Annotated in this window: 99 protein-coding genes (1 of these 99 running past the window's edge); 40 read left to right on the plus strand and 59 right to left on the minus strand. The window is 40.7% G+C overall.

Annotated features, from left to right (window positions below; genetic code table 11):
• Window positions 1–117: 117 nt before the first annotated feature.
• A complete protein-coding gene (locus tag P2G54_RS08160; protein WP_275869998.1) occupies window positions 118–12,957 on the plus strand; it encodes an HYR domain-containing protein in 12,840 nt (4,279 codons plus the stop codon).
• Between the two features lie 352 nt (window positions 12,958–13,309).
• On the opposite strand, the gene P2G54_RS08165 is transcribed toward P2G54_RS08160, so the two are convergent.
• Entirely contained in the window at window positions 13,310–16,438 is a 3,129-nt protein-coding gene (locus tag P2G54_RS08165; RefSeq protein WP_275869999.1) for a hypothetical protein, read from the minus strand.
• Window positions 16,439–16,613: 175 nt separating this feature from the next.
• Here P2G54_RS08165 and P2G54_RS08170 point away from each other — a divergent pair, with 175 nt between their 5' ends.
• Entirely contained in the window at window positions 16,614–18,461 is a 1,848-nt protein-coding gene (locus tag P2G54_RS08170) for a M1 family metallopeptidase (RefSeq protein ID WP_275870001.1), read from the plus strand.
• Between the two features lie 69 nt (window positions 18,462–18,530).
• On the opposite strand, the gene P2G54_RS08175 is transcribed toward P2G54_RS08170, so the two are convergent.
• A complete protein-coding gene (locus tag P2G54_RS08175) occupies window positions 18,531–18,707 on the minus strand; it encodes a histone H1 (RefSeq protein WP_275870002.1) in 177 nt (58 codons plus the stop codon).
• A gap of 102 nt (window positions 18,708–18,809) precedes the next feature.
• The gene (locus tag P2G54_RS08180) at window positions 18,810–20,060 is read right to left on the minus strand and encodes a pyridoxal phosphate-dependent aminotransferase family protein (RefSeq protein WP_275870004.1); all 1,251 of its coding nucleotides are present in this window, start codon (window positions 20,058–20,060) and stop codon (window positions 18,810–18,812) included.
• A 185-nt stretch (window positions 20,061–20,245) separates the two neighbouring features.
• Between P2G54_RS08180 and accC the strand changes: the two genes are divergently transcribed.
• Genes accC through P2G54_RS08195 form a run of 3 tightly spaced genes read left to right on the plus strand, consistent with a single transcriptional unit; the run spans window position 20,246 to window position 23,613 of the window.
• Window positions 20,246–21,745 (plus strand): acetyl-CoA carboxylase biotin carboxylase subunit, encoded by a 1,500-nt coding sequence (gene accC, locus P2G54_RS08185; protein ID WP_275870006.1) that lies wholly within the window; start codon window positions 20,246–20,248, stop codon window positions 21,743–21,745.
• Between the two features lies 1 nt (window position 21,746).
• Window positions 21,747–23,045, plus strand: a complete 1,299-nt coding sequence (locus P2G54_RS08190; protein WP_275870007.1) for a DUF1015 domain-containing protein — start codon at window positions 21,747–21,749, stop codon at window positions 23,043–23,045.
• Window positions 23,026–23,613: a Maf family nucleotide pyrophosphatase gene (locus P2G54_RS08195; protein ID WP_275870009.1), complete on the plus strand. Its 588-nt coding sequence runs from the start codon at window positions 23,026–23,028 to the stop codon at window positions 23,611–23,613. Before P2G54_RS08190 ends, P2G54_RS08195 begins: the two co-directional genes overlap by 20 nt.
• 59 nt (window positions 23,614–23,672) lie before the next feature.
• On the opposite strand, the gene P2G54_RS08200 is transcribed toward P2G54_RS08195, so the two are convergent.
• From P2G54_RS08200 to P2G54_RS08220, 5 genes are all read right to left on the minus strand, one after another.
• Window positions 23,673–24,692, minus strand: coding sequence for a hypothetical protein (locus P2G54_RS08200; RefSeq protein ID WP_275870011.1), 1,020 nt, complete (start codon window positions 24,690–24,692; stop codon window positions 23,673–23,675).
• 3 nt (window positions 24,693–24,695) lie between these two features.
• Window positions 24,696–25,013 carry a DUF3817 domain-containing protein gene (locus P2G54_RS08205; RefSeq protein ID WP_275870012.1) on the minus strand — a complete coding sequence of 106 codons (318 nt, stop codon included), beginning with the start codon at window positions 25,011–25,013 and terminating at the stop codon, window positions 24,696–24,698.
• Complete coding sequence (locus P2G54_RS08210) at window positions 25,010–25,588, minus strand: hypothetical protein (RefSeq protein WP_275870014.1); 579 nt, start codon at window positions 25,586–25,588, stop codon at window positions 25,010–25,012. Before P2G54_RS08210 ends, P2G54_RS08205 begins: the two co-directional genes overlap by 4 nt.
• A 79-nt stretch (window positions 25,589–25,667) precedes the next feature.
• On the minus strand, window positions 25,668–26,195 hold the full coding sequence (locus P2G54_RS08215; protein ID WP_275870016.1) for an acyl-CoA thioesterase: 528 nt from the start codon (window positions 26,193–26,195) through the stop codon (window positions 25,668–25,670).
• Between the two features lie 133 nt (window positions 26,196–26,328).
• Window positions 26,329–26,991: a protein-L-isoaspartate(D-aspartate) O-methyltransferase gene (locus P2G54_RS08220; protein WP_275870017.1), complete on the minus strand. Its 663-nt coding sequence runs from the start codon at window positions 26,989–26,991 to the stop codon at window positions 26,329–26,331.
• Between the two features lie 104 nt (window positions 26,992–27,095).
• Between P2G54_RS08220 and P2G54_RS08225 the strand changes: the two genes are divergently transcribed.
• Entirely contained in the window at window positions 27,096–27,692 is a 597-nt protein-coding gene (locus tag P2G54_RS08225) for a riboflavin synthase (RefSeq protein WP_275870019.1), read from the plus strand.
• Between the two features lie 12 nt (window positions 27,693–27,704).
• On the opposite strand, the gene P2G54_RS08230 is transcribed toward P2G54_RS08225, so the two are convergent.
• The 3 genes from P2G54_RS08230 to P2G54_RS08240 all read right to left on the minus strand — a co-directional run bounded on the left by P2G54_RS08230 (window position 27,705) and on the right by P2G54_RS08240 (window position 30,920).
• Window positions 27,705–28,793: a formylglycine-generating enzyme family protein gene (locus P2G54_RS08230; RefSeq protein WP_275870020.1), complete on the minus strand. Its 1,089-nt coding sequence runs from the start codon at window positions 28,791–28,793 to the stop codon at window positions 27,705–27,707.
• Between the two features lie 136 nt (window positions 28,794–28,929).
• Entirely contained in the window at window positions 28,930–29,481 is a 552-nt protein-coding gene (locus tag P2G54_RS08235) for a ferritin (protein WP_275870022.1), read from the minus strand.
• Between the two features lie 92 nt (window positions 29,482–29,573).
• Window positions 29,574–30,920, minus strand: a complete 1,347-nt coding sequence (locus tag P2G54_RS08240; RefSeq protein ID WP_275870024.1) for a M28 family metallopeptidase — start codon at window positions 30,918–30,920, stop codon at window positions 29,574–29,576.
• Between the two features lie 66 nt (window positions 30,921–30,986).
• On the opposite strand from P2G54_RS08240, the gene P2G54_RS08245 reads away from it, so the two are divergent.
• The 4 genes from P2G54_RS08245 to P2G54_RS08260 all read left to right on the plus strand — a co-directional run bounded on the left by P2G54_RS08245 (window position 30,987) and on the right by P2G54_RS08260 (window position 34,560).
• Window positions 30,987–31,502, plus strand: a complete 516-nt coding sequence (locus tag P2G54_RS08245) for a DinB family protein (protein WP_275870026.1) — start codon at window positions 30,987–30,989, stop codon at window positions 31,500–31,502.
• Between the two features lie 5 nt (window positions 31,503–31,507).
• On the plus strand, window positions 31,508–32,302 hold the full coding sequence (locus tag P2G54_RS08250; protein ID WP_275870028.1) for a PhzF family phenazine biosynthesis isomerase: 795 nt from the start codon (window positions 31,508–31,510) through the stop codon (window positions 32,300–32,302).
• Between the two features lie 6 nt (window positions 32,303–32,308).
• Window positions 32,309–33,010 (plus strand): potassium channel family protein, encoded by a 702-nt coding sequence (locus tag P2G54_RS08255; RefSeq protein ID WP_275870030.1) that lies wholly within the window; start codon window positions 32,309–32,311, stop codon window positions 33,008–33,010.
• A gap of 71 nt (window positions 33,011–33,081) precedes the next feature.
• Complete coding sequence (locus tag P2G54_RS08260; protein WP_275870032.1) at window positions 33,082–34,560, plus strand: carboxypeptidase; 1,479 nt, start codon at window positions 33,082–33,084, stop codon at window positions 34,558–34,560.
• An 82-nt stretch (window positions 34,561–34,642) separates the two neighbouring features.
• Here P2G54_RS08260 and P2G54_RS08265 read toward each other — a convergent pair whose 3' ends face one another.
• A complete protein-coding gene (locus tag P2G54_RS08265) occupies window positions 34,643–35,521 on the minus strand; it encodes a glutamate--tRNA ligase family protein (RefSeq protein ID WP_275870034.1) in 879 nt (292 codons plus the stop codon).
• Between the two features lie 37 nt (window positions 35,522–35,558).
• Between P2G54_RS08265 and P2G54_RS08270 the strand changes: the two genes are divergently transcribed.
• Both P2G54_RS08270 and P2G54_RS08275 read left to right on the plus strand, forming a co-directional pair.
• Window positions 35,559–36,230, plus strand: a complete 672-nt coding sequence (locus P2G54_RS08270; RefSeq protein WP_275870036.1) for a DUF6503 family protein — start codon at window positions 35,559–35,561, stop codon at window positions 36,228–36,230.
• Between the two features lie 82 nt (window positions 36,231–36,312).
• Window positions 36,313–37,047 (plus strand): carboxypeptidase-like regulatory domain-containing protein, encoded by a 735-nt coding sequence (locus P2G54_RS08275; RefSeq protein ID WP_275870038.1) that lies wholly within the window; start codon window positions 36,313–36,315, stop codon window positions 37,045–37,047.
• Here P2G54_RS08275 and P2G54_RS08280 read toward each other — a convergent pair.
• Complete coding sequence (locus P2G54_RS08280; RefSeq protein WP_275870040.1) at window positions 37,044–37,550, minus strand: DUF4442 domain-containing protein; 507 nt, start codon at window positions 37,548–37,550, stop codon at window positions 37,044–37,046. The two genes, P2G54_RS08275 and P2G54_RS08280, sit on opposite strands and share 4 nt — an antisense overlap.
• A gap of 93 nt (window positions 37,551–37,643) precedes the next feature.
• Here P2G54_RS08280 and P2G54_RS08285 point away from each other — a divergent pair, with 93 nt between their 5' ends.
• The gene (locus P2G54_RS08285) at window positions 37,644–38,438 is read left to right on the plus strand and encodes a M48 family metallopeptidase (RefSeq protein ID WP_275870042.1); all 795 of its coding nucleotides are present in this window, start codon (window positions 37,644–37,646) and stop codon (window positions 38,436–38,438) included.
• A 34-nt stretch (window positions 38,439–38,472) separates the two neighbouring features.
• Here P2G54_RS08285 and P2G54_RS08290 read toward each other — a convergent pair whose 3' ends face one another.
• Both P2G54_RS08290 and P2G54_RS08295 read right to left on the minus strand, forming a co-directional pair.
• A complete protein-coding gene (locus tag P2G54_RS08290; RefSeq protein ID WP_275870044.1) occupies window positions 38,473–39,276 on the minus strand; it encodes a 3'-5' exonuclease in 804 nt (267 codons plus the stop codon).
• The gene (locus P2G54_RS08295; RefSeq protein WP_275870046.1) at window positions 39,273–40,634 is read right to left on the minus strand and encodes a Mur ligase family protein; all 1,362 of its coding nucleotides are present in this window, start codon (window positions 40,632–40,634) and stop codon (window positions 39,273–39,275) included. The genes P2G54_RS08290 and P2G54_RS08295 overlap by 4 nt, the downstream gene beginning before the upstream one ends.
• Before the next feature lie 128 nt (window positions 40,635–40,762).
• Here P2G54_RS08295 and P2G54_RS08300 point away from each other — a divergent pair, with 128 nt between their 5' ends.
• The 3 genes from P2G54_RS08300 to P2G54_RS08310 all read left to right on the plus strand — a co-directional run bounded on the left by P2G54_RS08300 (window position 40,763) and on the right by P2G54_RS08310 (window position 44,109).
• A complete protein-coding gene (locus P2G54_RS08300) occupies window positions 40,763–41,452 on the plus strand; it encodes a lycopene cyclase domain-containing protein (RefSeq protein WP_275870048.1) in 690 nt (229 codons plus the stop codon).
• Between the two features lie 81 nt (window positions 41,453–41,533).
• Window positions 41,534–43,108 (plus strand): replicative DNA helicase, encoded by a 1,575-nt coding sequence (gene dnaB / locus P2G54_RS08305; protein WP_275870050.1) that lies wholly within the window; start codon window positions 41,534–41,536, stop codon window positions 43,106–43,108.
• Window positions 43,109–43,110: 2 nt separating this feature from the next.
• The gene (locus P2G54_RS08310) at window positions 43,111–44,109 is read left to right on the plus strand and encodes a zinc-binding dehydrogenase (RefSeq protein ID WP_275870052.1); all 999 of its coding nucleotides are present in this window, start codon (window positions 43,111–43,113) and stop codon (window positions 44,107–44,109) included.
• Here the strand turns inward: P2G54_RS08310 and P2G54_RS08315 are convergent.
• Both P2G54_RS08315 and P2G54_RS08320 read right to left on the minus strand, forming a co-directional pair.
• Window positions 44,106–44,519, minus strand: coding sequence for a hypothetical protein (locus P2G54_RS08315; RefSeq protein ID WP_275870054.1), 414 nt, complete (start codon window positions 44,517–44,519; stop codon window positions 44,106–44,108). The two genes, P2G54_RS08310 and P2G54_RS08315, sit on opposite strands and share 4 nt — an antisense overlap.
• A 181-nt stretch (window positions 44,520–44,700) precedes the next feature.
• Window positions 44,701–45,036, minus strand: coding sequence for a tetratricopeptide repeat protein (locus P2G54_RS08320; RefSeq protein WP_275870056.1), 336 nt, complete (start codon window positions 45,034–45,036; stop codon window positions 44,701–44,703).
• 74 nt (window positions 45,037–45,110) lie between these two features.
• Between P2G54_RS08320 and P2G54_RS08325 the strand changes: the two genes are divergently transcribed.
• The 4 genes from P2G54_RS08325 to P2G54_RS08340 all read left to right on the plus strand — a co-directional run bounded on the left by P2G54_RS08325 (window position 45,111) and on the right by P2G54_RS08340 (window position 48,826).
• The gene (locus P2G54_RS08325) at window positions 45,111–45,848 is read left to right on the plus strand and encodes an electron transfer flavoprotein subunit beta/FixA family protein (protein ID WP_275870058.1); all 738 of its coding nucleotides are present in this window, start codon (window positions 45,111–45,113) and stop codon (window positions 45,846–45,848) included.
• A gap of 35 nt (window positions 45,849–45,883) precedes the next feature.
• Window positions 45,884–46,852 (plus strand): electron transfer flavoprotein subunit alpha/FixB family protein, encoded by a 969-nt coding sequence (locus P2G54_RS08330; protein WP_275870060.1) that lies wholly within the window; start codon window positions 45,884–45,886, stop codon window positions 46,850–46,852.
• Window positions 46,853–46,858: 6 nt separating this feature from the next.
• Window positions 46,859–47,458 carry a bifunctional nuclease family protein gene (locus tag P2G54_RS08335; protein WP_275870061.1) on the plus strand — a complete coding sequence of 200 codons (600 nt, stop codon included), beginning with the start codon at window positions 46,859–46,861 and terminating at the stop codon, window positions 47,456–47,458.
• Window positions 47,459–47,542: 84 nt separating this feature from the next.
• Complete coding sequence (locus tag P2G54_RS08340; protein WP_275870063.1) at window positions 47,543–48,826, plus strand: nucleoside transporter C-terminal domain-containing protein; 1,284 nt, start codon at window positions 47,543–47,545, stop codon at window positions 48,824–48,826.
• A 54-nt stretch (window positions 48,827–48,880) separates the two neighbouring features.
• Here P2G54_RS08340 and P2G54_RS08345 read toward each other — a convergent pair whose 3' ends face one another.
• From P2G54_RS08345 to mnmA, 3 genes are read right to left on the minus strand one after another with little or no spacing between them, the layout of a single operon-like run.
• Complete coding sequence (locus P2G54_RS08345) at window positions 48,881–50,356, minus strand: M28 family peptidase (RefSeq protein ID WP_275870064.1); 1,476 nt, start codon at window positions 50,354–50,356, stop codon at window positions 48,881–48,883.
• 56 nt (window positions 50,357–50,412) lie between these two features.
• Window positions 50,413–51,117 carry a pseudouridine synthase gene (locus P2G54_RS08350; RefSeq protein ID WP_275870066.1) on the minus strand — a complete coding sequence of 235 codons (705 nt, stop codon included), beginning with the start codon at window positions 51,115–51,117 and terminating at the stop codon, window positions 50,413–50,415.
• A gap of 37 nt (window positions 51,118–51,154) precedes the next feature.
• Complete coding sequence (gene mnmA, locus P2G54_RS08355; RefSeq protein WP_275870067.1) at window positions 51,155–52,366, minus strand: tRNA 2-thiouridine(34) synthase MnmA; 1,212 nt, start codon at window positions 52,364–52,366, stop codon at window positions 51,155–51,157.
• Between the two features lie 244 nt (window positions 52,367–52,610).
• Here mnmA and P2G54_RS08360 point away from each other — a divergent pair, with 244 nt between their 5' ends.
• The 5 genes from P2G54_RS08360 to P2G54_RS08380 all read left to right on the plus strand — a co-directional run bounded on the left by P2G54_RS08360 (window position 52,611) and on the right by P2G54_RS08380 (window position 55,524).
• Window positions 52,611–52,781 (plus strand): hypothetical protein, encoded by a 171-nt coding sequence (locus P2G54_RS08360; protein WP_275870069.1) that lies wholly within the window; start codon window positions 52,611–52,613, stop codon window positions 52,779–52,781.
• A complete protein-coding gene (locus tag P2G54_RS08365; RefSeq protein WP_275870071.1) occupies window positions 52,774–53,295 on the plus strand; it encodes a 6-phosphogluconolactonase in 522 nt (173 codons plus the stop codon). The genes P2G54_RS08360 and P2G54_RS08365 overlap by 8 nt, the downstream gene beginning before the upstream one ends.
• 29 nt (window positions 53,296–53,324) lie before the next feature.
• Complete coding sequence (locus P2G54_RS08370; RefSeq protein WP_275870073.1) at window positions 53,325–53,909, plus strand: Crp/Fnr family transcriptional regulator; 585 nt, start codon at window positions 53,325–53,327, stop codon at window positions 53,907–53,909.
• A gap of 68 nt (window positions 53,910–53,977) precedes the next feature.
• Complete coding sequence (locus tag P2G54_RS08375; protein ID WP_275870075.1) at window positions 53,978–55,180, plus strand: MFS transporter; 1,203 nt, start codon at window positions 53,978–53,980, stop codon at window positions 55,178–55,180.
• 110 nt (window positions 55,181–55,290) lie between these two features.
• On the plus strand, window positions 55,291–55,524 hold the full coding sequence (locus P2G54_RS08380; RefSeq protein ID WP_275870077.1) for a hypothetical protein: 234 nt from the start codon (window positions 55,291–55,293) through the stop codon (window positions 55,522–55,524).
• 52 nt (window positions 55,525–55,576) lie between these two features.
• Here the strand turns inward: P2G54_RS08380 and P2G54_RS08385 are convergent, their stop codons facing one another.
• A complete protein-coding gene (locus P2G54_RS08385) occupies window positions 55,577–56,944 on the minus strand; it encodes a transglutaminase domain-containing protein (RefSeq protein ID WP_275870079.1) in 1,368 nt (455 codons plus the stop codon).
• Window positions 56,945–57,097: 153 nt separating this feature from the next.
• Here P2G54_RS08385 and P2G54_RS08390 point away from each other — a divergent pair, with 153 nt between their 5' ends.
• Window positions 57,098–57,490 carry a DUF302 domain-containing protein gene (locus P2G54_RS08390; RefSeq protein ID WP_275870081.1) on the plus strand — a complete coding sequence of 131 codons (393 nt, stop codon included), beginning with the start codon at window positions 57,098–57,100 and terminating at the stop codon, window positions 57,488–57,490.
• A gap of 89 nt (window positions 57,491–57,579) precedes the next feature.
• On the opposite strand, the gene P2G54_RS08395 is transcribed toward P2G54_RS08390, so the two are convergent.
• Entirely contained in the window at window positions 57,580–57,828 is a 249-nt protein-coding gene (locus tag P2G54_RS08395) for an acyl carrier protein (RefSeq protein ID WP_275870083.1), read from the minus strand.
• A 198-nt stretch (window positions 57,829–58,026) separates the two neighbouring features.
• Window positions 58,027–59,514 carry a glycoside hydrolase family 32 protein gene (locus P2G54_RS08400; protein WP_275870085.1) on the minus strand — a complete coding sequence of 496 codons (1,488 nt, stop codon included), beginning with the start codon at window positions 59,512–59,514 and terminating at the stop codon, window positions 58,027–58,029.
• Between the two features lie 131 nt (window positions 59,515–59,645).
• Here P2G54_RS08400 and rfbA point away from each other — a divergent pair, with 131 nt between their 5' ends.
• From rfbA to P2G54_RS08420, 4 genes are all read left to right on the plus strand, one after another.
• Window positions 59,646–60,506, plus strand: a complete 861-nt coding sequence (rfbA, locus tag P2G54_RS08405; RefSeq protein ID WP_275870087.1) for a glucose-1-phosphate thymidylyltransferase RfbA — start codon at window positions 59,646–59,648, stop codon at window positions 60,504–60,506.
• Between the two features lie 229 nt (window positions 60,507–60,735).
• The gene (locus P2G54_RS08410; protein ID WP_275870089.1) at window positions 60,736–61,509 is read left to right on the plus strand and encodes an ABC transporter permease; all 774 of its coding nucleotides are present in this window, start codon (window positions 60,736–60,738) and stop codon (window positions 61,507–61,509) included.
• Window positions 61,509–62,249, plus strand: coding sequence for an ATP-binding cassette domain-containing protein (locus tag P2G54_RS08415; RefSeq protein WP_275870091.1), 741 nt, complete (start codon window positions 61,509–61,511; stop codon window positions 62,247–62,249). Before P2G54_RS08410 ends, P2G54_RS08415 begins: the two co-directional genes overlap by 1 nt.
• A 2-nt stretch (window positions 62,250–62,251) precedes the next feature.
• Entirely contained in the window at window positions 62,252–63,223 is a 972-nt protein-coding gene (locus P2G54_RS08420; protein WP_275870093.1) for an MlaD family protein, read from the plus strand.
• Window positions 63,224–63,293: 70 nt separating this feature from the next.
• Here the strand turns inward: P2G54_RS08420 and P2G54_RS08425 are convergent, their stop codons facing one another.
• The 34 genes from P2G54_RS08425 to P2G54_RS08590 all read right to left on the minus strand — a co-directional run bounded on the left by P2G54_RS08425 (window position 63,294) and on the right by P2G54_RS08590 (window position 100,857).
• Complete coding sequence (locus P2G54_RS08425; protein ID WP_275870095.1) at window positions 63,294–63,953, minus strand: ROK family protein; 660 nt, start codon at window positions 63,951–63,953, stop codon at window positions 63,294–63,296.
• A 124-nt stretch (window positions 63,954–64,077) separates the two neighbouring features.
• Window positions 64,078–64,695 carry an NAD(P)-binding domain-containing protein gene (locus tag P2G54_RS08430; protein WP_275870097.1) on the minus strand — a complete coding sequence of 206 codons (618 nt, stop codon included), beginning with the start codon at window positions 64,693–64,695 and terminating at the stop codon, window positions 64,078–64,080.
• Between the two features lie 464 nt (window positions 64,696–65,159).
• A complete protein-coding gene (locus P2G54_RS08435) occupies window positions 65,160–65,801 on the minus strand; it encodes a DUF6266 family protein (RefSeq protein ID WP_275870099.1) in 642 nt (213 codons plus the stop codon).
• A 178-nt stretch (window positions 65,802–65,979) separates the two neighbouring features.
• Window positions 65,980–66,414 (minus strand): hypothetical protein, encoded by a 435-nt coding sequence (locus P2G54_RS08440; protein ID WP_275870101.1) that lies wholly within the window; start codon window positions 66,412–66,414, stop codon window positions 65,980–65,982.
• A 612-nt stretch (window positions 66,415–67,026) separates the two neighbouring features.
• Window positions 67,027–67,245 carry a GDCCVxC domain-containing (seleno)protein gene (locus P2G54_RS08445; protein ID WP_242617493.1) on the minus strand — a complete coding sequence of 73 codons (219 nt, stop codon included), beginning with the start codon at window positions 67,243–67,245 and terminating at the stop codon, window positions 67,027–67,029.
• Entirely contained in the window at window positions 67,242–67,850 is a 609-nt protein-coding gene (gene merTP, locus P2G54_RS08450) for a mercuric transport protein MerTP (protein ID WP_184497485.1), read from the minus strand. Before merTP ends, P2G54_RS08445 begins: the two co-directional genes overlap by 4 nt.
• On the minus strand, window positions 67,847–68,215 hold the full coding sequence (locus tag P2G54_RS08455; protein ID WP_130276390.1) for a metalloregulator ArsR/SmtB family transcription factor: 369 nt from the start codon (window positions 68,213–68,215) through the stop codon (window positions 67,847–67,849). The genes merTP and P2G54_RS08455 overlap by 4 nt, the downstream gene beginning before the upstream one ends.
• Before the next feature lie 1,102 nt (window positions 68,216–69,317).
• Entirely contained in the window at window positions 69,318–70,109 is a 792-nt protein-coding gene (locus P2G54_RS08460; protein ID WP_014022292.1) for a cation transporter, read from the minus strand.
• 10 nt (window positions 70,110–70,119) lie between these two features.
• Window positions 70,120–71,352: an efflux RND transporter periplasmic adaptor subunit gene (locus P2G54_RS08465; RefSeq protein WP_275870110.1), complete on the minus strand. Its 1,233-nt coding sequence runs from the start codon at window positions 71,350–71,352 to the stop codon at window positions 70,120–70,122.
• 48 nt (window positions 71,353–71,400) lie between these two features.
• Complete coding sequence (locus P2G54_RS08470) at window positions 71,401–75,813, minus strand: CusA/CzcA family heavy metal efflux RND transporter (protein WP_275870112.1); 4,413 nt, start codon at window positions 75,811–75,813, stop codon at window positions 71,401–71,403.
• Window positions 75,814–76,375: 562 nt separating this feature from the next.
• Window positions 76,376–76,786, minus strand: a complete 411-nt coding sequence (locus P2G54_RS08475) for a transcriptional repressor (RefSeq protein WP_014022288.1) — start codon at window positions 76,784–76,786, stop codon at window positions 76,376–76,378.
• The gene (locus P2G54_RS08480; protein WP_275870116.1) at window positions 76,786–78,885 is read right to left on the minus strand and encodes a Piwi domain-containing protein; all 2,100 of its coding nucleotides are present in this window, start codon (window positions 78,883–78,885) and stop codon (window positions 76,786–76,788) included. The genes P2G54_RS08475 and P2G54_RS08480 overlap by 1 nt, the downstream gene beginning before the upstream one ends.
• Window positions 78,886–78,891: 6 nt before the next feature.
• Entirely contained in the window at window positions 78,892–79,935 is a 1,044-nt protein-coding gene (locus P2G54_RS08485) for a virulence RhuM family protein (RefSeq protein WP_275870118.1), read from the minus strand.
• Between the two features lie 5 nt (window positions 79,936–79,940).
• Window positions 79,941–80,546, minus strand: a complete 606-nt coding sequence (locus P2G54_RS08490) for a retron system putative HNH endonuclease (RefSeq protein ID WP_275870119.1) — start codon at window positions 80,544–80,546, stop codon at window positions 79,941–79,943.
• A 3-nt stretch (window positions 80,547–80,549) separates the two neighbouring features.
• Window positions 80,550–82,040 (minus strand): AAA family ATPase, encoded by a 1,491-nt coding sequence (locus tag P2G54_RS08495; protein ID WP_275870121.1) that lies wholly within the window; start codon window positions 82,038–82,040, stop codon window positions 80,550–80,552.
• A complete protein-coding gene (locus P2G54_RS08500; protein ID WP_275870123.1) occupies window positions 82,037–82,471 on the minus strand; it encodes a hypothetical protein in 435 nt (144 codons plus the stop codon). The genes P2G54_RS08495 and P2G54_RS08500 overlap by 4 nt, the downstream gene beginning before the upstream one ends.
• A gap of 3 nt (window positions 82,472–82,474) precedes the next feature.
• Window positions 82,475–83,824, minus strand: a complete 1,350-nt coding sequence (locus P2G54_RS08505; RefSeq protein WP_275870125.1) for a restriction endonuclease subunit S — start codon at window positions 83,822–83,824, stop codon at window positions 82,475–82,477.
• A complete protein-coding gene (locus P2G54_RS08510; RefSeq protein ID WP_275870127.1) occupies window positions 83,805–86,138 on the minus strand; it encodes an N-6 DNA methylase in 2,334 nt (777 codons plus the stop codon). Before P2G54_RS08510 ends, P2G54_RS08505 begins: the two co-directional genes overlap by 20 nt.
• A 7-nt stretch (window positions 86,139–86,145) precedes the next feature.
• Window positions 86,146–86,436 carry a helix-turn-helix transcriptional regulator gene (locus tag P2G54_RS08515; RefSeq protein ID WP_275870129.1) on the minus strand — a complete coding sequence of 97 codons (291 nt, stop codon included), beginning with the start codon at window positions 86,434–86,436 and terminating at the stop codon, window positions 86,146–86,148.
• A gap of 196 nt (window positions 86,437–86,632) precedes the next feature.
• The gene (locus tag P2G54_RS08520) at window positions 86,633–88,528 is read right to left on the minus strand and encodes a DUF3987 domain-containing protein (RefSeq protein WP_275870131.1); all 1,896 of its coding nucleotides are present in this window, start codon (window positions 88,526–88,528) and stop codon (window positions 86,633–86,635) included.
• 3 nt (window positions 88,529–88,531) lie between these two features.
• Window positions 88,532–89,506, minus strand: a complete 975-nt coding sequence (locus P2G54_RS08525) for a BT4734/BF3469 family protein (RefSeq protein ID WP_275870133.1) — start codon at window positions 89,504–89,506, stop codon at window positions 88,532–88,534.
• Window positions 89,493–89,789: a helix-turn-helix domain-containing protein gene (locus P2G54_RS08530; protein ID WP_053224400.1), complete on the minus strand. Its 297-nt coding sequence runs from the start codon at window positions 89,787–89,789 to the stop codon at window positions 89,493–89,495. Before P2G54_RS08530 ends, P2G54_RS08525 begins: the two co-directional genes overlap by 14 nt.
• Window positions 89,786–90,085: a helix-turn-helix domain-containing protein gene (locus P2G54_RS08535; RefSeq protein WP_073093951.1), complete on the minus strand. Its 300-nt coding sequence runs from the start codon at window positions 90,083–90,085 to the stop codon at window positions 89,786–89,788. The genes P2G54_RS08530 and P2G54_RS08535 overlap by 4 nt, the downstream gene beginning before the upstream one ends.
• A gap of 231 nt (window positions 90,086–90,316) precedes the next feature.
• On the minus strand, window positions 90,317–91,333 hold the full coding sequence (locus tag P2G54_RS08540; RefSeq protein WP_275870140.1) for a DUF6617 family protein: 1,017 nt from the start codon (window positions 91,331–91,333) through the stop codon (window positions 90,317–90,319).
• Window positions 91,330–92,424 (minus strand): site-specific integrase, encoded by a 1,095-nt coding sequence (locus P2G54_RS08545; RefSeq protein ID WP_275870142.1) that lies wholly within the window; start codon window positions 92,422–92,424, stop codon window positions 91,330–91,332. Before P2G54_RS08545 ends, P2G54_RS08540 begins: the two co-directional genes overlap by 4 nt.
• A complete protein-coding gene (locus P2G54_RS08550; RefSeq protein ID WP_275870144.1) occupies window positions 92,421–92,630 on the minus strand; it encodes a helix-turn-helix domain-containing protein in 210 nt (69 codons plus the stop codon). Before P2G54_RS08550 ends, P2G54_RS08545 begins: the two co-directional genes overlap by 4 nt.
• A 386-nt stretch (window positions 92,631–93,016) precedes the next feature.
• Window positions 93,017–94,399 (minus strand): tRNA uridine-5-carboxymethylaminomethyl(34) synthesis GTPase MnmE, encoded by a 1,383-nt coding sequence (gene mnmE / locus P2G54_RS08555; protein ID WP_275870145.1) that lies wholly within the window; start codon window positions 94,397–94,399, stop codon window positions 93,017–93,019.
• Window positions 94,396–94,851 carry a DUF255 domain-containing protein gene (locus P2G54_RS08560; RefSeq protein ID WP_275870147.1) on the minus strand — a complete coding sequence of 152 codons (456 nt, stop codon included), beginning with the start codon at window positions 94,849–94,851 and terminating at the stop codon, window positions 94,396–94,398. The genes mnmE and P2G54_RS08560 overlap by 4 nt, the downstream gene beginning before the upstream one ends.
• A 12-nt stretch (window positions 94,852–94,863) precedes the next feature.
• Window positions 94,864–95,763 carry a metal ABC transporter permease gene (locus tag P2G54_RS08565; RefSeq protein ID WP_345795467.1) on the minus strand — a complete coding sequence of 300 codons (900 nt, stop codon included), beginning with the start codon at window positions 95,761–95,763 and terminating at the stop codon, window positions 94,864–94,866.
• The gene (locus P2G54_RS08570; protein WP_275870149.1) at window positions 95,750–97,042 is read right to left on the minus strand and encodes an iron chelate uptake ABC transporter family permease subunit; all 1,293 of its coding nucleotides are present in this window, start codon (window positions 97,040–97,042) and stop codon (window positions 95,750–95,752) included. The genes P2G54_RS08565 and P2G54_RS08570 overlap by 14 nt, the downstream gene beginning before the upstream one ends.
• Window position 97,043: 1 nt before the next feature.
• Window positions 97,044–97,832: a metal ABC transporter ATP-binding protein gene (locus P2G54_RS08575; RefSeq protein WP_275870152.1), complete on the minus strand. Its 789-nt coding sequence runs from the start codon at window positions 97,830–97,832 to the stop codon at window positions 97,044–97,046.
• Entirely contained in the window at window positions 97,829–98,746 is a 918-nt protein-coding gene (locus P2G54_RS08580; protein ID WP_275870155.1) for a zinc ABC transporter substrate-binding protein, read from the minus strand. The genes P2G54_RS08575 and P2G54_RS08580 overlap by 4 nt, the downstream gene beginning before the upstream one ends.
• On the minus strand, window positions 98,743–99,405 hold the full coding sequence (locus tag P2G54_RS08585) for a metal-dependent transcriptional regulator (protein WP_275870156.1): 663 nt from the start codon (window positions 99,403–99,405) through the stop codon (window positions 98,743–98,745). The genes P2G54_RS08580 and P2G54_RS08585 overlap by 4 nt, the downstream gene beginning before the upstream one ends.
• A gap of 318 nt (window positions 99,406–99,723) precedes the next feature.
• Window positions 99,724–100,857, minus strand: coding sequence for a glycosyltransferase (locus P2G54_RS08590; protein ID WP_275870158.1), 1,134 nt, complete (start codon window positions 100,855–100,857; stop codon window positions 99,724–99,726).
• Window positions 100,858–100,877: 20 nt separating this feature from the next.
• Here P2G54_RS08590 and P2G54_RS08595 point away from each other — a divergent pair, with 20 nt between their 5' ends.
• Entirely contained in the window at window positions 100,878–101,693 is an 816-nt protein-coding gene (locus tag P2G54_RS08595; protein ID WP_275870160.1) for a 2,3,4,5-tetrahydropyridine-2,6-dicarboxylate N-succinyltransferase, read from the plus strand.
• 10 nt (window positions 101,694–101,703) lie between these two features.
• The gene (locus P2G54_RS08600; RefSeq protein WP_275870162.1) at window positions 101,704–102,306 is read left to right on the plus strand and encodes a tetratricopeptide repeat protein; all 603 of its coding nucleotides are present in this window, start codon (window positions 101,704–101,706) and stop codon (window positions 102,304–102,306) included.
• Between the two features lie 39 nt (window positions 102,307–102,345).
• Here the strand turns inward: P2G54_RS08600 and P2G54_RS08605 are convergent, their stop codons facing one another.
• A complete protein-coding gene (locus P2G54_RS08605) occupies window positions 102,346–102,939 on the minus strand; it encodes a molecular chaperone DnaJ (protein ID WP_275870164.1) in 594 nt (197 codons plus the stop codon).
• 306 nt (window positions 102,940–103,245) lie between these two features.
• Between P2G54_RS08605 and P2G54_RS08610 the strand changes: the two genes are divergently transcribed.
• The 5 genes from P2G54_RS08610 (at window position 103,246) to P2G54_RS08630 (ending at window position 109,041) form a co-directional block, all read left to right on the plus strand.
• Window positions 103,246–104,778 carry a helicase HerA-like domain-containing protein gene (locus P2G54_RS08610; protein ID WP_275870166.1) on the plus strand — a complete coding sequence of 511 codons (1,533 nt, stop codon included), beginning with the start codon at window positions 103,246–103,248 and terminating at the stop codon, window positions 104,776–104,778.
• 37 nt (window positions 104,779–104,815) lie between these two features.
• Window positions 104,816–106,030 carry an NAD(P)/FAD-dependent oxidoreductase gene (locus P2G54_RS08615; protein ID WP_275870168.1) on the plus strand — a complete coding sequence of 405 codons (1,215 nt, stop codon included), beginning with the start codon at window positions 104,816–104,818 and terminating at the stop codon, window positions 106,028–106,030.
• Window positions 106,027–106,371, plus strand: a complete 345-nt coding sequence (locus P2G54_RS08620; RefSeq protein ID WP_275870170.1) for a hypothetical protein — start codon at window positions 106,027–106,029, stop codon at window positions 106,369–106,371. The genes P2G54_RS08615 and P2G54_RS08620 overlap by 4 nt, the downstream gene beginning before the upstream one ends.
• A 126-nt stretch (window positions 106,372–106,497) precedes the next feature.
• Window positions 106,498–107,460 carry an alpha/beta fold hydrolase gene (locus tag P2G54_RS08625; protein ID WP_275870172.1) on the plus strand — a complete coding sequence of 321 codons (963 nt, stop codon included), beginning with the start codon at window positions 106,498–106,500 and terminating at the stop codon, window positions 107,458–107,460.
• 60 nt (window positions 107,461–107,520) lie between these two features.
• A complete protein-coding gene (locus tag P2G54_RS08630; RefSeq protein WP_275870174.1) occupies window positions 107,521–109,041 on the plus strand; it encodes an FMN-binding glutamate synthase family protein in 1,521 nt (506 codons plus the stop codon).
• A 3-nt stretch (window positions 109,042–109,044) separates the two neighbouring features.
• Here P2G54_RS08630 and lhgO read toward each other — a convergent pair whose 3' ends face one another.
• Window positions 109,045–110,247 carry an L-2-hydroxyglutarate oxidase gene (gene lhgO / locus P2G54_RS08635; protein ID WP_275870176.1) on the minus strand — a complete coding sequence of 401 codons (1,203 nt, stop codon included), beginning with the start codon at window positions 110,245–110,247 and terminating at the stop codon, window positions 109,045–109,047.
• Between the two features lie 165 nt (window positions 110,248–110,412).
• On the opposite strand from lhgO, the gene P2G54_RS08640 reads away from it, so the two are divergent.
• From P2G54_RS08640 to infC, 3 genes are all read left to right on the plus strand, one after another.
• On the plus strand, window positions 110,413–112,890 hold the full coding sequence (locus tag P2G54_RS08640) for a DUF5686 and carboxypeptidase-like regulatory domain-containing protein (RefSeq protein ID WP_275870178.1): 2,478 nt from the start codon (window positions 110,413–110,415) through the stop codon (window positions 112,888–112,890).
• A 105-nt stretch (window positions 112,891–112,995) separates the two neighbouring features.
• The gene (thrS, locus tag P2G54_RS08645) at window positions 112,996–114,945 is read left to right on the plus strand and encodes a threonine--tRNA ligase (RefSeq protein ID WP_275870181.1); all 1,950 of its coding nucleotides are present in this window, start codon (window positions 112,996–112,998) and stop codon (window positions 114,943–114,945) included.
• A gap of 84 nt (window positions 114,946–115,029) precedes the next feature.
• Window positions 115,030–115,343 carry the 5' portion of a translation initiation factor IF-3 gene (gene infC / locus P2G54_RS08650; protein WP_275870183.1) on the plus strand. 238 nt of this gene lie beyond the right edge of the window, so the window shows 314 of its 552 coding nt (coding positions 1–314); the start codon lies at window positions 115,030–115,032; its stop codon lies beyond the right edge, outside the window.

A 115,343-nucleotide genomic window follows, 5' to 3' on the forward strand; every position in this document is an offset into this window, starting at 1 on the left:
TTTTATCACAACAGTATCCACAACACAGGCAGCGGGGATGGGCTGTATTACAGTGGTTGGGCCTCTGCGGGCAATGATTTTGTAAACAACATTTTTAAGGGGAATACGGGCTATTCGGTGGAGGTAGCGATTTCAACGGGCTTGGTGACAATGGATTATAATGACCTGTACACCTCGGGGACGTATTTGGCCCGGTGGGGAACCACCAATGCTACTGACCTAGCGACTTGGCAGTCGCTGTCCTCCAAGGATGCGAATTCCTTGAATGAAGATCCTTTATTTGTTTCGGATACGGACTTAACACCCCAAAATCCAGTACTTACAGAAGCTGGAACAGATTTAACTGCTTTTGTCTCCACAGATATTGATGGTAATCCACGAACGGTTCCTGTAAGTATCGGAGCAGTGGAATTTGCGCAAGCAGGAGAACCTTTAATTGGGGAATATACGATTGATCCAAACGGATCTGGGGAACGGAATTTTGTTTCCTTCGCGGCTTCTTCTGAAGCCTTGCGGGTTAATGGAATTTCTGGTAAAGTTGATTTTTTTGTTGCGGATGGTACCTATGAAGAGCAGTTGAATTTTGGAGCGGTTCCAGGTGCTTCCTCAGAGTTTACTGTCAATTTTAAATCGGCAAGTATTGATCCTTTAGCAGTCATTGTTGTCCATACAGATAATTATACCCTAAAGCTGGACAATGCAGAGCATTACAGCTTCTCAAATATAACTTTCAAGACACTGGGTGTAGCTCAAGTGATTCAAGTGAGAAATCGAGGAGTTAATTTACTTTTTGAAAATAACATCATTGAAAGTCCAACTACTACCAATACTTCGGGTGCAAGAGGTGGAATCGATGTTTCTGGAACTTTCACGGAAAATATCAGAATTCTGAAAAATAGGATATCGGGAGGTGCCTATGGAATATATGTTAAGGGTGCAAGTTCTTCATCTAGAGTTGGACAGGTATTGGTTTCTGAAAATGAGTTGAGTGGAATTCATTTCCGCTCTATCTATCTCAACTATACCCAAGCCCCTGAAGTGGTGGGAAACACAGTCACTACTACTTCCACAGCAGACCAGATCGCTATTCTTCTGGAGAACAACTCTGATGGATCCTTGGTGAAAAATAACCGGGTAACCAGTGTGGATGGCAATGCTTTGAGAATAGTCAATTCCGCAGGAAATACAGGTTCTCCAAACTTGGTATACAATAATTTCTTACAGGGAAAAGGAAGCAATAGAATAGTCTACCTTTCCAATACCACTCATCTTTTATTTTATCATAATGCTGTTTGGAACCAAGGCAATGGGGCTAGTTTGGAATATGCTTCCAGCGGATCCAATAATCAGTTGGTCAATAATATATTCCAGGGAACCAGTGGCTATGCCCTTCGAATTGGTGCACCCGCAGCATTCGTTAACATTGATTACAATAATCTATTTAGCTCAGGGTCTTTGCTCGGACGATGGGGTAATTCTGATGCCACTGATCTAGATGCTTGGAAAGCACTATCCGGTACGGACTCGAATTCCCTGACCGTGGATGCTCAATTTGTTTCTTCTTTGGATCTTACTCCACAAGAAGATGCTTTAGCTGTTAATGGTGCTGATTTAACAGCTATTGTTTCGGAGGATATTAATGGAGTTCCTCGATTGGTTCCTGTGAGTATAGGTGCCGTGCAGTTCTTCTCTGACAATGGACGGGATTTGGCTATCAGTGAAATCATTTCTCCTGACTCCAATTGTTTCTTGAGCGATCAAGAACAGATTCAAGTTCGTATTTCCAATGTTGGAACATCATTTATTGGGAATATTACGCTGACCTATCAAGTCCTTGGAGGAGCTTTGGTGGAAGAAGTATTGCCTTCTTCTATTGTTTTGGCTCCTGGTCAAAGCTATACCTATACCTTTGAACAAGCAGCGGACTTAAGTCAAAAAGGGGATTATACGATTGTGGTAGGGGTTTTGGAAGCTGATGAAAATCTTACGAATAATGAACTTTCAAAAACCATTACCCACTTCCCTGAACCTAACGTCAGTTTAACTGGGAATACCACAATTTGTAAAGGGGAATTCACAGCCTTGATTGCCGATGGAGGAGTTAGTTATTTATGGATGCACAATGGAAGCACAGTCCAAGGGCTAAGTGTTCAACCTACGGAAACTACTACTTATACGGTTCTGATTACCGATGAGAATGGGTGTTCGGTTGAAAAATCAATTACTGTTACGGTTAATCAGCTTCCACAAATTGAATATGTGGGAGATGCAGGATTTGAATCGTCTTATGTTTCTCCTACAGTTGGTGTTAATTCCACCGAATTCATATTCCGATTTAAATACACCGAATCTTCAGGGCTTTTACCTGCTGCAGGTTTCCCTAAATTGACTTTAAAAAGCTTTATTGAAACTCGGGAAATTGTAATGTTTGAAGAGGATCCAAGTGATTTGGATGTGACTGATGGGAAAATTTATCGGGCTCTGGTTACAAACTTAGCCGAGGATGCCAATTGGGAATCTCAAATCGCAGTTCGTACCTCAGAAGGCTGTGAAGTAAACTCAGGTTGGGTTGCTACACCTTTAGTAACAAGTGATTTATTGGATGTTGGGATTTTTGCTGGTGATATCCTATTTAGCAATGATGAACCTGGAGTTGGAGATGAATTTACGATTACGGGAATTGTTAGGAATACCTCTGATTTTCCAGCAGAAAACTTCGTAGTCTCTGTATATGATGATGAGCAATTTATTGCTTCTCAAACCGTAGATTTTGTTGCTCCACAGGACACGGTTTGGGTTCAATTCCAGTATGCTTTTTCAGTATCAGGATATCATGAAGTCAAAGTGATTTTGGATGAAACCAATGTACTGGATGAGAAAAACGAACTCAATAATTTTGCCATCCGGTTTTATGCATTGCCAGAAGGGATCAATGTTACTTCATCTGTTAATCCGTCTACCATATTTCCAAATCAAAGTTTCACGGTATCTGGTGTAGCAAGTTATTTTGGGCTAGACCTTGCAATTACTCCAAAGGTTTCTGGAGCTACTGTAAGACTTACGATGAGTAATGGCCAGGAAAAACAAACAATAACAAATTCTGCCGGAGGATTTTATTCCACTTTCACCGGTCCTTTTGAAATTGGTACTTACACTATCACAGGCGAGGTGGATGAAGGTAGGTTTGTTCAATCTTTTGGACCATTAACCATTCAAGTGGTAGAAGACAATTCTGGGGAAACTGTAAAACTTCCTGATCTTGAAACTCAATTCTCCTTATTTCCAAAAGAAGGAAGAGGTTATTATTTGCGTGGTGAAACCATAGAGGGTACTGCACGGGTAACCAATAGGGGTGATGCACCAGCTGAAAACTTTGTGTTCAGGTATTCCTCTTGTCAAGGAGTAATTGGAGAGGTATTTATTCCACTTTTGCAGCCGGGAGAATTTATTGAATATCCTTTTGTAACTACAATTTCTGATTCTGCTTTATTAAATAGTTGTTTTGGATATCTAGATTATTGCTATTTCTCAGCTACTGCAGATTATTTTGGTCAGGTATCTGAAAGCTCTGAATCCAATAATACGGTTCAAATTTCAAAAAGGATATTTGCTGAGAAGCCTGATATCAAACCTGAAAAATCTTCTCCTTCGACTTTCAATTTAAAGGATCCTTATACCTTAAGGGTTTCTGCAAGAAATCTTGGAGGGGTAGCTAATGCAGTGCCTTTTACAATGAAAGTTTATATCGATGGGGTTGAAGTCGATTCAAGGTTGATTTCTGAAAATATTGAAAACTGCGATCGTTCACAGCTCTATTCTTTGAGCTGGTTGTTTACAACGACGGATGATAAAGTAATTCGAATTGAGGCCGATACACCGATTGGATCTGGCGTTATTGATGAGTTTGATGAAACCAATAATGTCTTGGAGTTTACGATAAGATACTCCCCTAAGAAACCCGATCTAGATACTTATTATCAGCGATTTAAAATTGAGCCAAGCCATCCAAATCTTGGAGAGACATTTAAAATCAAACGTCTTTATCGAAATATTGGACGAACTGCAACTGCCGCTCCATTTACGAATTCATTTATAATTAATGAAAATGGTGTAGAACGGGTGATTAGTAATCGCATAGAAGATTCGATTGAACCAGGAGGTTCCAGAACTGATAGTATCTATACCAGTTTAACAACTTATGGTAATAATCGAATCGATTATCTACTGGATGCTAATTCTGAAATTTCTGAGTCAAATGAGTCGAATAATGCAGGTTTTGGTTTCTTATGTGTTGATTTTTCACTGGCATCAAGTTCATTTTATTTTTACAATGCTTGGCGGGGTAATTACCAAATTTATACGGAGCAGTTTTTGACTGCTAATATCCAAAACACTGGGCTTTTTGATTCAGAGGAGGTATCAGTAAAATTCTATTTGGATGATGTAGAGATTGCCAGTACAGTTGTTCCTAATATTCTTGGCGGTTCAGCATCATTTGTCCAGTTACCGTATGTATTTGTTGAAGCAGGTACTTTCACTTTGAAAGTAGTGGTAGATGAGGAAGGGAAATATACGGAGTGTCAAGAGGACAATAATGAATTTAGCAAGCAGATCACGATTCTTACTCCGGGTCCAGATCTTTCGGTTGAACCTCAATTTATATCTCCCACTAAACTAAATCCAGATCTTGGTGAACCTGTTAATTTCTTTGTTTCCTATGAGAATTTGGGAGTGGTTCCTTCTGGTCCTTTTAAAGTAAGGTTATTGGTTGATGGCCAGCAAATAGGAGAGGACGCACAAGTCAGTGGGGTAGCAGCAGGTGAAGATGGAACAGTAGCTATTTCGGATACTTATTCCTCAACAATTGGTGGTCTCAAAACACTGGAAGCCATTATTGATGTCTTGGAAGAGCAGCCCGATAGAAATAGGGATAATAATACAGCGCTCCGAAGCATATTTGTGGGTGATGCGCCAAACCTTCGATTTGCTGATTTAATTTTCAGTAATGATTGTCCTAAAAATGGAGACGAAGTATTACTTACAGCAAGCATTTTCAATGAAGGAGATGTAGGTACAGAAGCAACACTGAAGTTTTACTACAAATCCGGGGAAAGCCTTGATGAAATTTCTCGAGATTTAATAACTGTCGGACCCCAAGATACGGTAGAGGTGTCTGTTCCGATTACGCTTTTAAGTAACACCTTTACTATTTATGCAGAGTTATCAGGAGCAGACCCAATTGAATATGATATTCTCGACAATAGTATTGAAAAAGCATTCTGTACAAATGTTGTAGCCGAATACACTTTGACAACTAGTGTGGTTGGGGAAGGAATAATTGTTCGAGATCCTAATCAAAATCAATTCTTGGATGGAAATACCGTTTCCCTGAACCCGATTCCTGCAGAGGGATGGAGTTTTGTACAGTGGTCAGGTGATGCTACTGGTTCCGACAATCCACTTCAGCTCAGCATGGATGCAGATAAGCAGGTGGTTGCTGAATTTGTGGAGAACTTTAGAATAAGGTTAGGAGTAACCAATGAGTCCTGTTTTGAAGCAGGAGATGGAAAACTTCAGGTAAATGTATTTGCAGGATTGCCTCCGTACACCATTGAATGGTATAAGAATGGTCAGCTTTTGCCTGATACTGGTATTTTACTAGAAAATCTGTCAGCTGGATCCTATGAAGTTCGGGTTACTGATTCCAATTCGGAAACCTTAACCGAACAGGTTGAATTGATTGTAGGGGATTTCCAATATCCTGTGATTGATATCCCGACTGAAATCACCTTATTCTTGGATCAAAGTGGTTCCACGTTATTGACTGTCGAAATGCTAAATGATGCTTCATTCGACAATTGTGGTATCAGTTCCAAATATTTCAATGAAGGAGTAACATCGATTCCATTTGGATGTGGAGATGTTGGTCAATCTATTTCTGTTGACTTCAAAGTCGTTGATACAAATGGAAACATCTCTGTAAAATCCTTTAATGTACTTGTGTTGGATGAATTGAAGCCGGTCATCACGAATGTTCCAGCCAACATCTCGGTGAACAACGATGCAGGAGTCTGTGGAACGGTGGTAACCTGGACTGAACCGATTGCTTCGGACAACTGTGAAATCGCAACCTTCGCTTCTGATCATACTTCAGGTGATGCGTTCCCGGTAGGCGAAACATTGGTGACCTATACGGCAATCGATATCCACGGCAATACCGAGACGGCGAGCTTCACGGTGACTGTTACGGACAACGAGCTTCCTGTCATTACGAATGTTCCAGCCGACATCTCGGTGAACAACGATACAGGAGTCTGCGGAGCGGTAGTGACTTGGACCGAACCGATTGCGGCAGATAACTGTGGAATTGAAAGCTTCAATGCGGACCAGGTGAATGGCGCAGTCTTCCCAGTTGGCACTACAACGGTAACCTATACGGCAACCGATATCCACGGCAATTCCGAGACAGCGAGCTTCACGATAACCGTTACAGACAATGAGCTTCCTGTCATCACGAATGTCCCAGCCAATATCTCGGTGAACAACGATCCGGGAGTCTGCGGAGCGGTGGTAAGCTGGACCGAACCGATTGCTTCGGACAACTGTGAAATCGGAACCTTCACTTCTGATTACACTTCAGGTGATGAGTTCCCAGTAGGTGAAACCACTGTAACCTACACGGCGACCGATGTTCATGGCAATACCGAGACGGCGAGCTTCACGGTTACTGTTACGGACAATGAGCTTCCTGTCATTACAAATGTTCCAGCCAATATCTCGGTGAACAACGATGCAGGAGTCTGCGGAGCGGTGGTAAGCTGGACCGAACCGATTGCTTCGGACAACTGTGAAATCGGAACCTTCACTTCTGATTACACTTCAGGTGATGAGTTCCCAGTAGGTGAAACCACTGTAACCTACACGGCGACCGATGTTCATGGCAATACCGAGACGGCGAGCTTCACGGTTACTGTTACGGACAATGAGCTTCCTGTCATTACGGATGTTCCAACCGACATCTCGGTGAACAATGATGCGGGAGTCTGCGGAGCGGTGGTAACCTGGACTGAACCAAATGCTTCGGACAACTGTGGAATAGATAGCTTCACTTCTGATTACACTTCAGGCGATGAGTTCCCGGTAGGCGAAACATTGGTGACCTATACGGCAACCGATATCCATGGCAATATGGAGACAGCGAGCTTCACGATAACCGTTACGGACAACGAGCTTCCTGTGATCTCCACTATGCCAGCCAAAATCTCGGTGAACAACGATCCGGGAGTCTGCGGAGCGGTGGTAAGCTGGAATGAACCGAATGCTTCGGACAACTGTGGAATAGATAGCTTCACAGCTGATCAGGTAAACGGATCAGTCTTCCCAGTTGGAGAAACTACTGTTACCTATACCGCTAGGGATATCCATGGCAATGAAGAAACAGCCAGCTTCACGGTAACCGTTACGGACAATGAGCTTCCTGTCATTACAAATGTTCCAGCCAACATCTCGGTGAACAACGATGCAGGAGTCTGCGGAGCGGTGGTAGCCTGGACCGAACCGAATGCTGCTGACAACTGTGGTATTGAAAGCTTCACAGCTGATCAGGCAAACGGATCAGTCTTCCCGGTAGGAGAAACTACTGTTACCTATACCGCTAGGGATATCCATGGCAATGAAGAAACAGCCAGCTTCACGGTAACGGTATCGGACAATGAGCTTCCTGTCATTACGAATGTTCCAGCCAACATCACGGTTAACAATGATGCGGGAGTCTGCGGAGCGGTGGTAAGCTGGACTGAACCAAATGCCTCGGACAACTGCGGCATTGAAAGCTTCACAGCGGATCAGGTGAATGGATCTGTCTTCCCAGTTGGAGAAACTACGGTTACTTATACCGCTACGGATATCCATGGCAATATCGAGACAGCGAGCTTTACGATAACCGTAACTGACAATGAGCTTCCTGTCATTACGAATGTTCCAGCCAACATCTCGGTGAACAACGATACAGGAGTCTGCGGAGCGGTAGTGACTTGGACTGAACCGATTGCGGCAGATAACTGTGGAATAGAAACCTTTACTTCAGATTTTGCCAGTGGATCAGCCTTCCCAGTTGGAGAAACTACGGTTACTTATACCGCTACCGATATCCACGGCAATACCGAGACAGCGAGCTTTACGGTGACTGTTACGGACAATGAGATTCCGGTCATTACAAATGTTCCAGCTAACATCTCGGTGAACAACGATCCAGGAGTTTGCGGAGCGGCTGTAACCTGGACTGAACCGAATGCTGCCGACAACTGCGGTATTGCAAGCTTCACTTCTGATTACACTTCAGGTGATGAGTTCCCGGTAGGCGAAACATTGGTGACCTATACAGCAACCGATATCCATGGTAATACAGCGACAGCGAGCTTCACGATAACCGTTACGGATAATGAGCTTCCTGTCATTACGAATGTTCCAGCCAATATCTCGGTGAACAATGATCCGGGAGTTTGCGGAGCGGTGGTAACCTGGATCGAACCAGATGCGGCAGATAACTGCGGTATTGAAAGCTTTACAGCCGATCGAGTGAATGGAGCAGTCTTCCCAGTAGGTGAAACCACGGTAACCTACACAGCGACCGATGTTCATGGCAATACCGAGACGGCGAGCTTCACGGTTACTGTTACGGACAATGAGCTTCCTGTCATTACAAATGTTCCAGCCAATATCTCGGTGAACAACGATCCAGGAGTTTGCGGGGCTGTGGTGACTTGGGCCGAACCGATTGCGGCAGATAACTGTGGAATAGAAACCTTTACTTCAGATTTTGCCAGTGGATCAGCCTTCCCAGTTGGAGAAACTACGGTTACTTATACCGCTACGGATATTCATGGCAATGCTGAAACAGCGAGCTTTACGATAACCGTTACGGATAATGAGCTTCCGGTCATTACAAATGTTCCAGCTAACATCTCGGTGAACAACGATCCGGGAGTCTGCGGAGCGGTAGTGACTTGGGCCGAACCGATTGCTTCGGACAACTGTGAAATCGCCACCTTCACTTCTGATCACATTTCAGACGAAGTCTTCCCGGTTGGCATCACGACAGTAACCTATACGGCAACCGATATCCACGGCAATACCGAGACAGCGAGCTTCACGGTTACTGTTACGGACAATGAGCTTCCTGTCATTACGAATGTTCCAACCAATATCTCGGTGAACAACGATGAAGGAGTCTGCGGAGCGGTAGTGACTTGGACCGAACCGATTGCGGAAGATAACTGCGGTATTGAAAGCTTTACAGCCGATTACACTTCAGGTTATGAGTTCCCAGTAGGCACCACGACAGTAATCTATACAGCGACCGATATCCATGGCAATATTGAGACATCGAGCTTTACGGTGACTGTTACGGACAATGAGCTTCCTGTCATTACGAATGTTCCAACCGACATCTCGGTGAACAACGATCCGGGAGTTTGCGGAGCGGTGGTAACCTGGATCGAACCAGATGCGGCAGATAACTGCGGTATTGAAAGTTTTACAGCCGATTACGCTTCAGGTGATGAGTTCCCGGTAGGCGAAACATTGGTGACCTATACAGCAACCGATATCCATGGTAATACAGCGACAGCGAGCTTCACGATAACCGTTACGGATAATGAGCTTCCTGTCATTACGAATGTTCCAGCCAATATCTCGGTGAACAACGATCCGGGAGTTTGCGGAGCGGTGGTAACCTGGATCGAACCAGATGCGGCAGATAACTGCGGTATTGAAAGCTTTACAGCCGATTACGCTTCAGGTGATGAGTTCCCAGTAGGCGAAACATTGGTGACCTATATGGCAACCGATATCCACGGAAATATGGAGACAGCAAGCTTCACGATCACCGTTACGGACAATGAGCTTCCTGTCATTACGAATGTTCCAGCCAACATCTCGGTGAACAACGATGCAGGAGTTTGCGGAGCAGTGGTGAGCTGGATCGAACCAAATGCGGCAGATAACTGCGGTATTGAAAGCTTTACAGCCGATTACACTTCAGGTGATGAGTTCCCGGTAGGCACCACGACGGTAACCTACACGGCGATCGATATCCACGGCAATTCCGAGACAGCAAGCTTCACGGTGACCGTTACGGATAATGAGCTTCCTGTCATTACGAATGTTCCAACCGACATCTCGGTGAACAACGATGCAGGAGTCTGCGGAGCGGTGGTAAGCTGGACTGAACCAAATGCTTCGGACAACTGTGGAATTGAAAGCTTCAATGCGGACCAGGTGAATGGCGCAGTCTTCCCGGTAGGTATCACGACAGTAACCTATACAGCTACTGATATCCACGGAAATACCGAGACAGCGAGCTTCACGGTGACTGTTACGGACAACGAGCTTCCTGTCATTACATGTCCTAATAATATAAGCTCAACCGTTGAGTTTGGACAGATCGGTAAAGTGATTACTTATGACCTACCTACTACAACTGATAATTGTGGAGTACCAACCATGGAATTGATCAGTGGTTTGCCAAGTGGAGAAGTTTTCCCTGTGGGAATTACTACGGTGACTTATAAAGCAACTGATACTGCGGGAAATTCTGCTGAATGTAGCTTTACTGTAACTATTACTGAAAGCGCGGATAATGAAGACCCAGTAATCAATGATTGTCCTTCTGACATTAATGTGTCAAATGACTCTGGCAATTGTGGAGCGGTGGTGACTTGGACAGAACCAATAGCTACGGACAATAGTGGCTCAGTATCATTGATAAGCAATTATGAACCTGGTTCAATATTCCCTGTGGGAACTACTGAGGTGATTTACACTGCTACCGATGCGGCTGGTAATCAGTCTATTTGTAGATTCAATGTAATAGTAACTGACAATGAATTGCCAAATGTTCTAACTCAAGATCTGGAATTCAGCATAGATGAAGCGGATATAATTACAGTGGATCCATTGGATATTGATAATGGTTCATCTGATAATTGTGGAATTGAAAGTTATAGCCTGAGCAAAACAACGTTTACTTCTGCGGATGAAGGAGTGAATTCTGTTGTCTTGACGGTTATTGACATTCATGGAAATCAAAATTCTGCTTCTGCTTTTGTTACAATTATTCTCAATTCGGTAGATCCTGGAGATATAGATTCAGATAATGATGGATTTACTCCGAATCAAGGGGATTGTGACGATTCAGATGCGACAGTTTATCCGGGAGCACCAGAAGTATGTGACGGTATGGACAACAACTGCGACGGAACGATTGACGAAGGTGTACAGACTGCATTCTACATTGATGAAGACGGAGACGGATATGGTGCGGCAAACTCAACTCCTGTTTATGATTGCTCTGCTCCTGATGGGTATGTGCCTAATAATTATGATTGCAATGATGGGGATGAACTGATAAACTCCTTCTCACTTCAAAACTGCGAAAACAATCCTTGTCTTGAGGAAGAGGTAATCCATTCAATTTCTGGTCCATTAGACCCACATGAGGTAAACTCTTCAATTAGTGTTTTAGCCGAAGTTACAGGGGAAGTAGTAACTGCTAAATGGATTTGGGATGATGGTGAAGAAACAGTCTTGAGTTCTCCATTTACTGATTATTCAGCTAGCCATATTTATACCACGCCTGGTGTTTATCAAATTAGCTTAGTTCTTACTGATGAATGTGGAAATGAAACAGTAGGCTACACAGATTTGGCCGTAATATTTGATCCAAACGGAGGCTTTGTCACTGGGGGTGGATGGATTTGGTCGCCTAAAGGCTCTATGCCTAGCGACTATGAAGCAGAAGGTCGTGCCAACTTCGGGTTTGTAGCTAAGTATAGAAAAGGAAGTAATAAGGTAGATGGCCATACCGAGTTCCAATTCAAGAATGGTGACTTGACCTTTAACAGTACTTCGCATGAGGATATGTCCTTGGTTGTTGCTGGCTATAAAGCTATCTACAAGGGGATAGGTAGGGTGAATGGAATAGATGGTTATTCTTTTATGGTTTCCGCAATTGATGGAGCCAAGAAGGAAATTGAAGAAGCCGATAAATTCCGTATCAAAATCTGGGATATCCAAACTTCAGAAGTCATTTATGACAACCAGCAGGGTGAATCCGATAACTCTGATGCAAAAACAGAGATTTCCGGTGGAAGTATCATTATCCATAACCCTGTGAAAGGCAAAAACAAATCCCTAGACTCCTCTTCTTTGATTACCGTTGATTGGAACACTCCATTTGAAACTTTGAAAGACTATACCTATTCCTTTACTGACAATGGAATGGATTACGAACTTGAAGTGACATGGAATGAGGAAGATTATAATCCGCTTCTTCCGGGATATTACCAGATCTCGGGAGAACTCAAAGAAGCCACTATAGGGTTTAGAGTTCCGATGAATGGTATTAATATGCAAGTTCTTGTCTTGGATAAACCTCTTCCTGAGGATATCATTATTGATAATTCTGAAATAGCCAAAGAACTTGCTGAAGGAGAGTTAATAGGTGCATTCCATACTCTGGATCCAGTTGATGATATACATACCTATCATTTGGATGAAAATGAGCATTTCGAATTGGATGGAAACCTACTTAGATGGAAGGGTAGTACAAGCAAAGTTGCTTCTGGTTATACTGTTCGGGTTTACAGTACAGATAGGGCAGGGCAGACTATTTTGAAGGATATCCGACTTACTAGGGAGCCAATTCCAAATAATGTTTGGGTATATCCAAACCCAGCCGCGGATGAAACCAATATCCAAGTGGAGATTAGAGAGGAATCAGATGTCACCATCCGAATTTACGACGCTGTCGGACGTTTGGTATTTGAGGAAAAAGGATTCCATGAAGATGGTTTTGTTCGAAATGTTGATCTTGAATCCTTAAGTGCTGGAATGTACACCGTTCAGGTTCAGATCAATTACCAGATTCTAACCAGAAGATTGATTAAGAAAGAATAACCTTATCATTAAATCTTAACGCGCTTTATAAAAGGCTATGCACATTGATTTGAGCATAGCCTTTTTTGATGAGCGGACCTTAGAAATATTACTTGTTTTTAATGGCATAGCGTGAACCACCAAGTGGCTTGTTCTGTCATGGTTTTATCCTTTCGTCATTACATAATATTCTCGGCAATCTGACTTTAGGTATAGGTCATTGGGCATTAATTGAATTTGTCTGATTTTTAAGATTTGATTTTGAACCAAAGAGGGGAAAGGGATCACTTTGTAACTAAAAATAAAAAGAGACCGATCCTTAAAGAATCGGTCTCTATCAATGGCAGAGATCTACCACTTTATTTCATTTGAATTAATCTTTCTTTACTCCCTCGAATAGATCAACTGGAGTGTTTTTTACTTTTTCTTCAAAAGCTTTCCAATCTCCATTCATAAATTCTTTGAGCACGGCAATTGATTCATCTGCTGCTTCTTTTGCATGCTGGTACATTCTTTCTTCTGTAGCTCCAGGAGCCAAATAGGAAGAACTAGCATAACGTCTTGGTGCAAAGAGCATGGTCATGGTAGTTGGATAAAGGTTTCTAACGATTCCCTGACCTTCACGGGTTGGGCCGTTGAAAGCTTCTCTTACTTTGTCCAGTTTTTTCTTAATGTCTTTGGCTGCAGCGCTCAGGGATTTTGCCTCTTCTGAATCTAGGTCTTTGGTCATTGCCAGCACCTTGTCAATGGTTTTCTGAGCTTCATCCATTTGGTTAGTAGCATTGGTTACTTCAGATTGAAGCCCTTCCAGCTTTTTGGAGAAGTCTTCCCTAGCTTTCAGGTTGGCAAGTTGAACTTCAATTCTTGGATCTGCATATACATTGATACTCGTCTCAGACTTTTCATCCCCATACACAAATTCAACTTTGTAAGTACCTGGTAGTGCATCGCCTCCACTAGGCTCGAAGAATCCGTTTCTACGACCTCTGTTACCTCCGGTGTTTTCGGCTGTAGACTTTCTGTCAAGTCCCCAGTTGATTCGGTTTACACCTTTAACAGGAACAGTTTTCAGAGTTCTGATCTGCTCACCTGCTTCATTGTAAATGTTAACGGTTACGGTGTCAAATTTTTCTTTGTTATCATTGAGGATAAAGCTTAATCTTCCCCCAAATTCCCTGTTTTCGGCAGCATATTTTCCATTGGCAGGGAAACGTTCACCATGTGGTTGCTGGATTTCAGCCTGATAAGCATCTGGTGCGGCTACTGCGGTAATTTTAGCCTCTGGAGCTTTTCCTCCATTGGCTGCAAATACTCTCAATGGGCGAATGTCATCCAATACCCACATGGATCTGCCGAATGTTCCGATCACCAAGTCGGCTTCTCTTTCTTGAATGGTCATATCATAAGTAGATACTGCCTTAGGATAACCATGCTCCCATTTGTTCCAGGTTTTTGCCTTATCAAAGGAAACGTACAGCCCAAATTCAGTTCCTAAGAATACCAGATTAGGTTCTTCGGTGTCTTGCTTGATAGAAAGAGTGTAGCCCCAAACTTTGCTATCATCTGCTATTCGGGTGAAACTTTTTCCGAAGTCTTTGCTATGATAAGCATATGCACTGAAATCGTTGTTTCTATAATTGTTGGCAATCACCCAAACTTCAGCTGCATCATATTTAGATGCTTGGATTTGAGGGATCCAACTAGCCTTTGGAAGACCTGTCAATTTGTTGTTGACGTTGGCCCAAGTTTTTCCTCCGTCTCTTGTCACCTGAAGGTTTCCATCATCCGTACCAACCCAGATCACATTTGGGTCCACTGGGCTTGGTGCAATTGCTAAAATGGTAGTATGGTTTTCAGCACCTGTGATGTCGAAGGTCAATCCACCTGTCTGCTGCTGCCTCTGTTTGGTAGAGTCATTGGTAGTAAGATCCGGGGAAATTATTTCCCAGGTTTCCCCATTGTCAGTTGATTTGTGCAGGAATTGAGATCCGTAATAAATGGTATTGGCATCATGTGGGTCTTGTGCAAGCGCCGCATTCCAGTTGAATCTCAAGAATACATCCTTGTCAGGATGTGTGGGTTTGATAAATCTGTTATGACCGGTCAGCTTATCAAATCTCGAAAGGTTTCCTGCCTGAGACATGGTGTAGCCATAGCGGGAATTGCTTGGGTGGGGAGAAACGTCAAAACCGTCACCGAAGGAAACTTCCTGCCAATAGGTGTTTCTGATACCGTCTCTTCTCCAAACATAAGCTGGACCAGTCCAAGAACCGTTGTCTTGCATACCACCATAGATATTGTACGGGATTTCATTGTCTACATTGACATGGTAAAACTGTCCTACAGGTAGGTTTTCGGCAAAATACCAGGTCTTCCCACCGTCTCTGGAAATATTCAAACCTCCATCATTTCCATCAATAAGGAAGTTTGGATCATTTGGGTTTATGTAGAAAGCATGGTGATCAGGGTGAACTCCCTCGTATTGTAGAATTTGGGTAAAGGATTTACCACCATCTTCTGTCATTCCAACCCTTGAATACAGGGTATAAACTCTGTTGTCATTTTTAGGATCCGCATAGATCTCGAAATAATAGAATGGTCTGTCCCCGATTTCAGGTTTGCTGTTGACCATTGTAAAATTATTTCCCCCATCTTCAGAAACGTAAAGTGCATTTTTAGAGGATTCTACCAATGCATAAATTTTGTCACTGTTGGAATTTGAAATCGCAAGCCCCATTCTTCCCAAATCACCTTTTGGCAAGCCGTTTTTATCATCTAGCTTTTTCCAGTTTTCGCCTCCATCATAGGTCACATAGAGTCCTGAAGAGGAGCCTCCTGATTCAAAAAACCAGGGATAGCGTCTGTGCTGCCACATGTTGACAAAGATCTTATTAGGGTTGTTTGGGTCCATAATCATTTCGCCAACTCCAGTCTTGGTATCGATGTAAAGGATTTTTTCCCAGGTTTTTCCTCCATCTGTGGTTTTATACAAACCTCTGTCTTCCTGTTCACCCCAAGGAGATCCAATTGCACCCACAAAAACAGTGTTTGGATCATCCGGATGAACAATGATTCTGTGGATTGCACGTGTTTTTTCCAATCCCATCAACTCCCAAGTTTTTCCAGCATCCAAGGATCTGTAAACACCATATCCCATATTTAGGGAGTTTCTAGGGTTACCTTCTCCGGTTCCTACCCAGATGATGTTGGGGTTTTTCTGATAAATGGAAATAGATCCGATTGAGTGTACTTTTTGGTCATCAAAAATTGGTTCCCAGGTAATTCCCCCTGAGGTTGATTTCCAAAGACCTCCTGATGCTGAACCAGCATAAATTATACTTGGGTCATCATCTACTGCATCAATGGCTGTGATTCTGCCGCTCATCCCAGCAGGTCCCACATTCCTGGTTTTCATGGATTTAAACAAATCCATGTCGACCTGCTGCGCCTGGACACCAAGTCCCATGCAAGCCACCAAAATGAAAATGTAGAGTTTTTTCATAAAGTTATATTTGATTATAAGGTTAAATAAGTAAAAAGTAGAAATTATGAGGATGAATTTTATTCAAGCGGAAGAGAAACTAGCTGAACCTTCATCTACGCGATGCCTTGAAATTTGATTGATGGTTTGGGGGCTGATTTCTTTTTCTTTTTCTTTAGTAAAAATTATTAAACCCATGAGATATAAAGTAATGAAGCCTATAAAAGGGCTTTTTCTTTGCTTGTTACTGGCCTTTGGAGCAAATGCTCAAACTGGCCGGTTTCAACAAGCTGTTGATTATCAGATGGATGTCCAAATGGATGTCAACACAAATCAGTATACCGGGACCCAGACCCTAAAGTATACCAACAATTCTCCGGATACTTTAACCCGGGTATTCTATCATTTGTATTACAATGCATTTCAGCCCGGAAGTATGATGGATGTTCGGTCAAGAACTATTTCCGACCCTGATAGGAGAGTGGGAGATCGGATTTCCAAATTGACCCCTGAGGAAATAGGATATCTTCATGTTCGAAATTTGAAAATGAATGGTAAGGAAGTCAAATTCAATGAAGTGGAAACAATTCTTGAAGTTGAGCTTTCAGAACCGATCTTGCCTAACTCTGAGGCAACTTTCACCTTGGAGTTTGACGGTCAGGTTCCTATTCAAATCAGACGTTCTGGAAGAGATTCTGAGGAAGGTGTTCGTTATTCCATGTCCCAGTGGTATCCTAAAATGGCCAATTATGATGAGCAGGGTTGGCATGCCAATCCTTACATCGGTAGGGAGTTTTATGGAATTTGGGGAGATTTTGATGTGAAAATCACCATTGACAAGGATTATACAATCGGTGGTACAGGTTATTTGCAAAACCCTAACGAAATAGGACACGGATATGAGGATGAAGGCGTCAAAGTGCCAAACCCAAAAGGCAATACACTAACCTGGCATTTTAAAGCTCCTATGGTTCATGATTTTATGTGGGGTGCAGATCCTAAGTATCAGCATGATAAAATCCAGATGGACAATGGAATTACGGTTCACCACTTCTTTATTCCGGGAGAAAAAACTTCAGAAAATTGGGAAAAGCTAAAAGAATATACACCAAAGGCAATTAGCTATATGTCGGAGCATTTTGGTCAATATCCTTACAAGCAATTTTCTGTGGTACAAGGCGGAGACGGTGGAATGGAATATGCCATGTCTACTTTGATCACAGGAGAAAGGAACCTGAATAGTTTGGTGGGTGTGATGGTTCATGAATTGGCACATAGCTGGTTCCATGGAGTTTTGGCAAGTAATGAGTCTTTATATCCTTGGATGGATGAAGGATTTACCAGCTATGCCTCTAGCTTAACAATGGCTTCCATTATGCCACGAGGAAATGGAGGAAACGTACACGCGGGATCCTATCGTGGTTATTCTAGCTTGGCGAAATCCGGCTTGGAAGAGCCTATGTCAACTCATTCAGATCATTATCATACAAATAGAGCTTATAGTTCTGCGGCTTATGCCAAAGGAGCTGTATTTATGGAACAAATGGGATATGTGATTGGAGCTGAAGTTAGGGATAGAGCTTTGTTGCGTTATTTCAACACATGGAAGTTTAAGCATCCAAATGTCAATGATTTGATTCGAATCATGGAAAAAGAAAGTGGTCTTGAACTGGATTGGTACAAGGAGTACTTTGTCTATGGAACAAAGACTATAGATTATGGAATAAAGGATGTGGTTGAAAATGGCGACTCCACGACTATTACATTTGAGCGTTTAGGTTTAATGCCAATGCCTTTGGATGTGGTTATTACTTATCAGGATGGAAGCCAGGAACAGCTTTATATGCCTTTGGTAATCATGAGAGGTGAAAAAGCAAACGAAGCTGGATTACCTGCTAGAATATTGACTGAAGATTGGCCTTGGACTAATTTGACTAAGACGGTTTCGATTCCTAGAAAAAAATCTACAATCAAATCCATAGAAATTGATCCATCTGGAAGGATGGCAGATTTGGAAAGAGAAAACAATAAAGTGGAGTTTTAAGGCTCCACTTTCAAATAAAGACAAATAAATAAAAAAGGTGGCCTAAGCCACCTTTTTTATTTTTTGGTATCAACCAGCATTCTTTTTATCCTGAACTTCCTTACGGATGTCCTGTGCTAGGTTTTTCAAATCTTGCATTCCCTTTCTTACTCTGGTTCCAGCAGCTTGGTTACCTTTTTCATAAAATTTTTCGAAATCGGCTTCAAGGCCCATTACAAGATCTTTAACTTCACTAAATCTGCTCATAGTAAAAGTGTGTTTTTTAGGTTGATGATAAGTTTATTTTGACTCAATATAGCCCAAATACTTCCTATTTCAACTCTGAGGGCATTTTTTTTGAAAAAATTTTTATTCTCCAAAAGAAATTGCGATCTCAGAATTTTTGTAATACCCACTGGTCAGTTTCTCTTTGATCGCTGCAAAAGCCTGTATGGTCTCTTCAACGTCAGCCAACGTGTGAACTGCTGTAGGGATCAACCTCAAGATAATCATACCTTTAGGTACTACTGGGTAAATCACTACCGAACAGAAGATATTGTAATTTTCTCTCAGGTCATGGGATAGTGCAGCAGCTTCTCCAACCGTACCGTTCAATACAACAGGAGTAACTGGAGAATTTGATTTTCCGGTGCTAAATCCGTTTTTATGTAGGCCGTCTCTGAGGGCATTTACGATTTTCCAAAGATTTGCCTTGAGTTCAGGCTGGGTTTTCAATAGCTCTAGACGTTTCAATGCACCTTCAACCAAAAGCATTGGAAGAGATTTTGCGAAGATTTGAGAACGCATGTTGAACCTCAAGTAGTAGATTACTTTTTCCTCACCTGCGATGAAGGCTCCGATGGAAGCCATGGATTTTGCAAATGTTGAGAAATAAAGGTCAACACCTTCAATTACTCCTTGCTCTTCATGGGTACCGGCACCGGTCTTACCCATAGTACCGAATCCGTGAGCGTCATCTACAAGAAGTCTGAATTCAAACTTCTTCTTTAATTCTACAATCTCCTTTAGTTTTCCTTGGTCACCGGTCATCCCGAATACACCTTCAGTTATAAAGAGAATTCCTCCTCCAGTCTCGGCTGCAAGTTTTGTTGCTCTTTCTAATTGCTTTTCAGCATTTTCGATGTCATTGTGTGGGTATACATATCGCTTACCCATGTGCATGCGCAAGGCATCGATAATACAAGCATGACATTCAGAGTCATATACCACTACGTCTTTTCTGTCCAATAAGGCATCGATCACAGACATGATCCCCTGGTACCCGTAGTTAAGAAGGTAAGCTTTTTCTTTTCCTACAAAACTTGCCAACTCATCTTCCAGTTTCTCGTGAAGAGAGGTTTGTCCAGACATCATTCTGGCACCCATAGGGTAGGCAGCTCCCCACTTGGCAGCGGCTTCTGCGTCAGTTTTTCTTACTTCAGGGTGATTGGCAAGACCGAGGTAATTGTTTAATGACCAAGTCAATACTTCTCTTCCCTGAAACCTCATTCGTGGGGCGATTTCACCTTCGAGTTTTGGGAACATGTAATAGCCGTCAGAAAACTGGGAATGTTTGCCCAAAGGGCCTAGATTCGTGTGAAGTTTAGCAAATAGATCCAAAGCTTAATGTTTTAAAGTGATTAAGATTTTCCTGCATTTCTTTCTGAAAATCGGCCAAAAATAAAACTTAATTACCTACCAAGCAAAAATCCCTACAGCAGACCAAGCATTATTAACATACATCAAATTTATTTCCGTATTTAGTTATCAATAATTAGTGAAGCCCAAATTAACGATTAGAGAAAATGCCTAAAATCAAAAAACTTTTAGTAGCCAATAGGGGGGAAATTACCTTGAGGATTATGAGGACCGCAAGAGAAATGGGAATCCAAACTGTGGCTGTTTACAGTGAAGCGGACCGACTTTCCCCTCATGTCAAATTCGCTGATGAAGCAGTTTGTCTTGGCCCGCCTCCTTCAAGCGAATCTTATTTGTTGGGTGATAAGATAATTGAGGTTTGTAAGAATCTCGGTGTGGATGCCATCCATCCAGGTTATGGTTTTTTGTCTGAAAACGCGGATTTTGCTCGGAAAGTAACCGAGGCAGGAATAATTTTCGTGGGACCTTCCCCGGAGGCCATTGAAGTGATGGGGAGTAAACTGGCTGCAAAACAGGCTGTTGCCAAATATGATATTCCTTTGGTGCCCGGTACCGAGGAAGCTATTTCTGATATTTCTGCTGCAAAAATAAAAGCAGCTGAAATCGGTTACCCAATTTTGATTAAAGCCAGTGCAGGAGGAGGAGGTAAAGGGATGAGGATTGTGGAATCTTCAGATGAATTTGAGGAACAGATGCAGCGAGCTGTTTCTGAGGCCCAATCGGCCTTTGGTGACGGTGCTGTTTTCATTGAAAAATTCATCACTTCACCACGACATATTGAAATACAGGTATTGGGAGACCAACAAGGAAATATAGTTTATCTTTTTGAAAGGGAATGTTCCATCCAGCGAAGACACCAAAAAGTGATTGAGGAAGCTCCCTCTGCGGTTGTTTCTGAAGATATGCGAAAAGCCATGGGAGAGGCGGCAGTCGGAGTTGCAAAAGCCTGTAATTATTATGGTGCAGGTACAGTAGAATTCATCGTCGATGAGAACCTAAACTTTTACTTCTTGGAGATGAATACCCGTCTTCAGGTTGAGCATCCTGTGACGGAAATGATAACCGGAAAAGATTTGGTAAGGGAACAGATTCTGATTGCCGAAGGTAATAAATTGTCTTTTTCCCAGGAGGATTTGCAGATCAACGGCCATTCTATAGAAGTTAGGGTTTATGCCGAAGACCCTTCCAATAATTTCCTGCCCGATATTGGAAAGCTGATTACCTACCAGAGGCCTCAAGGACCTGGAATTCGTGTGGATGATGGATTTGAGGAAGGTATGGATATTCCTATTTACTATGATCCAATGATAGCCAAATTGATCACCCATGGAGAAAACAGAGGTGCAGCAATTGATCGGATGATCCGTGCTATTGATGAGTATCAGATCACCGGAATCCAAACAACCCTCGATTTTTGCAAATTTGCACTAACTCATGAAGCCTTTACTTCAGGAAATTTTGACACCAAGTTTGTAGAAAGGTATTTTACTCCGGAGCTATTGAAGCCAAGTATTAGCTCAGAAGAAGAGGAGCTATTGGCAGCTTTGGCAATTGAGTTCTTGCTTTCCCAGAAAGGCAAGTCCAGTTCAACTGCTTCCACCTCAACTCCTGTGACTAATTCCTCTTGGAGAAATAGGTTAAAATAAAATGGCAGAAATACTACCCCTGCGCGCATGGAGGTATTCGGCGGAGCTTGGTGGAAGAATAGAAGAACTGACTTCTCCTTTGTTTGATGTGGTATCCAAAAGGCAAAGGGAGTCCCTCTATCAAAATCCGCTGAATAGCATCCATTTATCCTTTCCCCGTGGTTCCAATTCTGTATCCATTGCATCCCGAATCCTTCAAAAATGGAAAGATTCCGGAGTTATTATTCAGGATTCCCTTCCGGGGATCTATGTATACTACCAATATTTTCGCTTGCCTGGTGAAAAGCAGGAGAGATGCAGAAAAGGCTTTATTGCTCAAATCAAGGCCTATTCTTGGGAGGAAAATCAAATTCTCCGACATGAGAACACCCTGGTCTCTGCAGTTGATGAGAGAATTGAATTATTGAAAAGTAGTGGGATTCAAGCTAGTCCAACGCATGGGCTCTATGAAGATCCGGACCTGATTCTTGAAAAATATATGGATTCGGCCATTGCTTCGCCTATTTATGACTTGGAAGATTATCAAGGTGTTAGAGAGGTACTTGCGGTGATTCATGATGCTGAGGTGATTTCGCTTTTTCTTGATGTTCTGAGAGAAAAGAGGATCGTTTTGGCAGATGGTCACCACCGCTTGGAAGCCTCCATAGCTCATCGGGAAGCCATGAAAGGAAGCTATCCTGATAAAGAATGGAAAGCCCATGATTTTCATCTTATGTATCTGACCAATGTCCAGGATAATCATCTGAAAATTCTACCAACTCATAGGCTGTATCGGGGATTGGAACTTGAACCTCAGGAATTTTTTAAAAAACTGGATGATTGGTTTTGGATAAAGAATTTGCCTGATCCAGAGGAATTGGGCAGTTATACTTGGACCAAACCTTGGGCATTTGGGCTGATTTTAGGAGAAAGGAGTTATTTTCTTCAGTTGAAAGAAGAAAAGTGGAGAAAATTGGATAAGGCAATTCCAGAAGTTCTTCGTAGTCTGGATTTGGTAGTATTGCATGAGGTCCTTTTTAATCGGATTCTTGGAATAGAGCCGGAACAGCAGAGAAACTCAGAAAAAATTCAATACGAAAGAAATTTTGCCCGATGTCTTGGAGAAGTGAGAGATGGTAAAGCCGATTTTGCTGTGATTACCAGGGAACTGGAGATGGATCAAGTGATGCAAGTATGTAAGTCCGGGTATTTAATGCCACAAAAATCTACGTATTTTTATCCCAAAGCGCTGGGAGGATTACTCTTTGCAAGTATTATTCAGGAAGAATTTGATTTTGATTATGGAGTCTTTTTTAAGTAAACTGAAAGGTAAGAAAATCATCTTAGGCTCAAACTCGCCTAGAAGACAGGATCTATTGAAAGGATTGGAGGTAGAATTCGAAATAAAAGTCAATCCTGTGGATGAAAGCATACCCTCTGATATGCCAGCAGACTATGTAGCTGCCTATTTATCAAAGTTGAAAGCGGAGTCCTACCCGGAGGAGCTTGCAGAAAATGAAATTCTCATTACTTCAGATACTGTAGTGATTCTGGATGGCCATATTTTGGGAAAACCAAATTCAGAACAGGAGGCTTTTGATATGATCAAAAGCCTTTCCGGTACGAGCCATACTGTCATGACAGCTGTGACTATAATGGACAGGTTGAAAAGGATTACACTGGAAGATGAAACAACAGTCACTTTTCGATTTTTGGAAGAAGAAGAAATCTGGCATTACGTACGGGAGTACAAGCCTTTTGACAAAGCCGGAGCTTATGGAATTCAGGAATGGATCGGTTTTGTTGGAGTCAGCAGAATTGAAGGGTCTTATTTTAATGTCATGGGTTTTCCCCTTCATTTGGTATATGAGCAATTGAAAAAGTGGTAGGTACTATTTAAGGGCCCACTGGATAATCATCTCCTTCAGGAAAGGAAGAAAAAGTAGTTTTATTTCAAAAGCTGCTCCAGACTGACTCTGAGGATTTGTCCCATGTTTTGACAGGACATGAATTTTTGATTTTTATAATGACGGGCCAGTTCTTTTCGAAGGCTGTTTACATTTTCAAACGGTGCAATTTCGTCTTCCTCCATCGCTTCCAGAATGGACTCTATTTCATAATGGGAGGACTTGAATCTGGTTGCAATCAATGCCCGTTCTTCTCTTTGGTACTGACGCATGGACTCGGGAGTGATGTATTTCATCCCTAATTCTATCAGGATATTGTTTTCTTTGAAGTATTGGGGAAGGTAAATGGATTTTTTTCCCTCATAGGATTGCTGGTCAAAGTCTATGGCTCTGATGCGATAGTGCGTTTCCTCAAAATCCGGGGTAACATCTATCACGAAATTGGAAGAATGCATGTCTCCAAGTAACCTCACAAAACAGCGCTCATTGAACTTGACAAATTCCTTTGCCAATCGAATGGGATTCAAATGTGGGTCCTGCATATGGAGACGCATGAATTTATCCCCGGGAATCCCAGCGATATGCTCCTCGATCAGGGTGTTTTGATGTACTAAATAGCTGATTCTGTTGGGTGATAGAAGGTGTTCCAGTTCCAACCCATAGACCCGGGAAGCATCCGCATTTTTGATATAGAAATAATCAAAGTTATCGTTGATCCGGTTTACAATTCGTACCCGAAAGGGCTGGGTATTTCCATAAATACAAAGGTCAATTCTGTCTACATAGAGATGCTCCATGACAGACATATCCCCACCCGCTTTCAGCAAGGCATAGATTTTTTTGACATTCAGATGAATTTCTTCTCTATCACTTTGCTCATAAAAAACCGTCTCCCAAAGGGTGTCCTGATCTTTGGAATCATAGAGAGCTATGGAATTGGAATAGCGCAATAATTCATGATAGTGGATAGGAATATCCACCTCTCTTGAATACTTGACGAGATAGCGCCTAAGGCCGGCATTAATAGGAAAAACTTTCTTTTTCTTACTAATCAATGCCATTTTTTAAAAATCTACGTGTTGGGATTTTTTCAGATTCCTGTCAAAAATAAATGGACCAAAAGGTAAAACGGATGCAATCAAAGCAAAGAGGGTTCTGCTGAAATTCCAATTTAACTTTGAAGCTGTGGGAAAGACCGTGTAAATATAAAGGATAAACAGGATTCCATGAGCCCATCCTACAACAGTCACTGCCATAGGTTGGTCCATTACATATTTTAATGGCATGGCTATAAATAGCAAAACCAAAAATGAAGTGCCTTCAATAAGGCTAATCCACTTGAAGCGTTTTGCCCAAGTGCTTTGTTCGGGTGAAAGACTCATTTTTTCTGAGAAATATTAAATAAAACTCTTAAGGAGTCCCAAAGCTTCTTTTTCAGAATTTGATCCTCTGATATGGTGCTTAGGGAATCGGCAAATAGGTATTCGGTTTCTTCCTCTGTAAGACTTTCGTAGGGGGTAGAAACCAAAGCATTGATAGGGTGGTTGATAGTTCCAAATTTCAACACAACATGGGCGTTGATAGCCTTGAATTCCTCCATGGATCGACCTTCAAGTTCTTTGGAGTTAAGCATACCCACTTCATTCATGGAGTGACCAACTGCATTGATGATTTTGACGAGCATCTCCATTACAGCAGGAGCAAGGGAATCTTCCTCATGAAGAATTAGGATTCCTTTTTTAAAGCTTCCTCTTACAGGAATTGGTTCCTTCTGTACAGTTAATTCTATCTGCTCTTCTTTTTCTGTATGATATTTTTCAGTGTTGGGTTCCTTTACAGAGCTGGAATCCAATGGGTTTTGGGAGACTTTGGTGGATAAATCACTGATCTCTTCTTCCACCAGAAAAAGCTCTTCTTTAAGGATGTATTGGAGTTGATTGAGGCTGCTTTCTTCCATAACAGAAAATTGATGAAAAATAAATATCAAGCCAAAAAAAGTGGGGACTTTGTCAAAGCCCCCATTCTAATTTTCTTGATTATTTATCGACGTCTAAATTGAAAATGGATTTCAATTCCACTGCTTCTTCAGGTTTCATTCGCTTGGCAAGCACCAGTCTAAGTTGTCTACGTCTTAAGGCCCCTTCAAATAGTTCGATTTCTTCTTCTGTTTCGGGAACTACTTCAGGAACCTCGATCGGTTTCCCATTTTGGTCCACAGCAACAAAAGTGAAAAATGCGCGGTGTGTGGTAGTCTTTTTATTTGCTGGTATATCTTCTGCGGTCACTTCAATAAAAACTTCCATGGAAGAGTTGAATGCCCTAGTTACTTTAGCAGTAAGTGTTACCACATTTCCCAAAGCAATGGGCTGCTTAAAGGAAATGCTGTCTGCTGATGCCGTTACCACAATTCGATTGGAGTGTTTTTGAGCAGCAATGGCGGCCACTACGTCCAACCAATGCATCAATCGTCCTCCCATCAGGTTGTTCAGTGTATTGGTGTCGTTTGGTAGCACCATCTCTGTCATGATGGTGGCGGATTCCCTTGCAAATTTCTTCTTACTCATAGATGTAATTTTGGACAAAAATAGAAATATTATTTGGGTTAAAAATTATTGATGGCTTATATCAAAATTTTATTTTGATAAAATGGGTATTGCATTTTTTTAAATCAATTTGGAGTCTCCTTTGTGTATGATCTTATTTCCAACCGTCTTTTCCCAAAAGAGGGACAAACGCAAATCCCTGAAATTCTTCCCGTATAATTTCATTTGCAGATTTTTTACTGATCTTGAGCATGCTTTGACTTTTTCTGTCCCCAACCGGAATGACGAGAATTCCGCCTATTTTCAACTGATTGATCAATGCATCTGGAACTACAGGAGCACCTGCCGTTACAATGATTTTGTCATAGGGAGCAAACTGAGGAATTCCCACTGTACCGTCTCCATAAAATAGCTTCGTTTCAATTCCAAGTCTTTTTAGGAAACGCTGTGTGCCTTCGAAAAGCTTTTTCTGATATTCAATGCTATAGACTTCTGCTCCCAGCAGGTGCAGTATACTGGCTTGATATCCTGAGCCTGTTCCTATTTCCAACACCTTGTCTCCGGGATGAATATCCAGAAGTTCCGTTTGAAATGCCACGGTGTAGGGTTGGGAAATGGTTTGTCCTTCCCCTATAGGAAAAGCCTTGTCTTCATAAGCATGGGAAATCAAAGCTGAGTCAAAGAAAAAATGGCGGGGTAAAGTATTGATGGCTTCTAAAACTCTTTCGCTCTTAATTCCTTTGGCCCTCAATTCAGCAACCAATGCTCTTCGTTTTCCTTTATGCAAATAGGTGTCTTCTAATTTCAGTAGGGGCATGGATGATTCAAATTGTTTCGAAGATAACCGATTATTTGGCTTAATTTTAAACCCGAAAAGGCAATTTTTGCTTACTCATTGAAAGCTTGGAAAATATAATATTCATGTTTACAGGAATAATAGAAACTTTTGGAACCATCAAAAAAATTACCCAGGATGGGAGCAATTTTCACTTTGATTTGGAGTCAAATTTGGCTCAGGAATTAAAAATTGACCAGTCACTGGCCCATGATGGAGTCTGCCTGACTGTGGTAGCTTGTGATTCAGTTTCTTATCGGGTAACCGCTATCGATGAAACGATCAAAAAAACCAATCTGTCAAGATGGGCTGTAGGAAAGAAAGTAAACCTGGAACGCTGCATGCCTGCCAATGGAAGATTTGACGGTCATATTGTACAAGGGCATGTGGATCAAACCGGGATGGTCAAGAATATTTCAGATCAGGATGGATCTTGGATTTTTGATTTTGAATATGATCCTTCCTTGGGAAATGTTACGGTGGAAAAAGGTTCCATAACTATCAACGGGACAAGCTTAACTTGTTTCAATTCAGGGCCTGGAAGATTTTCTGTTGCTATTATTCCTTATACTTACGAGCATACAAACTTCCACCAATTGAAAGTTGGAGATTTGGTGAATCTGGAATTTGACATTGTTGGCAAGTATATCCAGAGGATAATCAAAGGATATCCCACTTCTTAAGAAATCAGGATCTTATTTTAATCCAAGAGTCTTCTGATCTACGTCTTTTACAAGCCTGAAGCCCACATTGGAGGTTCCTGAATCAAAAGCCTGTCCCTGTCTCGCAGAGGGTCTGTAATTGACGCAATAATTAGCTGCGCAGAGAAAGGATCCTCCTTTTATTACCCTTTCTTGAGCATAAGGATTGTCAGGATTGTAGCATGGGTTCATACCAGCATCAAGTTTGGGGGCTTGTCCTGCTATTCTTGCATATTTGAGGGCATCATACCAGTCACTGGTCAATTCCCACACGTTACCGATCATGTCATATAGTCCAAAGGTGTTGGGAGCAAAGGATTGAACAGGGGAGGTTCCAATAAATCCGTCTTGCCCTAGGTTTTCGTGGGGAAATGTACCTTGAAAAGTATTGGCCAAATATTGTCCATTAGGAGTGAGTTCATCTCCCCAAGCAAAACGCTTTCCGTTCATTCCGCCTCGAGCAGCAAACTCCCATTCAATTTCGGAAGGAAGTCTTTTGCCTGCCCATTGAGCATAAGCTTCTGCATCTTCAAAGGCAATATGTACTACAGGGTGGTTTTCTTTTCCTATCAAGTCGCTATCAGGTCCTTCAGGATGTCTCCAGGATGCACCATTGACCCAGGACCACCAGAGGGAGATGTCTCTGGTAGGAACAGGAAAAGGAGGAGGGGTGAATACCATAGATCCTGGAACTAAGACAGAATCGTCAGGTTTAGGAGTACCCGGAGGGAGTTGTTTTTTCAGTTCTTCCCAATCGATTTCCCTCTCTGCTACAGTGATGTAACCTGTTTCTTTTACAAATTCCGCAAACTCTGCATTGGTTACCTCATGGGCATCCATCCAAAATCCTTTGACTTTGAGCTGTACTGCCGGTTTCTCCGCTTCATAGGCATCGGCATCATTGGTTCCCATGACAAAATCTCCTCCCGGAATCCATACCATACCTTCAGGTTTGTCCTTGGGGGCAGGGGCAGTGTTGATGGATAACTCTTCTTGTTGGGTTTTAATCGGACTTGTCTTAGTACATGAAGTCATTAATAAAAGACCCGCAGCAAAATAAGCAAGTGAATTCAAGGTATTCATGGGTTTAAGAGGGTTTGCCCGAAAATAATCAAAATTCAGAGAATGGTTTTTAGGAATCTTGCTAAAGGTGAAATACATCGATTAAGAAACAAAAAAAGCGGCTATTTGCCGCTTTTTTTAAGGTAAATGCAAGTTATTAGGCTTCACCATCACCAGCATGGGCTGCGGCGTTTAATTTGCCCAATTCTTGGTCGATAGTCCAAAGACCAATTCCTTCTTCTCCGATAATGTCAAATAATTCCAAAGCTCTTCTGGACATGGTTTCTTCCTCTCTTTGCTCGGTTACATACCACTGCATGAAGCTAAAAGTAGCAAAATCCTTTACTCCAAAGGCATGATCAACTATGTTGTTGATAGATTTGGTGACTTGAATTTCATGTTCCAAAATCAATTCAAATAATTCTCTAAGAGAGTTGAAATGATGTCTAATTCCAGTGATTTCGGGCTGAATGGCATGACCTCCTGCCTCGTTGACATAACGAAAGATTTTCATCATATGCATTCTTTCCTCATCCGCATGGGTATAAAGGTAATTGGCTGCATTTTCATAGCCCATTTTATGACACCAAGATGCCATAGATAGATAGTAGGCGGAGGATTTACCTTCCATTTCTATCTGTTTGTTTAGAAGTTTCTCTGTGTCCTCTAATAGAGACCGTTGTAATGTGACTATTTCTTTGGATTTCATATCGTATTCGGTTTCTTGATTTAACTAAATATAGCTGATGATGTTGCCAAAACCTCCGATTTGGGAAAATTTGGAATTGATTTAATTAAATCTCAACGGCTCAACGGGGTGGGGAATACAGCTAAGCTTTCGGCTCCGGATTCGGATACTGCCTGAACAGCAAAGAAATAGTTGTCTTTGGAATAAGGAATAGTCAGGGTAGTATCCGTTGTCCAGAATTTCTGTTCCCACATTGGAGAGGATGTTTCTCTCATTAGGACATAATACCCTTTTACCTTTCCGATTTTCGGAGCTTTCCATACAAGGATTGAGTGATTGCTTAATCCTCTTACATCTATCTGCACTTCTTCAGGAAGACTAGGGGAATTTGCCAAGCTTGCCAAAGACGCCAAGTTGACAGAGGATACCTTTCTCAGGTATTCGTAATCCATAAACTCAGGCAAATCTCCGTATTGAATTCCATTTTCAACCCGAACATTTTCATGTTGGTGGTAGAAGTTTTCATTCATTTCGGAAAGTCTCACTGCAGTAAAACCATTTCGAGCAAAGGCAGTTTGATCACCGCCTCTTAGAAATCTGTCTGCTCGGTAGATCAATTTAATTTCAAACTGATCTACATAGCGTTCTCCAACTTCTTTGATATATCTGGCCAACTGTCTTGACTTGGAGTCGTTTTCTGAGCCGGTATACCTCCTTAAAGAAGCCTCTCGCTCTGTTTCGGCAACGGGGATGGTTTCTGAGAATACTCTCATTTTTAAATTGTCCTTAATCAATGTACCGGAGGATTCACTGTTTCCTATGATATCATTGTTGAGAACGGCTTGAATGTTCCAACCTTCTTCCTTGGCCTTGACGGACATATAGGTGGCACCTTTTAGGCCCTGTTCTTCACCGGTAAAGGCAACGAAAACGATTGTTGCAGGAAATTCTCTGGAAGCCATTACTCTAGCCAGTTCTATTACAGCAGCCGTACCGCTACCATCGTCATTTGCACCCGGAGCAATACCATCCTTATCCATGACATTTTTGTTTCTGGAATCCATATGGGCTGAAAGGACAAAGATTCTGTCATCACTGGGATCCGTACCTTTTAGAGTTGCAAAGACATTTGCAGCCGGGGAATCATTTTCAATTCTTCTTCCATCTGAAGGAATGATAAATTCTTCAATTTTGGCTATCATTCTTCCGTTTGACTTTTTAGCAAAGCTTTCAAACTTAGAGAGCACATACTGTTGAGCGGCAATCATCCCGTTTGTGGAATTGGTGTTTAGGGTATGTCTGCTTTCAAAAGCAGCAAGATCCCGAACATATTGTTCCAAAGAATCCGAAGATACTTCAGTGACCATTTGTTGGATATCCGGGTTTCTGATGATAATGGTTTGGGAAAAGGCGCTGACAGATGCCAAACCCAATAAAAGAGTGAATAAAGTTTTAGACATGATAGGGTAAGAATTATGCTTGGCTTAAATTTATCCCAAAGGAATTACAATCAAATCAAATTTTATATGAACACCTTCAATCTTCCACTTAAAGAGGATTATCCTGCATATTATTCGACTTACGTTGATAAGGTGAGTGGTGAGAATTTCTCTGAATTGATTCTAAAACAAATCGAAGAGCTTACCCAATTGTTTGATTCCAAACCAAAGGAATGGGCAGATTTTGTCTATGAAGAGGGAAAATGGTCTCCAAAAGAGGTTTTGGGCCATATTACTGATACCGATAGAATCATGACTTTTAGAGCTTTGTGCTTTGCTCGGGGAGAGGAGGCAGCTCTTCCAGGCTTTGACCAGAATGAATATGTGGTCAAAGGGAAATTTGGTGCAGTACCTATTGATTTACTGGTGGCTGATTTTATAGCCCAAAGAAAAGCGCTTTTGACTTTGATTCAAACCCTGTCTGAGGATGTTTTGGATAATGTGGGCAATGGAAATGGAAAACCTATCACACCTAGGGCACTATTCTGGATTATACCAGGACATTTTGCCCATCATATGGAAATATTGAAAACCCGATACTAAAAGCCATGAAAATCGAGATCGGTGTTGTTGATGCGTTTACAGATAGACCGTTTTCTGGAAATCCCGCTGCAGTTTGTTTATTGGAGCAGGAACTGAATTCGGATTTGATGCAGTCCATAGCTATGGAGATGAATTTGAGTGAAACTGCATTTGTACAGAAGACAGAACAACCGGGGAATTTTAATCTTCGGTGGTTTACGCCAACTTTGGAAATTGACCTTTGCGGGCATGCAACCCTGGCTTCCTCTTATTGGATGATCCAAAACGGATGGGCTCAGGAAGGAGAATTGATCAGCTTTCAAACCCGTAGTGGGGAATTGAGGGTGAAAAGCGAGGGAGATTTTCTGGAAATGAACTTCCCTTTACTTCCGACTTATCATGATCAGCATCCTTATTTCAAAGAAGAGCTTTTTGGAAAAAAAATCATACAAGCCGCACAACTGAAGCGGAACTGGATTTTTGAGTTGGAAGATCAGAAAGCGGTGGAAAGCTTGGTTCCTGATTTTGCTCAAATAGCAGCCCATAGTGAGGAAGGGTTTATTATAACCGCAATAGGAAATAGGGGTTTTGATATTGCATCTCGGTTTTTCGGACCAAACGTGGGTGTAAATGAAGATCCTGTAACCGGCTTTGCCCATTGTGCCTTAATGGATTATTGGAACCAAAAGACCGGAAAAACTCAACTTAGAGCCTATCAGGCAAGCAAACGGGGAGGCATTCTTTTGTTGGAAAAACATGATGATCGGGTGATCTTAAAGGGCAAGGCTGTTGCGGTTTTGAGGGGAACTTTGGAGATTTAGATTAGAATGGAACAGGAGGAAAAAATAAGAAAACCAAGAATAGTCCGGCTTTATAAGCACTTTGCAAATTATTGGTTGACTGATGCCAGCTTCGGACTGCAGCTCTTGATTTTGATATTCACAGCCTTTGCTCTTCCTATTTTGATAGAGTATGGGCATGTGGAGATGCTATTCGTGAACTTGGTTTTCCTCTTTCTCTTTTTTACAGGTATTTTTTCGGCCCGGGAACGATTTCTGATTTTCCTTACTTCCGGATTGTTTTTTACCCAATTGGGCTTAAGATTACTTCGATTCAGTGATCTTCCAGTTGAGTTTTACCTCATGGAAAGAATAGTAGGTATTCTCAATATGTCTGTATTTATATTTCTGAATATCAGGCTTTTATTTCGAGATAATGAAGTAAACGTTTATAGAGTAATTGGTGCTATAAATGTGTATTTGTCCCTCGCTATTTTGGGAGCCTTTGTTTTTGAAATCATTCATTTGAATATAGGCTCCAGTATTGCCGGGGAACTCGTTTTAAGTGGCATCGATGAGGATTTTTCCAACTATATGTACTTCTCCTTGGTCTCTCTTACTACAGTCGGCTTTGGGGATTTATATCCCGCCAATATTATGTCCAAGATGCTAGCTGGTTTTCTTTCAACTGTGGGAATTCTTTATCCAGCAGTCGTTATAGCCAGGCTTGTAGGTAGCACAAGGAAGTAAGATTTCCGCTGGTGTAAAAGCGTCTGGAAATTGGAATTTTGGATACTAGCTTTCTTTAAAATCATTGAACTATGAGAAAATTAACTCTTTCTATTATCCTGTTGCTTTGCGTAGGAATGCTACAGGCACAGGAAACACGGAAACTACCTGTAGAAACTAAGGTAGAAACCAGTAATGAGGTGACCATCAAAGGCAAGAGAGTGCCTTATAAGGCCACAGCTGGTACTCAACCTGTCTGGGACGACAAGGGTGAACCCATTGCTTCTTTATTTTACACCTATTATGAAAGGACGGATGTGTCTGATAAGGCAAAAAGGCCTTTGGTAATTTCGTTTAACGGTGGACCAGGCTCGGCTTCTATTTGGATGCATTTGGCCTACACAGGCCCTGTTTTGCTGAATATTGATGATGAAGGATATCCAGTTCAGCCTTATGGAACACGTTCCAATCCCCATTCTATTTTGGACGTAGCAGATATAGTATATGTAGATCCGGTAAATACGGGCTATTCCCGGATTCTGAATCCGGAAACTCCACGGTCAACCTTTTTCGGAATAAACTCTGATATCAAATACCTGGCAGATTGGGTTAATACTTTTGTGACCCGTTCGAATCGTTGGGCTTCTCCAAAATATTTGATTGGTGAAAGCTACGGTACCACTCGCGTGGCAGGCTTGGTTTCCCAGTTGCAAAATGCGCATTGGATGTATTTCAATGGGGTGATATTGGTTTCTCCGACTGATATGGGTATTGACAGGGGAGGTCCGGTGAAAATGGCCAATTACCTACCTTATTATGCTGCAACAGCTTGGTATCATAAGCAGCTTCCATCGGATTTGCAAGCGAAGGACCTAGATGAAATCCTTCCAGAAGTTGAGGAATATACCCTGAATGTAGTCTTGCCTGCTATGGTAAAAGGAGGAAGCCTTTCTGACTCAGAAAGAGATGCCATAGCTACTCAAATGGCCCGTTACTCCGGGCTTAAAAAAGAAGCTTTTCTTAATCATAATCTGATGGTTCCTACAAGCTTTTTCTGGAAGGAATTGCTTCGTGAGGAAGGCTTGACTATTGGTCGATTGGATAGCCGTTACCGTGGATTTGATAGAATGGAAGCTGGTGATCGTTATGATTTCGACCCGGCATTGACAAGCTGGAATCATGCTTTTGCTCCGGCATTCAATCATTACGCAAAGAATGTATTGAAATTCAATACAGACCTTACTTATAATCTATTTGGACCTGTTCACCCTTGGGATAGATCAAATGAATCTACAGGATATGATTTAGGGACAGCCATGCGGCAAAACCCTTATTTGCACTTGATGGTTCAGTCTGGATATTTTGATGGAGGAACGGATTTCTTCAATGCAAAATATAGCCTATGGCATATCGACCCTGCAGGAAAAATGAAAGACAGAATCCAATTTAAGGGCTATAGATCTGGTCATATGATGTATTTGCGAGCTGAGGATCTAGAAACATCAAATGAAGATATTCGTCAGTTCATCCAAAAATCAATGGTAGCTCCTAATACTCCTGCCAAGTATTAAAAATCAACTTATAAAAAGATGAAAGGCCGGAAATTCCGGCCTTTTTTATGTTATCGATTTCTCCAAAAGAAAGTCTCTATTTTTATAGAAATGAATTTTTAAACTGACTGAAATCCTGGATTGGTTCTGGAATTCCGGCCATTTCCCCTAGTAACTTAAAAATATCTGAAAGCTTTTTTCCCTCCTTGATCAGGTATTGGAGAGAGGTAGCTCCATCTGATTTCGAAAGTTTTTTCTTTCCCGGACCTTTTAAGAGCTGATGATGGTAAAAGGTGATGTTTTTGAATTTCTGCCCTTCTCCTAAAATCTCAGCCAAATGGACTTGAGCGAGAGAGGAACTGAACAAATCTTTGCCCCTTACAATCAAATCCACTCCATAATGTAGATCATCTACGACGGAACAAAGCTGGTAGGAGGGCATACCGTCCTTTTTGCGAACTACGTAAAATGCTATGTCTTGGGGAAGTATATGGGATTCAATACGATCAGGGTAAGTTTTGATCGGAATCAAATCAGCTTCCAAAGTATTCATTCTCCAAGCCACATCTTTTTTGTCCAAGGAAATTCTTCTATCCACACAAAAACCCAAATAATTGCCTGATGAATCCAGCTGCTGGATTTTTTTTCGGGAACAGTCACAGGCAAAAAGCAAACCTGAATGCCGAAGTTTTTCGAGGGCCGATTCATATTCAGGTATTCTATGGCTTTGAGACCATGCATCCTCAAATTCTTCCAAGGAATTCGGACCCAAATCGTACTTTATTTCAAGAAAATCCAAGCTTTCGAAAATATCCTGAACATATTCTTTCCGGTATCGCTCTCTGTCCAAATCATCAATTCTGAGTAGTATTTTACTATTATGTTTTTCTGCAAGAGCTTTGGTAAGGAGAAAATTGAAAGCATTTCCTAAATGAAGGAACCCACTGGGAGTGGGAGCTAACCGGGTAAGTTTGAATTCCATTCCGCCAAATTACTTAGATTGGAAAAAAAATCAGCCTATGCAATCAAGCTACTTTTATTTTGTGATTTGTCTTTTGGCCTTTTCTTGTAATTCTATTTCAGGCTCCAAGCCAAAAACCGGAAGGGAGTTGATTTTGAAATCAATCGAATATCATGATCCTACAAATAATTGGAGTCACTTGAAAGCCACCTTGGTGATCCAGGACAGTCTTCCTCCCGGTCGAGATTCCCGTTTTTACGAGGTTTTTTTGGACAACTCCAATTCCAAAATGGGGTATAAAATCAATGGTCTAAGTTATGAAGTCATTCAGGATTCCCTGATACAAATTGTAGGTGAAATAGAAGAGGAGAGGGCATTGAGGATGAGGAATTATTATACTTATTTGTGGGGACTACCGATGAAATTGATGGATGCGGGGACTGTAATAGAGGATAGTATCCGTCATGAGATTCTTGGGGGTAAAGAGTATTTGGTGGCTCGGGTGCCTTATGACAAGGATACTTGGTATTTTTATATCAATCCCGAAAATTTCAGAATGGAGGCTTATAAGTTCTTCCAGGATGAAGCCAACCTAGTAGGAGAGATCATCTATCTCCAAAAGGAAATTGAATTTAATTCGCTTAGGATACCAGCTCAAAGGACATGGTACAGGACTGAGAAACCTGAATTTTTGGGCACTGATATACTTCTTGAGGTCCGTGGTAATTGATTAAGCTTTTTTAATAGATGGCTTAAGCTTCTTTAACTTTTCCCAGAGTAGTAAAGATGGGATTGGAGGTATCTTTGACCCGATGAAATTTCGCATCCTGCTTATCCTTTTTCTTTTTAGTGCCACATGGGTTTATGCACAAAGAACTTATTCTGGTAATGTGCTCGATTCTTCAGATAAGCGTTATTTGGAAGGTGTTGAGGTAAAGGTCAAAAACTCCGAAATCTCTTCCTTTACCAATACAAGGGGGTATTTCAATTTAAAAGGAGTAATAGGGGATACACTGCTTGTCAGTTTTCCAGGTTTTATCTCACAAGAGATTTTATTGAGCGATGAAACTTTTCTGTTAATCAGTCTGCAGGATAGGGCCAGATTTTTACCCACATTTGAGGTGAAGGCCGAGCCAATGGCCTTTAGGTTTAAGGATGGGAGATTGGTACTAGTTGATCCTGACGAAGAAAAATCACCTTCTAGAAAAGGAGAAGTATTGGCTGGACCGAATACAAGTAACCCAAATGGGGGATATGCCATCTCTGGACCTATTTCTTATTTCACAAAAAAGGCCAAACAAGCCAGGGAATATGAGAAAAAGAAGATTTGGAATACCCGTAGGGAAGGGTATTATGCAGTTATTGAATCAGATTCAGTAAGGGAGCGAATCAAAGAAAGGTATGCTTTGGAGCAATCTGATTGGGATGAATTGGTCATTCGTTTCAATTTATTTCATCAGTCCCATGGGTTTCTTGACTGGCCTGAAAAGAAGGTTCTGACGAGTTTGGAAGAGTTTGTGCAAATCGAGAGAAGCCTTGGAGACTAAGCTTTCCTTTTAAAGGACCAAGTCACAAAAAATCTCCCAATCTCTTCTCCGGACTCATTTTTTCCACTGGAAATCAGGGTTAATTTTTCCGTGTCTCCAGGTTCCATCTTTTCCAAAAGCTCAAAAAGCTCTTTTCCCTGATCGCAGGTGAAGGTGATTTTTTGATTGGCTTTTTTATAGAATTCTGATCTAAACTCTACTACCAGCATACTAAATTGCCCCTTTCCTGCCATGGCCATTTGACATAAAGCTCCGGTGCTTAATTCCGCGGCCCCAGCCAATGCTGCAAAATAGATAGACTTAAAAGGGTTTTGTGTTTTCCAGGTAAAGGGGAGTGTTACTTGGCAAAGCCCGCTATTGAGGGTTTTTATTCGAATCCCCCAAAATACCACGCTAGGAAGCTTCAGTAGCATGGCTATTGAAAAATAGGTGGGATTAGTCATTTTAACCTGATAATCCAATGCTTCTTTGGATAAGTCAGAAAGCTGTTTTTTCCTTTCCATAATGTTAAATTTGGAGGAAAATACTAAAAAATGAAGGAAGAGATTAATGCTGGTATCCTTTTTGAATTTTTCTTTACAGTTAACAAATAAAACATGAAAAAGACGCTATTACTCCTAACTGTTGGGCTTTTAGCCTATGCCTGTGCCAAAGTTCCTTTGACCGGAAGAATGCAGCTGGCTGTGGTTTCCAATGAAGAGATTATGCCTTTGGTCAATGAGCAGTATGAGAAAACCAAGACTGAATACAAAGTCTTGACGGACAGTGAGAAGGGGCAGATGGTAGTCAGTGTTGGAAAGAACATGGCCGAAGCTGTGGAAGAATACCTGATCTCGGAAGGTTATCAAAGTCTTGTAGATGATTTTGATTGGGAATTTAACCTTCTTGAAAGTAATCAGGTAAATGCCTGGTGTATGCCCGGTGGAAAAGTGGCATTTTATACGGGCATATTGCCAATTTGTGAAGATGAAGCAGGAATTGCTGTGGTGATGGGACATGAGATAGCACATGCTGTGGCTTCCCATTCCAGAGAGAGGATGTCAAATGGTCTGATGTTGAATTTTGGTATAAGCGCCATGTCCACAGCCATGGGGCAGAACCCAACTTTGACTGAGCAGATTTTGCTACAGTCTGTGGGCATGGGAAGTGAATTGGGTATGTTGAGTTTTTCCAGAAAACATGAACTGGAAGCGGATGAAATGGGCTTGATTTTTATGGCCATGGCGGGTTATGATCCAAGAATGGCACCTGTTTTCTGGGAAAGAATGAGCGCTAAGAGCTCAGGACAGGCTCCACCGGAATTTCTTTCAACACACCCAGGCCCTGATAGAAGAATTGAACGTTTGAATGCCAAAATGCCTGAAGCATTGGAATATTACAAAAAGCAATAACAAAAAAGCCCGAAAGTGATTTCGGGCTTTTTTGTTATTTATTGAATCCTCTCAGTTTTACCTGGGTGAGTTTTCTTTTAGTATCCAAGGGAAAATCTCCCCTCATCATCCAATCGTAATATCCTGGTTCTTCCTTAAAAACCTGTTCGATGGTTTTTCCTTTATGCTTTCCAAAATTGAAAATCTCCTCTCCTTGGGAATTGAAAACAAAGCGACCGGCTAAATCCACCATTTTTTCATTAACCAGCTCGTGAATTTTCTTCATGTCATTTGGGAAAACACCTATTTTGTTACCCTGTAAATCTTCTACTTCCTCCCCGTGGTAACGTTCAATCTGCGCCATAAATACATCCATGGTCGCCAAGGTGTCTGCCTCAGCACTGTGTGCATTTTCAAGAGTCTTGTTGCAGTAAAACTTGTATGCTGCGGTCAGATTTCTTTTTTCCATCAGGAAAAAAATTTTCTGTGCATCGAGAAGGTTCCTTTTATCCAGGTCAAAATCAATTCCTGATCTCAAAAATTCCTCCACTAATAGGGGAATGTCATATTTCAATACGTTGAACCCAGCCAAATCCGAACTTCCGATGAATTGATGGATTTCCTTTGACAAATCCTTAAATGAGGGTAGACCTTTGACATCTTTGTCATAGATCCCATGGATGAGGGAAGCTTCCAGCGGGATTGGAATTCCGGGATTGACCTTTCGGGTGTAGATTTCTCTTCCCTGGTCAGGATGGAGTTTTACAATGGATATTTCCACAATTCTATCAGTGGAAACATTGGTTCCAGTTGCTTCCAGATCAAAAAATGCGATTGAGTTTTTTAAGTTTAAGTTCATACTTGATCAAATTTGGCTTTGAGTTCTTCCAGACTCATATTGTCATAGTTTCCGGAACTCATCAATAGTAAGTTGGAATTACTGTAATTCTGGGCTAAAAGAAAATCTTTGAGTTTTCCTGAATCTGTAAAAACATACAGATCTTTTCTTTGGAAACCTTCCCTCAAAGTATCTTCATCCATCAATTCCAGTTTTTTCAGGGCTACGGCATGAGGATTTAAATATACAATGGCAATATCTGCCGAATCCATAGATCCGGCATAGTTAGGCAAAAATGCCTTGTTTAACGAAGAATAGGTGTGTAATTCTTGAACTGCTATCAGTTTTCTTTCCGGAAATTGGTTTTTGACTGCATTGACAGTAGCCTTCAATTTGGAAGGAGCATGAGCGAAATCTCTGAATAAGGCCGAATCAGAATTCGCATTTAATAGTTCCTGACGTTTGGCTGCTCCGGTGAATGTTTGGATACTTTCATAAAACTGTTCTTCACTCAGACCTAAGGAAAGGCAGATGTTCATTGCACCCTGTAGGTTTTGAAGGTTATGATCTCCAAAAATCTGAATTGGAACAGGTCCCATCTCTGTCTGAAGGAAGGTTTTACCATCTTTGATCAATGCAGGATGGGATTTATAGGCTGTTTTTTTGGATTTGTTCGGACTTGTTTCAGCTGCTTTTTTTACCAGAGGGTCTACTTCACAATAAATTAACTCCCCGGATTCTGGAGTCATGTCCATTAGTTTTTGGAACTGATCTTTATACTCCTCAAAATCTGGAAAGACATTGTAGTGATCCCAGGCAATACCGCTCACCAAAACAATGTCATGTTTGTAATGAAAAAATTTGGGTGTCCGGTCCAATGGGGAAGTCAGATATTCATCACCTTCGATGATGATTACGGGGGCATTCGAAAGCCTCACCATTAAGTCAAACCCTTCTATTTGGGCTCCGACCAGGTAATCAAAGTCTTGACCCTGCTCTTTTAGGACATGCAAGATCATCGAGGTAATGGAAGTTTTTCCATGGGATCCCGCAATCACTACTCTTTTTTTGTCCGTACTTTGGTTGTAGATGAATTCGGGAAAGGAATATACCGGAATGCCTAATTCCTGGGCACGAATTAACTCCGGATTGTCTATTCTCGCATGCATGCCCAAAATGATCCCGTCCAAATCATTGGTGATCTTTTCAGGAAACCATCCCAACTTCTCAGGTAAAATCCCAGACTTTTCCAGTCTGGTTCGGGAGGGTTCATAAATTTCATCGTCAGACCCTGAGACCCCGTAGCCCTTTTTGACCAATGCAAGTGCAAGGTTGTGCATGACAGCCCCTCCAATAGCGATAAAGTGGTATTTATTCATGTAGCTGGTTTTCGATTTCTTCTTTTGTCAAACTTAAAAATAAATATCAGCCCAGCGATGATGTTGTGCAGAATTGGAAGGATTTTTAGGCTTTTTATCTATTTTCGACCTCCTTTAAGTTTTTGAATATGCTGGAAGATAAATACGCATACCTATCACTTTCTCTTTTGTATGTGCTTGCTTGGGCTTTGGTATATTGGAAAAGTCCTTGGAAATCAGGAATGATCAAGGTCGGTGCAGTAGGTGGAATCATGGGGGTAATCGCAGAGGTCTGGTACTTTCGGGATTACTGGAGACCTCCAACCTTATTTGGTGAGGGAATAGCGGGGATTGAAGATTATATTATAGGCTTTGCTCTTTTTGGGGTAGGGGGTTATATCCATTCTGCTATTACGAATAAGGAGGTGGATGAAAATAGGACTACTCCTGCCAAAAACCGGGATTTCTTTTTCCTGTTTCTAATCGGATGTGCCAGCCTTACTGTTTTTAGTGTAGGGTTTGGGATCCATTCAGGTTATGTTACCTTTTTGACCTTTTTCCTGCTTTCGGTCTATATTTGGATTCAGCGTCCGGATTTGATTGGGATTTCCATTTTTTCCGCATTTGCGACCTTGGCGATTTCGTTTATCATTTACTACATCAATTTCAACCTTCTTTTTCCTCATTTTTGGGATGAATATGGTATGTTGGATCAACCTGTTTTGGGATTTAAAATCCTAAACATTCCGCTTTCTGAGATGCTCTGGCATTTTACCTGGGCCATGCTCTGCAGTATGTTCAGGGGATACCGAAATGGAGTATATTATAAAGAGAACTGAGAATCAAAGGCTTGATTTTTGTTGATAAGTTTTGGGAAAACTTGTTTAAAACTCTTGCCTGAAAGAAGATACATTTGTTAAATGACCGAGAAAAGTAACAACCCGCGAATCACCCGTAAGAAACCTTCATTTGAAAATCCCTCATTTCTGGGGAAAGTTCCGCCTCAGGCTGTGGATTTGGAAGAAGCAGTTCTTGGTGCGTTAATGTTGGAAAAGGATGCCTTGACCAATGTCATAGACATTCTTAAAGTAGAGAGCTTTTATAAAGATGCCCATCAGGTGATTTTTCAGGCTATTTTGGATCTTTTCACCGATTCCCAGCCCATTGATTTGCTGACAGTCACTTCTCAGTTAAGAAAAAATGGAACTCTCGAAATAGCAGGTGGAGCCTTTTATGTAACAGAACTGACTTCCAAAGTAGCATCTGCGGCCAATATCGAATACCACGCCAGAATCATAACCGAGCAGGCAATCAAAAGAGAAATGATCAAGATCTCCTCAGAGATCCAAAAGGATGCCTATGAGGAAACCACCGACGTTTTTGAATTGCTTGACAAAATGGAACAGTCTCTGTTTGAAATTTCGGAGAAAAATATCCGAAAGAACTATTCAGATATGAAATCCATTATGCGGGAAGCAATTGTTGAAATGGAATCCAAGAAGAACCAAAAGGATGGTTTGACAGGTGTTCCTTCTGGTTTTACTGCATTGGACAGAGTCACATCAGGTTGGCAAAAATCTGATTTGGTGATTATTGCGGCACGTCCTGCGATGGGGAAAACAGCATTTGTTCTTTCCGTTCTTCGAAATGCGGCTGTAGATCACAATAAACCTGTAGCTATTTTCTCTCTGGAAATGTCTTCTGTCCAGTTGGTCAATCGTTTAATTTCCGCTGAGGCTGAACTGGATTCTGAAAAGATCAAAAAAGGGTCTCTTGCCGAACATGAATGGGCGCAGTTGGTACATAAAACAGCCAAACTTTCAAAAGCTCCGTTGTTTGTAGATGATACTCCGGCTTTGTCTATCCTGGAACTCCGTGCTAAATGCCGAAAACTGAAAGCTCAGCATGATATTCAGATGGTTGTAATTGATTACCTGCAGTTGATGTCAGGGGACAGCAAAGGTTCGGGTGGCGGAAACCGTGAACAGGAAATCGCAAGTATATCCCGAGCTTTGAAGAAAATCGCAAAGGAATTAAGCATTCCGGTAATTGCACTATCTCAGCTTTCCCGTGCGGTAGAAACCAGAGGAGGAGACAAAAGACCTCAACTTTCCGACCTTCGTGAATCCGGAGCTATCGAACAGGATGCAGATATGGTAATGTTCCTATACAGACCAGAATATTATGGTATCACTGAGGACGAAGGGATGTCCACTCAGGGTGTTGGGGAAGTGATTATAGCCAAACACCGTAACGGATCCTTGGATACTGTTAAACTTAGATTTATCGGTCGCTATACCAAATTCCAAGATTTGGATCAATTCGATAGCTATCCTCCAAATCAGGTTGGTGAACCACTTTATGGAAATAAATTCTCAAACCAATCCTCTGGTGCTTCTGATTTTGATTCAGGTCATACCATTAAGCTACAAAGTCGGGCTAATGATGATACGGATGATTTATTGAGTGGGGGAGGCAAACCAACTGATTTCTAACTATGAAAGGTATTGTACTGAATCGATCTCTCCCTTCAGGTATTGAATTTAAAGAAGTTAATCTACCGGAGTTGAAGCCAGGTGAAGTCAAGGTTGCAATTAAAGCTGCTGCTCTGAACCATCGGGACGAGTGGTGTCGGCAGGGATTGTATAGAAACCTTGAGGATGGTAAAATATTGGGTTCAGATGGAGCAGGAATAGTAGTGGCCGTAGGTTCTGAATTTGATTCAAATTTGATTGGGAAGCAAGTCCTAGTCAATCCTGCTTTGAATTGGGGTGATAATCAATTGGCTCAAAATGAACATTTTGATATTCTTGGAATGCCAAGCAATGGAACTTTGGCTGAGGAGTTGATTGTACCTAAGGATCGAATCTATGAAAAACCTTTCCATTTAACTTGGGAAGAAGCAGCGGCTCTTCCTTTGGCAGGTTTGACTGCCTTTCGGGCTTTGACATACCAAGGACAGGTTCAAGCTGGAGAAAATGTTCTGATTACCGGCTTTGGTGGTGGCGTTGCTCAGTTTGCCGCTCAATTTGCTATTTCATTGGGAGCGAAAGTTTCGGTAAGCAGTAGTGATGTTACCAAACTGGAAAAGGCTAAGGAGATTGGAGTTCTTCATACTTTTAATTATAAAAATGAAGACTGGACCGAAAGAGCCTTAGCTTCAACCGGAGGCTTTGATTTGATCATAGATAGTGCTTCCGGAAATTCCATTAATAATTTGATTCAAGTCGCAAAACCGGGGGGACGAATTGTGATTTATGGTGCAACTACAGGAAATCCAGAATCATTTAATGCGCGGAAAGTCTATTGGAACCAGTTGAAAATTATGGGTAGTACAATGGGATCTGACCGAGATTTTGAGCAAATGCTGGAATTTGTAAATCAGTATAAAATCCGTCCTATTATTGATCAAGTTTTTTCCTTGGATCAAGCAGAGGTTGCTTTTGATAGAATGAGATCCGGAACTCAAATGGGGAAAATCGTTTTGGTTCCTTAGATTTCCTTATAGGTTTCCTCAAATTCCTTTTTAGCGATTCTGTGGATTTCTGATTGATCCTCCTGGATAACCATATAGTCTCCTGATTTGGCAAAGTTTTCCGATTCCCAGGGTGCTATGTATTTTAGGATTTCATTAAAGCCTAGGTTTGTTAAGTCATTTGGATTGAGTTCAAAGGCAAATACAAAACCTTTCTGTTTATAGGTTGCCCATCCATGATCCAAACTCTGTGTGATTTGGTATTTCTTTTCCATGACTTCTTCACCCAACAGGTAAAGTTCAGAAGTACTGGTCTGGTTTTCGATTAAAAATTCCCCCTCTTGTGCGATTTTTTTTGTTTCAATGCCATCCGAAGTAATGGTAGTAATTTCCATACCCGGATCTGCTCTTCGTGCTTTAATTAAAGACACCTTTTTATACCGTCTCGCCCTTTTTGCAATTTGGGGAAGAAAATAGTTCAAGAGGCTTTCTTGGGAAAGGACCATGTTCAAAGTATTTCAGACATTGTAACTTTAAAATACTAAAAACGAGCGGGATATATGTATTTGTTTTCCTTAAATTTTGCTTTAAAACAAAAGAATAGATGTCGTGCTATTCCTCCAAATCCTGTTCAAACAAGAAGTTTTGGAAAGCGTTCTTCAATTCTTTCATAGTTTTATCCTCCTTTTGTGCTTTTGCCAAGTTGATGCCTTTTTCAAAGGTTGATTTTGCCTCAGCGATTTCATCCATTTCAGTAAAATGATGTGCTGCTGCATAATAGGATGGGAGGTAATCTGGAAAGTCCAAAAGCAATTTTCTAAATATACGAGCTGCTTCTTCCAAATCCTTTTCTCTCAATTCCAAGGCTAAGGTGTACCAATTGAAAGGATTATTGGGTTCTTCTTTCAAAAACTCTCTAAGCAAGGTTAGGCGCTCTAAATTGGGCATGAATTGTTTTTTTAATTAGGGCAGGACTGTTAATTTCACACGAAATAAATCTAAAATAATCTAATCCTAAACCAATGAAGATTCTTGTTTGTATCACTCATGTTCCGGATACGACCTCCAAGATTCAGTTTACTGCTAATAATACCAAATTTGATACCACAGGAGTTCAATTTATCATAGGTCCCTATGATGATTATGCGCTCGCCAGAGCAGTTGAACTTAGAGATCAAACCAACGGAAAGCTAACAGTTTTGAATGTTGGGGAAGCCGAAACTGAACCAACCTTAAGAAAGGCACTTGCTATTGGAGCAGACGAAGCTATCCGTGTAAACACTTTTCCAAAAGATTCCTTTTTTGTTGCAAAGCAGATAGCTCACTATGCCAAAGAGGGTGGATATGATCTGATTTTGATGGGTAGAGAATCCATAGATTTCAATGGAGGTATGGTTCATGGTATGGTTGGAGAGTTATTGGGGATTCCTTCTTTTTCTCCGGTTATGAAACTTGATTTGGATGGAACTACTGTGAAAATGGCACGAGAAATAGAAGGGGGTAAGGAACTGTTGGAAGCTCAGTTGCCATTAATTGCTGGTTGCCAAGAGCCTATAGCAGAATGGAAGATCCCAAATATGAGAGGGATCATGTCAGCTAGAACAAAGCCATTGAACGTGGTGGAACCCGTAGCTGCAGATACACAGGCAGAGGCCACTGGATATCAATTGCCTCCTGCCAAGGGAGCTGTCAAACTTGTGGATAAAGACAATGTTTCTGAGCTTGTAAAGCTTTTGAAAAACGAAGCAAAAGTACTTTAATCAAGCGTTTTTAAATATTTATAAATCTGTCAATTATGTCAATTTTAGTATATATAGAACAAGCAGAAGGAAAAGTAAAAAAGACCAGTCTGGAGGCCGTTTCTTATGCGAAAGCACTTTCTGAAAAAACCGGAGAAGGTGATGTGGTTGCTGTAGCATTAGGCACTGTATCCCAGGATGAACTTGCTGGAGTTGGATCTGCTGGAGCTTCAAAGGTTTTACATGCTTCTGATGAACGATTGAACGCAGGCGTGATCCAAGCCCATGCCAGTGCTGTTGCTCAGGCTTTTGAAAAAGTAGGAGCAAAGACCATAGTGTTAGCCAAGTCATCACTTGGGGATGCAGTGGCAGCCAGATTAGCAATAAAGGTCAATGCTGCTCTAGTTTCCAATGTCGTAGAGCTTCCGGATACTTCTGCCGGTTATAAAGTGAAAAGAAGTATCTATACTGGTAAGGCCTTTGCCGAAACAGAGGTGACGACAGAAAATAAAATCCTTGCTGTAAAGAAAAATGCGGTAGACCTTAAAACGGATGGGGTAGCAGCTTCTGTTGAAGGGTATGAAGTATCGATACCTGATTCTGATTTTGCATCAAAGATCCTATCTACAGAAAGAGCGACCGGTGAAGTTCTTCTTCCGGAAGCAGATATTGTAGTATCTGGGGGAAGAGGATTGAAAGGTCCTGAAAACTGGGGAATGATTGAGGATTTGGCAAAAACTTTGGGTGCTGCAACGGGTTGTTCCAAACCTGTTTCTGACTTGGGGTGGAGACCTCATCATGAGCACGTTGGACAGACTGGGGTGAAAGTAGCTCCAAGTTTGTACATCGCAATAGGAATTTCAGGAGCGATTCAACATCTTGCAGGGGTAAATTCATCCAAATGCATTGTGGTGATCAACAAAGATCCAGAAGCTCCTTTCTTTAAAGCTGCTGATTATGGAATCGTAGGAGATGCATTTGAAGTAGTTCCGAAGTTAAATGAAGCATTAAAAGCTGAACTTTAAATCTTTGTGGAAAAACTCGTAGAACTTGAGATTTTGGGCCTTTCTTCCAACCATTCCCAATCCGGGTCATTTACCTTGGTGTTGGGTGAGGTTGGTGGTATTAGGAGATTACCGATTGTAATCGGGATGTTTGAAGCACAGGCGATCGCATTGGAAATCGAAAAGATAATTCCCAATCGTCCGATGACACATGATTTGTTTAAATCCTTTGCGAATGGATTTAACTTTGATATCGAACAAGTTGTGGTGACGGATATGAAAGAGGGAGTTTTTTATGCGAAAATCCAATGTAAAAGTGATCTTACTGAAGTGGAGATCGATGCCAGGCCTTCTGATGCCATAGCTATTGCAATTCGTTTTGGTTGTCCAATTTATTGCACCGAAAAAGCGATGTCAGAAGGTGGAGTTGAACATTATGAAGTGGATGAAAAGGAAGAAGAAGGAACCAAGTCCAAAAAACAGGAGCCAACACAAAAATTTAAAAAAGAACCTTCATTAAAAGACTTTAGTCTAGATAAGTTGAATCAATTGCTTGATAAGGCAATCGAAAATGAAGATTACGAAAAAGCGGCCCGAATCCGGGATGAAATCAATAAAAGAAACTAGAATATCTAAAGCCCGTAAATTCGGGCTTTTTTCTTGCGTCTTACTTAACTATTTTTAGCGCTTTATTTGACCTAGTAATATCAGATGGATTATATCAGAGGTGTCTTTGGACTTATCGTAATCGTTTTAGTCGCATATATTTTTTCGAGTAACAAAAGAAGGATAGACTGGAGGCTTGTTGGAATAGGGATTTTTCTTCAATTGGTTTTCGGGATTTTAATCACCAAAGTTCCTTTTGTTGCCAGTGGATTTGCTCTGCTGAGTGAAGGGTTTGTAAAATTCCTCAGCTTCAGTGAGGATGGTGCACGTTTTATTTTCGGGGATTTGGCTGGAGATAGTTTCGGTTTCATTTTCGCGTTTAAAGTGTTGCCAACAATTATCTTTTTCTCAACAGTTTCTGCCGGGCTATATTATTTGGGGATTCTTCAAAAGGTGGTTTATGGTATAGCGTGGGTTATGGCTAGAACCATGAGACTGTCCGGTCCAGAGAGTCTTTCTGCAGCAGGAAATATATTTTTAGGACAGACTGAAGCGCCATTGTTAGTTCGTCCATTTATTCCCCACATGAGTAAATCCGAATTGATGTGTTTGATGACGGGAGGGATGGCTACGATTGCAGGCGGAGTATTGGCAGGTTATGTTGCATTTTTGGGAGGAGATAGCTTGGAAGAGCAGAGTAAATTTGCCGCATACTTATTGGGAGCAAGTATCATGAATGCTCCAGCGGCTATAGTTTTGTCCAAAATTTTTATTCCTGAAATAGAAAAGGAGAGAGTTCAGGACAAGCTGGAAGTTAACGATGAGGCCATGGGTGTTAATTTAATTGATGCTATGTCAATAGGTGCATCCGAGGGATTGAAGCTGGCCCTCAATGTAGGAGCGATGCTGCTGGCCTTTATTGCAGTGATAGCAGGTATAAACTTTTTACTTTCCGGATTATTGGGAGAGTATACCGGTCTGAATGGCTTTGTGGCAAATTCTACTAATGGTCAGTTTCAAGGCTTTTCTCTGGAATATATTTTTGGTCAAATATTCAGGGTCTTTGCCTGGGTAATTGGTGTAGAGTGGAATGACACCTTGCAAGTAGGAAGCTTATTGGGCCAGAAAACTGTAATCAATGAATTTGTAGCTTACCTTAGCCTTTCTGAAATGAAGGAAATGGGCTCTCTTTCTTCCAAATCTGTTGTTATTGCAACCTATGCGCTGTGTGGTTTTTCCAATTTCAGTTCCATTGCCATTCAATTGGGCGGAATCAGCATTATAGCCCCTAATCAACAGGGAAATTTGAGCAGATTAGGTTTGAAATCACTGATGGCCGCCTCTTTGGCTTGTTTGATGACCGCGACGATAGCTGGGATGTTATTTTAAACTAAAAAAGGGATAGGAAATCGATTTCCTATCCCTTTTTCAGTTCTGCTTTATTTATTGAATTCCATAAAGTTCTTTACCGGCTTTTTCATATTTGTCACCAGGAACCCAGGTAGGTTTATTGGGATCATTGGCGATGAGTTCGGCGGATAATATATAAGCCTTCCAATACTTTACTGCATAATTTAAGTCGAAGCTTTCCACATGGTCGCCGGCTTTATGATAGTATTTGTTGATTTCATCATCAAAAGAACGAAAGCCTAAACTGAAAGTGGGAGCAGGAATGCCTTTTCTTGCAAAATTGACATTGTCCGAACGATCATAAAGCCCCTGCTCTGGAGAAGGGTCTTCTATAGCCTCGAGACCAAATTCCTGAGAAGCCTCCGACAGATGGAAATCAGCCGAATTTCTTCCCAAGCCAACAACAGAGATTACAGTGGTGTCATTGTATCCACCATTATCAATATTGAGGTTGTAAATAATGTTTTTTAGGGGGATTAGTGGGTTTTCAGCGAAATATCGGCTTCCTAACAAACCTTTTTCCTCAGCGGTCCAAAGGGCAAGCAAAACAGATCTTTTTGGAGGGTTTTTTGCAAAATATTTGGCTGCATTGATCACGGCTACTGTTCCTACTGCATTGTCTCTTGCTCCATTGTAAATGGAATCTCCTGTGGCATCCGGTCTTCCTACACCCACATGGTCATAATGGGCAGAAAGCATGATGAATTCCTTTTTAAGCTCTGGATCGGTACCCTCAATCCAAGCCAATACATTTTTTCCGGTTATGGTTTTGTTGATTTTACCTTCAATTTCCAAGGACGCTTGTAGGGATTTTTTCTTTGCAAAATCCTGGGCCAGGGAATTTTTGAGGTCCTTGATCCAAATGTAAGGAAGGTCAGAACTTTCTCCCTGATCAATTCCCAATTGGGTTCTGTTTAGAAAATTGGAAACCATCTGCCAAGGAACGGAAGGGACATTGAATCGCTCAATAAGTGCTACCGCTCCAGCTTCTTTAGCAACGTTTACTTTTTCTCTTCCAAGGGCAAATAAATCGGAAGGACTCAATTTATCCGGAGCACCAACATTGGACACCGCTATTTTTCCTTTTAGGTCTTTTCCTTCGAAATCACTTGCGGTTCCAAATCCCACATCTACCAATTCAAATGTTCCCTGAAGAGAATTTCCATCCAAAATCAATAAGTTTTGACCTTGGGAATAAGTTGAATCTCCCAAAGTGATTATCCCTTTTTTAGGCGGTGCAGAGGACCGGAATGGTATATCCTGATAATATGCATTTCCACCTGGTAGAGGTTTGGCACCATATTTTTTTAACTGATCAGCTATGTATGTATAGGCTAATTCGATTTCGGGACGGATCGGATCCCTTCCCATCAATTCATCAGAAGCCAAATAGGTGAAATGCGCTATGGCCTCTTTTTCTTTAAATTCTTTATTGACAGCTGTCTTTTGAGAAAAAACAGGTGATACAAGTAGACCTACTAGGCCAAAAACTAAGAGTGATTTTTTCATAAAGCTTATTTATTGTTTCCAAAATAATGGAATTGGGGCAATTCACTATTACGTATTCAGAAATTGATTGAGGGAATTCCTAAATCCAGAAGAGTTTCACGAAAATGACCGGAAAGGGATGCGTTTAGTACATTGTGTTTTTGCGTGACTGGATGAATAAATTCCAATTGATAGGAGTGAAGCAAAAGCTTTGTCAAGCCAAATTGTTTCTCGAAAAACTGGTTCTGTTTATTGTTTCCGTGCTTTTTATCTCCAATAATGTAATGTCTCAAATGTGCAAGATGTCGTCTGATCTGATGGGTTCTGCCAGTTTCAGGTTTTAGCATCACTAAGCTGTAGCGGCTCGTAGGGTAGCGCCCGGTCGTATCAAAAGGGATTTCTGTGGTCTCCAAAACCTGATATTCGGTTTTAGCCTCTTGAAGTTTTCCTGACCTTTCATTTTTAAGGGGATGATCTATGACTCCGGTAACTTGGGCAGGAATACCCCTTACCAAGGCCAGATAGTGTTTGGTAACCAGCCTTTCTGCAAACTGTACTTTAAGAAAGGGCAACAGTTCTGCTTGTTTCGAAAAAAGCAGAACTCCACTAGTGGGTCTATCAAGGCGATGGGCAGGGTATACCCGCTGCCCAATCTGATCCCTTAATTTTTGAACAGCAAATTCAACCTGTTCTTCGGCTGCAATTTTGGTCCTGTGAACCAATAGACCTGCAGGTTTATTGATTGCAACCAGAAATTCATCCTGGTAAATAATTTCAAGCATTGGATGGGTATTGACTGAATGGATCCGAAACTCCTTATTAAAAGATAGTGCCAGACCCTATAGTTTCGTTTCCAGCATACCAAGCCACAAACTGTCCGGAAGCAATTCCTTTTTGGGCTTGGTCAAAGACAACATATAGCCCGTTTTCTTTACGGATCAATGTAGCTCCTGTAAGTGCTTGTCTGTATCTGATTCTAGCTTCATATCGGGCACTTTCTCCGGGCTTTAAAGCCAAATCTTCCCGAATCCAATGAATTTGATCGTTTTGAACGAATAGAGCATTTCTTAATAAACCTGGATGATCATCACCCAGACCGGTATAGATCACATTGGATTGGGTATCTGTAGAAATTACAAAAAGTGGCTTTCCTGTACCACCCACATGCAATCCCTTGCGCTGCCCTACAGTGAAGTAATGAGCTCCATTGTGTTCTCCTATAATTTTCCCCTGATTTTCTTGATAGTGAATTGGGAATGTTAGGTTTTGCAATGTTTCCTCGTCTAACTCTTCAAGGGCAATTCCTGAAGGTATTTTATATTTTTCAAAAACTTCCAAATCCTCTGGAATCTGGATGATTTTTCCTTTTTTCGGCTTTAGCTGTTGTTGAAGAAACTCAGGTAGTCTTACTTTTCCAATGAAGCAAAGTCCTTGGGAATCCTTTTTTTCTGCTGTGACTAAATCTAATTCTTTGGCGATTTTTCTTACTTCTGGTTTTTGCAGATGTCCGATTGGGAAAAGAGCTTTGGATAGTTGTTCCTGGGATAATTGGCATAGGAAGTAGCTTTGGTCCTTATTGGGATCAGCTCCGGCCAATAATTGATAAACAGGCTTTCCATTTACTTCTATTTCCCCTTTTTGGCAATAATGACCTGTGGCTACAAAATCGGCTTTGAGTTTTTCGGCAGCTTTTAGAAAAATATCAAACTTGATTTCCCTGTTGCAAAGAATATCCGGATTTGGTGTTCTTCCGGCTTCATATTCGGAAAACATATAGTCCACAATCCTCTCCCTATATTCCTCACTTAGATCAATAGCCTGAAAAGGGATGCCGAGTTTTTCAGCAACCAGCATGGCATCGGTGGAATCTTCCATCCAGGGACATTCATTGGAAATGGTAACGGATTCATCGTGCCAGTTTTTCATAAACATGCCGATGACTTCATAGCCTTGCTCGAGAAGCAAATGTGCGGCTACGGAACTGTCAACCCCTCCGGAGAGGCCGACAACTACTCTTGGTTTCTTATTCATGAAGTGTAATAATTAATGGATTCAAGGTCCATTAGGTTACAATGTCAATGGAACAGTTGTGCATTTACAAACAGTTCCATATGGTACAAAATTAGGGCTTTGTACCGGTCTTTTTAAAATCCTTTTCAAATTGTCTTTTTTAGGTCGGATTAGGTGGTATTATTTATCTTGGGATAGAATTGTAAACTTCAGCCAAAAGATCATTATATCGATGAATATTCATTATTGCCAGAATTTTGACTCCATGAGTAAGCTGGGAGCTGAATTGGTTTTTGATGCCATTGTCAAAAAACCTGACCTTTTGTTTTGTGTGGCTAGCGGGGGTAGCCCTTCGGGTTTATATCAGGAGATGATCAAAAAGCATCATTCAAATCCTACTTTTTTTCTCCAAACTTCAATGGATCAAGTTGGATGAATGGATAGGCTTACCGCAAGGGTCTACTTTTACCTCAGAGTACGATGTGCAAACCAAATTACTTCAAGCTCTTGATGTGGGTCCAGATCGATATGATTCTTTTGATCCTTTCACACTTGACCCGGATTCAGAATGTCGTAAAATCCAAACTTCCTTGGAAAGAAAAGGCCCAATGGATATTTGTATCCTTGGAATTGGAAAAAACGGACACATTGCCCTGAATGAACCTTCCACGAGTTTGAACCCAAACTGCCATGTGGAAGACCTTCACTCCAGTACAGTCGGCAGTGGGATGTTGGAAAAAGTGGGTGTACCTTTAAGTCAGGGCATGACTATGGGAGTAGGAGATATCTTGAAATCCAAAATGGTTCTATTATTTGTTGCAGGTAAAGGGAAAAATGAGGCTTGGAACAAATTGTTGGAAGGAAAAGTAACTACAGATTTGCCGGCTTCCTTGCTTTGGTTGCATCCCAATGTCCATTTGCTGATCGATCAAACTTCCATAGATGGATAGTCTGTTTAATTTTTTAAAGTGATTCCATAATGGCCGATAAACCTCAAATAAATTCTCTTTTGGATGTTCTTTCTCAGATCAATCCCTTAGCTGAGGAATCTGAATCGGCATTGATTGATTTGTGTTCTCTCATTTCTGTTAAAAAAGGCCAGGATCTTCAACCGGTAGGGGTCACCTGCCGGACCATCTATTTCGTCAAGCAGGGCTTGGCTAGGATTTATTATTACAAAGCTGGTAATGAAGTGACAGAATACTTTGCATTTGAGCATGATATCATTGTCCGGGCCGAAAGTCTGTTTACTGGAATGCCCAGCAACAAGGCCATTCAGGCTGTTGAAGACACTGTTTTTATTGGCATACCTGCCGAGAGGTTGTTTGCGCAATATGATATCTACCATGACCTTGAAAGGCTTTTTAGGAAGATTACGGAAATGGCTTATGTTGACACAGTAAACCGGATCGAAACTATTCAGTTTCATACTGCGGAAGAACGCTATCTCCAGTTGATCCGTGAAAATCCAGATTTGATCAAAAGGATTCCTTTAAAGCATATTGCCTCCTATTTGGGGATCACTCAGGTTAGTTTGAGTAGGATTCGGGCTTCCATTCGCTGATTATTTAACATTTGTAAAAGGTTTGGGATTTCCAAAAACTGACTTTTGCATAGGATAGCATAAATTCTATGGAAAAAGTCATTCTTGGGTTAAAGGAAAACTGGAAACAGTTTACGCTTTTGGTGATTGTTAATGGTTTTGTTGGGGCAATGGTAGGGATGGAGCGGTCCATATTTCCTCAATTTGCAGAAGAGGTCTTTGGTATAGAGTCCAAATCAGCAATTTTGTCCTTTATCACTGCTTTTGGTATCAGTAAGGCTTTTGCTAATTATTTTACCGGAAGGTGGGCCAATCTATATGGAAGAAGGAATTTGTTGCTTTTTGGCTGGTTATTGGCACTCCCGGTTCCATTGATACTTATTTATGCCAATTCTTGGGCTTGGGTTATTGGTGCAAATGTGCTTCTGGGAATCAGTCAGGGCTTGACCTGGAGCAGTACCGTTGTGATGAAAATAGATCTGGTAGGAGAGAGAAACCGTGGCTTAGCCATGGGACTGAATGAGTTTGCCGGGTATTTTGCCGTAGGGATTGTCGCTTTTTTCACCGCCTATTTGGCTAATAATTATGGGGTAAGGCCCTTTCCTTTTTTTCTAGGGGAATCCATTGCAGTGCTTGGATTAGTATTAAGCTTGTTTTTTGTTCGGGATACGCGGACACATGTTAAAATCGAGTCCAAAAAGAATGAGGCCAAAGAGCTTTCCAATGTATTTAAAGAGACGAGTTTTAAAAACAGGACTCTAAGTGCCATCACTCAGGCTGGTTTGGTTAATAACCTCAATGATGGAATGATCTGGGGATTATTTCCGATTGTTTTGTTATCTCATGGGATGAATCTCAAAGAAATTGGCGTTCTAACCGCTGTGTATCCAACTGTTTGGGGGATAGGCCAGTTGTTTACGGGGAAAATGGCGGATCATTTTTCAAAAAAGAAGATGCTCTTTTGGGGTATGCTGCTTCAAGGTTTAGCCATCATGGTTATTCCAGGTTTCCAGGGGTTTTGGGTTTATTTTGGACTTGCATTTATTCTTGGATGGGGGACCGCTTTGGTTTATCCAACTTTCCTTGCGGCAATTGCGGAGGAAACCAGTCCAATGCAAAGGGCTGAAAGTATAGGGACCTTTCGTCTATGGAGAGATTTGGGATATGCCATTGGGGCTATTTTATCAGGAATTGTAGCCGATCTATTTGGAGTAGAGGTGGCCATAGCTTTGATAGGACTTATCACCCTTGGATCTTCCTTGATTATTAAATTCCGAATGTTAAAAAGATAAATTAAATAAGCTAAGGCTTGAAAAATGAATTTACATCCTCATTAATTTATCTTTGTATGAATTCTATGATTTTGTACTTTAACAACTTATCATAATCATCTCAAACAATCATGAAAAAGAAAACCAATCTTAAATCTCTGCTTATGAGTCTTTTGGCTTTAGGCTTTGTGTTTTCACTGACCTTTACTTCTTGCGGTGGAAAGAAAGAATCTGAAAGCAATGAAGATGCTACTGAACATCCTATGGATGAAGCAGAAAGTTCGGAGCATCCATCAAGTGGAGATGAACATCCAAGTGGGGGAGAACATCCATCTTCGGATAGTACAGAGCATCCTTCAAATTGATTTAATCAGTGAAGAAAAAAAGAAAGGCCGTAATTCATTACGGCCTTTTGTGTTAAAGATTTTGAGTTTTTCTCGTAAAGGAAAATCTCGATTCTACTTTTAATTCTTTGCCATCAATTTCCAATAAAGGATAGGCAATAAAATTGATGGGGCCAGAAGCAGGTCCAGGGGATACCTCAAGGTCTCTTCCTTTGCTCAATTCTATTCGGTTGGCTGGATGTCTTCCAAAATAATATGTCGCCAAGGCAGTGTATTTGTTTGCTTCACTGATATCAACTGGCCACCATTTTCCATCTGCGTAGAATTCGGCCCAGCAGTGGTAACCATCTATTCCACCTTCGTTTCTGTCAGAAGGAATTGAAGCGCCAATGGAGAATCTAGCTGGGATATCCACGGATCTAGCCAAGGATATAAAAAACGAATGAAACTCAGTACAATTTCCAGTCTTGGAATCACATGCATAATTGGAGTCACCTCTCCCGTAATCCCCAAACTTCATGTATCGCATATTGTCAATGATGTAATCATATAGAGCTCTGGCCTGAACAAGTTTGCTGTCCTTGATTTTATCTCCCAAGGCCTCTTTGGCAATCTCTTCAAATCTTCCTCCTTTTGGCATCAATAAATTGGAGGCTAGATCCAATTCAACTTCAGGAGTACCTTCGTAAGGACCTTTTTCTCTACGATAAACTTCATAAGTGATTTCAATAGGTTTTCCACTATCATCCGGTCCCAGTTCTAAATAAATAAACGTATTACCAAAATCATTATCCTTGATTTCGGTGCTTTTACCGGGTAGTTCCATTGAAACTATTTTAACATCTTGAAAAGGGTCGGATTGGGCTAAAGGGATCCACATTTTAGCCATTCGATCCAATTGGGGAACCTTTGCAGTATAGTAAAACTCAAAGGAATCACTTCCTTCGATAACTCCCAATAGGGTATTAGTAGATTGTTCTAAAGGCATTCTATACCAAGTTTTATCTTCTTTTTGCTTCCAAGAGTAAAAAGGTTTTCCGTTGAGTTTATGAACTGTAGTCTGTGTGACTTGCATATTTCCCGGTTCCCCTTCCATGAAAAAATCCACATCATAGACATCACCACTTACATCCACCAAATCCACACAGGCGAAATGACTGGATGGACCCAGGTTGGAAAGGTATTCCGTGTGAACCCTGACCAGTTTCATTTTGAGGTCATGGTTTTCATCTTTTACTGGAAAATAACCCTCATTTTCTGTAGTCTTTCTGTCTATATAACTTTTGATGCCAGCCTCGATTTCTGAAATTTCCACCTTTTTAGCCGGGTTTTCAGTAGTATTTTTTAAACTACTTTCAGTCTCGGTTTTGCAGGATGTTATTAGTAATAAAACACCTATAAAGGTATAGATGGTGGGAGCAAATTTTGAATGGAGTGACATGGTTTTTGGTTGTGATTTTAGCGTTCACAATATAATGGTTTTGTTTTTTACCCAACCTTTAGTGTCGAGTTTATGGAACATATTTTAGGGATTGAATACGCATCATTTCTTTACTTTTTCCTTAAATTTAAGAGTAAACAAACTCCTAAAATCATGAATTATTACCAAGCAAAAAATATACACTCCAAAGATTTGGATTCCTTAAGATCGCAAGTTGAAGCAGGCTTGAAAGAAGTAGGCTTTGGGGTACTGACTGAAATTAATGTTCAGGCAACCATGAAAAAGAAATTGGATAAGGATTATCCGCCGTATTTGATCCTCGGAGCATGTAACCCAGTGTTTGCTGACAAAGTAATTCAAGCGGAACCTCATATTGGAACTTTACTTCCGTGCAATGTGACTATTCGTGGTTTGGGAGGTGATTTATATGAAGTGGCTATAATGGACCCTTCCGCTGCCATGTCTGTGGTTCAAAACCCAAATATAGAAGCTTTGGCTGGAGAGGTTCGGGAAAAACTCCAAAGTATGCTAAATTCTCTCTCCTAATTGGATGGTTTAAAAAATAATGGCAAATCAAAACTAGAAAAAAAGGCAGCCCTACAATTAGGGCTGCCTTTTTTACAGTAAATGTTTGATTAGTTATGTTGTGGTATTTCCAATAATAGTTGGATCAATTCTTTTGGCGTTCCTGCATTTTTTAATTTTTCTTCCTGAAGAATGACCTGTAACTCAAATTCCAATTCGAAAATCAATCCATTCACAAATACCGGATCCATATTCAATTTTTGTATGAAATGATCATTTTTTCTTGATCCTGTCAGAGTGATGCCATAGGAATGAAATACTTCTACGGCTTTTTTTATTTTGGCAAATTGTTGGTTCATAGTTTTCATTTGCTAGTAAATTCCAGTCGGTAATTTTCAAATTTCAGGTTCAGAGAATGCTTACGTTAATGAAGCCTGTTTGTTTAAATTTTTGCAAAATTAGCTCCTGAAGGGAAGTCCCAAAAGTGATTTTCATCACTTAGCTTTTTCAAGCAAAGAACTGATACCTGACTATGATCAGATAAACTTTTTTCAAGTCTAATCAGCCAGGCTGTAAATGATTTTTTGGGTTAGATTATTAGAAAATTCAACTTTTTTCCAAGGACTTGAAGGAAACAATAGTGAAGTCATAACCAATTCACCATCGTTTATAAATAGTTCAATAGAATTGGAATCTAGGTAAATCCGAATGTTTTTAGCGCTCCAACTCATTGGTGCTGAATGCATGGCCAAAAAATCCGGATGAAATTCATGGCTCCCTGATTGAGTACGATCTATGCTAATAAGACCCATTTCCTTGAAAATTGAAACTTGTTCTCCATTTTCATTACTCAAGACTATGTTGAAGTCCTCATTATTTTGTACGGATGCAAGGATTTCAACTGCTTGGGAAGGTAATCCAGATTGATTCTTTTTTATTTTAAATTCCTCCTTCCTCAGATCTTTAAGTTCTGATGCCGGTTTGGATTGGATGAGCTTTGTTCCTTCTACTTCAAATAAACTGAGTTCTCTGGGTAGAGTCATAGATGATCTCCATGATTTTGTCGGTACTACTTGAGCATATAACCAATTACTCATCCAACCTATAAATAAAGTTCTGTTTGAGTTTTTGGGTAAATTGGAAAAAGTGACACCAGCGTAATTGTCCGGCCCATAGTCTAGCCAACGAATCATGTTATCATCAGGAATAAACTGCCCATTTTGGAAGTCACCAATAAAATATTGGGTAGCAGATCCCTTTTGAGGTCCACCTGGGTTGATACTGGTGATTAAAACCCATTTTTCACTGCCATCAGGCGCAACCAGTTGAAATAAATCAGGGCATTCCCAAACTCCGCCATGGGCTCCATTATTTTGTCCAAATTGACCGAGAAAGTCCCAATCAATTAAATTTTTAGAACTATAAAAATGGACTCGGTCCCATACAGCAAGAGTCATAACCCAAATCTTTTCTCCATTTTCCTTAACTACTTGTGTGACTTTTGGATCCCTAAAGTCTTTCACTCCTTGATTAGGTAAGACAGGGTTGCCCTTATATTTATGCCAGGTTTTTCCATTGTCTGAAGAATAGGCAATTCCCTGAAATTGAAAATCAAGTTTACCGCTTTTTTCGCCTTCCATATTGTGGTAAGTATAGATGGCTACTAATGGCGGAAGCTCTAAAGTTCCCAGTCCCGAAGAGTTCTCTTGGTCATAAATTACACTTCCAGAAAATATGTACCCTAAACTATCGGGGTATAGTGCAATAGGTTGATGTTCCCATTTGGTCAGGTTTTTTGAGGTAGCATGTCCCCAATGCATTGGGCCCCATTCAATGCTGTCCGGATAGTGCTGATAAAAAAGGTGGTAAATGCCATCTTTATAAATCAATCCATTGGGATCATTCATCCATCCGAAAGGAGGTGTGAAATGAATTAGGGGGCGGTATTTTTCCAAGCCACTTTCCCTAAAGATTATTTCTTTCTCTTTTTGACAAGAGCTGAATACTATGGCAATTGCAAAGACTAAAAACTGAAACCTGATCATTCTAAACCGAATTTTTAAACAAGTTAGATGGCTTTGTAATAGGAATCAAAACTAAATTTTTGCCCCTATATCCTAAGGTTTTTATATTAATCAGTATTTGGTAGTTTTAACCAGGTTTTTTAAAAGGAGCTATGAAAGGAATTATTTTGGCAGGAGGATCAGGTACTCGCCTTTATCCCTTGACCATTTCGGTGAGTAAGCAGCTAATGCCGGTTTATGATAAACCCATGATTTATTACCCTCTATCTGTTTTAATGATGGCTGGGATACGGGAAATATTGATAATTACTACTCCTGAGGATTCTGAAGCATTTCAAAAATTATTGGGTGATGGTTCTCAAGTAGGCTGTAATTTTGAATATGCTGTTCAACCTGCCCCTGAGGGTTTGGCACAGGCCTTTTTAATTGGGGAAAAATTCATTGGTGATGATAAAGTCGCCTTGATATTGGGAGATAATATTTTTTACGGAGCTGGCTTGGAGAAAACCCTTCAGGAAAATACCAATCCGGATGGCGGAGTTGTTTTTGCCTATCATGTCAATGATCCAGAACGCTATGGAGTGGTGGAATTTGATGAAGAGCAAAAAGCCATTTCGATTGAGGAAAAGCCACTTAAACCAAAGTCAAATTATGCGGTTCCTGGTTTATATTTTTATGACAATAGGGTACTAGAGATTGCGAAAAATATAAAGCCTAGCCCAAGAGGAGAATTGGAAATAACCGATGTGAATAATGAATACCTGAGAATGGGGGCTTTACAGGTTGCGATTCTAAACAGAGGTACTGCTTGGCTTGATACGGGCACACATCAATCCTTGTTGCAAGCAGCGCAGTTTGTAGAAGTAATTGAAGAGCGTCAAGGTCTTAAAATCGGTTGTATTGAAGAAATAGCCTATAGAAATGGCTTTATTGGAAAAGAAGAATTGTTGAGCGCTGCAGAGAAACTTGGCAAAAGCGGGTATGGTGAATACTTAAGAAGGCTGATTCGTTAAGTAGTATTTGAATTCAAAATACCCGGATTAATAGATCAATTTAAAAGGGCTTTTTCTTAGGAAAAAGTCCTTTTTTAAATTCCTGCTATTTGATGAAAACATTCTAAACAATTGTATTATCCCTATACAATCTTTATTATATGACTAATATCATGAATTCATTTGATTTGATAGGGTGTAAATTATGCATACAATAAGCAAATTAGGGTAAAAGCATCAACAATTACAGGTGAAAATATCAACAAAGCTCAACAGTCCATTTCTGAAGGAAGTAGGGGATATAGCCCACTTCACAGGAAGATTTTTCCGTGAAATTTCCAAGCCCAAGCAGGAATGGGAAGAATTCATTAACCAATGTTTTTGGGTTGGGTACAAAACCCTGACTTTGGTAGGAATCACGGCATTTATCATGGGTTTGGTTTTGACGATCCAATCCAGACCAACCCTGGTTGAGTTTGGTGCCGAATCCCTATTGCCATCCATGGTGTCTGTTTCCCTTGTTCGTGAAATTTCTCCAGTGATTACGGCCTTGATTTGTGCTGGGAAAATAGGCTCAGGTATGGGTGCTGAATTAGGTTCAATGCGTGTTACCGAGCAAATAGATGCGATGGAAGTATCGGGTACTAATCCATTTAAATACTTGGTTGTCACTAGGGTAATGGCAGCAACAATCATGGTGCCTATTTTATCCAGTGTGGGTAATGCGATAGCCCTTTACGGCGGGTATTTAGGTGTGAATATCAGAGGCCAGGTAAGCTGGCATTTGTATTGGTTTCAGGCATTCAACGCTTTGAGTTTCGGTGATTTTATTCCTTCCTTAGTCAAAACTTTCTTCTTTGGCTTTGCAATAGGAATAATAGGATGTTATAAGGGTTACAATTCCCAAAAAGGGACAGAAGGGGTGGGAAGATCAGCGACTACAGCAGTAATTGTTGCCTCTCTTTTGGTCTTTGTAATTGATTTGATAGCTGTACAGATCACCGATTTATTGGGACTAACCTAATGAAAGTCTTGGAACCCATTATTGAAATAAAAAATCTGAACAAATCTTTTGGGGACAATCATGTTCTACGGGACTTCTCAATGACGGTATACCCAGGAGAAAACTTGGCAATCCTTGGTAAATCAGGTTCCGGTAAGTCTGTTTTGATCAAATGTATTATAAATTTGATTGAAATTGATTCCGGACAAATGATAGTCTTAGGAAAAGATCTCAGTGAATTGGATCAGGACGAATTGGACGAAATGAGAGCAGAAGTCGGTTTCCTTTTTCAGAGTAATGCCCTTTATGATTCCATGACTGTCAGGGAAAATCTGGAATTTCCACTTAGGAGACATTGGAGTAATGAAGAGCGGGAAAAAGGTTCTGAAGCCGCAGTTTTGGAGGCCCTGAATGATGTTGGGCTTTCCCATACTATAGATATGATGCCGGCTGAACTTTCGGGTGGCATGAGAAAAAGGATAGCCTTGGCAAGGGCTTTGATCTTGAAGCCAAAAGTGATTTTGTATGATGAACCAACGACAGGTTTGGATCCAATCACTTCGCGGGAGATCAGTCAGTTGATGCTTAAAGTACAGGAGAAATATAATGCGACTGCTTTGATTATTTCCCATGATATGCATTGTATCAAAATGACATCCAATAGGGTAATTATGTTGATAGATGGAAAAAGGTATGCAGATGATACTTATGAAAACCTTCAACTAGCTAAGGATCCGAAAATCAAAGAATTCTTTGACTGATTATGAAAGACAAGAAAAAAATAGAGAATGCGAAACTAGGGGCTTTGGTTATAGCTGGAGTCTTATTTCTGGTTTTTGCTTTGTATATGATCGGGAAAAACCAAAATATTTTCGGTGCCTCAATCACGATTATTTCTGTTGTCGATAATGTCAATGGTTTGGTTCCAGGCAACAACGTCCGTTTTCAGGGTATGGATGTGGGTACCGTTCGGTCTATTGATATGTCAAATGATTCCACCATTCAAATCAGTTTGTATGTCAGGAAAAGCATGCAGCCCCATATCAAAAAGAATTCGCTTACCACGATCAGTACAGATGGGCTGATGGGAAACAAAATTATCCACATTATTCCTCAAGATGGATTTGCTGAGCCCATAGAGGAGGGAGATATTATCTATGCCAAGCCCCAAATTGGTACAGAGGAAATGCTTAACAGATTGGATGTCAGTGGAGATTACTTAGAGAAAACCCTTTTGAACCTAGCCGAGATTACGGAAAAACTAAACCAGAATAAGAATATTTGGGCACTGCTTTCAGATAGTGTTTTCACTGAAAATATTGCCGATGCGGTAAATGAGATAAGAATGGCAGGCCTAAAAGCCTCTGAAATGGCAGATGCAGGTAAAAATTTATTAGAGGTTTTGCAGGACGGAGATGGTTTGGTCAATAAGGTCTTTACCGATTCTGTGATGAGTGAGAATTTCTCAGCATCCATCGAACAAATCCTCAAAACCAGTGAGGAAGCCCAAAAGGTAATGTTAGAAGCTAAGGAAATATTAAAAGGAGTGAATGAAGGCCAAGGGACAGCTGGTGCCATATTGACGGATTCATTGATGAAGGAATCTATTTTGAACAGCATTCAAAATGTTGAAAGCAGTACCTATAATTTCAATCAAAACATGGAGGCCTTGAAAAATAGCTTCTTGTTCCGTAGGTATTTCCGAAAACTGGAAAAAGAAAAGAATAACAAGTAGGGTATCAGGCATAAAAAAGGGGACAATTCTTAAACAATGAATTGTCCCCTTTATGTTTAATCAAGTAAAATCAGAAATGAAAATTTTCTTCCCAAAGTCTAAACCCTCCTTTGAAGGCATTTTGATTGGTTCCTGTTCTACAGCCTTCAGGTATTTTTGATAGGAGCTTGGAGTTACCTCCGCCTAAAACTATATCATCTGGTTGAAGTGCATCTGAAAAAATGTCGACAGCATTTAAAACATGCTTCTCCCATTTTTTTTCACCATTTTTTTGAAGGTAGGCCTTTCCGATATAGCTTTCAAAGGTTGATTTTCTATAAGGCAAGTGACCACCTTCAATAGGAATAACAGTGTGGTGGATGACCATTGCAGTTCCCAAGCCTGTACCTAAACCCAAAAACAGCATTTTTTTTCCTTCATAACTGCCAAGAGCTTGCATAGCAGCATCATTGATTAGCTTGACAGGGCATCCAAAGGCTTTTTCGTAGTCAAAAGTTGTCCAGCCTTTTCCAAGGTTTACAGGTTCGGATACAATTTTATTGTTTTTAACAACACCTGGAAACCCCATGGTAATAACGTCGTATTTCCAATTCGCGGCATGCTCTTTAACCAATGGAACCATTTCCTCTGGTGTGAAATCACTACCGGATGGGATTTTGATTCTTTCGCTTTGTCCGGTGGCCAGAATTTTCACATTGGAACCACCTATGTCTATAACTAGAATATTCAATTGATTGGGTTAGATTATTATTCTTTGAAAGTCAAAAAAATGATCTATTCTTCCAAATCAACTTGGCAATTTTGATTAAATCTTATGAAAAAAATAAGGTTAAAAATCTTCCAAATCAGAAGCATTAAACTGAAACTAATTTGAAATGATAATTTGAAGCCTCTTGTTTGTTCCAGGTAATCTCTTTCCCCAAGTGATAAAATGCCTCCAAAAGGGTAGCATTGGTCATTTTTCCGGCATCAATTGCCTTGAAACCTATTAATTCTATGAGTCTCTTGATACGGATTTTTTCAGGAATGGAATCCCCACAGAAAAAGGTTTCCTTAATGATTCCCAACGTGTCTGAATTTGGATAGTCGAGTCCAAGATTATTGAAAGCTTTAAATACAATTGCATTTGCCGCGGATCTTTGAATCATTTGGGTATTGGAGTTACGCAGCTTATTAGTGTATTTACTGTTGGTGCAATCTATGATGATTTTATCCTCCAAATCTACCCGTCTTAAGCTTTGACAAACTTGAGATAAGTATTGGTTTTCACAACAGATGAGAATTATTTCAGATTGGATAATAGCAGAATCATAGGGGCAAAGTTTGTCATAAAACCGATTGAGGATTTTCCATTCAGTCTCTTCGGTATCAAAATCCGGTCTGACGCCAAAAACAACATCAATTCCTGCATTCAGGTATTTTTTACCCAAACTTTTCCCTAGGTTAGTTCCTCCTAAAATTCCAAGTTTCATTTTTTCTACTTAATAAATGAATTTAAAAGTTTTCTATTGACCAATTTGCTAGGGCTGTTTTTTAAGATTTATTTATTTAAACATCCAAATAAATCAATGAAATGTATAGATAGACTTACAAAAATCAAAATTTAATTTTGAAAAAATCATAGTTTCGGTATAATGTTCAAAACAAATAGTATGAAATTCAAAAAAATAAAGACAAAAAATGCCGCTGCAAACGGCATTTTATCAATTCTATTATTTGGAGGCTTGTTAGTAGCTTACTGAAAAGAGATTATTTCCCGATACAATATCTTTTCAATACCTGTATATCAATTAGTTACGGTTGATTAGCAACGAATTAGCAACAAGAAGTGTTGATATTAGGCTAATTAAGGGCTAAAGAAAGGAAAAACGAAGTGTGCGGGCATAAAAAAACCGCTCCACAAAGGAAGCGGTTTTCAAGGAAAACACCAATCGCTTTACGCAACTGTTACAGAGCCTAAATAAACGCTGCTAGCGACTTTAGTTCCGTCTTCTGACACAAACCCTAAGAAGACTTCTACATCTTCTCCTGAGTACTCAGAAGGCACAGGAATGGCTGCAGCTGCGGCACTCCTTGCTGGTCCAGCAGTTGTAAAAACTGCTTCTCCACGAGTAGTGTTCAAAAGGGCAATCAGCGCCTTGTCTGTTGCCTGAGCACTACCACTACCTGAGTTATCTGTCCAGGTCACTTCCACTGATCCAGCACTTGGAGAAGTGGCTGCACCATTGGCAGCTGTTGTGAGATTACCACGAGTAACCAATGCACTTGCATAGTCAATCATGAAGTTTGGATAAACTCCGGTAATCGCATTGTTCAGGTTGTATGACATGGCCGCATTAAACTGGGTCATTTTGTTTGCATACAACTTGAAACCGACTCTCAGGAAGTCTGTCATGGGCTGCAAGAACCGCAAGACAGTTGAGAACTTCGAACGCTGGTCAACCTGACCTTCAGTTCTTGGGTTCGCTACACTGGAAGGTTTGATGCGCAGGTAATCGATGCCCTTCCAAGTTCCACCGATTACATTCCCGACCTGTCCTGAGACACCACCGAGAATACCTTGATTAATTTTTCCCATCTCTTTACGATTTTTTAAGAGTTAAACATTTGCTTGGACTTGACACGGACTTACCATGGATTTGCCCTTCGCCAACTAAATTACTTCAAGAATTAGGCAGTAGTTCTCTCTTGGGTGCTGTTGCGGTGGTGTGCTTTATTTTGCTTTTGTTGCCCTGCTTTTTTGGCAGGGCAGGAATCTATCCTGCACCTGCTTCTTTCATCAAGTCATAAAATATGGCTTGTCTGGCAGTATCAATCATCTTTAGTGTGACCTTGATTTTTTGCTCGTTGGTATCGAGTAGTTGAAGGGCTTGAATTGCCTTTTGAAATGCCTGGGCTTTGCAGCTTGCTTTGGTGGAGCTTTCCCGGATCAGCTTTCGGATTTCATCAATAGTCACAAATGGAATCACGGAGCCTTTCAGGAGATAGTGAAATGATTTTGACCTCCATAATCCAAAGCAAAGCCAAAAGAGAAATTCCCTGTCCTCTTGGTTGTCGGTGAGGCAAACAAAGCAATTCGGGCAAGCTCGGTTGAGCGGTTTTCCGCTGTTCAATCCCTTGTTCAGAATAAAGAAGTGCGGTTGTTGGTAGCTGGTTTCCAGTCGGTGTGTTTTGATACGAAACGATTTCATACAGTGAGCCATTAAAGTTTTGCTCGCTGCGCTTCGCATATATTTTTTCAAAAGAGAAAAGAAAAAAGGGAAAAAAAGAAAAGAGAAAGCTGTCTTTCAGGCGGGTGAGGCTCGGCTGTCAAGGTTTTTGAGAAAAATACTACCCGCAGGGTGGAGATTTTTTCCAAAACCCGTAGGGCTTGACCTTGACTGTCCGAAAGTGCGGTGGGCATGTGCGAACCCGCCTATCTTTGCTTTTCTCTTTTTAAAATTTTCCCTTAACGAGTAAAAAAAAGAGCCCCCTAAAAAGGAAGCTCTGAAAGGCACAACTCGAACCAAAAGACACGAAGCGTATAATCTGTGATGCCACAACGCTGAATGCCTGCATGGAAAGGAAGACCTGAGGTGCGAACGCCCGCCAACAACCACCGGCTGCCGAAACGGACTCTGAATAATAACTTAAACATAATGCCCTCACACAACAGGACGGTGCGATTGATGCAAGGGCTGTGGGAAAAAAATACTACCCGTAGGGTGGAGATTTTTTTACCAAACAGGCGTAGCGAACCCTTGCAGCTCTCGCATCCGCACGCCTGTAACTTTGCTTTATGTTTGAGTTATTTATTGTCTGATTTACCGACAGCATGAACTGTTACCACCTTCTTGGATTGGTGGGCATGCCACTGTACCATAAGAGCAGTAAACGCAACAATCACCTTGTAACGGTTTAAGTATCTCCATACAATTTTCGCACTCATAGAAATACTGACACGCATCTGTAGGCATGGTTTCTTCTTTCTCATGTCCACATTTAGGACAAGTAATTGTTGATTTAAGGACTACTTCACTCATTTTGATTTGTTTACCGATTCTACTTTGTAACCTGTTTTGTTAACAGCTGATTTTACTTGCTCAATGTCTGTTTTAGATTCATCAAACGTTACCACTGCATTTGCTTTTTCATAAGAAACCTCTAATCCTAAAATACCAGGAAGCTTACCAATTTCAAGTTTTACATGTTCTTCGCATCCCGTACAGGTCATTCCAACAATATTGATTTCGTAGGTTGATTCGAAATTGACATTTTCTGATTCTGATAGTTTGGTTTTGGGGTAAAAAGTATCTGAGTAATAAGGGAATGCAAGCATGATCGCTGCAAATACCGTCACTATACCAAGGAATTTCTTTGACTGCCAAAAAGAGGGCTTTTCTTCATCACAAACGCAGGCAATTTCTTCCTCCGTTCTTGGCCTCAATTTCTGATACCATGCAAATGCTAAAACGACTACTGTTATTCCAATCAACCAAGGGCGAAAAGGTTCTAACCAAGAAAATGTTGCAGCTACTCCACTTGAACCTGCAAGTAGTGCCAACACTGGTGTAATGCAACAAAGTGATGCACTAATAGCCGTCAATACGCTTGTAATTACTAATGAGCTTGATTTCTTGTTCGTCATATTGTTGATTCTTTTTCTGATGTTAATAGCTCCAATATTGGATTTAGAATGAGGTTGTTGGATTCGGAAATAGAGTAGAATATTGTTTGACCTACTTTGTTTGTTTCAACCAGCCCTGCATCTTTGAGCTTTCTCAAATGCTGAGAAATTGCAGGAACTGTCATATCCAGAATATCGCTAAGATCACATGGACACATTTTGGATTCCTTGTCCAATAGAAACAGAATTTTTAGGCGCACTTCATTACCAGCAAGGTTGAGTGCCCTTGCTATTCGGATTACTTCATCATCTACTGTTTCAATGGCTGTCTTACACTGTTTGATCTGTTGTTCATCAGCATAAACCCTAATACAAGTTTTCGTCATATAGAATCGTATTTAAGAGATTACTTAAATAAATACAAAGAAAGGAAAAGGAGTTTAATATTTAAGCAAATACTTAAATATATCAATCAGAGATAAGCTTCATTACGATAGGTGTGTGAACGCAGGTAAACCCAGGCGAAGCCATTTCTGCGAGCCGCCTGCGAGCGGAGCAAGGGTGGTGGCTGCAAAAGCCCGAAGAATGAGGGCGGCAGACGCCTACCGTTTACGGCAGGGCTGGCGTGTTTTTTTGCATCAGGGTTGGCAAAGGCAAGGGTAGCGATTGAACGAAACGAAACGATTGTTGGGAAGGAATGGAGCAATAACTGACTGCAATGGCGTTGGCTGTATTTGTTAATTTTTATGGCACAACAAATACATTGAGGAAGGATTGTAGGCAGATTGCGGAATGACGATGGGTGGGTTCGTGGAGTGAAGAGAAGGAGCTACTCTTGTGTGCGGTGCTGAAAGTGGCTGAGTTGAAGGAGTGAGGAACGAATGACTGAAACGAAGCGACTGTAAGCACATGGGAAATTGCAAAAAACATGACAGCCCGATCAGCCCGCAGCGACCCGCAGGCGAGCAAAAACAATAAGCAGCGGCAGACCCCCAATAAAAAATATTGTGAGTGTAGCGAACACCTTAGAAGGAGTTTGGGGGGCTGAAATAGCTGCGAGTGAGGAAGGAGAGAGTGTGTGAAGCAAAACAAGTGAACGGCAGTGAGTGAGCACCCACTGGAGCGCAAACGAACTGGTAAGTGAACGGTATACGCAAGGAGGATAAAGCCAAGCCCACGCTTCAATCAGGCTCCTTCGCTAAAACAATTCACTGAATTGTTTTTTAACGCTCGGCCCTCCTTGCAGATATGTTTTTGCGGAACAAAACGGAACGACTGACGAACACCGCTTTACCTGCGTTGGGGGGTGCGTTGGAAAAAGCAAGTGTAGCACGGTATGGAATGTATCCCGATAAGGATCGGGAGGAATGGAATAACGGGCTACTCTTGCTGTGCGGTGCTGGAAGTGGGTGAATGAAGAGAGTGAGGTACGAACGAACGGAATGAACCTATTGGAGGCACATGGGTGAGAGGTGGGATTAGAATCAATCATTTTGCCAATTTCAATATTCGAAAAGCACCACGCATAACAAAGGAGAAAACAACACCACCAACAACCAGATCCGGCCATTTACTTTTTAGAAAATAAACCAGAATCCCAGCTAGTATTACCCCTCCATTCACTATAATATCATTAGATGTAAATATCGCGCTGGCCTGCATGTGAGCTTCATCACTTTTAGCCTTGTTGATCAGCCAAAGCGAGACCAAGTTACCAATTAAGGCAAGTACCGAAATGATGATCATCCATTGAAACAGCGGTGTTTCGCTTTCGCTGAAAAACCTGCGCAAAACTTCTGAAAAACCTAACAGAGCCAATCCCATCTGAAAATAGCCACTGATTTTGGCTACTTTCTTCTTACGAGAAATAGCTGCACCGACAGCAAATAAGCTCAGGCCGTAGACGATGGAATCTGCCAGCATATCCAGCGAGTCAGCCACCAGACCCATAGAGCGGGATATCCATCCGGTAGTCATTTCTACTACAAAGAAGCCGAAATTGATGCCCAATACCCACCATAGTATTTTCCTTTGATGCGATTCGTCAACAACTGAAGGCAAATCAGCGTCTTCTGTGTTTTCCAATTTATCGTTTAGGTTCAACTCGCTGATAGCCTGATGAATTTGATCTATGTCACCAATGTGGTAAATTCCAAGTTGACGGGAAGGTATGTCAAATTCAAGGTGTTTTATATTGGAAAACGACTCCAATTTCATACGAATTAACTGTTCCTCAGAGGAGCAGTCCATTCTCGATATTTTGAATATTGTTTTTTTCATACTTCTATCTTTAATCATCGTCACCAGTCTCCCCTTTTTTCATTTCAGAAATTAGGTAATAAGCGTTGTTCCAGGCTACTTTTGTGCCCTCAGGAAGTGGCTCTAACAATTTAATTTCTACCCATCCGTCTTCTGTGATACCTGTTCGTACTTCTATGGCTTTAAACGCCCATTCGGTTTTGCCATCTTCTTCATGCGCTTCCGCCATAAAAATATAAGGCTTGCCTTCTTCTTCTATGATGGCACTTTCCGGCAAGGCTTTTACCTGATTATCACCCGTTCTTATTTTACCATTGATATACATCCCCGGGATCAAAAAATCTTCTTTTTGATCTATCTCTGCGTGTACATGCACCGCTTTCGGGTTTTGTTCAAATTGTTTGCCTACCGAATAGATTTTGGCAGTCAGCGTATTTCCCGGAACAGACTCCACAGTAAAGGACACTTTTTGTCCTACCTTTACTTTATAAATATCCTTTTCAAACACCATCAGGTCGGCATGAATGTGGTCGGTATTGACAATCATAAACATCTTGGTCTGAGGGTCTACATATTGACCAATCTGAACCTTGACTTTTTGTATGAATCCATGGATGGGACTGACTACAGGTACGTACCCATAGATTTCCCCACTCCGTATCTTCTCCACATTCAGGCTTAGCTGCTTCAATTGGGCTTCATAGCCTTTTACCTCACCTTTCATGGCCTGGTAGTCCGCCTGAATTTGCTGATAAGTTTTTCCGGAACCTACCTCTTCTTCATAGAGCCTTTTCTGCCGCTGGTTTTCTTTTTCCAGAAACTGTAATTGGCTATAACCCCTTACATAGTCAGTCTGTAACCTGGTCAGGTTGGGATGAGAAATATAGGCCAATACCTGCCCTCTGCTAACCTGGTCTCCCTCTATCACTTTGATGGAGGTTACGTTGGCTCCCAGAATAGCTGTAACGGTTGCTTCATGCTGAGGTGGCACTTCTAACTGGCCATTTGCTTCTACCACGCCCGATAGTGAGCGAATGGGTAGTGTGTCAATTTTGATGCCCAGGCTTTCAAACTTGAGATCCGAAAGGTGAAGCTCAGCCATCCCTTCTTCATTAGTTCCTTCTTCACCCTCGTGCCCAGCCTCGCCCTCACTGTGTTCTTCGTGAGAGGCATCACCTGAGTTATCAGCCGAGTTGTTATCGCAGCCCGTAAATACCGATACCATCAGTACCAATGCCAGTATATATATGATTTGCTTTTTCATTGTGTTTATATTTTTAATCTGATTATCCATTCAGGTTTTATTAAATGCTTAATTTGATGTTTTTAAATAGTATTCCAGTTGGTAGCGGCTATTCAGGTAGTTGCCGAAGGCATTCCATGAGTCCACCTCTATGCGAATGGCATCCCTGATGTTTTGCAGAAAAGTCACATAGTCAATGGCCCCTTCCCGATAAGCCAAAATAGCTCCGGCTCGTTGTTCCTGCGCCAGGGGTAGTGCTTCATCCCTGTAGTAGTTCCATGAATAAAGCCATTTCAGATACTGCTCTTTCATTTCCTGATAAGCTGCATTCAACTCCAACTGGTTTTGTCGCAGGTTTTGTCCTGCAATATCCCGCTGTATTTTGGCCGATTGTGTTCTGCCAAGCTCAGGCCCAAAAAACAAAGGGATCCGAATACCAATTTGGTACTGATAAAATCCTGATTGCCCATCAACTTGTTGTCGTCCATATTGGCCTTGCAACTGTGGAAAAAACTGCGAACGCCTTTCTTTTATGGTCGCATCCGCTACATCTACCTGTTGTTTTGAAACATTCAAAATAGGATGGTTCATTAGGGAATCGGCTACATAATTCAGCGGTTCATCCAAGTGAGTGGCCGGGATATCCGGCACGGTAAAGAGGGTATCATTGGCAAACCAAAGGTTGAGCCGCTGCAAGGCGCTGAGATAATCTCTGTACGCCTGCTCCTTCTGTATCTGTACCTGATTGGCCTGGTTGGAAGTAGCCAAATATTCCAGCTTGGAAGTGGCTTCTGTTTCTAAGCGGATTCGTGCGGCTCTTTCAATATCGGTAAAAACCGAATCCAACTGCTCATACACCTGGTAATTATTCTTTGAAGCATATACCTGCGCCCAGGCCTGACTTACTTCCCTTTCCAGTTCTATTACAGACAAATCCAGAGCGGCTTCTGCCAATGCCACCCGTTCCTTTTGCAATTTCAAACGTGGTGCTATACCGAACACATCAATCTGCTGCTGCTGGATGCCAAATTGTGTGTAGACACCATCCGATCCATTGCCCACTTCCTCTTTACCAGTAAATATTTGGGTATTCCCTAAGTCCCAAGCTGTTTTCTTGAGAGCCTGCTGGCTTTCAATTTCCAGACGTGCCGATTGAATTTTAGGATAACTTTCTACAGCCCGCTTTCTGGCCTGTTCTAATGTGATCGTAGGTAGGCTGTCTTTCTCCTGTCCCTGCTGCTGTGCATTTGCCACAGCCGGTAAACCAACCAGTCCACCACAAACGATCAGGGCAATGATCACATTAGCATTCGGTGCTTTCAGGCTTTTTCTTCTGTCACTTCTTCCTTCTACAAGAGTGTATAGCACTGGGAGCACTACCAGCGTAAGCAAGGTGGCAGTAAGCATACCACCAATTACCACAGTAGCCAAAGGCCGCTGCACTTCTGCTCCGGCAGATGCTGAAAACGCCATGGGCATAAATCCAAGAATATCCGTGGTTGCGGTAAGCATAATAGGCCTGATCCGTTCTTTAGTTCCTGTAAAAATGCGGTCTCTGATGCTGGTGACTCCTTCCTCTTTTAGGGAATTAAATCGGTTGATCAATACCAAACCGTTCAGGACAGCTACACCAAAAAGCACAATAAAACCAACTCCCGCTGAAATACTAAATGGGATATCTCTAACCCATAGTGCAAATACTCCCCCAATAGCTGCCAGTGGAATAGCTATATAGATCATAATGGATTGAGAAAATGATTTCAGGGCGAAGTAGAGCAGAACAAAGATGAGAAAGAGAGCAATGGGTACAACAATTGCTAATCTGCTTTTAGCCCTTTCCAGATTTTCAAACTCCCCACCGTAGGAAATATAATAACCCGGAGGCAAGTCTAGTTGTGCATCCAGTTTTTTCTGAATGTCGTTTACGACTGATTCCACATCACGACCTCTTGTATTGACTCCCACATAAGTACGTCTATACGTGTTGTCTCTGGAGATTTGCATGGGGCCAGGCACATAGCTAATGTCGGCCACTTCTTTTATCGGAACTTGGGTACCATCGGGTAGATCAATGTAGAGTGTGCGCAGGTCATCAATACTTTTCCGGTGCGCCTCATCAAAGCGGATGACCAGATCAAATCTTTTTTCACCTTCAAAAATCACCCCGGCCACACCACCTGCAAAGGCTGAACTCACATACTCATTGATCTTTTGAATGTCCAATCCATATTGGGCAATTTTATCCCGATTGTAACGAACGGTCATTTGGGGAAGTCCTGATGTACGTTCTGGGTTTACATCACCGGCTCCTGGCACGGTAGAAATTATATCCGCCATTTCCTGCACTTTTGCGGCAAGCACTTCCAGGTCTTCGCCATAGAGTTTTACGGCAATGTCCTCCCGTACCCCTTCAAGCAACTCATTAAAACGCAGCTCTACCGGCTGGGTAAATACCAGGTTAACCCCGGTCAGATTGGTTTCCAGCTTTTCCTTGATTTGCTCAATTAGCTCGTCCTTGGTTTCAACTGAAACCCATTTATCTTTATCTTTTTCCAATATGAGGTACATATCGGCTATATCCATCGGCATGGGGTCCGTAGGGATATCGGCCACCCCAATTCTGGCAGTTACTGTTTTTATTTCGGGAAAACTTTCCAGCAACAGGTTCTCAATCTTGATTGATACCTCTTTAGACTCACTTAGGGAACTTCCGGGCCTGATGAGTGCCTGCATCGCGATATCTCCTTCATCAAGCTGTGGCACAAACTCCCCTCCCATACGTGAAAAAATGAAACCGGCTGCTACTAGTAGCACAATAGCTACGGTGATCACAATTGCTTTAAAACGCAGCGCACCTTTTAGCAAAGGCAAATAAACCCATTGAATGCCATCTATTATTTTATCACTAACCTTTTCCAGCCAGCGTTCAAATCGTCCAAACCAGTTCTTTTTGTTTTGAACAGGTTTCATAAACAAGGCCGACATCATCGGTACATACGTCAGACAAAGGAAAATGGCACCAATCATGGCAAAGCCAAATGTATAGGCCATCGGCTGAAACATCTTACCTTCCACCCCGGTAAGGAATAAGATGGGGGTAAATACAATGAGGATGATAATCTGTCCGAAAAAGGCCGAACTCATCATTGTACTGCCCGCATCATAAGCAACCTCATCCATTACGCCCTGGTTGAATTTGATTTTCCCTGACCGGATGCGCTTTTGGATTTCATACACTGTGCCCTCTATAATGATCACCGCCCCGTCAATGATGATCCCAAAATCAATGGCCCCAAGGCTCATCAGGTTGGCCCACACATTGAACTGCTTCATTAAAATGAAGGCAAACAGTAGGGAAAGCGGAATGGTAGTCGCAGTGATAATACCGCCACGAAGGCTACCCAACAGAATCACCAGGGCGAAAATGACAATCAGCGCCCCTTCTATAAGATTGGTTTTTACAGTATCGGTAGTCCTGGAAATTAAATCACTACGATCAATTATCGTATTGATCGCTAATCCCTCCGGAAGAGATTTTTCTATCTCTTCCATACGCTCTTTTACATTCTGAATGACTGCATTGGGATTGGAGCCTTTTAGCATCATAATAATGCCGCCAACAGCTTCTTTTCCATCCTGTGTGAAAGCCCCATATCGCACCTGGCTGCCGAAGTGTACTTTAGAGGCTACATCACCTACCGTAACCGGGATCCCATTTTCTGTTTTTATGACGATTTTTCGGATATCATCCAGAGAGCGCACCAAGCCTTCTCCACGGATGAAATTAGACATCCTGTTCTTCTCAATGTAAGCCCCACCGGTATTAACATTGTTTCTGGCCAGAGCCTCATATACTTGAGAGATGCTCACATTCTGTGCATTGAGTTTATCCGGGTTAATGGCCACTTCATATTGCTTAATATAGCCACCGAAAGAATTCACCTCAACCACACCTTCAAGCAAAGTTAATTGCCGTTTTACAATCCATTCTTGGATCGTGCGCAACTCCATAGGTGAATACATCGAGTCATAACCCTCTTGTGGTTCAATGGTGTATTCATAAATTTGGCCTAAACCGGTAGAAATGGGACCCATTGATGGGCTTCCAAATTTCTCAGGTATGGTCTCTTTTAATTCGATCAGTTTTTCCTGTACCAGTTGGCGGGGCAGATAGGTACCCATATCGTCTTCAAAAACAATGGTAACGACAGAGAGGCCGAACCTCGAAACAGAACGGATTTCATCTACTCCCGGCAGGTTGCCCATGGCCAGCTCCACAGGGTAAGTAACGAACTGTTCGATATCCTCAGTGGCCAGGTTTTCTGATACAGTAATTACCTGCACCTGATTATTGGTAATGTCGGGTACAGAGCCCAGATTGACGGTGGACATGGAGTATATACCCACTCCAATGAGCGCCAGCGTGAGCAGGCCAATAATAAGCTTGTTTTTTATTGAAAACGAAATTATTTGATTAATCATAGCTTTACTTTTATCAGGATCTCTTGATAAAGAAGTCCTGATGTTTATGACTTTTAAACATGTTGATTTGGAAATACAAGCCCTACTGTTCTATTGGACAGTAGGCGGGATGGTGGTTATTGAATAACACTGACGTGACTTTAAAAACACAGGTGTTAATGCCCGTGAATAAGTAAGCAATAACCTTTTAGGAAAACTTTGGGGGATGCCAAACGGCATTTATTAAATTAAAAGAAATACCATTGTTGTAGTTTCTGGGCAACTTATTATTATCCGCAAATACCAGATTGATAATTACCCTATTGTTTCCAAAAGAGATTGCATGTACATGACTACATTGACAACGACAGAGTGGGGGGCAATTTTCGTTATCCTGATTTCCGCTCTCCTGCTGACTAGATTCTGTATTTGAGTAGTTGTAAACACCATCATACGAGTTACTACGACAAGCTCCCTCAATAGGGACTGTGGAGAGCATCAGCGTAAACGTGGCGAATATCAAAGATAAATACTTCATTGGTCACAAAGATAATGAAGCGATAGTGCAACCCGATTGCAAAGGTTATTGGTTACACTTATCGCATAATCCTTTAATGACCATGTTAGCTTGTGCCATTTTAAAATTATTTGGTAGATTGACTAAAGGAATAGGGTGGTCTAAAAGGCAAAAAGTCATTTCACATGAAGTGCAATAGAAATGATAATGAAGGTCTTCTGGATCGCAATTGCAGCCTTCTACACATACAGCATACTTGGTCATCCCTGAGCCATCTTCGATACTATGGATCACCTTATGATCTTCAAAAGTTTTTAGTGTGCGAAAAATTGAACTTCTGTCTGATTGATCGAGACCAACTTCAATGTCCTTTAAAGACTGTGCTTTCTTTTGTTCTAATAGGTAGCGCAGTACTACTATCCTTACAGCAGTCGGCTTTACGTCCTTAATTTTAAATATTTCTTCTATTCTGTCCATTACAAGAACCAAAGATTGTCTTTACCGTAATCAGGAATCTCGTTGCCTTCAAAGTAGGGGAGCATTTCTGCCACCATTTCAGGGTACTTGATTGTTACGGGCAAATTTTGTTGTCTTACTGATTTCCAGTACATGCGACTGAATTGATACACTTGATTGATAAGCTCTTTGACTGTTTTGTAATCATCAACCAATTCAGGGTTGGAGCAATTTATCTTGAGCTTTACCGGAAATGAAAATCCATCATTGAAATTGAACTCTGATGCGGAATACCTGGTATTGTTGAAAAGTAAAAACCTGTTGTAACCTAATTTGATGAATGTGCCACTTACTGGCATCAAATCTTTCCAGTCTAAATCAAAGGCAACAATATCGGAGGATTCCGTTTTATTGATGGTGACGATAAAGACCGGAATGTTCAATTCCAATTCTTTCAGGCCGTTTTCAATCGGTTCTACTTCCTCTCTACTCATGTCTTTGTAGAAGTGAATTACCAGCCTTCGGATTCCTGTATTTACATTCACATAGTCTTTAACCGCTCTTAGGATAGAACCTGCCAACTCTTTTGTTTGGTCTTTCTGAAAGCATTCAAAGCGATTAAATTTCCCTGTATTGGAGAAACTGAAAGCACTGCCGATATATTGAATGTCAACTTCTGTGTGCTTGAATGCTCCAACTCCAACAATCAATTCATTTTTCAGCTTTGTGTCCAACCTCCACGGAGTGCCATTGAGCTTTGCGAGAATGGCTATTGCGATGTTTGGCAAGCTGAAATGATACTTGTCGTTGGTAATCACTTTATCAGGGTCTATCACCTGAGAGGAAACTCCTTTTTTCAATAGTAGCTCTTTCAGCTTGTAGTAAACCAACCTCTGAGATTTGACTGGAACATTCTTGCTGATTGGGGTAATGTAAATAGCTATGTGCTGAATGTCGGTATCAAAGTCCTTGTCATTGATTTGCTCATACAGTTCCGGCCAAGGATTATCCCTATCTTTAAAATAGATTGCGAGTTCTTTATCTGGATGATACGGTGTATGAATGAATTTTGATAGCCCCCTAAAGCCGTTGAGTTTGCCGTTAAAGTAGTTGTGAATCTTGGTAGCTACTTCTCTATCATCTTCATGGAGAATAAAAAAGAAATGAATCTTTGATGATGGGCTTAACTCGAAAGGACCATTTTCTGTAATGCCATAATACGGTACATGGTGCAGCTTTTGATTTCCAAATACGAGTTTGTTGCTGGACTTTTCAATTGAACCGATGCGGACTTCATCAACTGGAATAAACCCTTTAGATGAAAGCGGAATGATGGCCTTGAACTCGGTTGTATTAAGCTGCTCTCTGTAAAATTTATCAATGGCCGTTTTGAATTTCTTGTATTTGTTCGTCTTGTCCGGGGCTTCTGTTTCCTGGTGCAAAGCATCCCTGATTTCAAAATTCCAAACAGGATAAACCTTGTCGTAATTTCTTTTACCATCATCCGGCAATTCATCAAAGCGGTGTAGCCCTTTTTCATAGACCACCCAATTGAATGCCCTTACTGGTACTTCTTCAAATAATTCTGAGACAGGTGTTTTGAAAATCTTTGACTTGCCCTCAAATGTGACCAATAATTCAAGGCTACTGGAAACTGTCCTAAACTGCACTTTCAAGGAAAAACGGTCAAAGGTTTTGTATATCCCTTCCTTGTCTTGTGTATCGCTTGGCAACCAAACTTCTGTATCGCTTACAAAATTAGGTTTGACCAAACAGCCCTTAGTTTTGAAATGGTTATGGATTAATGAATTGTAGTAGCGTTTGAGAATTGATGAAGACAATGCGGAATTGGAAATCGGAACGGTTTTCTCAATTCCTTCTTCAGTTGTGATTTTCTCAAAGGTTGGTGTAGTTGGCTTAGTGACCGGAATGAACCCTTCTTTTTCTTGGCAAAACGATGTGTAGTAATGCTCCTGCTCTCCATACTTATCAAAGACCTCATCAGGAACTAATGAATGATAAATTCGTGTGGTTCCCTCTTGCTCCTTATCTGAAAAATAGAAGGTAAGCGAATCGCTCGGGTGATTGAATGTTAGTATGTTAAAACAGTGCTTGGGCATTTTACATCATTTTTTGTTTTTCCCTTTTTTAGTGATCCGCTTTACTTCCTTATCAAAGTCGGATTCAAAATTCTTGTCCTGAACTACTCTGAATTTATTATATTCCTTTTCAGCTAATTGCTTGGCAATGGTGGCTGAAATTTTACCTGCGTCTTTCAATACATTGTACTCATTGAATTGAAGAAATGCATCTAAACGAGCTACCCAATCTGTCATTTTCATTGGAACTTGCCGTTCAGCTTGTAGCTCGGCAAAGTCCAGATACATGGTCACTATTCGGTTGAGGTCCCGGATCTCTTTTTCATTCAGGTAGTTTTTAGCTACCGAAACATCTGTTTTTAGGATTTTACCTTGGGGGGCATTCTTCCATGTAGTTAAACCCATAAAAGGTTTAGCTGCATTGGCTCTTTCTTTGATAATTTCGGCTGCTGTATGGCCAGTAATAGCCCAATGGAGTTTGTTTTGTACAGTTTTGTAAAAAGTCTGTGTTATCTCAGCTTTGGGATCATAGTCTATGCTGCATTGCGCATAGATGTCGGTTATTTTCTGGTAGAAGCGTCTTTCACTGGCTCGTATCTCTCTGATACGTTCCAGTAATTCATCAAAGTAATCTTTGCCAAAGAGTGCAGAACCTTGCTTTAGGCGTTGGTCGTCCATAGCAAAGCCTTTGATAATGTATTCCCGCAATACTTTAGTAGCCCAGATACGGAACTGTGTACCCCGTTGCGATTTGACCCGATAGCCAACTGAAATAATAACGTCCAGATTGTAATACTTAACCGTATTTTCCTGAGTTTTACCTTCAATGGCACCATGAGGACTGGTAGTTCGGAAATCCCGAACAACCACTTCTTCGTTTAATTCCCCTTCTTCAAATACATTTTTGATATGCTCTGATATGGTGGACTTTGCTTTTTCAAACAACTCTTGCATACCCTTTTGGGTGAGCCATACTGTTTCATCATGCAGCAATACATCTACCTTAATATCTCCACTTTGGGAGACATAGAGTAGAAATTCGCTTTGATTTGGTGTAAGACTGTTTTCCATATTTGTTAATTGGCACTTAATTTTTTATTTAAAAGCCATAGAACCGTGTTACAGTAAGGTTGAAATTTACCTTCAGGACTTTTAGTTTTGTATTGATCAATTAATTTTTTAATGCTAATGCTCTTGTAACCAATCTTTTTTAATGCTAAAGCAGCACCATATAATGCTCCTTTTCTATTTGAAATCAACACCGAATTGTTCAGGTTAAGTGTTTCTTCTATGTCTACTTTATACTTATCTGGATATGTCAATTTACCATTAGTGCTATATCCAATAATTGCTTCGCAGTTGTTTCTCGGATCAGCCGGATGAATGCTCAATTCAGTGTTTTCCTTTTTGGTATCACAATGCTTATCCGAACAAAAATCACCTTTGCAAGCCGCAAAAAGATTAATGTATTCCATTTTTAAAGTAGGATAAGTACTTCTCGGTTTATAGTGCTCCACCTTCATATTTTCCTCTTTAATTCCATTCATACAATAGCAGCATATATACCCTTGATCATTTAGCAATGCCTCCTTCAATTCAGGGATTGCGTCAAAATCAACTCCTGCCGTTTCTCTATAAGCTTTCCATGCCGCTGGCTCATTTCCTTTGACAATAAACTTCATCACTCATTCACCTTTTAAAAAAGCCAACATTGTTTCTGCACGGGTCAATTCTGGATCATCTGTATGCTTTTGCTTTAACTCTTCCAGCACTTTAATAGCTTTTTCGAACTGTTCACTGTCGATGAGTTCAAATAATGTGTCAATTTCTTCCTGTACTTCAGGAACTCTCTCATTGCCCCCCATAATGGCAGAAAGATTAAATCCATACTCACGACCGTAGTATCCTTTATCTATTGGAACTGCCTTGCCTTCGCTCATTTTGAATAAGTCTCCACTTGAAAGATTGGATAGCATTATTGTTGAATGAGATGCTATAATAAATTGGGGAGGCGGAACCGATAAAGCTTTGTACAAATCAATTACCTCATAAATTCCTTTCAGAAAACTACTTTGCCACTGTGGATGCAGGTAAGTATCTGGTTCATCAAGAAGTAAAAGAGAGTTTTCGTCTACAAGGAGTTCATTGATAGCTTTAATGGTAATAAGTTGTTGCTGCCCCTCGCTTAAATCATGGTGGGAAATTGCAATTTCTGGCAAATCCATGAAGATTTGTATTCCTCCAAGCATTTCCGATGCATGAAGCATGTGAAGCAGGTAAAACAACTTTTTTTCTTCTCCATAAAATTCTCTCAATGCGTACCAGTCATGTATATGGAAATTGAATAAGATTTGATCTTCATCCATGTAGTTTGCGGTCTCATTGTATGCAAACCTTCTCACTACATCAAGAAAGCCTCTCAGTAATCCTTTAGCACCCCAAAATTCCTCCGCACCAGCTCCTGATTTCCATTGTCTCTTTTTGACAAACAAGGCTAGTGGGTTTTTATCGGGCTTAGTGATTTTGAGATCTTCAGCAAAAAAACGATCTACACGGTCATTGAACTCAAATGCATAAAGCGAAGCCAGTAAGATTTCGAAATGATGCTTTTCGATATACATCAATGGTAAAGCTCCAATTCTTGAATATAACTCCTCAGAAGAGGTAGTAATATCTGAATCGGTTTTGGCTTCAAGTAGTCTTTCCTTGTATATCTTTTCGTGTTCGCTGCAGATAAATTCCATTGACTCAAACCATCCTGCATAATAGATTACCAAGTTTGATGGTAACAGCTTTTCTATCGTATGTTTTTTAATGAGATTATCAATACTATAGGCGTTATTATCTGTATCGATTGACCAGAATTTCTTGTTTTTTCTATCGCCTTTTAAGGTAACACCAATGTAGTCGGTAGCTGTTTCACTGAAAGTGCTGGATTCTGATAGCACTTTTTCAATTCTAAGGTCATAAGTGATTTCAAAATCAAATGGTGTGTTTTCCTGTTTTTCCTCAACATAAGTAAGGTGAGCCGAGCGAAATATCCAAGCAATGGCTTCTAAGAGTGTAGATTTACCCGAACCATTCTTGCCTATAAAGAGTGATACTGGTTCATTAAAGTTAATTGTAAAGTCCTTTAATGATTTAAATTCCTTGATATGTAAGTGATGTATTCTCATAACTGTCCATTCATGATTAGTTTGATTAATTCCAGAATTTCACTAGCAGCTATTTGATTCAATTGCGTTTGGTTTTTATGCCATGAGCGGTGATTGGTTGACCAAATGATTTCGTATTGATGATGGCGGTGCAAGTCTTCAACTGCCCACGCTGTTGCGCCTCTGGAACGGCACGAACAAATAATAATATCGCATCTCTGAGCTACGAATGTTTGAAGACTCTGAAACATTCTGCTATTCGGATCTCCCTGGCTTTCTATACCTATTTTTATACCTTTGAAGTCAACGATATAAGTAATATCTGCACCAGTGTTAATTGCCTGAAGTGTGTGGTTTGGAAAAGTGACTAACAATAAATTAGCTGTTTCAAGAACCGTTTCCGATTTCCCCTGACTCGATGGCCCGTATATGGCAATTACTGATTTTTTCATAGGTTAGTCAATATTGAAAATGCTGGATTCAAAATTTTTATATGAAGTCTCTCGATTCTTCTCAGCTTGGTTAAGCATTTCTTTAATCGAATCCTTTATTTCCTTCAATTGATTTAACAATTTCTGTTGGATATCTAATGGAGGTAATGGAATCAATAGCGATTGTATTGTGGATTTTGAAACTTGTTTGAAAGTAGACCCTGTTCCAAATCGTTGTAAATCATCTTCGAGATAGTCTAACATTTCAAATAGAAATTCAGGAATTACACTATCAGAAATAACAGTTATTGCTGAAACGCCTCTGCCAAGGCAATAATCTTTATCACTCCAAACAATTTTTCCAATTGTAGCTCTAACACACAAGATAATATCTCCATTAGTGCTTGTTGCACTTGGCTTCTTATGAAATCTTGTAGCAGAAATTTGCCCATCATTTAACTCACTAGCCCCTCCAATGAAGGGTAATCCTTCAGTATTACTGAAATAACTGCTATTTGGTGAAATCCCCATAGTAATTCTTGCAATCTCATCAAGACGAACAGATGGAAACAACTTGGAAATTTTCACCTGTTTTCTTCTACCTGTAGTAAAAAATGAATCCCATTCACGCATACTGGAAAACTTGACAATATTAAGTTTACCATTTGAATGTTCATTTTTTAGTTCGTAATCAATACCCAAAGAGTTTTTAAGAAAATTATCTTTTTGAGATTTTAAATTTTCGACTTCATTCAGTTGATTTTGACTTAAAGAATGAAGATTTTTGAAATCTTGTACAATATCATTCTGGATTTTGAGTGATGGCACTGGAATCCTAAACGCCAAGAATGCCTTTTCATCCACTCTTTGCCTCCCTGTTGTACCAGAGCTTGCTTTTTGGCACAATTCGGCAAAGTGTTTTGTGCCTGTGATCAGGTTGAAAAATTCGGGTAGAATCTTTTCAATATTGATGTTGTAGCTCAAGAAATCCTGCGTGGTGATAGCCCCTTCAAGTTCAGCAGGTACAATGCCGAATGCTCCATTACGGGCGTCTATCTTGCTCATAATGAATTGTCCTTCTGATATGCGGAACTGATTCTTTGTGCCAATGTCTTTGCCAAAAATCAGTTCATCACCTCGCTGTATCACGCCTTTGCCGTACAACTTGATGGTTACTTGTTTGTACGCTTTATCATCTTCGAGTATTTCTTTGTCCCGATTACGCAAAATGAGATTACCGATAGGTTCCAGTTTGAACCCATCTTTATAAAAAACTTTGTCGCTCAGAATAGCACCCACGCTCCAATTGGAGAGGGTCATGAAGCGTACTTCATTGAGATATTTAAAGGCTTTCTCAGTGCGCATATGCTCCATAAAATATTTCAGGTTCACTTACAATATTGCCATCAATCAACTGTAGTCTTGAAATGTTACCATCATCATCAACAGGATATTGTGTTTCTTTTCTAGGTTCAGCCCAGAGCTTGGCTTTTTTTCTGTAGGCTCTAAACTCTACAGCCACTTCTTCCAACTCATTTTCGCAGGGCGCACCGGTACTGGATATGCCTGCCTTTTCTACTTCTATAACCGGAATAGGATAATCGAAACGTTCTTTCACAAGCGGTTTAATTTCCGCAGCAATTAGGTCTTCAATTTGCCTTACATCTTCGGCATATTTCTTTTTCAACTCCCGAAGGTCTTTGGCTGATCTACTTTCTTTCAATTTCTTCTCTTCTTTTTTGAAAGTCGCTTTCAATTCATCCAGTTTTGGCTGGTATTTGTCTTTAATCTCTTTGGTGGTTTCCTCTGTGATTTTTTGATAGGTAGCCAACTCTTCTTCACTGAACTTTTTAAGGAATAGTAAGCTTGGTTTTACTGTAGCACCTGAGGCAATGAATACATCCTGAGGGATAGAAGTGATGTTGATAATCTTTGCCTTTCCTTCAATGTATTCTCTAATTTTTTGAAGGGCACTGTTGTTTAAAACTCCTTCGGGCAATACAATACCCAATCTACCGCCTGGTTTTAGAAGGTTGAGACATCTTTCCATAAATAGCACTTCTGTCAAACCACTCCATGCACCCACATCAAAAATGTCTAATAAGGCTTTTCCTCGGCTTTTACCGTGGCCATTGTCATAGGTTGCCCAATCTTGTATTTGCTTAACAACAGTCTGTCTGTAATGGCTACCGTAACGATCTTCATAAAATCTGATTTTATCCTCATTGGGAACATCAGAGGGAGTTACTTTCAATGTTTTGTTGACTCTGGAACCAAAAGGAGGATTGGTAAGTATGACATCAAAACGTCCATCAAATATGCCGTTGACATTGAGTAATCCATCATGATGATGCACTCCTCCATGACCATCACCATGCATAATCATATTCATTTTGGCGGTTCGAGCCATTCTTGGATTGGCGTCTGTACCGAAAATACAGTCGTATGAGAGCGTTTTTAAGCGGCCTTTAGGATTGTGGATGTCCAATTCAAAATTTAGCTTTACAAATAAGTCATCTACACGCTTTGCAATTTCCTCTTGTTTCTTTTCTGGTAACTTCTCGTAATCTTGACCAAAGTAAAGCTCCTTTATTATCTCTTTTTGCTTTTGGACATCCCTCTCAATTTTTTCCCTTACATATTCAAATGCTTTAATGAGGAATCCACCACTACCACAGCAAGGATCGCAAATAATTTCACCTTCTTCTGGATCAAGCACGTCAACCATATAGTCCACAATGGTTCTTGGTGTAAAGAATTGACCTAACTCACCTCTAAAGGTTCTTCCCAAAAACTCTTCAAAGGCAATCCCTTTGATATCATCAGAAGTGTCAGAGAGATTGTATTTCTCCAATTCCTTAACGATTTGTAGAAAGCTGGTTTCCCTAATTTTTATACTGTCATTAGGGTCGAAGATTTCATCTGTTTTGAATACTTCTTTTGTCTTTTCGAAAAAATGTTGGTAGAAGGGAAGGGAATCCTTTCCTGTGATTTTTTCATAGGCAGATTTCAAATCTTCAAATTCTTTTCTGGAGAACAGCGCTTTTGTTTTGGCTTGTTCTCTTTCGTAGCGAATTTTCATGAAGAGAATTTTGCTGATCTCATCAAATGCAGCCTCTGGTGAAAGCTTGTCATTGTTACGGATGATGTTGTGACATTTGAAAAGCAGCTTACTAAACTCGTCTCTGGTAAATGCCTTTGTTTTGGTTAAAAGCTCTTCAATTTTCTTTTTATCAAAAAGTTCAGTAGCGTTTGGAATTTCAACTACCTCTTCTAGCTTTTTAGGCATTTTGCCTTTCACTACCCTAAAAAATTTGGTGTCTTTTAGATTGGTGGTAACAAAGAAATCAGCACCTGCCCATGAAGCATAGTTGTAGCCTTGGTAGTAATCTTCTTCGTGTATTGTAATTTGTTCGGCTTTACATTCAATTACAATCACTGGACTGTTATCCGAGTTGCGATCTTCTTTCGTTTTCCAAATGACGATGTCTGCTCTGGCTTTTCCTTGACCTCTTTTGGAATTATTGACTTTTACTTCCTGGGCCATTTGATCTAGGGAATAGCCATATTTATTCACTAGGTGAATGATATATTCCTGTCTGACTTCTTCTTCCGGGGTACAGATTAATTCTTTGCCGATCAATGGGGCAAAAATCTTGTTACCGTTTTTTTTGATTTCTATAGCCATTGCTCAATTATTTCGATTTCTTTTTTAATTCTTGTTCGGCATGTTTAAGTGCTGCTAATGCAGCTGTTTCATCCCCAACGTTCTCAATGATTTTATCGGACAGCCAAATTGTTAACAATTCATCTTCATTGGCATTCAGTAATTTGGCCAAAGCTATGACCTGTTCTCTCTTTGCATTTCTCTCCCCACGCTCAATTTTGCTAAACATTGGAGTGTCTATTTCAAGATTGGCGGCCAATTGACGCTGTAAAAGCCCCTGGCTTTCTCGTAGCTCTTTTATCCTTTCACCAAAGTGCATGACTTTTTATTTTGTGACTTGTCAAATTTAGGACAATATAGGAAAAGAAAAAGATAGTAAGAGAAGAAAGAGTGCTTTTTTTGATTTCAGGATTTTGAGGAAATAGAGGAAACTAAGGATTATTCGTCCTTAGTTTGACCAAAGGTGTTTGATTTCAATGGTCTGGTCGAATCTTCGGAAGAAAAGCCCAACGGGCTTATTCTTCCTTGATTTCCTTAATATCCTGAGATTCCTCAAGTGAGGTGTTTATGTACTGGTCGTGTGCCTCACGGTGAATAAGCCCTGATTTCACAAAGTTGGCAATGTAACCTTCGGCTGTCTTTGCCGGAATGCTCATGGTTTTTGCTACTTCGAGGTACTTCTGACGGTTGAAGGTATGTGGCAAGGCATATAGAAACTTCTCTTTCTTATTCAACCGAGCTGGCTTAGGCTCTTCTTGTGGAAGTTCTCCAAACACTTTACTGGAATGCTTCACCAGTACTTTGACCATTGAAAGCGAAGCTTGAAAATCCCTTTCCTCACAAATCATCTTCTTGGAAGTGTCGCCTGTTTGACAGCTTTTGGATAATATCTCTCCAGTGGTGCTGTCGAATGCGCCAATATTTTTATCGTATTTAATGTGGCGCATTTCCATGATCCGCAAAGCGGAGAATATCATGCAGATTCGGTAAGCAATCAAACCTAACCTTCTGATAGTGGCCATGTAGTCCAATCCTTGAAGGTTCATGTACTTTTCCTGTATCTGCCCAAAGAACTGGTTGAATTGCTCCTGTTGGTCTGCCGTAAGGTAGAACTGCTTTGGCTCATTCTGCATGATTTCTTTATAGAGTTCATAGAACTCATTGCCCAAGGCTTCAAAGTAATCGTCCAATCCGTTATCGGTCTGGCTTGCAAAAACATTTTTCCATACCGGGCGAACGTTCATGAAATAGAAGATGAAACGGCTGAATAAGCCGTTTTCAGCGTTGGGTATTAAAGCCGAAACTTGTTTTGGCGTTCCTGAAAGGACAGTAGAAAGACAAGGGCTTTCTATGTCCACAAACTCACGGTCGGTTCTGCGATAGTAGGAAATGGTTTCATGGTGAAAGGCTTTTCTAAAGCCATCACTGTAGTTTCCGTAATCGCTCTTGAAGGCATGGGCTAAGGTATCACCTTCGGTCTCGAATATCAGACCTCTGCCATCACTATCACCCAAAAGCTGATAAGCTCCCGTTGAACTATTGTTGGCCGGAATGAACAGCATTTTTTCAGGTGGTTTGGCTGGCTTCTCGATACCGTCTTCCTTTCCCTTCTTGGAGTTGTATTCTGCCATTTCCAATTCATAGTGCTGTTTATGGAGTTTGGCTTGTTCCCTCAATTCTTTGTGAATGGGGTTGACCAACTGACGACAATGCACCAAGCGGCCTTTACCTGCGGATGCCTGGGCTGTAATGAATAGGAATAGATTGGGGAATACTCGTTTGCCATCATATATGCCCGATACTTTGGGCAAACATGCGCTGATAGCTCCGAGGGAACCGAGGAGGAGAATATCTCTTTCCTCATTGGATGTGGCAACCGCCACAACCTTTTGCAGAAATTCAGGAAGTTCAGGAAACAAGGAATCTGGAAAGGTTGGCATTTCTTCCGGTTCCTGATTTTCGGGCTGGTGGTATTCAGATTGACTACCATTCAGCTTTTCACTTTTGAAAGTTCGCTGATCCTTTTTTTCTGTCCGTGGAGGTGCTATGTCAATTCCTGCATCTTTGGCGAGGTAGAAAAAGGTCTTTAGTGAAACGCCATGACCTTTTGATTTCAAGCAATTGTCAAATTGCTTGTCGCACTCCGGTGCGGAATAGCCTGGATAAAACTGGCTCACCCTATGAAATAGGGTGCGGCCATTTTCTCCAAACTCATCAGAGAAGGCAAATCCGATATTTACCCAATCGCTATACGTGGAGGTAATATCTGTTCTGTTGGCTTCAATGCTTTGGATGATGCGTTCTACTTCGTCTATATGAGAATCTGTATTGAAAGTTTGTTGCTCTGTAACTTTCGGTTGCGGGGTTGGCTGATTAAGCCAATCCTGCGGATTGAATGTTTTTCTTTCCATGTCCTACAAGTATTTAGGATTGATGAATATTTCTGAATCATGCGGAAGGAAACAGGCTCTTGAAATGTCCTTTCCGGATTGGTCTATTTCGAGTTGGTAGGTGTGGGAAACGTAGTTTGCCACTGCCTTGAAATAGTCCTGGTGTTTTGCCTGCGTCAAGTCGATTGGAATTACCCATTTGAGGCCATCACCTGAAGGAGATACAAACAGTAGCTCCGTTTCAAAGTAGTGGTCGTTGAGTAGTGCTGCCTTGAGTGAAGGAATGTCCTGAATGTGGTCAAAATCGATTGTGAGCAAACCTGAATGTCTTTGAAGGTTTGCATCATTTCTCTTGGAGAAAGTGCCTGAGAAGGTCACATAATCGAAATTTTGAGCCTTATACTTTCTGGCTTCCTTCGGATCGGGAATTTTGCGGAGTGTACTTGTACACGAAGCAAATTCATTGCCTTTGATAAGGTGGTACACCTCAACCAAGGAGGCTTGCCGACTTGGGATTGTGTTGGTAACAGGCTTGTTGAAATAGCTGAAAACTGGCGCAGCCGGTTTGACTACTTCAGGAAGAGCAACCGTAGGTTGCGATTCTGCCTGAGCGTAAAAACCCTGTTGCTTACCGATCCGCAAATGCAGTTCTTCATTCAGCTTATCGAGAAGGGCTTGACCTTCGAGGCTGAAATGCAGTGCTGCAAAATCAAAGACATTGCCTTGTGCAATAGCTTCTTCTGAATCGGTGTGGATGGCGCAGCCGTCAACAACTTTGATCAACAATGTGAGCTTGTCCTCATTAAAAGGGTTCTTAGAGGGTTTGCAGTCCCTTCCCGAAAGGGAAAGGACTGTTTGAGCACCTTTTGATTTATCTTTATTCGGTGTGCTCGAATCTCCAGAGTCGATTTCACCCGGATAGTACTGTCGCAGCACATAGGCGTAGATATTCAAGCCGTAGTGCGTTTTGTCGAGAATGGCTTTTCTACTTACCTCCATAGTGCTTTGATTTTGAAGGTGAGTAATTGGATTCCAGCAAGGCTTCTATATCAGAAACCTTGTAATAGAACTTGCCATTGATTCGGCTGTAGGGAAGAACCCCACTATCCCGAAGGGATTGGAGGGTTCTTTTGCTGATGTGAAGCGTTTGCATCACTACCTGTCCATCAATCCACTCTTCGCTGAATTGCTCCAAGCGTGATTTGTGGAAGTTGAGGAGGTAAGCTTTGACTGTTTTTATGTCTTGAGTTAGTGTCAAGATCATATCCATTATCTCGTTCATAGCTTCACCCTCCCTTTCTTGATTAGGTAATCCGCAGCCCTTTGGTCTATTTCTTCCTGAGTGGAATTGCGGTTGCGTAGCAACCAGCTTTCCAACTCGCTTCTTTTGAAATAGAGCTTCTTTCCATTGGGCTTGTAGTGCGGAATGCTCCCTGCACTTGTCAATTTGTACAAGTGAGATTGGGAAAGCTCCAGATACTGGCAAGCTTCATTGAAGTTTAAAACTTCCTTTGTGTAAATCCCCTGGCTCTCAATTAGGCGTTGGAGATTTTCAAGACGTTCAATTATTTCGTCCATGACTTAATCAATTATGAATTAGGAAATGGACATCTGGCCAAATGTCATCTTCGATTGTCGAAGACAGGGCTAAATTAGAATGGCTAACAGGGCGTTATGAGTGCAGAATGGCGGGGGGAGTGTCGAGTGTCGAGTGTCGAGTGGGCTGAAAAAAAGAATAGCCCACTTTTTTTGAAAAAGAGGGCTAAACAAAAACAGAAAAAAGATAATAGGAGTAAAGTGTCGAGCGGCTTATTTCAGCAATGAAATAGCGGATTCCAATAAATGGCCTGTTGACTTGGGAGCTTGATTTTTCCTAAGACCTTCATGTTCGAAGAATGATCCATCAGTTTTAATAAAGCATTTGCAAGCAACTTTCCATTGGTTTTGCTTTAGGTCTGCAACCAATTTGTATTTAGTGTAAAGCAATTTGACGAAGTAATAGAACTCACTTACGTTGCCTGTCCAGACAATGGGAGTTTTGATTTCGTCTCCTGAGAAAATCTTTCTGAAACTGGATAGCTGAGTTTCTTTGCTAATGAAATTGTTCTTTTTGAGGCTATCACATAAATCAGTTAGCTTGTCTGGACTTGTGCTGAATTGCTTGTAGGTAAATGAATGAAATGAATTTACCGTTGGTTCGGGTTGGGACTTTTTAGTTGGTTCTTTCTTTGCTTCAACTTCAATGATTTGAATCTCGGTCAATAAAGCTTTTTGCGGTATTGGTTCAAGTAGTAGCTGGGTGTAAAAATCCTCTATCACCAACTTGTCATCAATCCAAGTGCTGAAAGCATCTTGGATTTCGAGGTAAAGTTGCATGTATGCAAGCTTTAGCAATTGGATGATATAGGTGTTGGCTTTGTGTGCCTGGTCAAACTCAATGGAAGCTTTCTTGGGATCAATGTATGTCAAATCAAAGTCCTTCTCTTTAATCAGCTTTCCAATGTCTTTTAAGCGGGTCTTTAAACGCTTGTTCAAAGTATCATCCAGCCAATAGCGGATGAGGTTTTCAGTATCATCTTCACTGATGAGGTTGTAGAGCCTTTCAATGTCCGTTTTGAGGGTGTTTAGAATCAGCTTTGAGTAGTACTTGGTTTTGTTGTCAAAAGGCCTTTCAAATTTGATTTCATACCGGAATTGATAATCAGTGGAGGCTTCTTTTAGGGCACGGAACTTTGGAGCAAACTTTTCGTCCACGCTGTTTTTCTCTGACCAAGGGCGAAGCCCCTGGTAGAGAATGTCGTCAAGTATTTTTGTTTGATTGCTCATAGGTCAAGTTTGATTTTACTGGCTGCCTCTTTTTTCTTGTCGTCTATGATTTTCGCATAGACTTGAGTTGTTTTTAGCTCCCTATGGCCTAAGAGCTTTGAAACCGTGTAAATGTCGGTTCCCATTGTAAGCTGCAATGTTGCGTAGGTATGACGGGCGCAATGGAAAGTGATTGTTTTGGAGATTCCGGCTTTCATCATCCATTGTTGCAATTTCAGGTTGTGCCATGCTGAGTATTTCAATCCTTTAAACACTCGCTCGTCTTTATCTTGGCGTTCGCCAAGCAAGCCAACGGCTTGTTCTGAGATTGGGAGTGTTTCTGCTCCTTTGGTTTTCTTCTGTCTGAATCGGATGTAGTAACCCCGATCATTTGAATGTTGCACTTCGGACCATAAGAGTTTATTTATGTCTGACCAGCGAAGTCCTGTAAGGCAAGAAAAAATGAATGCTGTCTTCAATTGGGTGTTTTCACATTCGGTATTCGCAGCTGCTTGCAGTTCTTCCAGTGTCAAAAACTCTCTTTCCGGTTCTCCCTGCTTGAATGCTTCTACTCCTTCACTGGGATTGGTTGGAATGATACCATCCTTTACGGCTTGCTTTAAGGCAGCCCGAAACTTGTTGAAATAGGAGTACTTTGAATTTTGAGATAGTTTCTGAACTCCATGGGCTATGGCCTTCTTGTCCAGGTATTCTTTGAAGTCCTGCACGAACTCTCTATTCACAAATTCAAAAGAAATGTCTTGCGGCATGAACTTCTTGAAGTGCTTGATCATGCTATCCCAATTCCCGTAATTTCCTGCGCTGTCCTTGCGTTTATTGGCAAGCAATTGCAGGTAGGCAGTGAAACTACCTTTTAGTTTTTCATTGTCACGAAAACCGTAAGTGCCGTTTTGAATTTCAATCTGCCTTTGCGCTCGGATGGTTTCAGCCAATTGCTGGGTCTTCTTATTGATTTCCTTTTGCTCTTTAGTTTTCGGGTTAGGCTCTAGGTAGAGATTTAGGTATTCTGTTTTCCTTTTGCCCTTGTTGTAGTAATCAAGGTACAGGCTGGTCTTTCCGCCCTGGTTCCTTTGTCTGAGTGTTACTTTCATGCCTGAAACAGTTTATCGATTTCGGTTCTCCTTATTATGGTGCGTCTGCCAAGTTTGGCCGCTTTGATTGTACCGGACTTGATTTGACGGTAGATAGTCATGCGACTTGCTCCAAGTAGCTTGCAGGTTTCTTCGATGCTTAGAAAGTCTTTGCTTCCTAACTGATCTTCTTGGAACTCTAAACGCTGATGGGAGACAGGAGCCACTTCTTGTAGCTTAGCATCCCGCTTGCGCTTCTTATAATTTCGGGATGCACATGTATGGCTACAGAATTGGGTAACCGTAGTCTTTGCGATGAATGACTCACCACAGTGCTGACAGATCTTCGGTATCTCAATGTTGCTGCTCACGTGTTTCCTTTTGTGGGCTTGTTTCTGTCACTGGATGTATCTGATTGTATCAGTATGTATCCTGATGTAACATCATCTCGCCATTGCTCAAAAAATCTGTTGCTACCAACAAACTTGTTTCTAGTAACAACTGATTAGCAACAAATATACGGAAAAAAAGGGATAATTAGCAACAAACAAAGGAAGGAAAAACAGACTAAAAGCAAGAATAAGAAGGGTTTAGAGTAGAAAAGGAAACCTAATTACTTTCCGATACAAAACTTGCTGAAGATGTTAGCCAAAAGGTCATCGGTTGTGATCTCTCCGGTAATCTCTCCCAAAAAATGTAAGGATCTACGGATATCCATTGCCAGGAAGTCATTGCTAACTTCTTGATCCAGACCTGTCAATACATCTAGAAGTGATTCCCTTGTTTTGGTCAATGAGTCGTAATGCCGGATATTGGTTACCACTGTATTTCCAGTCTTGAATTTATCCAAATTAACCAGTTCCAGAATCTTAGCTTTTAACCCTTCCAGATTTTCTTTTTGTCCGGCGGAAATAAAAATGGTGTCCGGATGGGATTCTTTTAATTCATTGACTAATTGAGGATTGGACTTATCTATTTTGTTCGCTACTTTAATAAAAGGAACCCCCAAGTTTTCCAGTTTATTGATGTCCCGATTGATCTCTATAAGGTCAGTATCGCTTAGGTCAAAGAGGTAGAGAATCAGGGAAGCTGTCTTCATTTTTTCCTGAGTCCTGCTCACTCCGATAGCCTCTATAGTATCGGTAGTTTCTCTCAATCCCGCTGTATCGATAAACCTGAAAATAACCCCACCTATATTGATCTCATCTTCTATGAAGTCTCGGGTTGTACCTGCAATGTCGGAGACGATGGCTTTTTCTTCATTCAAAAGGGCATTTAGGAGGGTGGATTTTCCCGCATTCGGTTTGCCAGCTATGACTGTCGGCACCCCGTTTTTGATCACATTTCCGAGATCAAAACTCAAAATCAATTCCTCAACGACCCTTAAAATCCGTTCCACTAGATGCCTAAGGTCTTTTCTACTCGCGAATTCCACATCTTCTTCGGAAAAATCCAATTCCAATTCTATCATAGAAGCAAAATGGATCAGCTGATTTCTTAATTCCTGAATTTCCGAACTGAATCCACCTCTCATTTGATTGAGCGCTGCTTGATGCGAGGCTTCTGAATCAGAGTGTATCAAATCTGCAACCGCCTCAGCTTGGGCCAAATCAAACTGTCCGTGCAAAAATGCCCGTTGGGTGAATTCCCCAGGTTTTGCGAGCCGAACTCCTTTTTTTACAAAAAGCCGGATTACTTGATTGATAATATAGGATGAACCATGTGTGGAAATCTCTACCACATTTTCTTTGGTAAATGATTTCGGGGCAATAAAAATCGAAACCAACACCTCATCAATGATTTTTTCTCCATCCCGTATGGTTCCAAAATGGATGGTGTGGGAGGCTTGCTCTTCTAGGTTTTTCCCATGGAAAACCTCATTTACAACTTTGATGGCATCTTTTCCAGAAAGCCTAATAACAGCAATAGCTCCGACACCTTGTGGAGTTGCCAGAGCTATAATGGTATCTTCCCGCTCAGCGAGTGAAAAACTCATGGTTTTATTCTAAATGCTTTTTCTACTACTTCATTTATTCCTTTCAGAAAATCCACAGGAGGCCTGTAGCCGGGGAGTTGAGTAATATTTTGAAGTGTGGGTTCAATGATCACAAAATTGGGATAGGAGCGGACCCTCATCGCGCTAGCCATTTGTGCTTCGCTATAGGTCTTTCCCATAAATTCGAAGGTCCTTTCGGTATCCTCGGCATTCAACTTTACTGCATAAAAATTTTCATTGACATAAGAAATGACCTCCGGATCAGTGAACGTATTCTTATCCATTACCTTGCACCATCCACACCAATCGGTATATACATCTACCAAAAGCATTTTTGGATTGGCTTGGTTGGCAGCTACAGCTTCTTCAAATTTCAGCCACTCGATTTTTTCTTGGCTAAGACCAATTTGGGCTGAAATCAGAAAAAGGAATAGGATAAGATATTTCTTCATTTTCAAATTCATTTATATGCTGAACGGCTTATCAGCAATCTTAGTTCCAAATTTAAAATTAGGCTTTTTACTTTTAAGAATTGCCGAAGCAAGAAAAATAACTCCTGATACCGATACCATCATCCCTGCAATCGAAGAGTCTAGCCAATAGGCAAAATAGTATCCTATAATTGAAATGATAACTCCCAAGCCTGCCGTGATTTTAATCAAGGGGATTAATTTTTTGGTCCATAGGAAGGCTGTGGCAGGAGGGACCACCAACAAAGCAACCACCAGAATTGCTCCAACAGCTTCAAAGCTACTTACAGTGGTATAAGAAACCATGCTCATTAGGGCCAAATTAATAGCTCCTGCCGGTAATCCTATAACCAGACTGAAACCTTCGTCGAAGCTTGTAAGACTCAATTCTTTGAACAAGGAAACAATAAAGCCTAAAACCAAAATCAAATTTAAAACAGCAAGCCAGGTGATTCTAGGACCGAGGTTCATGCCTGAGCCGGTAATCCAAAGGTCGATAGGTAAGTAGGCGATTTCTCCATAAAGAACACATTCCTGGTCCAAATCAACCTTATAGGCCAATACATTGATCAGAATGATTCCAATGGCGAAGAGTAGGGTAAAGGTGATTCCTATGGAGGCATCCAACTGGACTTTTGCTTTTTTTCGGAACCAGTCGATCATTAAAGTTGCCAAAATCCCAAGAATCCCAGCACCAATAATTACCTCAAGTCCTCTTTGGCTTCCAGAAATGAAGAATCCAATTACAATTCCCGGTAGGACTGCATGGGAAATTGCATCTCCCGTCATGGACATTTTTCGCAGCATCATAAAGACACCTAAAAGACCACAGGAAATGGCGATTAGGGATGCTGTTGAAATTATCAGAAATGCGTTGGGATCAAAGCTCATCATGGTCTCTTGGGATGGTTTCTTGGTGTGGATCCAGTTTGGGAAAGTTTAATCGATTTTCAAGCAAATCCTCCAATTCCGGAGTTAGGATATGCTCCAGCTTTTCAGCAGAGTCATGTACATGATCGGGGGCAATATTCATGTATTCATTCAGGTATAATTCCCAAAGCCGGTGAAGCCTTACAACTCTTTTTGCAGCAGATTTTCCTTTAATCGATAATGATATAACATTCTGATTTTTAATAATTAATTGATCTTCATATAAACTTTTTATAGAGTTGATACTTTCTTGGGTTTGATACGGAAAGGCTTCATAGATTTCTTCTATGGTCAGGCTTTCTTTCCCCTCCTCCAAAGCTTTATAAAGTGTTTTCAGGATGTGTTCTCTATGGCTTTTTCTCAGGTATCGGTTTCTGGCCACCATTTTGAATACTACACCTTTCTTGGGAGCAAATAGGAATGAAATCAATGCAACAGTTGATAGACAGACCACTACCCAAGGACCTGTGGGCATTTGGGGAAACACGAATGAAATATAGGTGCCAATAATCCCGGAAATTACAGCGAACAATGCCGCTAAAATCAATAATGGTCCAAGCTTGTCCGTCCAAAATCGAGCGGCTGCCCCGGGAGTAATCAATAATGCCGCCATTAAGACAACTCCAATTGCCTGAATTCCTATTACCACAGATAAAATCATCAATACATTGAATACCAATCGGATGGTACCCATAGGATATCCAATCGCTTTGCCATAATCCGGGTTAAAAACCAAAAGGCTGAATTCCTTTTGAAAAAGTGAAAGACAAATAATTATTAGAACTGCCAATCCTCCATAAATCAATAAGTCTTCCTCAAGGATTGCGATTGCATTCCCAAAAATAAATTGGTTCAAACCAGCCATTTCTGGGTTACCGGTTTTCTGGATAACGGTAAGCAGAACGATTCCAAATCCAAAAAAAACAGAAAGCATGGCAGCAATGATAGTATCCTCACTGAGCTTGGTATTAGTTCTCAGCCAGGAAGTCAAAAACGTAGCAAGTGCTCCAGAAACAAAAGCACCAGTCACGATGTATGCAGGGTCTTTTTGTCCTGCTAAAATAAATCCAAGGCAAATTCCAGGGAGTACAGCATGGGAAATGGCATCACCGATCAAAGCTTTTTTGTCCAAAAAGCTGAAGGTTCCCACATAAGCCGCCCCTATTCCCAAAAGAGTAATTCCCAATACCACAAATGCAATGGAAGGGTCCTGAAAGGTGAAGAAGTATACAAAATCGTTCATCTTAACTCTTTAATGGATTAAAGTCAGTCTGTCGGATCAATTCCGAAACCTTGGAAAGGAGGTTTAGTTTTCCCCCATACGTTTTTCTCAAAAGTTCTTCTGTTGCAACTTCATTTTTGGGACCGGAAGCGACCAAATGCAAATTGAGCATGATTAACCAATCGAAGTAGTTCATTGCTGAGTGGATATCATGGTGAACCACTACAATGGTTTTGCCCTCCTGGGTCATTTCCTTGAGTAATTGAAAAATGGCAGTTTCTGTAGCCATGTCCACTCCAGCAAAAGGTTCATCCATTAAATAAAGATCCGCTTCTTGAGCAAGCGCTCTTGCAATAAACACCCGTTGCTGCTGTCCCCCTGAAAGCTCTGAAATTTGCCGATTGAAAAAGGCTTGCATTCCTACTTTTTCTAGACATTCCATTGAAAGTTCCTTTTCCTTCTTACCGGGTCGCTTAAAAAGCCCCAACTTTCCATAGGTGCCCATCAAAACCACGTCCAGTACAGAAGCGGGAAAATTCCAGTCTACCGACTCCCTTTGGGGCACATAACTGATTTTGCTTCGGACTGAATTGAGTTCTTTTCCAAAAATCAATATATGTCCGCTAGTAGGAGGGACGAGACCCATTACAGACTTTATCAGCGTAGATTTTCCAGCACCATTTGGTCCTAATACACCAATCAGTTGTCCTGGCGGTAAACTCAGATCCACATTCCATAAAACTGGACTTTGGTCATAGCTGACGGTGAGATCATGAATTTCTAAAATAGGATTGGCTACTTGTGTTATCATGGTTTGAGGTTTTGGAAGATGGTTTGGATGTTGGTTCTCACCATTCCGATATAGGTTCCGGCTGGGGTTCCTTTTTGGTCCAAACTGTCAGTGAAAAGAGGACCTGCTAATTTGATTTCATTACCCTGATTTTTACAGCCTGCAACAACGGCTTCAATGGCTTTTGGGGAAATGGTTTGTTCTGCAAAGACAGCTTTGATTTTTCTATCCACAATCAGTTGAACCAATCCTGTCAAGTCTCTTAGACCTGGCTCACTTAAGGTGGAAAGACCTTGTAAACCCTGGACTTCAAAATCATAAGCCTTTCCAAAATAGGCGAAAGCATCATGGGCCGTGATCAAGGCTTGATTTGTTGACCTGAGTTCATTGACTTTGGTTCGAATTTCAGAATCGAGTGCAAGCAATTCATTTGAGTATTTTTCAGAATTGGTTTCTATAGTTGAACAGAATTCAGGTTTCCATTTAATCAATTCTTTGGCAGCATGTTTTAGGCATATTGACCAAAGTTTAACATCAAACCAAATATGCGGATCGACGCTGTGGGCCTCTGGTCCTGAGCTAATTAAATATTCTTTTGAGAGGTTTTCTGATACATTGATAAGATTTTGACTGTACTTCAACTTTTCAAAAATCTCAGTCATCTTCCCTTCTAAAAACAAACCATGGTAAACCACTAAGTCTGCATTCTGCAATAAATCCAAATCCCTAACAGATGCTTTATATAAATGAGGGTCAACGCCTGCCGGCATTAAAGCCACAACTTCTGCTTGATCACCAACCAAATTTTTGATTCCATCCGCCAGAATACTGGTCGTGGCTACGATCCGTGGTTTTTCACGAGTGTCGTGGCCTTCAAATTTGCAGGAGGAAAGAAGGAGGGGAGGGAGGATAAGGATAAAATAAAGAAATTTCATGATTGCAGAACCAAAATGTTTCCAGCGACATCCTTTGACATGAATAGGGTTTTCTTCTGATCCACCAGAATTTCAAGTGAACCGTCAAACTCTACCTTGTCCAATACTTTTATTCTAGCTCCTATATATGCTCCCACTTTATCCAAGTACCTAAGAAATGCAGCAGAACTGTCTTTCACTGCCACTATTTGACCGGTTTGGTCAATTTCCATTTCATTTAGCGCTACTCTTGGTCTGGCTCTTACATCACCAAATTCATCAGGAATAGGGTCTCCGTGTGGATCAAACTTGGGGAAGTTAAGGTATGCGTCAAGTCTTTGTATTAATAGAGGCGATTGTATATGTTCCAACTCCTCTGCAACCTCATGCACTTCGTCCCAGGCGAATTGAAGCTTTTCAACCAAGAAAACTTCCCAAAGCCTGTGTTTCCTTATAGTCTGAAGAGCTCTTCTTTTACCGTCTTCAGTGATATTAACTCCATAATATTTCCGGTATTGTATGACTTCTTTTTCTCCCAATTTTCGGATCATATCACTAACCGAAGCAGGTTTTGTTTTCATTTCTGCTGCTATGTCATTGGTAGAAACTGATTTTTTACCACCATCGGATAGGTGGTAAATGGCCTTCAAATAATTTTCTTCTGCTGTCGTCAATTCCATTTTTAAATCATTATAGGGCAAATATAAAAATATATTTAGGAATGGCTAAAAAATAATTCAATAGAAACTAAAACAGGTGTGGATAACTAGAATTTTGATGTGTCCTCGTGTTTAGGGTTGACTAAAAATAAATTTAGATATCAAAACAAATATTCTTAAAGTACTGATGTTAAAGTATTTGTATGTTTAATTTTCATTGTAAGGAAAGAGGTTTTTGAAAAAAAGGATTGTTGAAGCCGGTTTCCTAAAGCGGAAAATGAGTGTTCGTTTTGGCAAAAAGGTGGATAAAATCCACACTTAATCACATGGAAAAATTGATTAAGAAAGGATTTTGGAGATAAGATTCAGGAATTCAGATTCTTGGGTTTTCCACAGGATAGAATCATCAGGCTTGTGGATAAAGTAGGTTTTGGCCAATGCCTTTTTAAATTGTTCCGAAGCAGTTTGAGGATTTAAAAAATCTACTTCTGTACCCCCTCCAAATTCATCTAAAAATTTATTCCAATTCTCATTGGAGTTGATCAAAACCGGTACACCCAAAGCAGCTGCTTCAAAAAGTTTGGTAGGCATTTTAGGAGAGATTTCCGGTTGGAGTTTATAGGGTAACAAGGCAAACTCTGCCCTTTGCATTTCTTCCATTATCTGGGAATGTGAGACAGGGTTTTGATCAATTCTCAATTGAATTTCCGGGAATTGGCTAGCCAGTTTTTTAAGGCCTTCGAAGAAAGACGGTATTGGAACCTGGCCAATAATGATAAGTTTGCTTTCCTTGAATTCATCCAAAAGGTTTAAAAACCAATTTATGGCGTCTATCACCCCATACGCCGGAGTTATAGTACCGGATAGTAAGAAGGTATATCTCCTTTTTAAGGGAAATTTAAGTGGTGCTCTTGGGGTCATTTTTCCTGCGAAGGTATTTTCCAAAACCAGGCTTGGCTTTTTGTTTGGCATCTCGTTTTGATAACATTTTTCAGCCAAAATAAAATGGTCTATACCTCTTGTTGATTCTGATTTTTGGATCAGTAGTTTTGCAAGCTTTTTCTTTAAAGGAGATAATTCCGGGTTTAGATTTAGATTTAATACGTAATTTTCTTGTACATCATATAATAGAAAATAGCCCAGTTTTTTTTTGAATAAACGGGCAATTGGCAATAATTCCCAAGTACAGCAAATCACAAGTTTGGGCCTTACCTCATACAGGGTTTTTAAAAACCGGACCTGAGCCCATAGTCTATCCAATAAAGAATAGGAATGACTCATGGAATTAAAAAATCGAATTTTCGGATCTTTAGGGACTCTTTTACTGGAAAAACCTATGATGTTTACCCGGTATTTATTTGTTTCACGCATTGAAAGCGCCAGCTTTTCATAAGCTCTGCTGTCGTGGATAGGCTTCAATACAGAAGCTATCAAAATTGGGACAAGAGAGGAATTAGCTGTTGTCTCACGCATAAACGAAACTAACCAAAAATATGGAACTAAAAACGATCATTGAAAACGCCTGGGAAAACCGGGAGCTTCTAAAAGAAAAAGAGACTGAAATTGCAATCAAAACTGTCATTGACGATTTGGATGCCGGTCAAACCAGAGTTGCAGAACCACTGGAAGATGGAACATGGAAAGTCAATGACTGGGTGAAGAAAGCTGTTATTCTTTATTTTCCGATTCAAAAAATGCAGACTATTGAAGTGGGACCATTTGAGTTTCATGATAAGATGGCGCTTAAAACCAATTATGCAAAGCAAGGAGTCCGAGTTGTTCCCCATGCAGTAGCTAGATACGGCGCACATTTGGCCTCCGGTGTGGTGATGATGCCTAGTTATGTTAATATCGGTGCTTATGTGGATAGTGGCACGATGGTTGATACCTGGGCTACTGTCGGTTCTTGTGCGCAAATCGGCAAAAACGTTCATTTGAGTGGTGGTGTTGGAATCGGAGGGGTGTTGGAACCTGTACAGGCTGCTCCAGTAATTGTTGAAGACGGAGCATTTATTGGTTCCAGAGCAATTATTGTTGAAGGGGTAAGAATTGGAAAAGAAGCCGTGATCGGGGCAGGTGTTACATTGACAGCGAGTTCCAAGATTATCGATGTAACCGGTGCTGAGCCTGTAGAATATAAGGGGTATGTTCCCCCAAGATCAGTTGTAATTCCTGGTTCACTTCCTAAGAATTTTGCAGCGGGAACTTATCATGTACCCTGTGCATTGATAATTGGTCAGCGTAAAGCCTCTACGGATCTCAAGACTTCACTCAATGATGCGCTAAGAGAAAATAACGTAGCAGTCTAAACCAACTAAAATGAAAATGTTTATTCGAGCCGGTTATACTGTCCTTTTGGGTACAGTATTGCTGGCTTGTTCTAATTCAGGTCAAAATGCAGGGGATGCTCACTTCAACAAAGGTGAATACTCAGAAGCAGTTGAAGTGTATTCTCAAAATTTGAAGTTTAATCCCAATGACGTGACCATGCTCTACAATAGAGGTAGGGCACATGAAGAGCAGGGGTCTTTTGACTCCGCCCAAGTGGATTTTGAAAAAGCGCTTGACCTAGATCCAAAAAATTTCCAAGTGCTTTTGAGCCTTTCCAATCTACACTATTCTCAAAAGAATTTTGAAAAGGCATTTTTGTATGCCAATCGTGCCGAGGAAATCCCCGGAGCTCCTGCTCTGGCTTCCTTTATGAAAGCTAGGGCACTGCATCAATTGGGTAATCCAGAAGATGCTTTAAAAGCTTATGAAAATGCCATCAAGCTCGATAAAGAGTTTGGCCAGGCTTATTTCAATCGGGGACTTCTCAAAATTGCATTGAAGAGAACCCGATCCGCTTGTGAGGATTTCCAATTGGCAAGTTCTCTAGATTATCCCGGGGCTTCGGATGCCCTGAAAAAATATTGCAAGTAATTACCAAAAAAGGCTGACTCTCAACAGAGTCAGCCTTTTTTAATGTTCGTGAGGCAATTCCTTGTGATTGCAGATTAACTCGCTGCTGATTTTTCCGCTTCCGCTGCAAGTCCTACATGCACTTAATTCCTTTAATGAACCGTTACACTCAGGGCAGGTCAATCTTCCTTTCCCAGAGCACCTCTCACACTCAAAGTATTCAATGATATTGAAGATATTTTTTTTGGTAATCATTCCGGTACCCGCACATCTACTACAGCCTATAATTCCTTTTGCTTTGCAATAATTACATTCTTGTTCAAGTTGCTGTTTACCTTGACAAGTACTGCAGGTTTCAAATCTGTACCCGTTCCTGTCACAAAGTTGACATGCCTGTATTTCTTTTAGGGGGCCCTCTAGTCTCTTTTCGAGTTCTTTGGCTCCTTCATAATTATCTCCATTGAATCCAGTCAATTCAAGGTATTTCTTTAAAAAATTTGAGCTGTTGTCGTATTGACCCAATTCAAAAAGTGTTTCTGCGAATAAATAAGGCATTTCTTCAGGAAGAGGAAGGCCGGAATCAATCAAATTCCTAAATATGGAATTTGCAGTTTCATAATCCTTTCTTTCCATTGCAGCAGTTGCTCCTTTCATCCAACGATCAGTCTGGCCTAGATTCGGAAGAATTTGGGCCTCAAGGCTACCTCCTAATAGAAGGAATAGGATTAATAGTTTGAGAGTAGATTTGAAATTCACGTAGATATTTTATTACTAAACCAAATAAGCAACAAGTTTTGTCTTTGAAAAGTTAATTTTTACAAAGATCATATAGCTCGGGGTAAAAAGTGGATTTTTCATCTTGGATACTATGTTTTAATTCTCCCTTTGTCTATCAAATCAAAGTTTATTTTGATTTACCCATCATTGTTTTTTCGTAGTTTGGGTGATCAAATTTTTGCTATGAATAGGAAAGAAAAATTCATTTCACATCTTGTTGAAGGACAGCTATATAAAAAGGATTCTATCATTTTGGGAACCGGTATTTTGGATGGTGAGCCGATTTCAGGTGCCCAAATAAAGGTCCCCTTAAAAACATTGAATCGACATGGACTGATTGCGGGGGCAACGGGTACAGGGAAGACCAAAACACTTCAGGTCATTGCCGAGCAATTATCCCTGAAAGGAATTCCATCAGTTCTGATGGATTTGAAAGGTGATTTGTCAGGATTGGCTCAACCAGGAGATGCAACTGATTTTATATTGAAAAGGTCGGAGCAAATCGGTGTCACTTATGAACCTATGGATCTACCTGTGGAATTGATGTCTATTTCCAATGAAAAAGGAGTTAGGCTAAAGGCTACGGTTTCTGAGTTTGGCCCTGTTTTAATCTCTCAAATTCTTGATTTGAATGACACTCAAAGAGGGGTAATAGCAGTAGTGTTTCGCTATTGTGATACTCAACATTTGCCCTTGGTGGATTTGAAAGATTTGAAAAAAGTTCTTCAATACATTTCTAATGAAGGGAAAGAAGACATTTCAAAGGAATATGGGCAGGTTTCTTCTGCTTCTGTCAATACCATTATTCGTAAAATCATCGAATTGGAACAGGAGGGGGCTGAATTGTTTTTTGGTGAAAAATCTTTTGATGTAGAGGACTTTGTACGTTCTAAATATGGAAGAGGAGTCATTTCCATCATTAGGTTGACTGATATTCAATCCAAACCTAAGTTGTTTTCCACCTTCATGTTAAGCTTGCTTTCAGAGATTTATGAGACTTTTCCAGAACAAGGAGATGAGGACAAACCCAAGTTGTGTTTGTTTATTGACGAGGCTCATTTAGTTTTTTCAAATGCATCCAAGGATCTTCTAGAAAAGATTGAAGCCATAATCAAATTGATCCGATCCAAAGGCGTTGGGGTATTTTTCTGTACCCAAACGCCTACAGATGTTCCTGATTCGGTATTAGGACAACTTGGCTTAAAAGTCCAGCATGCATTGAGAGCCTTTACTGCAAAAGACCGGAAATCAATCACCAAAACAGCGGAAAATTATCCGGATTCTCCTTTTTACAATACTTCTGAGGTTTTGACTTCAATGGGAATAGGGGAAGCTTTGATTACAGCTTTGAATGAAAAAGGAATACCAACTCCTTTGGCTCAAACCTTGGTTCGCGCTCCAATTACCAGAATGGGTATCCTTTCAGAAAATGAGATTGATAATTTGGTGGCATCTTCAGATTTAGTCAAAAAATACAATGAAGACATAGATCGGGAAAGTGCATTTGAAATATTAGAAAAGAAACTGGAGCGGATTGAAAGAGAGCAGAAAATAGAGACTCCTTCTGGACATATTCCAAGAACAGGAAGAAGATCCAAACAAGATGAATCTTTGATAGAGGAACTGAGTAAAAACACCATGGTAAGACAAATTGGAAGAACGATTTTCAGGGAATTAACTCGTGGAATTTTAGGTTCATTTACTAAGAGAAGATAAAATAGTTAATTGATTGTATAACAAATTGTTATAGATTTTGAAAATTGCTGTAATTGGAGGCGGAGCTGCTGGTTTTTTTGCGGCTATCCATGCAAGTGGACCGGGTAGGACTGTTGAAATATTTGAAAAATCTCCCAAGCTTCTTTCCAAAGTGAAAGTATCTGGGGGCGGTAGATGCAATGTGACCCACAGGCCTTTAGAAATCTCCAAATTGATCAAAAATTATCCAAGAGGTGGAAAGTTTTTAAAACGGGTTTTCCATCATTTTAAATCAGAGGACACAATTCAGTGGTTTGAAGAAAGAGGTGTTGCTTTGAAAGAAGAAGCAGATGGAAGGGTTTTTCCAAAAAGTGATCAATCCCAATCAATAATCAATGCCCTTCAAACTGAAGCAGAAAAGTTGAAAATCAAAATTTCGGTTTCAACCGGGATTCGATCAATTTTTACAAATGCAGATGGCTTCGATTTGGAAACAGATCGAGGCATAATCCATGCAGACGCAGTAATTGTAGCCACTGGCGGGCATCCCAAAAAGGATGGTTATTCTTTTCTATCTAAGCTAAAACACCAACTTGTTTCTCCAATTCCTTCTTTGTTTACCTTCAATACCCCTCAGGAGACAATTAGGAAATTGATGGGACTTTCTGTCCCAAATGCCAATGTCCGGCTGGAAGGGACAAAACTTTCCTACCAAGGGCCTATTTTGATTACTCATTGGGGGATAAGCGGTCCAGCGGTGCTCAAATTATCAGCTTTTGGAGCAGATTGGATGTTTGAGCATGATTATAAAGCCAGTGCTATTATCAATTGGAATGCGAACTTTAAAGAGGATCAATACACCAATCATCTCAAAGAATATTCAATTAAACATCCCAATAGAAAGGTGGAAAATTATCCCTTATTTGAATTGCCTTCAAGACTTTGGATTCATTTTCTCCAACGATCTGAAATTGATGAAAATTTGGTTTATGGAAATCTTTCTAAAAAGCATATCAATAAATTGGTGCAGAATCTTTTTTGCTATAATTTGACTGTCGAAGGAAAAACGACTTTTAAAGAAGAGTTTGTTACCGCTGGTGGGCTACCATTACATGAGATAAACCCTGACACTATGGAAAGTATTTATTATCCAAACTTATACTTTGCTGGAGAGGTATTGGATATTGACGGAATTACTGGAGGCTTTAATTTTCAAGCTGCCTGGTCAACTGGGTTTCTTGCTGGCAAATCTACTTTTAAACAGAAATTATGAGTATTCACTATCCTGAACTCAACCAAATCGTGAATGAAATGTCTGAAGGAGATGAGGACTTCAGAAATGAATTGGTGTCTGCTATATACAATGGGTTAATAGAACTTCAGACAAAATACACAGAAGGAACCCAAATGCAGAATCTGGAAACAATTCAACAAATAAGGCATAAGCTGAAACCAACTCTGGCAATGTTTGAGTTTGAGGATTTGGGAGACTGTCTACAAACAGGTAAGACTATTCTGGAAACTTCAGGATTTGGACAGGAGTTCGATTCTCATGCTATTCAATTTCACTCCAAATTGGCAAATGCCATACTAGCTGTTGAAGCATTGAAATAAAAAAGGAGCTGGCACTTGCCGCTCCACTTTTATGTTGCCCTATGAGAAATTTAGTAAGACAAAGGTAGGTCTGATCTTACTTTTGTTTCTTAACTCAAGGTTAAATTCAAGTGAAGTTTTTGATTTATGCCAATTATAGAATCCAGCTATAATAATCCACCGTTTTATTTATTCAATGGACATTTGGAAACCATTGTTCCCAGTTTGCTTCGGAAAATAGAAGGAGTAAACTATTTCCGGGAAAGGATTACCACTCCCGATGAGGATTTTTTGAACTTGGATTGGTCCACTGTTGGAAGCAATAAACTTTTGATCATTTCTCATGGATTGGAAGGTGATTCAAGGCGTCACTATGCCATGGGGCTTGTGAAGCTTTTCAATCAAAACGGGATTGATGTCTTGGTTTGGAATAATCGGTCTTGTGGTGGAGAATTGAATTTGCAGCCTGTATTATATCATCATGGATCAAGCTTTGATTTGGATACAACCATAAAACATGTGCTAAAAACCCGTAGCTATGAGGAGATAGTTTTAGCGGGAATCAGCATGGGAGGTGCCCAGACTTTAAAGTATTTGGGTGAAAATGGACCTTCTCTGCCTAGCCAGGTTTCCAAAGCAGCCGTATTTTCTACCCCAGTGAACCTACCTTCCAGTGCAGCAACTCTTAAACTGCCTTCAAATCGATTTTACAAAAACCGATTTTTAGGAAAATTGAAGAAGAAAATGGCTGCAAAAGGGGAGCAGTTCCCTGAACTGATTGACAGCGAATTATTGAAAACAGTAACTAATTTTGATCAGTTTGACACCTTATTTACAGCCAAACTTCATGGATTCAAAGATGCAGCTGATTTTTATCGCTCAGTTAGTCCTGACAATTGGATTAAGAACATTGAAGTTCCTGTATTAATAATCAATGCCCTGAATGATCCCTTGTTGGGGAAAAAGTGCTATCCTGTAAAATTGGCTGAATCCAAACCTGAGATCCTTTTGGAAATGCCTTCAAGAGGAGGACACACCGGGTTTACGCTTTTTAATGAAGAGTTTACTTATGCTGAGAAAAGGTTGTTGGAATTTTTGATTCAAGGCTGACCTTTCTGGAATAGTCCAGGCAATTACTATATTTAGTAATACTCTGAAATTCATTCTGTCATGAGAAAATCCTTTTTTCTAATCCTGATCATACTATTTGTTCTAACTTTTTTTATGATGTGGATTCTCCAGTTTGAAACTTTCAAATTTGGTTATGTGGTCCTTGGTGTACTTGTTTTTCTTCTCCTTGTGGGGATTTATGATATTCTTCAAACCAAACACGCCATTCTAAGGAACTTCCCTGTTATAGGGCATTTTAGATACATGTTCGAAAAGATCAGTCCGGAAATCCAGCAATATTTTATTGAAAGCAATACAGACGGGAGGCCATTTAGCAGAAACCTCCGTGCTTTGGCCTACAGACGCTCCAAAAGTGTCAATGATACGCATCCATTTGGAACTCAAAGGGATTTGGATGGAGAGGAATACATTGCCCTGAGACATTCCATTTATGCAAAGTCTCCTTCAGAAGAGGATTTAAGAATTACTATTGGAGGGCCTTTGTGTAAAATACCATATTCAGCATCTATTCTGAATATTTCTGCCATGAGTTTCGGTTCCTTAAGTGGGGCCGCAATATCTGCATTGAATAGAGGCGCAAAAAAAGGAAACTTTTACCATAACACGGGAGAGGGAGGAATATCAAGCTATCACCTTGAAGGGGGAGGAGATATTTGCTGGCAAATTGGGACAGGGTACTTTGGATGTAGAGATGAGCATGGAAATTTCGATTCTGAAAAATTTCGCGAAAAAGCTCAATTTCCTCAGGTAAAAATGATCGAAATCAAAATTTCCCAAGGAGCCAAACCAGGCCATGGTGGTGTATTGCCCGGGGTAAAAAATACCGTTGAAATATCGGAAATAAGAGGGCTAAAACCAGGCATAACCGTCTTATCACCACCCAGTCATACTGCTTTTTCAGGTCCCGAGGGTTTAATAGATTTTATTAATCAACTTAGGCAGCTTTCTGGAGGAAAACCCATTGGTTTTAAGCTTTGTATTGGGCGTACTGAGGAATTTATTGCCATTTGCAAAGAAATGCTGAAAAAGGAAATATGGCCGGACTTCATCACCATTGATGGGGCTGAAGGGGGAACAGGTGCAGCTCCGCTTGAATTTTCAGACAGCGTAGGCCTACCTTTGGAACCGGCTTTGATTTTCGTCAGGGCAGCTTTGGAAAAATTTAACCTCAGAGATAAAATCCGAATCATCGCTTCTGGAAAAGTATTGAGTGCATTTTCTATAGTGAAAAATATAGCACTTGGTGCTGATTCCTGTAATTCCGCCCGGGCATTTATGTTTGGCCTTGGCTGTATCCAAGCTTTGCGATGTAATACAAATGACTGCCCAACAGGAGTAGCCACTCAAAACCCTAAATTAGCAAAGGGGCTTGTAGTAACTGATAAATCCCTCAGAGTGTACAATTTTCACCAAAATACCATTCATTCGGTCAAAGAATTGTTGGGGGCTGCAGGGCATTCCCATACTTCTCAGTTGAGTATTCATGACCTTGTGAAAGGGGATGAAATGATCATGCTGGCCAACCGCTATTTCTCGGATACAGTAAACACTCAAGTTTAATTTTTAATTAAACCGCTTGAGTGCCATTGATGCCACAGTTCCACCAATTGAAAGTGAGCTGGTAGCCGCTGGGGATGGCGCATTGAGGACATTGATGGCCATGGGAGTTTCCATAATGGAAAAATCGTCCAATAGGCCCCCAGTTTTGTCACAGGCCTGAGCTCTTACTCCAGCTCCACCTTCGACTAAGTCAGATTCTTGTATTTCGGGAATCAATTCCTGAAGAGCTTTTGTAAATGCTGCTTTTGAAAATGAACGATAAAGTTCCCCAAAGCCTGTTTTCCAGTATTTGGCTGCAACTTTTTGAAAACCAGGCCAAGCTAGCGTCTCTGCCAGTTCAGCCAGATTAATCTGGGATTTCTTATAACCCTCTCTTCTAAATGCAAGCACGGCATTAGGACCCGCTTCCACTCCTCCTTTTTTCATTCTGGTAAAATGTACCCCCAAGAAAGGAAAGTTAGGATCCGGAACAGGGTAAATGAGGTTTTTGACTAAGTATTCTCTTTCTTTTTTGAGCTTGTAATATTCACCTCTAAATGGAATGATTTTTACATCTACAGAATCATCTGAACTCATCTTGGCAACTTTATCGGAATAAAGTCCGGCACAATTAATTACCAATTTTGCCTCAAAGGTTGATTTTGAAGTTTCAATATAATTAATGCCATCTTTCTCATTAATAGCTAGAACTTTATGATTCAAAAATATCTCTCCTCCCTTTTGGATGATTTTTCTTCCGTAGACTAGGGCTACCTGGTAATAATCTACAATTCCCGTCTGAGGAACATGAATAGCAGCCACGCCAGTACAGTGAGGCTCATATTCCTTTAATTCCTCCAAAGTGATTTTTCTAGTGCCTGTAAGTCCGTTTTGAAGTCCTCTTTGAAATAGATTTTCCAACAAGGGCTTTTGTTCTTCCCTAGTAGCAACCACAACTTTACCGGTTATCTCAAATGGAATTTTTTCCTCTTCACAAAATTGAATCAACTCATGATAGCCATTGATGCAATTGGTAGCTTTTAAAGAACCTGGCTTGTAATAAAGACCGGAATGTATAACACCAGAGTTATTGCCAGTTTGATGTTTTGCAAGCTGATCCTCTTTTTCCAAAATGGCTATTTTAAGATCTGGACGCACTTTTTGAACTTTAAGCCCGGTGGCTAAACCTACAATTCCTCCTCCAATGATTACAATATCGTATGTCATGTTGCTGTTGATTCTTGCTCAAATATAGTAGCTGTATTTGCATTTTCTTTTTCGAACTAGTACCGAAGGGCTTGATTCCTTATGAAAATTTCACATGATTTTATCGTTTGGCCTTTAGGAATGAATTTATTTTGCAGGGCTTTAGTTAAAAACAAAAAAATCCGAATGAATCGGCTAGCAGCTTTTATTTTCTTTTTGATCTTTTCCTTCCAAGCCCAGGCTCAAATCGTAGTCAAGGGTAAAATCACGGATGCTGAAACAGGCGACCCAATTCCTTTTGCCAGTGTTTTATTGCTTGGGACTACCACTGGGATGAACTCAGACTTTGAGGGAAATTACAGGATAGAAACCAAAGTGAAGGCAGATAGTATCCAGGTGAGTTATTTGGGATATTTCACTCAAACAAAAGCTCTTGGAACTGAGTCAGAGCAAACCATCAATTTTCAGCTTCGTCCCTCTGATTTTGAATTGGAAGCCTTTGTATTTGAAGCAGGGGAAAATCCGGCATTTGAGATTATTAGAAGGGCTGTAGAGCGTAAGGAAGTATTTGATAAGCGAAACCTGGAAGCTTATGAAACGAGGAATTATACCAAGATTGAGATAGACATTGATCATCTCTCTGAGGATTTCAGGCAGCGAAAAACTGTTCAAAAAGTGACCGCTGTATTGGATAGTATTCAGGAATTACGTGACGATGAAGGAGAAAAAATCCTCCCGGTTTTCTTTTCAGAGACTCTTTCCAGATTCTATTTCCGGAATGATCCACTCTTGAAAAAAGAGGTGGTTGAAAAGTCAAAAGTTACTGGTGTTGGGATCACAGATGGTTCTACTACCTCTCAGATTACCGGTTCAGCCTTTCAGGAATACAATTTTTACAAAAACTGGCTCAATATTCTTGAAAAGGAATTTGTCTCTCCAATAGCAGATGGCTGGAAGGGCTTTTACGATTATGACCTGATGGACTCTGTCTTGGTTGGTGATGATTCTTGTTATGTTCTTCAGGTTTACCCTTTGCGTGAACAGGATTTGGCTTTTTCAGGTACGATCTGGATCAATAAAGATACTTATGCGCTTAAGCAAGTCGATTTGGCAATCCCAAAGGAATCCAATTTGAATTTTATCGAAAGAATTAAAATCCAACAGGAATTAAAACCAACGACTGCCGGTCCATTAATTCCTTCGAAAACAAGAGTTCAGGTAAAAATTGGGCAGATCACCCCTAAAACAGCTGGTCTTTTGGCTAAATTCTACACTTCAGTGGACAGTGTTATTGTATCCGAGCCCAAACCAACTTCGTTTTTTTACCAAGCAGTTGAACTTAAGTCAGATTTCAATACCGGAGGGGAGGAGTTTTGGGAAAAAAATAGACATGACCCTCTGACCGCCGAAGAATTGGCTGTATTTCAGATGGTGGATACCCTTAAGAAGATTCCGATTATCCGGTTTTATTCGGAAGGGTTGAAGTTCTTTGCGACAGGTTTTCTGCCTGTTGGGAAAATAGATTTAGGTCCCTGGACTGAGTTTGGGAATTATAATAATGTAGAAGGATTAAGGGGTGGATTTGGACTGCGAACCAATTATAAATTCAGTAACAAGTGGTTATTGCAAGGCTATTTGGCCTATGGTTTAAAAGATGAACGATTTAAGTATTCAGCAAGTGTCACACGTATCTTGGATAGAAATCACTGGACGGCTTTACAGTTGCGCTCATCCCGAGAAATAGACCAAGTCGGGCTTGAGATGGAAAGTTTGGCTGGAAATTCGGTGTTTTTGGCTGCAAGCCGTTTTGGGACCTTAAGGAGACCCTTTATCAGTACCAACCAACGGCTGAATTTCCATCGCGAGTTTTTTAAAGGATTCTTATTGAGCGGAGGAGTGAATGTGGCGCAGTTTGACCCATTGTTTAACTTTTATTATTTGGATAAAAACACCAGAGAATACAGGTCTAGGTTTGAAACCACTGAGGCAAAATTAGGATTACGCTACGGGAGGGATGAAATCATCATCATCAACGATAACGAACGGGTTTCTTTAGGTCCATCTAAATGGCCGATTTTTGAAGTGAATTATTCAAAAGGCCTGCAATGGCTTGGAGGAGATGTTTCTTATGACAAGCTGGCTTTTTACGTGTATCAGCGCCTGAATATGGGAATGTTCGGGGTATCACGCTATGAATTGGATGCAGGAAAGGTTTTTGGAGAGGTGCCGTATCCTATTTTGAAAAACCATTTGGGGAATGGCACATTCTTTTATACCACGGCAGCATTCAATACCATGAACTTCAATGAATTTGCTTCCGACCAATACTTAAGCATGCGATACCGGCATTTCTTTGAGGGGTTTTTACTCAATAAAATTCCTCTTATCAGAAGGTTGAAATGGAGAGCTGTGGCCAATGCCAATGTTTTGTGGGGAAGTGTAAGTGACGTCAATATATCCAATGTCCCTACAACAGATCCTGAGGGGAATCCTGTAAAAACATTCGGTAGATTAGAACCATCCAAGCCGTATTTGGAATTAGGTTATGGAGTGGAAAATATCTTTAAGTTTTTCAGAGTGGATTTCTTTCACCGTATGACTTATTTGGATGTACCAGAGGCAAAACCTTTTGTTGTCAAGGTAAGTGCACAAATTATTTTGTAAGTAAACCTTCGATATCCTCCCTTAAATTTTTCCTTTGGGCTCACTCTTTGCATATTTGCAACTTCAACATAGATGCCCTTTTGTATGGGCAGAAATTAAACTTATATGTCAAAACAAATAAATATTACACTTCCAGATGGCACTGTGAAAGTGTATGACAAAGGAACAACAGGGTTACAGATTGCTGCCAGTATCAGCGAGGGTCTAGCCCGAAATGTTCTGGCCGCAAAAGTTAATGGTGAAGTTTGGGACGCAACCCGACCCATTACAAAAGATTCCACTCTTCAATTACTGACTTGGAATGACAATGAAGGAAAGAACACCTTCTGGCATTCTTCCGCTCACCTGATGGCAGAAGCCTTGGAAGACCTATATCCAGGGATCAAATTTGGTATTGGGCCTCCAATTGAAACCGGATTTTACTATGATGTGGATTTTGGAGAGAAAACCCTTGAGGGATCGGAGCTGGAAAAAATCGAGCAGAAAATGATCGAATTGGCGAAAGCCAAGAATGAATACATCAGAAAAGAGGTTTCCAAAAGTGATGCGATAGCTTATTTCCAGGAAAAGGGAGATGAATACAAGCTAGACCTATTGGAAGGTTTGGAGGATGGTTCCATCACTTTCTATGAACAAGGAAACTTCACGGATCTTTGTCGGGGACCTCATATTCCAAATACAGGGTTTATCAAAGCTGTAAAGCTTACGAATATTGCCGGAGCGTATTGGAGAGGTGATGAAAAACGCAAAATGCTTACCCGTATCTATGGGGTTACATTTCCAAAGGCCAAGGAGCTTCAGGAATACCTGACCATGCTCGAAGAGGCCAAAAAGCGTGATCACCGTAAGATTGGCCGTGAACTGGAACTGTTTACTTTCTCCGAAAAGGTAGGAATGGGTTTGCCTTTGTGGTTGCCTAAAGGAACTATTTTGAGAGAGAGGCTGGTGAACTTTATGAAAAAGGCCCAGGACAAATCAGGCTATCAGCAGGTAACTACCCCGCATATTGGTCATAAGGCTCTTTACGAAACCTCAGGGCATTACGAGAAGTATGGTAAGGATTCATTCCAGCCTATTGCTACTCCAAATGAGGGAGAGGAGTTTTTGCTCAAGCCAATGAACTGTCCTCACCATTGTGAGATTTACAAGCATAAACCGAGATCTTATAAGGATTTGCCAATCCGTTACGCGGAATTTGGAACGGTTTACAGATATGAACAAAGTGGAGAACTTCATGGATTGACTCGTGTAAGGGGATTTACTCAAGATGATGCTCACATATTCTGTCGTCCTGATCAGGTAAAAGAAGAATTTATAAAGGTTATTGATCTCGTGCTCTATGTATTTAAAGCATTGGGCTTTGAGGATTATATAGCTCAAATTTCCCTAAGAGATCCTGAAAACCCAACCAAATACATTGGTGGGGATGAAGCTTGGAACAAAGCAGAAGCAGCAATTATTGAGGCTGCTGCAGAAAAAGGTCTCCAGACAGTTACTGAGTTGGGAGAAGCGGCATTTTATGGTCCAAAGCTTGATTTCATGGTTAAGGATGCTTTGGGAAGAAAATGGCAGTTGGGAACCATTCAGGTAGATTATCAGCTTCCAGAGCGTTTCCAGTTGGAGTATATCGGTTCAGACAACCAAAAACATCGCCCAGTGATGATTCACCGAGCTCCGTTTGGTTCTTTGGAGCGCTTCGTAGCCGTATTGATCGAGCACTGTGCAGGTAATTTCCCATTATGGTTATCTCCAGAGCAAATTAATATTCTTCCAATTTCAGAGAAGTTTATAGGATATGCAGAAGAAGTAAAGGCAATTTTGGAAGAGGCAGGAATTACAGGATCCATTGATAACCGTGACGAGAAGATCGGTAGAAAGATCCGAGACTCCGAAGTAAAAAAGGTTCCTTTTATGCTGATTGTAGGGGAGAAGGAGCAAGAAGAACGTAAACTCTCTGTCCGGAAACATGGACAAGGAGACCTAGGTAACTTTTCTCCGGAAGAGTTTATACAGTATTTCCAAGGAATTATTTCAGAATCACTGACTAGGGAATAACTAAGTAAAATTTTATTCTGCTTTCATGAATTAGAAATAATTCTGATATTTGCACTCAATTTCAAAAATTCAATCAAAACAAACTTGAGAGACAGACAACCAAACAGAGGTCGACAGGAAGAACCTTACAAGGTAAACCAAAAAATCAGAGCCCGAGAAGTAAGAGTAGTAGGAGAATTCGTAGAGGGAGGAAATGCAGTACTTTCTTTGGATAGAGCTATCAGACTTGCTCAGGAAAATGATCTGGACCTGGTTGAGATTTCCCCAAATGTGAATCCGCCTGTTTGTAAGATTTTGGACTATGCCAAATTCAAATACGAACAAAAGAAGAAGCAGAAGGAAATTAAAGCAAATGCAGCCAAGGTAGTTTTGAAAGAAATCAGATTCGGACCTAACAC

This window comes from Algoriphagus sp. CAU 1675 (assembly GCF_029222925.1).
Taxonomy (GTDB): Bacteria; Bacteroidota; Bacteroidia; order Cytophagales; family Cyclobacteriaceae; genus Algoriphagus.

Coding starts and splice junctions, on each gene's coding strand:
- lhgO (WP_275870176.1), bottom strand. CDS start 110,247: ATGACATACGATATTGTAATCATTGGAGGAGGAATTGTAGGTTTAGCC.
- P2G54_RS08245 (WP_275870026.1), top strand. CDS start 30,987: ATGAACACCTTCAATCTTCCACTTAAAGAGGATTATCCTGCATATTAT.
- P2G54_RS08480 (WP_275870116.1), bottom strand. CDS start 78,885: ATGCCCAAGCACTGTTTTAACATACTAACATTCAATCACCCGAGCGAT.
- P2G54_RS08230 (WP_275870020.1), bottom strand. CDS start 28,793: ATGAATACCTTGAATTCACTTGCTTATTTTGCTGCGGGTCTTTTATTA.
- P2G54_RS08595 (WP_275870160.1), top strand. CDS start 100,878: ATGGAACTAAAAACGATCATTGAAAACGCCTGGGAAAACCGGGAGCTT.
- dnaB (WP_275870050.1), top strand. CDS start 41,534: ATGACCGAGAAAAGTAACAACCCGCGAATCACCCGTAAGAAACCTTCA.
- P2G54_RS08255 (WP_275870030.1), top strand. CDS start 32,309: ATGGAACAGGAGGAAAAAATAAGAAAACCAAGAATAGTCCGGCTTTAT.
- P2G54_RS08340 (WP_275870063.1), top strand. CDS start 47,543: ATGGATTATATCAGAGGTGTCTTTGGACTTATCGTAATCGTTTTAGTC.
- P2G54_RS08540 (WP_275870140.1), bottom strand. CDS start 91,333: ATGAGCAATCAAACAAAAATACTTGACGACATTCTCTACCAGGGGCTT.
- P2G54_RS08510 (WP_275870127.1), bottom strand. CDS start 86,138: ATGGCTATAGAAATCAAAAAAAACGGTAACAAGATTTTTGCCCCATTG.
- rfbA (WP_275870087.1), top strand. CDS start 59,646: ATGAAAGGAATTATTTTGGCAGGAGGATCAGGTACTCGCCTTTATCCC.
- P2G54_RS08500 (WP_275870123.1), bottom strand. CDS start 82,471: ATGAAAAAATCAGTAATTGCCATATACGGGCCATCGAGTCAGGGGAAA.
- P2G54_RS08250 (WP_275870028.1), top strand. CDS start 31,508: ATGAAAATCGAGATCGGTGTTGTTGATGCGTTTACAGATAGACCGTTT.
- P2G54_RS08265 (WP_275870034.1), bottom strand. CDS start 35,521: ATGGAATTCAAACTTACCCGGTTAGCTCCCACTCCCAGTGGGTTCCTT.
- P2G54_RS08640 (WP_275870178.1), top strand. CDS start 110,413: ATGAATCGGCTAGCAGCTTTTATTTTCTTTTTGATCTTTTCCTTCCAA.
- P2G54_RS08225 (WP_275870019.1), top strand. CDS start 27,096: ATGTTTACAGGAATAATAGAAACTTTTGGAACCATCAAAAAAATTACC.
- P2G54_RS08610 (WP_275870166.1), top strand. CDS start 103,246: ATGAATAGGAAAGAAAAATTCATTTCACATCTTGTTGAAGGACAGCTA.
- merTP (WP_184497485.1), bottom strand. CDS start 67,850: ATGACGAACAAGAAATCAAGCTCATTAGTAATTACAAGCGTATTGACG.
- P2G54_RS08400 (WP_275870085.1), bottom strand. CDS start 59,514: ATGATCAGGTTTCAGTTTTTAGTCTTTGCAATTGCCATAGTATTCAGC.
- P2G54_RS08260 (WP_275870032.1), top strand. CDS start 33,082: ATGAGAAAATTAACTCTTTCTATTATCCTGTTGCTTTGCGTAGGAATG.
- P2G54_RS08520 (WP_275870131.1), bottom strand. CDS start 88,528: ATGGAAAGAAAAACATTCAATCCGCAGGATTGGCTTAATCAGCCAACC.
- P2G54_RS08220 (WP_275870017.1), bottom strand. CDS start 26,991: ATGCCCCTACTGAAATTAGAAGACACCTATTTGCATAAAGGAAAACGA.
- P2G54_RS08285 (WP_275870042.1), top strand. CDS start 37,644: ATGAAAAAGACGCTATTACTCCTAACTGTTGGGCTTTTAGCCTATGCC.
- P2G54_RS08235 (WP_275870022.1), bottom strand. CDS start 29,481: ATGAAATCCAAAGAAATAGTCACATTACAACGGTCTCTATTAGAGGAC.
- P2G54_RS08460 (WP_014022292.1), bottom strand. CDS start 70,109: ATGAAAAAAACAATATTCAAAATATCGAGAATGGACTGCTCCTCTGAG.
- P2G54_RS08580 (WP_275870155.1), bottom strand. CDS start 98,746: ATGAAATTTCTTTATTTTATCCTTATCCTCCCTCCCCTCCTTCTTTCC.
- P2G54_RS08505 (WP_275870125.1), bottom strand. CDS start 83,824: ATGGAGCATATGCGCACTGAGAAAGCCTTTAAATATCTCAATGAAGTA.
- P2G54_RS08215 (WP_275870016.1), bottom strand. CDS start 26,195: ATGAGTAAGAAGAAATTTGCAAGGGAATCCGCCACCATCATGACAGAG.
- P2G54_RS08515 (WP_275870129.1), bottom strand. CDS start 86,436: ATGCACTTTGGTGAAAGGATAAAAGAGCTACGAGAAAGCCAGGGGCTT.
- P2G54_RS08470 (WP_275870112.1), bottom strand. CDS start 75,813: ATGATTAATCAAATAATTTCGTTTTCAATAAAAAACAAGCTTATTATT.
- P2G54_RS08380 (WP_275870077.1), top strand. CDS start 55,291: ATGAAAAAGAAAACCAATCTTAAATCTCTGCTTATGAGTCTTTTGGCT.
- P2G54_RS08475 (WP_014022288.1), bottom strand. CDS start 76,786: ATGGACAGAATAGAAGAAATATTTAAAATTAAGGACGTAAAGCCGACT.
- P2G54_RS08210 (WP_275870014.1), bottom strand. CDS start 25,588: ATGGAAGAAAGCAGCCTCAATCAACTCCAATACATCCTTAAAGAAGAG.
- P2G54_RS08275 (WP_275870038.1), top strand. CDS start 36,313: ATGAAATTTCGCATCCTGCTTATCCTTTTTCTTTTTAGTGCCACATGG.
- accC (WP_275870006.1), top strand. CDS start 20,246: ATGCCTAAAATCAAAAAACTTTTAGTAGCCAATAGGGGGGAAATTACC.
- P2G54_RS08585 (WP_275870156.1), bottom strand. CDS start 99,405: ATGGAATTGACGACAGCAGAAGAAAATTATTTGAAGGCCATTTACCAC.
- P2G54_RS08415 (WP_275870091.1), top strand. CDS start 61,509: ATGAAAGTCTTGGAACCCATTATTGAAATAAAAAATCTGAACAAATCT.
- P2G54_RS08590 (WP_275870158.1), bottom strand. CDS start 100,857: ATGCGTGAGACAACAGCTAATTCCTCTCTTGTCCCAATTTTGATAGCT.
- P2G54_RS08345 (WP_275870064.1), bottom strand. CDS start 50,356: ATGAAAAAATCACTCTTAGTTTTTGGCCTAGTAGGTCTACTTGTATCA.
- P2G54_RS08165 (WP_275869999.1), bottom strand. CDS start 16,438: ATGAAAAAACTCTACATTTTCATTTTGGTGGCTTGCATGGGACTTGGT.
- P2G54_RS08490 (WP_275870119.1), bottom strand. CDS start 80,546: ATGAAGTTTATTGTCAAAGGAAATGAGCCAGCGGCATGGAAAGCTTAT.
- P2G54_RS08390 (WP_275870081.1), top strand. CDS start 57,098: ATGAATTATTACCAAGCAAAAAATATACACTCCAAAGATTTGGATTCC.
- P2G54_RS08350 (WP_275870066.1), bottom strand. CDS start 51,117: ATGCTTGAAATTATTTACCAGGATGAATTTCTGGTTGCAATCAATAAA.
- P2G54_RS08430 (WP_275870097.1), bottom strand. CDS start 64,695: ATGAAACTTGGAATTTTAGGAGGAACTAACCTAGGGAAAAGTTTGGGT.
- P2G54_RS08240 (WP_275870024.1), bottom strand. CDS start 30,920: ATGTCTAAAACTTTATTCACTCTTTTATTGGGTTTGGCATCTGTCAGC.
- P2G54_RS08420 (WP_275870093.1), top strand. CDS start 62,252: ATGAAAGACAAGAAAAAAATAGAGAATGCGAAACTAGGGGCTTTGGTT.
- P2G54_RS08565 (WP_345795467.1), bottom strand. CDS start 95,763: ATGATGAGCTTTGATCCCAACGCATTTCTGATAATTTCAACAGCATCC.
- P2G54_RS08445 (WP_242617493.1), bottom strand. CDS start 67,245: ATGAGTGAAGTAGTCCTTAAATCAACAATTACTTGTCCTAAATGTGGA.
- P2G54_RS08330 (WP_275870060.1), top strand. CDS start 45,884: ATGTCAATTTTAGTATATATAGAACAAGCAGAAGGAAAAGTAAAAAAG.
- P2G54_RS08625 (WP_275870172.1), top strand. CDS start 106,498: ATGCCAATTATAGAATCCAGCTATAATAATCCACCGTTTTATTTATTC.
- P2G54_RS08270 (WP_275870036.1), top strand. CDS start 35,559: ATGCAATCAAGCTACTTTTATTTTGTGATTTGTCTTTTGGCCTTTTCT.
- P2G54_RS08535 (WP_073093951.1), bottom strand. CDS start 90,085: ATGGACGAAATAATTGAACGTCTTGAAAATCTCCAACGCCTAATTGAG.
- P2G54_RS08375 (WP_275870075.1), top strand. CDS start 53,978: ATGGAAAAAGTCATTCTTGGGTTAAAGGAAAACTGGAAACAGTTTACG.
- P2G54_RS08440 (WP_275870101.1), bottom strand. CDS start 66,414: ATGAAATCGTTTCGTATCAAAACACACCGACTGGAAACCAGCTACCAA.
- P2G54_RS08560 (WP_275870147.1), bottom strand. CDS start 94,851: ATGAAGAAATATCTTATCCTATTCCTTTTTCTGATTTCAGCCCAAATT.
- P2G54_RS08385 (WP_275870079.1), bottom strand. CDS start 56,944: ATGTCACTCCATTCAAAATTTGCTCCCACCATCTATACCTTTATAGGT.
- P2G54_RS08310 (WP_275870052.1), top strand. CDS start 43,111: ATGAAAGGTATTGTACTGAATCGATCTCTCCCTTCAGGTATTGAATTT.
- P2G54_RS08280 (WP_275870040.1), bottom strand. CDS start 37,550: ATGGAAAGGAAAAAACAGCTTTCTGACTTATCCAAAGAAGCATTGGAT.
- P2G54_RS08530 (WP_053224400.1), bottom strand. CDS start 89,789: ATGAACGAGATAATGGATATGATCTTGACACTAACTCAAGACATAAAA.
- P2G54_RS08325 (WP_275870058.1), top strand. CDS start 45,111: ATGAAGATTCTTGTTTGTATCACTCATGTTCCGGATACGACCTCCAAG.
- P2G54_RS08395 (WP_275870083.1), bottom strand. CDS start 57,828: ATGAACCAACAATTTGCCAAAATAAAAAAAGCCGTAGAAGTATTTCAT.
- mnmA (WP_275870067.1), bottom strand. CDS start 52,366: ATGAATAAGAAACCAAGAGTAGTTGTCGGCCTCTCCGGAGGGGTTGAC.
- P2G54_RS08545 (WP_275870142.1), bottom strand. CDS start 92,424: ATGAAAGTAACACTCAGACAAAGGAACCAGGGCGGAAAGACCAGCCTG.
- P2G54_RS08370 (WP_275870073.1), top strand. CDS start 53,325: ATGGCCGATAAACCTCAAATAAATTCTCTTTTGGATGTTCTTTCTCAG.
- P2G54_RS08320 (WP_275870056.1), bottom strand. CDS start 45,036: ATGCCCAATTTAGAGCGCCTAACCTTGCTTAGAGAGTTTTTGAAAGAA.
- P2G54_RS08195 (WP_275870009.1), top strand. CDS start 23,026: ATGGAGTCTTTTTTAAGTAAACTGAAAGGTAAGAAAATCATCTTAGGC.
- P2G54_RS08630 (WP_275870174.1), top strand. CDS start 107,521: ATGAGAAAATCCTTTTTTCTAATCCTGATCATACTATTTGTTCTAACT.
- P2G54_RS08295 (WP_275870046.1), bottom strand. CDS start 40,634: ATGAATAAATACCACTTTATCGCTATTGGAGGGGCTGTCATGCACAAC.
- P2G54_RS08465 (WP_275870110.1), bottom strand. CDS start 71,352: ATGAAAAAGCAAATCATATATATACTGGCATTGGTACTGATGGTATCG.
- P2G54_RS08300 (WP_275870048.1), top strand. CDS start 40,763: ATGCTGGAAGATAAATACGCATACCTATCACTTTCTCTTTTGTATGTG.
- mnmE (WP_275870145.1), bottom strand. CDS start 94,399: ATGAGTTTTTCACTCGCTGAGCGGGAAGATACCATTATAGCTCTGGCA.
- P2G54_RS08205 (WP_275870012.1), bottom strand. CDS start 25,013: ATGAGTCTTTCACCCGAACAAAGCACTTGGGCAAAACGCTTCAAGTGG.
- P2G54_RS08200 (WP_275870011.1), bottom strand. CDS start 24,692: ATGGCATTGATTAGTAAGAAAAAGAAAGTTTTTCCTATTAATGCCGGC.
- P2G54_RS08575 (WP_275870152.1), bottom strand. CDS start 97,832: ATGATAACACAAGTAGCCAATCCTATTTTAGAAATTCATGATCTCACC.
- P2G54_RS08190 (WP_275870007.1), top strand. CDS start 21,747: ATGGCAGAAATACTACCCCTGCGCGCATGGAGGTATTCGGCGGAGCTT.
- P2G54_RS08290 (WP_275870044.1), bottom strand. CDS start 39,276: ATGAACTTAAACTTAAAAAACTCAATCGCATTTTTTGATCTGGAAGCA.
- P2G54_RS08570 (WP_275870149.1), bottom strand. CDS start 97,042: ATGAACGATTTTGTATACTTCTTCACCTTTCAGGACCCTTCCATTGCA.
- P2G54_RS08360 (WP_275870069.1), top strand. CDS start 52,611: ATGAGTAAGCTGGGAGCTGAATTGGTTTTTGATGCCATTGTCAAAAAA.
- P2G54_RS08495 (WP_275870121.1), bottom strand. CDS start 82,040: ATGAGAATACATCACTTACATATCAAGGAATTTAAATCATTAAAGGAC.
- thrS (WP_275870181.1), top strand. CDS start 112,996: ATGTCAAAACAAATAAATATTACACTTCCAGATGGCACTGTGAAAGTG.
- P2G54_RS08605 (WP_275870164.1), bottom strand. CDS start 102,939: ATGAAAGGAGCAACTGCTGCAATGGAAAGAAAGGATTATGAAACTGCA.
- P2G54_RS08435 (WP_275870099.1), bottom strand. CDS start 65,801: ATGGGAAAAATTAATCAAGGTATTCTCGGTGGTGTCTCAGGACAGGTC.
- P2G54_RS08455 (WP_130276390.1), bottom strand. CDS start 68,215: ATGACGAAAACTTGTATTAGGGTTTATGCTGATGAACAACAGATCAAA.
- P2G54_RS08485 (WP_275870118.1), bottom strand. CDS start 79,935: ATGGAAAACAGTCTTACACCAAATCAAAGCGAATTTCTACTCTATGTC.
- P2G54_RS08175 (WP_275870002.1), bottom strand. CDS start 18,707: ATGAGCAGATTTAGTGAAGTTAAAGATCTTGTAATGGGCCTTGAAGCC.
- P2G54_RS08170 (WP_275870001.1), top strand. CDS start 16,614: ATGAGATATAAAGTAATGAAGCCTATAAAAGGGCTTTTTCTTTGCTTG.
- P2G54_RS08600 (WP_275870162.1), top strand. CDS start 101,704: ATGAAAATGTTTATTCGAGCCGGTTATACTGTCCTTTTGGGTACAGTA.
- P2G54_RS08620 (WP_275870170.1), top strand. CDS start 106,027: ATGAGTATTCACTATCCTGAACTCAACCAAATCGTGAATGAAATGTCT.
- P2G54_RS08525 (WP_275870133.1), bottom strand. CDS start 89,506: ATGGAGGTAAGTAGAAAAGCCATTCTCGACAAAACGCACTACGGCTTG.